Consider the following 114,317-nt stretch of genomic DNA (forward strand, 5'->3'; position numbering starts at 1 on the left):
GCGTTCCTGTTGCTCACGCTCAATTATATTTGGGTCATGCTGCTGGTGCGTCGACGTGGAAAGCAACTGGAACGTAATAGCGTAGTCCTTCATCAGCATGAGCGGGCGCTGGAAACCGCCCGGCAAATGAGCGTGTTGGGTGAAATGACCTCCGGGTTTGCCCATGAGCTTAATCAGCCGCTTTCCGCGATTCGACATTATGCCCAGGGGTGCCTGATTCGACTGCGCGTTGCAGATGAACAGCATCCCTTGCTGCCGGCGCTGGAGCAGATTGACCAGCAGGCGCAACGCGGTGCGGATACTCTGCGTAACCTGCGTCACTGGGTTAGCCAGGCGCAGGGCAACCCGGTGCTAACCGAAGCGTGGAAGGCCATAGCCATTCGCGAGGCGATTGATCATGTCTGGCAATTGTTGCGTATGGCGCAACAGTTTCCGACAGTGACTCTGCATACCGAGGTTAGCGCTGCGCTGCGCGTAACGCTGCCATCAATGCTGCTGGAACAGGTGCTGGCGAATATCATTCTTAATGCGGCTCAGGCGGGCGCCACCCATTTATGGGTCGTTGCTGAACGTACTGAAAACGGCATCAGTATCGTTTTACAGGATAACGCCGGGGGAATCGACGAGGCGCTATTACGTCAGGCGTTTCAGCCGTTTATGACCACCCGCAAAGAGGGGATGGGCTTAGGGCTGGCGATTTGCCAGCGGCTGGTGCGGTATGGGCGGGGCGATATCAGCATCAGGAACCAGACCGCGCCGGATGGTCTGTCGGGAACGGTGGTCACGATACATTTCTTACATGAACATGGGGGCAGGGATGGCGACAATTCATCTACTGGATGATGATACGGCGGTCACTAACGCGTGCGCGTTTTTACTGGAAAGTCTGGGATATGACGTAAAATGCTGGACGCAGGGGGCGGATTTTTTGGCGCAGGCCAGTCTGTATCAGGTCGGAGTCGTATTACTGGATATGCGAATGCCGGTACTGGATGGGCAGGGCGTTCATGATGCGTTGCGCCAGTGCGGAAGTACCCTGGCGGTTGTTTTTCTTACCGGGCATGGCGATGTACCGATGGCCGTGGAGCAGATGAAACGCGGTGCCGTCGATTTTCTGCAAAAACCGGTATCGGTAAGACCGCTACAGGCGGCGCTGGAGCGTGCGCTGACGGTTTCATCGGCAGCGGTGGCGCGCCGTGAGATTATACTTTGTTACCAGCAGTTGACGCCGAAAGAGCGTGAGCTGGCCAGCCTGGTGGCAAAAGGATTTATGAACCGTGAAATTGCGGAAGCGATGAATATCGCGGTGCGTACCGTAGAGGTGCACCGCGCCAGAGTCATGGAAAAAATGCAGGCCGGTAGCCTGGCGGAACTGATTAGGCGTTTCGAAAAAATGGCCTCGCCAGAGACCAGAATACGAACAACGTATGAACCATGAATAATAAACTGCGTTATTTCTTTGATTTGCATCAAATTTTGTTTAATAGAGAAGACTGTTATATTCTGTTGGTTTGATCTGGCGACGAGTAAAACGTATGACAAAACCGACAAAAGATGACGAGCTGTACCGCGAGATGTGCCGGGTGGTGGGCAAGGTCGTGCTGGAAATGCGCGATTTGGGGCAGGAGCCTAAATATATTGTTATTGCGGGCGTGCTAAGAACCGCGCTGGCGAATCAACGCATCCAACGTAGCGCGTTAGAAAAACAGGCTATGGAAACCGTGATTAACGCTCTGGCGCGGTCATAGCCGCTATCAGGGTGGAAACAGTCTGTTGGCAATAACGAAATCGCCTTTGAATTGTCGCTATTGTCACCATGGCGGGCAGGTTGCCCGCCGTTAGCGATGCGCAGGGTTATCAGTTGATGGCTAAGCGCAGCCCTAATGTATCAGGGTACGGCTCAAAATAATTCTGGCTGCGTAGATAGTCATCCGGATGTTCCGCCAGATAGTGCTTCAGCAGCGTTAACGGTGCCAGGATAGGTAGTCGGCCCGCCCGGTAGCCGAGAATCACCTCGCGTAATTCCGCGCGTTGCCTGCTGTTCAACGCGCGGTGAAAATAGCCTTGGATATGCATCAGCACATTGGTGTGATTTTTACGTGAAGCGGGGTGTCGCAGGATAGCCATCAGTTTTTCTCTGTATCGGACAAAGAAGGCATCCAGATCGTCCCACTCATGCAGACGCGCGACGAAAGGGCCAATTTCGCGGTAGCCGGCCTGGTGGTGGGCGAGAAGCTGAAGTTTGTATCGGCTATGAAACGCGAGCAAACTGTGACGACACAAGCCCTGCGCGCGTAGCGCATTTAATTCATGTAGCGCGAAAATACGTGCGATGAAATTTTCGCGTAGTACCGGATCGTGCAGGCGACCATCTTCCTCTATCGGCAGCCAGGGATATTTGTCCATCATCGCGGCGGTAAACAGCCCCGTGCCAGCTTTGCGGCCCCTGTTACCCTTTTCATCATACAGGCGAACGCGCTCCATTCCGCAACTGGGCGATTTTGCACACACAATAAACCCCGCCAGTTCGCCTATTGTTGGCAGAAACCGATCGGCAAAGGCATTCATTCGCTCGGTAACGTCATCGTGCGGGGCATGGCTATAGCGCATCCGAATGTCGCCACAGGTCGTCTGGATAAGACGCAGCGCAGGGCGGGGCACGGGCAGGCCGATCGCCACCTCCGGGCAGATCGGTTTGTAGGCCACCCACGGTGCCAGAGAGTTCATGACGAAATCCATACGCTTATGTCCGCCATCAAAGCGTACCGCGGCGCCAGTCAGACATCCGCTAATGCCGACTACGGGTTTGTTATTCATGATTCCCCCTTATTGAAAGTACGACGACTGACGCCAATGGCGCAAAATGTTATCTCATGCTGATTTAAAACTTACACAACTTTGTTTTTTTGTCTAAGTTTTCGCGGAGATTTTTTTGATGTAGTTAAATATCAATAAGATAGAATGAGGGGAAGAAATCTATTTCAGCGCTTATAGTGTGATAACCTCCAGCGAAGCGACCACGTTGCGCCACTGGGCAAGCTGTTTTTTCTGCCCGGCAGTGAGCTTTCCGGTGGTCACCAGGAACCATTTTCTCTGGGCGAACAGCTCGGGCGCCAGCATGGCTGGTGGAGAGGGAAGCACATTGAGCCGCAGCTCTTGTCCGGTACGAGTCAACGCTTCCAGCCAGATTTCACAGTGATCCGAGAGATGCCATCCGCTAATAAAGGCATTGTTGCCAGGCGCTTTTCTGTCGCTTTCAAGGCAAAAAGAGGTGTAGGCAATAATGATGCCATCCAGTATTTCGCGCAGCGTCATCACGGCGGGAAGATGCGCGGACACTTTGCTGCGCAACGGACGCAATAAATGGGTCACCAGTTCTGCGCGGGGATATTCCCGGCCACAGTCATAAATCAACTGCCGCAGCGCGTCAATTCGCCCTTCGTGGAGATGTTGAAGCATCGTCTCCTGGATCGTTATCCAGTTATCGCCCAGGCGAATGACCGGACGCGACAGTAAGGGTTTGACCTGGCTTATCGGTACGCCTTTTCTCACCCAGTCGAGGATGCTAAGCGCTTGTCGAATATCGTCATCGCTGTATAAGCGATGTCCGCCATCAGTACGCTGCGGTTTCAATAAACCATAGCGTCGCTGCCATGCCCTTAGCGTGGCGGCATTGATACCGCATAGTCTGGCAAATTCGCCGATAGAATACGACATGGTAAAGCCCGTTAAATAAGGGGATTCTACTATATCATGATTAAATGAAGACTAAGGTAGTGATAAATGGTGCGGCATACCAGGGCATCCGTATGGATTTTGTCGATGATGAGCAATACTGCGTGGCGTAAGGCTCATCAAAATATGACCAATGCTTAATACCATCGGATGCCCCTGGTTAATACTCTATTAACCTCATTCTTCGGGCGCAGTTAAGTAACTCTGTCACTTTATGAACCTGTAGCTTTCTCATCATATTCATCCGGTGTGTTTCGACGGTTTTTATACTGATATGTAGCTTTTCGCTGATCCCATGATTGGTATACCCCTCGTCAATAAGTTTAAGAACCTGACGTTCGCGCAAAGTAAGCAGTTGATGATTGGTCGTGTCAGCGTTTAATTCAGCCAGGATAGCTTCCCGATTCAACGTCGGGTCAATGTAACGCTTGTTTACTGCTACTGTTTGCAATGCCGCTAACAGAACTTGCTGACTACTGCTTTTTAAAACATAGCCATTAGCACCTGCGGCTAAAGTTTTAATGGTCATATACTCTTGTTGGTATGCTGTGTAAACCAGAATATTCATTGCTGGCCAACGCTGATGTAATTGGGGAATGATATCCAGGCCATTGATGCCAGGTAAACTAAGATCAAGGATAAGTATGTCAGGCTCGTATGCGCAACAGGCATTATAAACCTCAAGACCATTTTTAACATGTTCTACAATTTTAAAATGAGGCCAGGGTAGTAAGGCATTCATAATGCCGTTAATGATGATTTCATGATCGTCTACTAATAAGATCTTATATTCTTTCATTTTGCTGCCCTCGCGAAAATTAAGATAATATTAAGTAATGGTGTAGTTTTTGAAGATTATACGTATTTTCTGGCGTAAGTCGGTTAGTTCCTCCAGCGCGATGATTTTCCCCATTTTTACGCGATTCTCAATGTCTATGACATAGCATACCAATTCAGTCTGCCCTATTTGACCTAAACAGCCTTTTAATGTGTGAATTAACTGATCGATTTTTTTTCCAGCCGATACGGCATTTTCAATATCAGCCAGCAAGAGGTCCAGTGATTGGAAAATCTTGCTATTAATGACCATATCATCTGTCGCCAGTAGCGCTGAGCAGCGACTCGGATCCTGCTCCTGTAGCTCTATATTTCGCAAAAGTTGATATTCTGCGGCAATACTGATATAGCGAGCTAAGGTAGCCAACGTCACTGGTTTGGTAATGTAATGATGAATCCCATTTTTTTTACAACGATGAATATCTTCTGTCGCTACGCTAGCGGATAGCGCCACAAACATGCAGTCAGGATCTAAATTATTCGGCTCATCGTGCCATAATTGTACACATTCAATACCATCTATTTCTGGCATTCTAATGTCAATCAGTACTAAATCGAATCGCTGCTGTTGTGATAAAGTCAGAGCCTCGTTACTACTGGCGGCAATAGTGACGTGTTGGCCCAGGCTGACAAGCATTTTGCCGATGATATCCCGATTAATATCGGCATCATCAACCAAAAGAATCTGCAACTGCCAGGGTGGTAACAAATTATTTATTACTGGTATATTTGGTGTACACAATATTAACTGTTGCGCCAGGTCGTAAAGTTTTCCGGGGAAATACAAAAGCTCTGCGTTGAGAAGCGCATTTTGCTGGTGGGGTGGCTCGCCGCGTATTCCCCAGCAAGCCAGTTGGCGATGCAGGCAGAACGGCGCTGACAGTGTCCCTTTAATTGGTTGAGGCGGCTGGTATTCTTGTAAGGGTAATACTAGCGAGACACAGGTTCCAACCCCGGGGACACTTTTTAGTGTCAGATTACCGCCCATCATTTTAGCCAGGCTTGACGCAATAGTCAGTCCAATTCCTGTACCTTGCGAATTTGTGTCTGCTTGATAAAAAGCAGTAAAGATTTGAGACTGCTGCTGTATTTCAATCCCTTTACCGCTATCGCTAACCAGAAATATTAATTGTTCCTCATGACGCTTGACCGTCAGACGTATCCCTCCGGTTTCGGTAAATTTTACCGCGTTCCCGAGTAAATTAACCAAAATTTGCCGTAAACGGATACTGTCGGTATGAAAATAGAGAGGGACATGTTGACCGACAAAAGTACGTAATGACAGTTTTTTGCTTTGCGCCGGCCCCTGGATGGTTTGCATTGCCTGGTCCAGTAACGGCAGTAACGCTGTTTCTTCCATATGTAATGTGAAATGACCAGACTCGATGCGTGAAAAATCCAGCAGATTATTAATAATAGCTAACAAAGACAGTGTACAATTCCTGGCGGTATCAGCTAATCCTTGCTGCTCTATGTTTAAAGGGGTGGTTTGTAATAATTCAATCGCACCGAGTACGCCATTCATCGGAGTACGTAACTCATGACTTATTACCGTAAGATGAATGCTTTTACGTTTGTTAGCTTGCTCAGCGCGTTTTTTTGCTTCATTTAGCGCCTGGGTGCGCTCTGCGACTTTGTTTTCCAGATTGTCGTATTGGACTTGTAGAGTATCAAGCAGTTGGTTAAAAGCACCGGCAATACTATCTAATTCATCCAGTCGTTGTGCTGGTAAACGTGTGCTCAGCGGTGCAGTTGCGGTTTTATTAATGACATCGACAAAACGCCATAACGGTTTGGCCAGTGAGCGATGTAGCAACCAACAAAAAGCCGACGTCATCAACACCAATGCTGTTAATGTAAAGGGGATTTGTTGAAGGATAATTTTTAAGATGCGATTATGTAGATTACCGTATGGGTACAGCGTAACCAGACTCCATCCGGGGCCATGCAAGGTTGTGCGTAATATCAGAAATCCGGGAATTTGCTGCCATCCATCATGCAGCGTTACATTTTCTAACTGTGTACGTATTTTTTGCGGGATGTATGAAAACGGCAATAAGTGGTTGTTTTGATCCAGCCATACTCGAATACTATCATCTAATGGCAGGTGGCTCTTAGTAATGAGATCAGGAAGTTTAACCGTCACCCCAAAAAATACGCCTTGCTGATCGGCAACCGCAACGGAAGCGTGCCATCCTTTGCCGTTTATGTATTCTGGTTCACTCCAGTAAAACCCGGCATGGGTTGGGTATAAAGGAAAGCTTTTTCGCGTTAAAGGCTGTAGAGTTGAATAATCTGAAGGGTTATCAGTAGATAATAACGAAATCTCATTTTTATGGTTAAGAATAAAACTATCGCGACGAAAGCTTTTTTCATCGATATCAGAGGACTGCAGAAAGATACGGTGCTTCTCTCCGTTTAGCGTCGGCGTGCAATTTGAAGGACCGACAGAAAGATGCCGGCTCACCTCAGGGAAAATATCGTTATGATGAATCTCAGTCGCTAATGAGCATTGATACATTAAGTTTTTAGCGTCACGCTCAGCCTCTTCAAATCGTTGATTGCTTAGTACAATATTCATCTCGGATAGAACAGATAAGTCCTCTATTATATGCTGCCGTTTCTGAACCATTGATATATAAGCTGCAATAAGCACAGATAGCAGCCAAATAATTATTATTGTTAATAAAAATAAAAAAGTTAGCCTGATTACTAAAGATGTTTGCAGCGTATTCTTGAGATTGAGCAAATTCATAATGCTTTCCTTCAGTTGCCTGTTGCAAAATCTTTGGCACTTGATCACTATCGCAGTACATATAGTTTCATCAGAAGATTAATCGATGGTGTTATCATTAGGAAGGTAAATTTCTTCATATATAACCCAGTCGATGACTACAATTACTTTTTAATAAAGCGGCGATGTAAAAACATCGTAACAGTTTATTTAATAAATAATTTTTCAAATTGTAATTTTTTATGTCAATACTGAAAGTGTAATTGTGAATTTATCGGAAAATCCGAATGATAGAATCGCCTGTCACAAGGTGTATGTAGACAGCATCTTGATATTGTACAAGAAGAGTATAGTCGAAATAAATGTGAATCAGGCTTTTTACGGATGTGGTTGTGAGCGAATTTGATAGAAACTCTCATTTATGTCTGAGGAGGGATTCATGCTGGCAGTTTTAAAAGGCATTCCATTAATTCAGGATATCAAGGCCGAAGGTAATAGCCGATCCTGGATAATGACTATTGATGGGCATCCTGCCAGAGGAGAAATTTTCTCAGAAGCATTTTCTATTTCTTTGTTCTTAAATGACCTGGAAAGCTTACCTAAGCCTTGTCTTGCCTATGTGACACTACTGCTTGCAGCACACCCGGATGTCCATGATTATGCTATACAGCTCACAGCGGATGGAGGATGGTTAAACGGTTATTATACCACAAGTAGTAGCTCTGAGCTTATTGCTATTGAGATAGAAAAACACCTGGCTTTAACTTGCATTTTAAAAAATGTAATACGCAATCACCATAAACTTTATTCGGGTGGGGTATAAAATGGTAGTAAATAAACGTTTAATTTTAATTTTACTATTTATACTCAATACGGCAAAGAGTGATGAGTTATCATGGAAAGGTAATGACTTCACCCTTTATGCCAGACAAATGCCATTAGCAGAGGTTTTACATCTGCTCTCAGAGAACTATGATACGGCTATTACTATTAGCCCATTGATAACAGCTACATTTAGTGGAAAAATTCCGCCTGGACCACCGGTCGATATTTTGAATAACCTGGCAGCACAATATGATTTGCTTACCTGGTTTGATGGCAGCATGTTATATGTATATCCTGCATCGTTATTAAAACATCAGGTTATCACTTTCAATATTTTATCTACTGGGCGGTTCATTCATTACTTACGCAGCCAGAATATCCTTTCATCACCGGGATGCGAGGTTAAAGAAATTACCGGTACCAGCGCTGTGGAGGTGAGCGGTGTTCCCAGTTGCCTGACCCGTATTAGTCAATTAGCTTCAGTGCTGGATAATGCGTTAATCAAACGAAAAGACAGTGCGGTGAGTGTAAGTATATATACGCTTAAGTATGCCACTGCGATGGATACCCAATACCAATATCGCGATCAGTCCGTCGTGGTTCCTGGGGTCGTGAGTGTATTGCGTGAGATGAGTAAAACCAGCGTCCCGGCGTCATCGACGAACAATGGTTCACCCGCTACACAGGCATTGCCCATGTTTGCTGCCGACCCACGCCAGAATGCAGTGATCGTTCGTGATTATGCGGCCAATATGGCCGGGTATCGGAAACTCATCACAGAATTAGATCAACGCCAGCAGATGATAGAGATTTCGGTGAAAATTATCGATGTTAATGCTGGCGATATTAACCAGTTAGGCATCGACTGGGGAACGGCAGTGTCGCTGGGTGGCAAGAAAATTGCGTTCAATACAGGTTTGAATGACGGTGGAGCTAGCGGTTTTTCAACGGTAATCAGCGATACCTCAAACTTTATGGTGCGTTTGAATGCCCTGGAAAAAAGCTCTCAGGCTTATGTACTTTCCCAGCCATCTGTGGTGACTTTAAATAATATCCAGGCTGTGCTGGATAAGAATATTACTTTCTATACCAAACTGCAGGGAGAAAAAGTGGCTAAACTTGAATCCATCACTACGGGTTCTTTGTTGCGCGTTACACCTCGCTTGTTAAATGACAATGGCACGCAAAAAATAATGCTTAATCTTAATATTCAGGATGGACAACAAAGTGATACGCAAAGCGAAACAGACCCGCTGCCCGAAGTGCAAAATTCTGAAATTGCTTCGCAGGCCACATTATTGGCCGGACAAAGTCTATTGCTGGGAGGATTTAAACAAGGTAAACAAATCCACTCGCAAAACAAAATTCCTTTATTGGGCGATATTCCTGTCGTAGGTCATTTGTTTCGCAATGATACGACTCAAGTACATAGTGTAATCAGGCTTTTTTTGATTAAAGCCTCAGTAGTAAATAATGGCATATCTCATGGTTAATCCAAAGAGCTCATGGAAAATACGTTTTTTAGGTCACGTTTTACAAGGCCGGGAAGTATGGCTGAATGAAGGTAACCTGTCACTGGGGGAGAAAGGATGCGATATTTGTATTCCGCTTACTATAAATGAAAAAATTATTCTGAGAGAACAGGCAGATAGTTTATTTGTTGATGCCGGGAAAGCCAGAGTTAAAGTTAACGGCCGCAGATTTAATCCAAATAAGCCGCTACCATCCAGTGGGGTTTTGCAGGTTGCGGGAGTGGCTATCGCGTTTGGTAAACAGGATTGTGAACTTGCTGATTATCAAATACCCGTTTCCAGATCAGGGTACTGGTGGTTGGCTGGCGTATTCTTGATTTTCATCGGTGGAATGGGGGTCCTGTTAAGTATTGGCGGTCAGCCTGAAACGGTAAATGACTTACCTTTGCGGGTTAAGTTTTTATTAGACAAAAGCAATATTCATTATGTGCGGGCGCAATGGAAAGAAGATGGCAGCCTGCAGTTGTCCGGTTATTGCTCGTCAAGCGAACAGATGCAAAAGGTGAGAGCGACTCTCGAATCATGGGGGGTCATGTATCGGGATGGTGTAATCTGTGATGACTTATTGGTACGAGAAGTGCAGGATGTTTTGATAAAAATGGGTTACCCGCATGCTGAAGTATCCAGCGAAGGGCCGGGAAGCGTGTTAATTCATGATGATATACAAATGGATCAGCAATGGCGTAAGGTTCAACCATTACTTGCAGATATTCCCGGGTTATTGCACTGGCAGATTAGTCATTCTCATCAGTCTCAGGGGGATGATATTATTTCTGCGATAATAGAGAACGGTTTAGTGGGGCTTGTCAATGTTACGCCAATGCGGCGCTCTTTTGTTATCAGTGGTGTACTGGATGAATCTCATCAACGCATTTTGCAAGAAACGTTAGCAGCATTAAAGAAAAAGGACCCCGCTCTTTCTTTAATTTATCAGGATATTGCGCCTTCTCATGATGAAAGCAAGTATCTGCCTGCGCCAGTGGCTGGCTTTGTACAGAGTCGCCATGGTAATTACTTATTACTGACGAATAAAGAGCGTTTACGTGTAGGGGCATTGTTACCCAATGGGGGAGAAATTGTCCATCTGAGTGCCGATGTGGTAACGATTAAACATAATGATACTTTGATTAACTATCCATTAGATTTTAAGTGAGTGGAAAATGACAACTCTGACCCGGTTAGAAGATTTGCTGCTTCATTCGCGTGAAGAGGCCAAAGGCATAATTTTACAATTAAGGGCTGCCCGGAAACAGTTAGAAGAGAACAACGGTAAGTTACAGGATCCGCAGCAATATCAGCAAAACACCTTATTGCTTGAAGCGATCGAGCAGGCCGAAAATATCATCAACATTATTTATTATCGTTACCATAACAGCGCACTTGTAGTGAGTGAGCAAGAGTAAAGTAAAAATATCTTAGAGCCTATCCCACCAGGCGTTAATTGGCGCAGCCAGCCTGGACACGGATAGCGCGCAAAAACCGGAGCGTACACGTAGTACGTGAGGATTTTGAGCACTGCCCAGGTCCAAAATGGCAAGTAAAATAGCTCTAATGGGATAGGCTCTTAGTTAGCACGTTAATTATCTATCGTGTATATGGAGGGGAATGATGATAAAGAAAAAGGCTGCGTTTAGTGAATATCGTGATTTAGAGCAAAGTTACATGCAGCTAAATCACTGTCTTAAAAAATTTCACCAAATCCGGGCTAAGGTGAGTCAACAGCTTGCTGAAAGTGCAGAGAGCCCCAAAAAGAGCAGAGAGACAGAGAGTATTCTTCATAACCTATTTCCACAAGGCGTTGCCGGGGTTAACCAGGAGGCCGAGAAGGATTTAAAGAAAATAGTAAGTTTGTTTAAACAACTTGAAGTACGACTGAAACAACTTAATGCTCAAGCCCCGGTGGAGATACCGTCAGGAAAAACAAAAAGGTAAAGCATAATGTCTTCAGGAAACATCTTATGGGGAAGTCAAAACCCTATTGTGTTTAAAAATAGTTTCGGCGTTAGCAACACTGATACCGGGGGGCAGGATGACTTATCCCAGCAAAATCCGTTTGCCGAAGGGTATGGTGTTTTGCTTATTCTCCTTATGGTTATTCAGGCTATTGCAAACGATAAATTTATTGAAGTCCAGAAGAACGCTGAACGTGCCAGAAATACCCAGGAAAAGTCAAATGAGATGGATGAGGTGATTGCTAAAGCAGCAAAAGGGGATGCTAAAACCAAAGAGGAGGTGCCTGATGACGTAATTAAATACATGCGCGATCACGGTATTCTCATCGATGGTATGACCATTGATGATTATATGGCTAAATATGGCGATCATGGGAAGCTGGATAAAGGTGGTCTACAGGCGATCAAAGCGGCTTTGGATAATGACGCCAACCGGAATACCGATCTTATGAGTCAGGGGCAGATAACAATTCAAAAAATGTCTCAGGAGCTTAACGCTGTCCTTACCCAACTGACAGGGCTTATCAGTAAGTGGGGGGAAATTTCCAGTATGATAGCGCAGAAAACGTACTCATGAAAAAAGACCCGACCCTACAACAGGCACATGACACGATGCGGTTTTTCCGGCGTGGCGGCTCGCTGCGTATGTTGTTGGATGACGATGTTACACAGCCGCTTAATACACTGTATCGCTATGCCATGCAGCTTATGGATGTAAAAGAGTTCGCCGGCGCAGCGCGACTTTTTCAATTGCTGACGATATATGATGCCTGGTCATTTGACTACTGGTTTCGGTTAGGGGAATGCTGCCAGGCTCAAAAACATTGGGGGGAAGCGATATACGCCTATGGACGCGCGGCACAAATTAAGATTGATGCGCCGCAGGCGCCATGGGCCGCAGCGGAATGCTATCTCGCGTGTGATAACGTCTGTTATGCAATAAAAGCGCTAAAGGCTGTGGTGCGTATTTGCGGCGAGGTCAGTGAACATCAAATCCTCCGACTACGTGCAGAAAAGATGTTACAGCAACTTTCTGACAGGAGCTAAAAATGAATCGAATTCACAGTAATAGCGATAGCGCCGCAGGAGTAACCGCCTTAACACATCATCACTTAAGCAATGTCAGTTGCGTTTCCTCGGGTTCGCTGGGAAAGCGCCAGCATCGTGTGAATTCTACTTTTGGCGATGGCAACGCCGCGTGTCTGCTGTCAGGGAAAATTAGTCTTCAGGAGGCAAGCAATGCGTTGAAGCAACTGCTTGATGCCGTACCCGGAAATCATAAGCGTCTATCATTGCCTGACTTTTTGCAGACCAATCCCGCGGTTTTATCAATGATGATGACGACATTAATACTCAGTGTTTTTGGTAATAACGCTCAATCGTTATGCCAACAGCTTGAGCGGGCAACTGAGGTGCAAAATGCATTACGTGATAAGCAGGTAAAGGAGTATCAGGAGCAGATCCAGAAAGCGATAGAGCAGGAGGATAAAGCGCGTAAAGCGGGCATTTTTGGCGCTATTTTTGACTGGATTACCGGCATATTTGAAACCGTGATTGGCGCCTTAAAGGTTGTGGAAGGTTTTCTGTCCGGTAATCCCGCAGAAATGGCTAGCGGCGTAGCTTATATAGCCGCAGGTTGTGCAGGAATGGTTAAAGCCGGAGCCGAAACGGCAATGATGTGCGGTGCTGACCACGATACCTGTCAGGCGATTATTGACGTGACAAGTAAGATTCAATTTGGTTGTGAAGCCGTCGCGCTGGCACTGGATGTTTTCCAGATTGGCCGTGCTTTTATGGCGACGAGAGGTTTATCTGGCGCAGCTGCAAAAGTGCTTGACTCCGGCTTAGGCGAAGAAATGGTTGAGCGTATGGTTGGTGCAGGGGAAGCAGAAATAGAGGAGTTGGCTGAAAAGTTTGGCGAAGAAGTGAGCGAAAGTTTTCTCAAACAATTTGAGCCGCTTGAACGTGAAATGGTTATGGCGAATGAGATGGCAGAGGAGTCTGCCGAGTTTTCTCGTGAGGTAGAAAATAATATGACGCGAAGCGCGGGAAAAAGCTTTACGAAAGAGGGGGTGAAAGCCATGGCAAAAGCAGCGGCAAAAGAAGCCCTGGAAAAATATGCGCAAGAAGGGGGAAAATTTCTGTTAAAAAATTTTCGTAAGAAAGTTCTCTGGAATATGTTCCAAAAAATCCTGTATGCCTTACTGAGGGATTGTTCATTTAAAGGCTTACAGGCTATCAGATGTGCAACCGAGGGTGCCAGTCAGATGAATACTGGCATGGTTAACACAGAAAAAGCGAAGCTCGAAAAGAAAATAGAGCAATTAATAACTCAGCAACGATTTCTGGATTTCATAATGCAACAAACGGAAGACCAAAAAAAGATAGAACAAAAACGCTTAGAGGAGCTTTATAAGAGTAGCGGTGCCGCGCTTAGAGATGTATTAGATACCATTGATCACTATAGTAGCGTTCAGGCGAGAATAGCTGGCTGTCGCGCTTAATCTGAGGATAAAAATATGGAAGCGAGTAACGTAGCACTGGTATTACCAGCGCCTTCCTTGTTAACGCCTTCTTCCAGTCAAGCTCCCTCCGGGGAGGGAATGGGTACTGAATCAATGCTTCTGTTATTTGATGATATCTGGACGAAGCTAATGGAGCTTGCCAAAAAGTTGCGCGATATCATGCGCAGCTATAACGTAGTAAAACAACGGCTGGGCTGGGAACTGCAAGTCAATGTTTTACAGACGCAAATGAAAACAATTGATCAAGCGTTTAAAGCATCAATGATTACTGCGGGTGGCGCAATATTGTCGGGAGTGCTGACGATAGGATTAGGGGCTGTAGGCGGGGAAACCGGTCTTATAGCGGGTCAAGCCGTAGGCCACACAGCTGGGGGCGTCATGGGCCTGGGGGCTGGTGTAGCGCAACGTCAAAGTGATCAAGATAAAGCGATTGCCGACCTGCAACAAAATGGGGCCCAATCTTATAATAAATCCCTGATGGATATTATGGAGAAAGCGGCTGAAATTATGCAGCAAATCATCGGTGTGGGGTCGTCACTGGTCTCGGTTCTTGCTGAAATACTCCGGGCATTAACGAGGTAAATATGGTGCAAGAAATAGAGCAATGGTTGCGTCGGCATCAGGTGTTTACTGAGCCTGCATATTTAGGGGAGACCGCCATATTACTTGGGCAACAGTTTATATTATCGCCTTACCTGGTGATCTATCGTATTGAGGCAAAAGAAATGATTATTTGTGAGTTCAGGCGCCTGACGCCCGGGCAACCTCGACCACAGCAATTGTTTCACTTACTGGGACTTTTACGCGGGATATTTGTGCATCACCCGCAGTTAACATGTTTAAAGATGTTGATAATCACCGACGTTCTGGATGAAAAAAAAGCCCTGCTACGCAGGAAATTATTGCGCATCCTGACAGTAATGGGAGCGACCTTTACACAGCTTGATGGCGATAACTGGACAGTTTTATCCGCCGAGCATCTTATCCAGCGACGTTTTTAAATGACCTTCCTGACGTAAATCATTATCACGTGAAAATAACAATCAATAGGTATGATGATGAAAGAAGATCAGAAAAATAAAATACCCGAAGACATTCTGAAACAGCTATTATCCGTTGATCCGGAAACCGTTTATGCCAGTGGTTACGCCTCATGGCAGGAGGGGGATTATTCGCGCGCCGTAATCGATTTTAGCTGGCTGGTGATGGCCCAGCCATGGAGTTGGCGTGCCCATATTGCATTGGCTGGCACCTGGATGATGCTTAAAGAATACACGACGGCCATTAATTTCTATGGACATGCCTTGATGCTGGATGCCAGCCATCCAGAACCGGTTTACCAAACGGGCGTCTGTCTCAAAATGATGGGGGAACCCGGGTTGGCGAGAGAGGCTTTTCAAACCGCAATCAAGATGAGTTATGCGGATGCCTCATGGAGTGAGATTCGCCAGAATGCGCAAATAATGGTTGATACTCTTATTGCTTAAATAACAGAACGAAATATGAAAATTCATATTCCGTCAGCGGCAAGTAATATAGTCGATGGTAATAGTCCTCCTTCCGATATACAAGCGAAGGAGGTATCGTTTCCTCCCCCTGAAATTCCAGCCCCAGGTACCCCCGCAGCCCCAGTGCTGCTTACGCCTGAACAAATAAGGCAGCAGAGGGATTATGCGATACATTTTATGCAATACACTATTCGTGCGCTGGGTGCGACAGTCGTGTTTGGGTTATCGGTTGCTGCAGCGGTAATTTCTGGTGGGGCAGGATTACCCATTGCTATTCTTGCGGGGGCGGCGCTCGTGATTGCTATTGGGGATGCTTGCTGTGCGTATCATAATTATCAATTGATATGTCAGCAAAAGGAGCCGTTACAAACCGCCAGTGATAGCGTTGCTCTTGTGGTCAGTGCGCTGGCCTTAAAATGTGGGGCAAGTCTTAACTGCGCTAACACCCTTGCTAATTGTCTTTCTTTATTAATACGTTCAGGAATCGCTATTTCTATGTTGGTTTTACCCCTACAGTTTCCACTGCCCGCCGCTGAAAATATTGCGGCCTCTTTGGACATGGGGAGTGTAATTACCTCCGTTAGCCTGACGGCGATAGGTGCGGTACTGGATTATTGCCTTGCCCGCCGCTCTGGCGACGATCAGGAAAATTCTGTTGATGAACTTCATGCCGATCCCAGTGTGTTATTGGCAGAACAAATGGCAGCGCTCTGTCAATCTGCTACTACACCTGCATTAATGGACAGTTCTGGTCATACATCTCGGGGAGAACCATGAAACCTGTTAGCCCAAATGCTCAGGTAGGAGGGCAACGTCCTGTTTACGCGCCTGAGGAATCACCTCCATGTCCCTCATTGCCACATCCGGAAACCAATATAGAGAGTGGTAGAATAGGACCTCAACAAGGAAAAGAGCGGGTATTGGCCGGACTTGCGAAACGAGCGATAGAGTGTTTTCCAAAAGAAATTTTTAGTTGGCAAACGGTCATTTTGGGCGGACAGATTTTATGCTGTTCCGCTGGAATAGCATTAACAGTGCTAAGTGGTGGAGGCGCACCGCTCTTAGCCCTGGCGGGAATTGGCCTTGCTATTGCCATTGCGGATGTCGCCTGTCTTATCTACCATCATAAACATCATTTGCCTATGGCTCACGACAGTATAGGCAATGCCGTTTTTTGTATTGCTAATTGTTTTGTCAATCAACGCAAAAGTATGGCGATTGCTAAAGCTGTCTCCCTGGGAGGTAGATTAGCCTTAACCGCGACGGTAATGACGCATTCATACTGGAGTGGTAGTTTGGGACTACAGCCTCATTTATTAGAGCGTCTTAATGATATTACCTATGGACTAATGAGTTTTACTCGCTTCGGTATGGATGGGATGGCAATGACCGGTATGCAGGTCAGCAGCCCATTATATCGTTTGCTGGCCCAAGTGACGCCAGAACAACGTGCGCCGGAGTAATCGTTTTCAGGTATATACCGGATGTTCATTGATTTCTAAATTTTGCTATGTTGCCAGTATCCTTACGATGTATTTATTTTAAGGAAAAGCATTATGGATATTGCACAATTAGTGGATATGCTCTCCCACATGGCGCACCAGGCAGGCCAGGCCATTAATGACAAAATGAATGGTAATGATTTGCTCAACCCAGAATCGATGATTAAAGCGCAATTTGCCTTACAGCAGTATTCTACATTTATTAATTACGAAAGTTCACTGATCAAAATGATCAAGGATATGCTTAGTGGAATCATTGCTAAAATCTGAAGTTATTAGCGACGATGTTCGACGGTTGCTGCTGGAAATCATGTTTGCGGGCGTTAACCATAGCCTGATTTCCCAGGTACATGCGATGTTACCAGCGCTAACGGTTATTGTTCCGGATAAAAAATTACAGTTGGTATGTCTGGCATTATTGTTGGCGGGTTTAAATGAGCCGCTAAAAGCCGCGAAAATTTTATCGGATATTGATTTGCCAGAGGCTATGGCGCTGCGTCTGTTATTTCCTGCACCAAATGAGGGGTTTGAAAATTGAATATTTCTGATATGAGCGTAGTGCCTGTAAGCACTCAATCTTATGTAAAGTCCTCTGCAGAACCGAGCCAGGAGCAAATTAATTTTTTTGAACAATTGCTGAAAGATGATGCATCCACCAGTAACGCCAGTGCTTTATTACCGCAGGTTATGTTGACCAGACAAATGGATTATATGCAGTTAACGGTAGGCGTCGATTATCTTGCCAGAATATCAGGCGCAGCATCGCAAGCGCTTAATAAGCTGGATAGCATGACATGAAGGTTCATCGTATAGTATTTCTTACTGTCCTTACGTTCTTTCTTACGGCATGTGATGTGGATCTTTATCGCTCATTGCCAGAAGATGAGGCGAATCAAATGCTGGCATTACTTATGCAGCATCATATCGATGCGGAAAAAAAACAGGAAGAGGACGGTGTTACCTTACGTGTCGAGCAGTCGCAGTTTATTAACGCGGTTGAACTACTTAGACTTAACGGTTATCCGCATCGTCAGTTTACAACGGCGGATAAGATGTTTCCGGCTAATCAGTTAGTGGTATCACCCCAGGAAGAACAGCAGAAGATTAATTTTTTAAAAGAACAAAGAATTGAAGGAATGCTGAGTCAGATGGAGGGCGTAATTAATGCAAAAGTGACCATTGCGCTACCGACTTATGATGAGGGGAGTAACGCTTCTCCGAGCTCAGTTGCCGTATTTATAAAATATTCACCTCAGGTCAATATGGAGGCCTTTCGGGTAAAAATTAAAGATTTAATAGAAATGTCAATTCCTGGGTTGCAATACAGTAAGATTAGTATCTTGATGCAGCCTGCTGAATTCAGAATGGTACCTGATGTACCCGTGAAACAAACATTCTGGATTATGGACGTGATCAACGCCAATAAAGGGAAGGTGGAGAAGTGGTTGATGAAATACCCTTATCAGTTGATGTTATCGTTGACAGGACTGTTAATAGGAGTGGGCATCCTGATCGGCTATTTTTGCCTGAGACGCCGTTTTTGAGCCGACCTGATCCCGAGGTGTTGCAACTTTATCGTTATTTCTGGCAACCTGCTCGTTACGCTGTACCGGAATGGCTTGATAAGCTGGGTTTTCATCCTTCAAACTGCTGGCGTTATGGCGATCGGCCCGAGTTGGATCGTCTTCTTGACAGAGCGTTAAATAGACTAAGGGGAAGCTCTGTTATTCCAGCCTGTTTAAATGACAGGCAAAAACGGCAGGTTCGTCTTGCGCCGCGTATATCGGCATTTGCCTTTGGGCTGGGATTATTCAAACTCAGGTGCAGTGACTATTTTATGCTACCAGAGTATCGGCAATTGCTTCTACAGTGGTTTAGCGAGGATGAGATCTGGCAGCTATATGGTTGGTTGGGGCAAAGAGATGGCAAATTACTTCCTCCGCAAGTGATGCAACAAACTGCATTGCAGATCGGTACCGCCATTCTTAATCGGGAAGCGCATGACGATGCGGTTTTACATGCGCTATTAGTATTATTACCCCCTCCGCAGCGTATACTTTGGCCGAAGACTTCTCTTACCGAGATTATCTTCATGGAGCATTTGCTATGAGTTTCACTTCACTTCCACTGACGGAAATTAACCATAAGCTACCCGCTCGAAATATTATTGAGTCACAGTGGATAACATTACAATTAACTTTATTTGCACAAGAGCAACAAGCTAAGAGAGTTTCACATGCTATTGTGAGCTCCGCTTACCGTAAGGCTGAAAAAATCATCCGAGACGCCTATCGTTATCAGCGTGAACAGAAAGTTGAGCAGCAACAAGAACTAGCGTGGTTGCGTAAAAATACGCTGGAAAAAATGGAAGTGGAATGGCTGGAACAGCATGTAAAACATTTACAAGACGATGAAAATCAATTTCGTTCATTGGTCGATCAAGCAGAGCATCATATTAAAAATAGTATAGAACAGGTTCTGTTGGCCTGGTTCGACCAACAGTCGGTAGACAGTGTTATGTGCCATCGTCTGGCACGCCAGGCTACGGCTATGGCGGAAGAGGGAGCGCTTTATTTGCGTATTCATCCTGAAAAAGAGGCATTGATGCGTGAAACTTTTGGCAAGCGGTTTACGTTGATTATCGAGTCTGGTTTCTCTCCCGATCAGGCTGAACTTTCCTCAACACGATATGCCGTTGAATTTTCACTTTCTCGTCATTTCAACGCGTTACTGAAATGGTTACGTAATGGTGAAGATAAAGGAGGTAGCGATGAATATTAAAATTAATGAGATAAAAATGACGCCCCCTACAGCATTTACCCCTGGCCAGGTTATAGAGGAACAAGAGGTTATTTCGCCTTCAATGTTAGCTCTCCAGGAGTTACAGGAAACGACGGGGGCAGCGCTCTATGAGACGATGGAAGAAATAGGAATGGCGCTGAGTGGTAAACTGCGCGAAAGTTATAAATTCACTGATGCTGAGAAACTGGAGCGCAGACAGCAGGCTTTGCTGCGTTTGATAAAACAAATACAGGAGGATAATGGAGCAACGTTGCGTCCGCTTACCGAAGAGAATAGTGATCCTGATTTACAGAATGCGTATCAAATTATCGCTCTTGCAATGGCGCTTACTGCCGGCGGGTTGTCAAAAAAGAAAAAACGCGATTTGCAATCGCAACTGGATACGCTTACAGCGGAGGAGGGATGGGAACTTGCCGTTTTTAGTTTACTGGAACTTGGCGAAGTGGATACCGCTACGCTGTCCTCGCTGAAGCGTTTTATGCAACAGGCGATAGACAACGATGAAATGCCCTTATCGCAGTGGTTCAGACGCGTGGCAGACTGGCCGGATCGCTGTGAACGGGTCCGTATTTTGCTAAGAGCGATAGCCTTTGAACTTAGCATATGCATCGAACCCTCGGAGCAAAGTCGTTTGGCCGCAGCATTAGTACGCTTGCGTCGTTTGTTGTTATTCCTTGGCCTTGAAAAAGAGTGCCAGCGTGAGGAGTGGATTTGCCAGTTGCCGCCTAATACATTACTGCCGCTACTACTCGATATCATTTGTGAGCGCTGGCTTTTCAGTGATTGGTTGCTTGATAGACTTACCGCTATAGTTTCTTCATCGAAGATGTTCAATCGGCTACTCCAACAACTTGATGCGCAGTTTATGCTGATACCCGATAACTGTTTTAACGACGAAGATCAACGTGAACAAATTCTCGAAACGCTTCGTGAAGTAAAGGTAAATCAGGTTTTATTCTGATACCTGGCTTTCAATATTTAGGTAAATTGGCGTTCTGGCTCATCATGAGGCGGCAGGATGGATTGGGATCTCATTACTGAACGTAATATTCAGCTTTTTATTCAATTAGCAGGATTAGCTCAACGGCCTTTAGCAACCAATATGTTCTGGCGGCAAGGACAATATGAAACCTATCTAAACTATCATAACGGTCGTATTCACTTATGTCAGATACTCAAGCAAACTTTCTTAGACGAAGATCTGCTTTTTAAAGCCTTAACTCACTGGAAACCTGCAGCGTTCCAGGGTATTCCTCAACGATTATTTTTGTTGCGCGATGGGCTTGCAATGAGTTGTTCTCCTCCTCTTTCCAGCTCCGCCGAGCTCTGGTTACGATTACATCATCGACAAATAAAATTTCTGGAGTCGCAATGCGTTCATGGTTAGGTGAGGGAATCAGGGCGCAACAGTGGCTCAGTGTATGCGCGGGTCGGCAGGATATGGTTCTGGCGACGGTGTTATTAATCGCTATTGTGATGATGCTGTTACCTTTACCGACCTGGATGGTTGATATCCTGATTACTATCAACCTTATGTTTTCAGTGATCCTGCTCTTAATTGCTATTTATCTTAGTGACCCTCTCGATTTATCGGTATTTCCGTCTTTATTACTTATTACTACATTATATCGTTTGTCACTCACAATCAGCACATCACGGCTGGTACTGTTACAACATAATGCCGGTAATATTGTGGATGCTTTCGGTAAGTTTGTCGTAGGAGGAAATCTCACCGTTGGGTTGGTCGTATTTACCATCATTACTATCGTGCAATTTATTGTCATTACAAAAGGTATCGAGAGGGTGGCGGAAGTTAGCGCACGTTTCTCGCTTGATGGGATGCCAGGCAAACAAATGAGTATCGATGGCGATTTGCGTGCCGGAGTTATCGATGCAGACCATGCCCGTACATTAAGGCAACACGTCCAGCAGGAAAGCCGTTTTCTCGGTGCGATGGACGGTGCGATGAAATTTGTTAAAGGCGATACGATTGCCGGTATTATTGTTGTTCTGGTGAACATTATCGGCGGTATTATTATCGCTATCGTACAATATGATATGTCGATGAGTGAGGCTGTTCACACTTATAGCGTACTGTCAATCGGAGATGGTTTATGTGGGCAAATTCCATCGCTGCTGATTTCCCTTAGCGCGGGAATTATTGTCACCCGTGTTCCGGGTGAGAAACGCCAGAACCTGGCGACAGAGTTGAGTTCTCAAATTGCCAGACAACCTCAGTCGCTCATATTAACCGCTGTGGTTTTAATGCTCCTCGCCTTAATTCCTGGCTTTCCTTTTATCACTCTCGCTTTCTTTTCAGCGTTGTTAGCATTGCCAATTATCCTCATTCGCCGCAAAAAGTCTGTGGTTTCCGCAAATGGCGTCGAAGCGCCGGAAAAAGATAGTATGGTTCCCGGCGCATGTCCTCTAATCTTACGTCTTACCCCGACGTTACATTCTGCCGACCTGATTCGTGATATTGACGCAATGAGATGGTTTTTATTTGAGGATACCGGCGTCCCTCTCCCTGAGGTGAATATTGAGGTTTTGCCTGAACCCACCGAAAAATTGACGGTACTGCTATATCAGGAACCCGTATTTAGTTTATCTATTCCCGCCCAGGCGGATTATTTATTGATAGGCGCGGACGCTAGTGTGGTGGGTGATAGCCAGACGTTACCGAACGGGATGGGGCAGATCTGTTGGCTTACAAAAGACATGGCCCATAAGGCGCAAGGTTTTGGTCTGGACGTTTTCGCGGGCAGCCAACGTATCTCTGCCTTATTAAAATGTGTCCTGCTTCGGCATATGGGAGAGTTTATTGGTGTTCAGGAAACGCGTTATCTAATGAATGCGATGGAAAAAAACTACTCTGAGCTGGTGAAAGAACTTCAGCGCCAGTTACCCATTAATAAAATCGCTGAAACTTTGCAGCGGCTTGTATCAGAGCGGGTTTCTATTAGAGATTTACGTCTTATTTTCGGCACCTTAATTGACTGGGCACCACGTGAAAAAGATGTCCTGATGTTGACAGAATATGTCCGTATCGCGCTTCGCCGTCATATTCTGCGTCGTCTTAATCCGGAAGGAAAACCGCTGCCGATTTTGCGGATCGGCGAAGGTATTGAGAACCTCGTGCGTGAATCCATTCGCCAGACGGCAATGGGGACCTATACTGCGCTGTCGTCTCGTCATAAGACGCAGATCCTGCAACTTATCGAGCAGGCGCTGAAGCAGTCAGCCAAATTATTCATTGTTACTTCTGTCGACACCCGACGTTTCTTGCGAAAAATTACAGAAGCCACCTTGTTCGACGTACCGATTTTGTCATGGCAGGAATTAGGAGAGGAGAGCCTTATACAAGTGGTAGAAAGTATTGACCTTAGCGAAGAGGAGTTGGCGGACAATGAAGAATGAATTGATGCAACGTCTGAGGCTGAAATATCCGCCCCCTGATGGTTATTGTCGATGGGGCCGAATTCAGGATGTCAGCGCAACGTTGTTAAATGCGTGGTTGCCTGGGGTATTTATGGGCGAGTTGTGCTGTATAAAGCCTGGAGAAGAACTTGCTGAAGTCGTGGGGATTAATGGCAGCAAAGCTTTGCTATCTCCTTTTACGAGTACTATCGGACTTCACTGCGGGCAGCAAGTGACGGCCTTAAGGCGACGCCATCAGGTTCCCGTGGGCGAAGCGTTATTAGGGCGAGTCATTGATGGCTTTGGTCGTCCCCTTGATGGCCGCGAACTGCCCGACGTCTGCTGGAAAGACTATGATGCAATGCCTCCTCCCGCAATGGTTCGACAGCCTATCACTCAACCATTAATGACGGGGATTCGCGCTATTGATAGCGTTGCGACCTGTGGCGAAGGGCAACGAGTGGGTATTTTTTCTGCTCCTGGCGTGGGGAAAAGCACGCTTCTGGCGATGCTGTGTAATGCGCCAGACGCAAACAGTAATGTTCTGGTGTTAATTGGTGAACGTGGACGAGAAGTCCGCGAGTTCATCGATTTTACACTGTCTGAAGAGACCCGAAAACGTTGTGTCATTGTTGTCGCAACCTCTGACAGACCCGCCTTAGAGCGCGTGAGGGCGCTGTTTGTGGCCACCACGATAGCAGAATTTTTTCGTGATAATGGAAAGCGAGTCGTCTTGCTTGCCGACTCACTGACGCGTTATGCCAGGGCCGCGCGGGAAATCGCACTGGCCGCCGGAGAGACCGCAGTTTCTGGAGAATATCCGCCAGGCGTATTTAGTGCATTGCCACGACTTTTAGAACGTACAGGAATGGGAGAAAAAGGCAGTATTACCGCATTTTATACGGTACTGGTGGAAGGCGATGATATGAATGAGCCGTTGGCGGATGAGGTCCGTTCACTGCTTGATGGACATATTGTGCTATCCCGACGGCTTGCAGAGAGGGGGCATTATCCTGCCATTGACGTGTTGGCAACGCTCAGCCGCGTTTTTCCAGTCGTTACCAGCCATGAGCATCGTCAACTGGCGGCGATATTGCGACGGCGCCTGGCGCTTTACCAGGAGGTTGAACTGTTAATACGCATTGGGGAATACCAGCGAGGAGTTGATACTGATACTGACAAAGCCATTGATACCTATCCGGATATTTGCACATTTTTGCGACAAAGTAAGGATGAAGTATGCGGACCCGAGCTACTTATAGAAAAATTACACCAAATACTCACCGAGTGATCATGGAAACTTTGCTGGAGATAATCGCGCGGCGTGAAAAGCAATTACGCGGCAAACTTACCGTACTTGATCAGCAGCAACAGGCGATTATTACGGAACAGCAGATTTGCCAGACGCGCGCTTTAGCAGTGACTACCAGACTGAAAGAATTAATGGGCTGGCAAGGTACGTTATCTTGTCATTTATTGTTGGATAAGAAACAACAAATGGCCGGGCTATTCACTCAGGCGCAGAGCTTTTTGACGCAACGGCAGCAGTTAGAAAATCAGTATCAGCAGCTTGTCTCCCGGCGAAGCGAATTACAGAAGAATTTTAATGCGCTTATGAAAAAGAAAGAAAAAATTACTATGGTATTAAGCGATGCGTATTACCAAAGTTGAAGGAAGTCTAGGGTTGCCATGCCAGTCTTATCAGGATGATAACGAGGCGGAGGCGGAACGTATGGACTTTGAACAACTCATGCACCAGGCATTACCCATTGGTGAGAATAATCCTCCTGCAGCATTGAATAAGAACGTGGTTTTCACGCAACGTTATCGTGTTAGTGGCGGTTATCTTGACGGTGTAGAGTGTGAAGTATGTGAATCAGGGGGGCTAATCCAGTTAAGAATCAATGTCCCTCATCATGAAATTTACCGTTCGATGAAAGCGCTAAAGCAGTGGCTGGAGTCTCAGTTGCTGCATATGGGGTATATAATTTCCCTGGAGATATTCTATGTTAAGAATAGCGAATGAAGAGCGTCCGTGGGTGGAGATGCTTCCAACGCAAGGCGCTACCATTGGTGAGCTGACATTGAGTATGCAACAATATCCAGTACAGCAAGGGACATTATTTACCATAAATTATCATAATGAGCTGGGTAGGGTGTGGATTGCAGAACAATGCTGGCAGCGCTGGTGTGAAGGGTTAATTGGCACCGCTAATCGATCGGCTATCGATCCTGAATTGCTATATGGAATAGCTGAATGGGGGCTGGCGCCGTTATTGCAAGCCAGTGATGCCACCCTCTGTCAGAACGAACCGCCAACATCCTGCAGTAATCTACCACATCAGCTAGCGTTGCATATTAAATGGATAGTTGAAGAACATGAGTTCCATAGCATTATTTTTACATGGCCAACGGGTTTTTTGCGCAATATAGTCGGAGAGCTTTCTGCTGAGCGTCAACAGATTTATCCTGCTCCTCCTATTGTAGTCCCTGTATATTCAGGCTGGTGCCAGCTTACATTAATTGAACTTGAGTCTATCGAAATCGGCATGGGCGTTCGGATTCATTGCTTTGGCGACATCAGACTCGGTTTTTTTGCTATTCAACTACCAGGGGGAATCTACGCAAGGGTATTGCTGACAGAGGATAACACGATGAAATTTGACGAATTAGTCCAGGATATCGAAACGCTACTTGCGTCAGGGAGCCCAATGTCAAAGAGTGACGGAACGTCTTCAGTCGAACTTGAGCAGATACCACAACAGGTGCTCTTTGAGATCGGACGTGCGAGTCTGGAAATTGGACAATTACGGCAACTTAAAACGGGGGACGTTTTGCCTGTAGGTGGATGTTTTGCGCCAGAGGTGACGATAAGAGTAAATGACCGTATTATTGGGCAAGGTGAGTTGATTGCCTGTGGCAATGAATTTATGGTGCGTATTACACGTTGGTATCTTTCCAAAAATACAGCGTAAACCTGATAAGAAAAATAATATGCGAACAATATAATAGCGTTCCAGGTCGTGTCATGAGAGATACAGTATGTCTTTACCCGATTCGCCTTTGCAACTGATTGGTATATTGTTTCTGCTTTCAATACTGCCTCTCATTATCGTCATGGGAACCTCTTTCCTTAAACTGGCGGTGGTATTTTCGATTTTACGAAATGCTCTGGGTATTCAACAAGTTCCCCCAAATATCGCACTGTATGGCCTCGCGCTTGTACTTTCCTTATTCATTATGGGGCCGACTCTATTAGCTGTAAAAGAGCGCTGGCATCCGGTTCAGGTCGCTGGCGCTCCTTTCTGGACGTCGGAGTGGGACAGTAAAGCATTAGCGCCTTATCGACAGTTTTTGCAAAAAAACTCTGAAGAAAAGGAAGCCAATTATTTTCGGAATTTGATAAAACGAACCTGGCCTGAAGACATAAAAAGAAAGATAAAACCTGATTCTTTGCTCATATTAATTCCGGCATTTACGGTGAGTCAGTTAACGCAGGCGTTTCGGATTGGATTACTTATTTATCTTCCCTTTCTGGCTATTGACCTGCTTATTTCAAATATACTGCTGGCTATGGGGATGATGATGGTGTCGCCGATGACCATTTCATTGCCGTTTAAGCTGCTAATATTTTTACTGGCAGGCGGTTGGGATCTGACACTGGCGCAATTGGTACAGAGCTTTTCATGAATGATTCTGAATTGACGCAATTTGTAACGCAACTTTTATGGATCGTCCTGTTTACGTCTATGCCGGTGGTGTTGGTGGCATCGGTAGTTGGTGTCATCGTAAGCCTTGTTCAGGCCTTGACTCAAATACAGGACCAAACGCTACAGTTCATGATTAAATTATTGGCAATTGCAATAACCTTAATGGTCAGCTACCCATGGCTTAGCGGTATCCTGTTGAATTATACCCGGCAGATAATGTTACGAATTGGAGAGCATGGTTGAATGGCACAACAGGTAAATGAGTGGCTTATTGCATTGGCTGTGGCTTTTATTCGACCATTGAGCCTCTCTTTATTACTTCCCCTATTAAAAAGTGGCAGTTTAGGGTCCGCGCTTTTACGTAATGGCGTGCTTATGTCACTTACCTTTCCCATATTACCAATCATTTACCAGCAGAAGATTATGATGCATATTGGTAAAGATTACAGTTGGTTAGGGTTAGTCACCGGAGAGGTGATTATTGGTTTTTTAATTGGGTTTTGTGCGGCGGTTCCCTTTTGGGCCGTTGATATGGCGGGGTTTCTGCTTGATACTTTACGTGGCGCGACAATGGGTACGATATTCAATTCTACAATGGAAGCTGAAACCTCACTTTTTGGCTTGCTTTTCAGCCAGTTTTTGTGTGTTATTTTCTTTATAAGCGGCGGCATGGAGTTTATATTAAACATTCTGTATGAGTCATACCAATATTTACCACCGGGGCGTACTTTATTATTTGATCGGCAGTTTTTAAAATATATCCAGGCAGAGTGGAGAACACTTTATCAATTATGCATCAGTTTTTCTGTTCCTGCCATAATATGTATGGTATTAGCCGATCTGGCTTTAGGTCTTTTAAATCGGTCGGCACAACAATTGAATGTATTTTTCTTCTCAATGCCGCTCAAAAGTATATTAGTTTTACTAACGCTCCTGATCTCATTCCCTTATGCTCTTCATCACTATTTGGTTGAAAGCGATAAATTTTATATTTATCTGAAAGACTGGTTCCCATCTGTATGAGCGAGAAAACAGAACAGCCTACAGAAAAGAAATTACGTGATGGCCGTAAGGAAGGGCAGGTCGTCAAAAGTATTGAAATAACATCATTATTTCAGCTGATTGCGCTTTATTTGTATTTTCATTTCTTTACTGAAAAGATGATTTTGATACTGATTGCGTCAATAACTTTCACATTACAATTAGTAAATAAGCCATTTTCTTATGCATTAACGCAATTGACTCATGCTTTGATAGAGTCATTGACTTCTGCACTGCTGTTTCTGGGCGCAGGGGTAATAGTTGCTACTGTGGGTAGCGTGTTTCTTCAGGTGGGGGTGGTTATTGCCAGCAAGGCCATTGGTTTTAAAAGCGAGCATATAAATCCGGTAAGTAATTTTAAGCAGATATTCTCTTTACATAGCGTAGTGGAATTATGTAAATCCAGCCTAAAAGTTATCATGCTATCTCTTATCTTTGCCTTTTTCTTTTATTATTATGCCAGTACTTTTCGGGCACTACCGTACTGTGGGTTAGCCTGTGGCCTGCTTGTAGTTTCTTCTTTAATAAAATGGTTATGGGTAGGGGTGATGGCTTTTTATATCGTCGTTGGCATACTGGACTATTCTTTTCAATATTATAAGATTAGAAAAGATCTAAAAATGAGTAAAGATGACGTAAAACAGGAGCATAAAGATCTGGAGGGAGACCCTCAAATGAAGACACGGCGTCGGGAAATGCAGAGTGAAATACAAAGTGGGAGTTTAGCTCAATCTGTTAAACAATCTGTTGCGGTAGTGCGTAATCCAACGCATATTGCGGTTTGTCTTGGCTATCATCCCACCGATATGCCAATACCACGCGTTCTGGAAAAAGGTAGTGATGCTCAAGCTAACTATATTGTTAACATCGCTGAACGCAACTGCATCCCCGTTGTTGAAAATGTTGAGCTGGCCCGCTCATTATTTTTTGAAGTGGAACGTGGAGATAAAATTCCTGAAACGTTATTTGAACCCGTTGCAGCCTTGTTACGTATGGTGATGAAGATAGATTATGCGCATTCTACCGAAACACCATAAATGCCTTTGGTATGCTTCTTCAGGCCACTGCGAAGGTTAAGAGGGTAATAGCGTATAGAGCAGCGCGTTGATTTGTTTGACGATAAAGATGAGAGACTGAAAATAATCGCTTTTAGCCTGACACAAGCACCAGATAGCGTATTATAAAATTAAACAAGATAATGGATTGGTGCGTCTGAATGGACTCGAACCATCGACCCCCACCATGTCAAGGTGGTGCTCTAACCAACTGAGCTACAGACGCATTAAAATGATGGTGCGTTCAATTGGACTCGAACCAACGACCCCCACCATGTCAAGGTGGTGCTCTAACCAACTGAGCTATGAACGCAACGTTGTAGGTGACAACGGGGACGAATATTAGCGTCACAACTGCAATGAGGCAAGAGGGAAATCGCAATTTTCTTCCTGAAATCACCTGATTGCGGTGGAAATATGCAACATGTCGAGAAAATAGCCGCCATGCGACGGCTATCGTCGTATTATCGCGCAGCGCGCTGCAAAATGATGGCGGACGGCTGACGTTGTAGATAGCGCATCCGTAGCATCATTAACACCGCCGCCGAGGTCAGGCCGATGATGAACCCCATCCAGAAGCCTGCCGGTCCCATACGATCCACCACCAGATCCGTTAACGCCAGGATATAACCGCTGGGTAAACCTAACACCCAGTAGGCGGTAAAGGTGATAAAAAAGATGGAACGCGTATCTTTATAACCGCGCAGAATACCGCTGCCGATAACCTGTATAGAGTCGGAAATCTGGTAAACCGCAGCGAGCAGCATTAATTGCGCGGCAAGCGCCACGACCTCAGGGTTGTCATTGTAGAGCAAAGCAATATGCTTACGCAGAGTAACGGTAAAGATCGCGGTAACCACAGCCATACAAATGCCGACGCCTAAACCGGTACGCGCTGCGGTTTGCGCATCCAGCGTTGAGCCCTGGCCCAGACGATAACCCACTCGAATCGTTACCGCCGCAGCCAGCGACATCGGCAGTACGAACATCAGCGAGCTAAAGTTAAGCGCAATCTGATGACCCGCGACATCCACAATACCTAATGGCGAAACCAGCAGCGCAACGACCGCAAACAACGTCACTTCAAAGAACAGCGCCAGCGCAATCGGCAACCCCAGTTGAATCAGGCGCTTCATGACGACGCTATCGGGTTTGCCAAAGCCTGTTTCATTACGAATATCACGCATTGAACGCGCGTGTTTAATGTAAGAAAGCATGGCGATAAACATCACCCAATAGACCGCCGCGGTCGCAACGCCGCAGCCGATACCGCCGAGTTCAGGCATACCAAAATGGCCATAGATAAAAATATAGTTCACCGGAATATTCACCAGCAGGCCCAAAAATCCCATCACCATACCCGGTTTGGTTTTGGCAAGACCTTCGCACTGGTTTCGCGCTACCTGAAAGAAAAGGTATCCTGGCGCGCCCCACAGTAGCGCGCGAAGATAACCCACGGCTTTATCGGCCAGCGCCGGATCAATATTATGCATAGAGCGGATAATGTATCCGGCATTCCACAGGACGATCATCACCAGCACGGAGACAAAGCCCGCCAGCCAGAACCCTTGTCGAACCTGATGCGCGATACGCTCACGACGGCCGGAGCCATTGAGTTGCGCAATCACAGGCGTCAAGGCCAGCAGTAAGCCGTGACCAAACAAAATGGCGGGAAGCCAGATAGAGGTGCCGATAGCGACGGCAGCCATGTCCGTAGCGCTATAGCCTCCTGCCATGACGGTATCGACGAATCCCATTGCGGTCTGTGCCACTTGCGCAAGGATCACCGGTATCGCTAACGCTAATAACTGACGCGCTTCACTGGTATACTTCTGCACGTATTCACCTTTTATTTTGTTGTTATATGAAAGACTAAAAAGCCGCCGTAGTGGCAGCCAAAAGAAATAGCAGGGGAAATTTCAGTCTATTGTAGCGGGGTATTACTATTTCTCCAGCGAAAAAACAGTTGTTAACGGCGCATTGCTGGCAAGCTGTTTTTCCACCTGCTATTGTGCTGAACAGTTCTGCTTTTATTTATTTCAGGAGTTGAAGATATGTTTACGGGGATCGTACAGGGTACCGCGAAACTGGTATCGATTGATGAAAAACCCAACTTTCGCACCCATGTGGTGACGTTACCGGACTACATGCTGGAGGGGCTGGAGACGGGGGCGTCGGTAGCGCATAACGGATGCTGTTTGACGGTGACTGAAATAAACGGCAACCAGATAAGCTTTGATCTGATGAAAGAAACGTTGCGCATCACCAATCTGGGCGCGTTGAGGGTAGGTGATGAGGTCAACGTAGAGCGCGCCGCCAAATTCAGCGATGAAATCGGTGGTCATCTGATGTCAGGGCATATTATTACGACGGCGGAGATCGCGAAAATCCTGACCTCCGAAAATAACCATCAGGTGTGGTTTAAAGTGCAGGATGCGTCCCTGATGAAGTATATCCTGTATAAAGGCTTTATCGGCGTCGACGGCATCAGTTTGACCGTCGGCGAGGTAACGCCAACGCGCTTCTGCGTGCATCTCATTCCGGAAACGCTGGAACGTACTACGCTTGGCAGAAAAAAACTGGGTGAGCGTGTGAATATCGAGATCGATCCGCAAACGCAGGCGGTTGTTGATACCGTAGAACGCGTACTGGCTGCACGAGAAAATGCGGTCAGAAATCAGGCCGACATTGGCTAACGGAAAATAAGATTCCCCCGCATGAAATGCGGGGGAGATGATTAGCGAGGAACGCGCAGACCGTTTTCAACGCCGCGCGTAAATACCACCTGCCAAAGCTGGATATCACGCGCGCGAAACGCACCCGCGCAGGCGTTGAGATAATAGCTGAACATACGTTTAAAGCGCTCGTTATAATTGCCCGCAATCTCTGGCCAGGCATTGATAAAGCGCTCATGCCACGCCATCAGAGTCGTGTCATAGTCGGCGCCAAAGTTATGCCAGTCTTCCATTACAAAGTGTGATTCGCTGGCCTCGGCGATTTGACGAACAGACGGCAAACAACCGTTGGGGAAAATATACTTATTGATCCACGGATCGACATTATGATCGGTTTTTTTAGAACCAATAGTATGGAGCAGGAAAAGACCATCCGGTTTTAAATTCCTGTCAACAACCTCAAAATAGGTGTTGTAGTTTTTTGGCCCGACATGTTCGAACATACCGACGGAGACGATTCGGTCAAACTGATCGTTAAGGTCGCGATAATCTTCCAGGAGAATGGAGACATCCAGACCTTCGCAACGCGTCTGCGCCATTTTTTGTTGTTCAGCGGAGATCGTTACGCCCACCACGCTAACGCCATAATGGGTCGCCATATATTGCGACAGGCCGCCCCAGCCGCAGCCGATATCCAGCACACGCATCCCCGGTTGTAGCTGTAGCTTTTCGCAAATTAATTTCAGCTTGGCTTGCTGTGCCGCTTCCAGCGTATCGGCATCTTTCCAGTAGGCGCAAGAATATTGCATATAGGGATCGAGCATACGGGAAAAAAGGTCATTACCAAGATCGTAATGTTCCTTGCCGACAATCCAGGCGCGTTTTTTACTTTGTAGATTAATCAGACGCGCGCCGAGGATACGGAGCGTATCTTTAACATGGTGGGGGAGTTGATTTTCAAGACCGGCACGTAAGACTTTGCTGAAGAAAATATCCAGACGCTCGCATTCCCACCAGCCATCCATGTAACTCTCACCTAACCCCAACGATCCTTCCTGAAGGACGCGTTTAAAAAAATCGGGATTCTTAACACGAATGTCAGACGGGGCGGAACCATTAATTGTAATATCCGCGCGACTTAACAATTCGTTGGCGATTCGGTACCAGTTATCATCCGGTACGCTGACTTCTTCTATACACGATGAACTCATAGTTTCTCCATCACTGGACGGTGATCAGAACCTTAAAACAGCGTAGACGCTTTTTTGGCTTTGTGAGAAATCCCACGGGCAATTCCGTGAGCCAGTTATCCGACGTAGAACAGAGGAAGGGAGGAACCCTTGCCGAAAAGGCCATCCATGGTGAATCGGGAACGCTCCGGTTCCCGTTAATGCCTAATAATTATCGTAATATAAACAACCGTGAATCAGTATAGGCCGCAATTTTTGATGATTCAACCGAAAATTGTTAGCGTGCTAATTACCAGCGGTTAACAAGCTTTTAGTGAGACTTGTCGTGGGCGACATTGGCATGGTGAAATTCGGCCTCAGCGCACTCTGCATGAGACTGCATTTTGTAACCTAACGCCGCCAGAACAACGGTAGAGAGCATTACGCTGGTGGTAGTCAGTAGCGGCGTGCTGATGAGCCATGAAACCACCAGGCTTGCCAGGAAACATAACCCCAGCTGCAGCGTATTTTGTAGCGCCGCAGCGCGCCCAGTGGCTTGAGGGAAAGGGCGTAACGCTTGCGCGACGACGATAGGGTAGATGGCGCCATTAGCAATCGCCATTACGCAGAAAGGAATCAGGATCTCCACCAGTGAGGCATTATTCAGAAGGCCCGCTCCCCAGGTGGCGATAACGCTCAGCGCGTACAGCCCTAACAGCCACGGAAGCAATTGGTAGCCCTGCCATTTTTGTAGCGCCGCGCGGCAACCATATCCGCCAATCAGAAAAGCGATGGTTTGCGGAACATAGCTCAGGCCAATCACTGCCGGGCTGTAACCCATCGCGCTGAGAATAAACGGCGACCCTGTTAGCCACGCAAAAAAGCTGGCGGAACAGGCGGCATAAATCAGCACATTACCGCGATAGGTTTTAGAGCGTAACAACGTCGCGAAAGTGAGTTTATCCTGTCCCTCGGTACGCGCTTTTACCGATGGTTTTAAGCGCAGCGCCGGCAACATCAGCAACAACGTAATCACGAACAGGGTGGCGAAAATCGCCTGCCATGAGAAATGCGTCAGTATCCAGCTTCCCAGTAAGGGCGCAAGCGCCGGGGATAATCCCACCAGTGGCATGATCGTGGCGAAGATACGGTTAATTTTTTGCGAAGGATAATAATCGGTCACCAGCGCTTGCCAGATTACCGTTGCCGCGCAAACGCCGACGGCCTGCACAAAGCGCAGCGTCAGCAGTGCTGCCGCGCTTTCTACCCACAGCATCCCCAGACTTCCAAGTGCAAAGATAGATAACCCCAGCAGTAAAATCGGTTTACGGCCATAACGATCCGATAGCGGTCCCCAGAGGAGTTGCGCGACGGCAAAGCCAGCTAAAAAAAGGCTGAGGCTGGCGCTGACAGCGGCGGCAGGCGTTTGTAAATCCGCCTGTATGGCGGCAAACGCGGGCAGGTACATGTCCGTAGCCAGAAATCCCAGCACGCTAAGACCGGCTAACCAGACTAAAAAACCTTTTCCAGGTTGCATATTTGTTTCTCTTTCTTATCAGACAGACATTGTCGCAGAGTGTAGGGAGTGAAATTACGGTTGTGAAACGTTAATATTTGTCCAGTGAATTCAAAATTTTTGTAGGCAAATTATGTGGTCGGAATACTCGCTTGAAGTGGTTGACGCCGTGGCGCGCAATGGCAGTTTTAGCGCGGCGGCGCAGGAACTGCACCGTGTGCCTTCAGCAGTCAGTTACACCGTTCGTCAGCTAGAGGAGTGGCTGGCCGTACCGCTTTTTGTACGACGTCACCGTGATGTTGAACTGACGCCTGCTGGCGTCTGGTTTTTAAAAGAAGGGCGTTCTGTTATCAAAAAAATGCAGATCACTCGCCAACAGTGTCAGCAAATTGCTAATGGCTGGCGCGGGCAGTTAGCTATTGCGGTGGACAATATCGTCAGACCAGAACGTACCCGGCAGATGATCGTCGATTTCTATCGCCATTTTGACGATGTGGAACTGCTGGTTTTTCAGGAGGTGTTTAACGGCGTCTGGGACGCGCTCTCCGACGGGCGTGTCGAACTGGCGATTGGGGCGACGCAGGCGATTCCGGTAGGGGGGCGTTACGCTTTTCGGGATATGGGGACCCTGAGCTGGAGCTGCGTAGTGGCAAGCGATCACCCGCTGGCGTCGATGCCTGGGCCGTTAAGCGATGATACCCTGCGCAACTGGCCGTCGCTGGTCAGGGAGGACACTTCGCGAACCTTACCGAAACGGATTACCTGGCTGCTGGATAACCAAAAAAGGGTCGTCGTACCGGACTGGGAGTCATCGGCAACCTGCCTGTCGGCAGGACTATGCGTGGGAATGGTGCCGACGCATTTTGCCCGACAGTGGATAGACAGCGGAAAATGGGTGGCGCTGACGTTAGAGAATCCGTTTCCCGATGCGGCCTGTTGCGTGACGTGGCAGCAAAACGAGGCCTCGCCCGCGCTGGCATGGCTGCTGGACTATTTGGGCGATAGCGAAACGTTGAATCGGGAGTGGCTGCGGGAGCCAGAAGAGGCTCCCGACAGCGGGGATTAACGCCGATAGTCGCGGAACGGGCCGTCAGCGACTGAGCGACGCTCAACCAGGCGTGGATGAACTTCAATAGATTGTGACTCTTCACGCTTATTGACGATGCGATCCAGTAGCATATTAAATGCGGTTTCGCCTAAAGAGTCTTTGGGCTGGTGAATCGTCGTCAGCGCCGGGGTAAAGTAACGGGCGTTACGCACATTGTCATAACCGATCACCGAAACGTCCTGCGGTACGCGAAGCCCCATTTCGTCAGCCGCGCAAAGCGCGCCCATCGCCATAATATCGCCGCCGCAGAAAACGGCGGTAGGGCGATGTGACTGCGATAAGATTTGCTGCATCGCGTGGTAACCGGATTCCGGCTCGAAGTCGCCCTGAACAATCCAGTTGTCCGGCACGTTGATCAGCGCCTCCTCCATGGCTTTCATGAAGCCTGCCAGCCGGCCCGCGCCGGTGTTGCGCTCCAGCGGGCCGGGAATAACGCCGATATCCCGGTGGCCGCGCTCAACCAGATAACGACCCGCCATATAGCCGCCTGCAAAGGCGTTATCAATCACCGTGTCGGTAAAATCGGCCTTCGCCTCACCCCAGTCCATCACCACCATCGGAATATGGCGATACTCTTCCAGCATGGAAAGCAGAGGTTCTGGATACTCAGAACACATCACCAGCAGGCCATCCACGCGCTTTTGCGCCATCATGGACAGGTAGGCGCGCTGTTTTTCCAGGTTATTCCAGGCGTTGCCTAAAATCAGCGTATAGCCTTTCTGGAAACAGTTTTTTTCAACCGCCTCGATAATTTCGGCAAAATAGGCCGCTTCGCTGCTGGTCGCCAGTAAGCCTATCGACTTGGTATGGTTAACCTTCAGGCTACGCGCGACGGCGCTGGGAGAGTAGTGTAGCTCTTTAATTGCCGCCCAGACCGCGTTACGCGTTTCTTCAGCGACAAAACGCGTTTTGTTGATTACGTGTGATACAGTTGTAGTTGAAACGTTTGCTCGTTTCGCTACATCTTTAATTGTTGCCATTACATTTCACTCCAGACCCTCGCTAAGCTCCTGAGAAACGCCAGGTAAACGTTTGCCTACACACACCCTAATCGCAACATCAGGGTTGCGGCACGCCGGAAAAACGACACGGAACGTCAGGAAGGGGTCAATGGCCGTTACGCTAATTCAGTAAGCCTGGAATTTTGTCTGATCTTGAGGAAAAGGGGAAGCGTTAAAAACAGTTATCAATATAAAACATGAGAGATTTTTGTGCGGGAATGTGCAAAAATGCGCTATATCACTTTTTGTGTGGGAATAAAAAGGAGAAAACTTGATGAGTACCGACCTGAAATTTTCGTTGATTACTACGCTGATTGTTCTGGGCGTGATTGTCGCAGGTGGATTAACGGCCGCTCTGCACTGATTTCCTCTCTTCTGAGGGTGGGCGTCTCCTCTATTCTATCCCTCTCTAAAACGCAGAAGGCGTACCTTCTGCGTACTCAGACTTATGCGGCGAGATTTTTCGCAACAAATTCCCAGTTAACCAGCGCCCAGAAATGCTCCAGATAGTTTGGACGGGCGTTGCGGTAGTCGATGTAATACGCGTGTTCCCACACATCAACCGTCAGCAACGGCGTTGCATCCGTAGTCAGCGGCGTACCGGCATTTGAGGTAGAAACGATAGCCAGTTTGCCATCAGCGCTTTTTACCAGCCATGTCCATCCGGAACCAAAGTTTTTGATAGCGGCATCGGTGAACTGCGCTTTAAATTCTGCGAAGCTGCCAAAAGATGCCGCGATAGCATCAGCCAGTTTCCCGGTCGGTTCGCCGCCAGCGTTTGGCGCCAGGCAGTTCCAGTAGAAGGTGTGGTTCCATACCTGAGCGGCGTTATTAAAGATACCGCCTTCGGAGGCTCGCACGATCTCTTCCAGCGATTTGCCTTCAAACGCCGTGCCTTTGATCAAATTGTTAAGATTGGTCACGTAAGTCTGATGATGTTTGCCATAGTGATATTCCAGCGTCTCAGCAGAAATATGCGGTGCCAGAGCATCTTTGGCATACGGTAATGCAGGTAATTCGAACGACATTGCTTCTCTCCTTATTATTAATATTGCGCACGCACAATAACCCTGGTGCGCGTAAGGATAGGGTAGCAAATTGAGAGGTGGCGCAAAAGAAGAAGTTATCCTGTCGTTAAACGACAGGATAAAATATTAGCGAATTGTTTTAGGCGTCATCACCCGACGGGCGCCGACATAATGACGCTGCCAGTACTCTTCGTTCAGTGAGGTGATCTTAATTTCCTGACCGCTGCGCGGAGACTGGATAAACTTACCGTTGCCGACATAGACGCCAACGTGATCGGCGGTGCCGCGCCCCTGCGTACGGAAGAACACCAGATCGCCGTTTTTCAACTCGCTACGCTCAATGGGCGCCGCGTCACGCAGGTGATACATCTCATTCGCCGTTCGGGGGATACGGATCTTCACTAAATCTTTATAGGCATAATACACCAGACCGCTGCAATCAAAACCGGTGCGCGGCGACGCACCTCCCCAGTGATACGGTTTACCAATCTGATTCATGAGTTTGGACATCGCGGTTTTCGTCGCTTTTTGTACTTTTGCACGATGCGCATCGGCAATAGAGACCGGCAATGTTCCTTTCCCCTTCACGCAGTGCGGCTTACGGCCTTTACGCGTTGTGCATTTTTCCGTTACGTCGAGGGCGGCGATTGACGTGGGCGCGGTTCTGTTCCGGCGATGCGTCGTATGACGAGATTTCGTGGAGGCGGTGGTACGTTTTGGCGTAGAAGCGGAAGAAGAACGGCTGTTTTTTGAGGTTTTTTTTACGTTTTTTTTGCTGGTTTTACTGATCTTTTTCGTTGTGCTTTTCTTTTTATCTGCCGTTTTCGTGACATGAGAAACAGCAGGCGTCGCTTTGGCTTGCCTGGAAGCATGGGCCATTGGCGTAAAAGGGAGAGTAGTAAAAAGTAAAGCACAGAGCGTGATCGAGATTTTGTTTATCCGCGCCACTGAGCAATCCTCTGTTAAAGGCAGGCGATTCATGCCTGCGTATGATTTACAAAACCTGATAATTCTAATCTACAAAAGCACAGATTGGTAATTGCTTTTGGTTTCTGAAGCTGTGTTTCGTTAACAGATGTAAAAAAAATAGCAATTAATGCTAAACACGAACGCGTTATCTACAAATCACAGCGTGGCAACCCGCTTAAAAGATATTTTGTATACAACTTATTCCCGCAGACGGTAAAATAATAAGGCATGATGAAAATGTTATTTTCCGTTGCCAGCCTGACCCGTTACAATGACAGGCTTCAGTCGTAAAAGTAGTTTAAGGAAGCGAGACAATGAGCACCACTATCGAAAAAATTCAGCGCCAGATCGCTGAAAACCCGATTCTCCTGTATATGAAAGGTTCACCGAAACTGCCAAGCTGTGGTTTCTCTGCGCAGGCCGTTCAGGCGCTTTCAGCCTGCGGGGAACGTTTTGCCTATGTTGATATCCTGCAAAACCCGGATATTCGCGCTGAATTACCGAAATACGCCAACTGGCCGACATTCCCACAACTGTGGGTGGACGGCGAGCTGGTCGGCGGGTGTGATATTGTGATTGAAATGTATCAGCGTGGTGAGTTGCAGCAGCTTATTAAAGAAACTGCGGCAAAATATAAAACTCAGGAGCCGGACGCAGAGTAATCTGTGAAAGGAGAAAGCGACCTGTAAAGGTCGCTTTTTTACTGCCATCGTGAGCAAAAGCGGCGTCGTTAGCCACGTTATTTGTCCGTCGGCAAAGGTAACGGCCAGCCGCCCAGGCGCTTCCAGCGATTGACGATTTCACAAAACAGTACCGCTGTCCGCTCGGTATCATACAAAGCGGAATGGGCCTTTTCGCCGTCAAACTCCATACCTGCCGCCAGGCACGCTTTTGACAACACCGTTTGTCCCAGCGCCAGTCCGCTCAATGCCGCAGTATCAAAGGTGACGAACGGATGAAACGGGTTACGTTTCAGCGAGGCGCGCTCTGCGGCGGCCATCATAAAACTGTGATCAAAAGTGGCGTTATGCGCGACCATAATGGCGCGGCTACAACCGCTGTCTTTGATACCTTTACGCACCATTTTGAAAATAGCATGCAGCGCCTCATATTCACTCACCGCGCCGCGTAGCGGGTTAGAGGGATCGATACCGTTAAACGCGAGCGCTTCCGGCTGTAAGTTGGCTCCAGCGAATGGCTCCACATGGAAATGCAGCGTCATGTCCGGCATCAGCCAGCCTTGTTCATCCATTTTCAGCGTGATGGCGGCGATTTCGAGCAGCGCATCGGTTTTAGCGTTAAATCCTGCAGTTTCAACGTCGATGACGACAGGATAAAAACCACGAAAACGGTCGCACAGACCGGAAAGTTGAGCGTTATCGGACATCTGAGTCTCTTAATACGAAAAAATGCAGCGCGTATTATGGCAAATTTTACGCCGGGATGCAGTAAAACAACGGGCGCAGTGACCTGCGCCCGGCGGGGGATCAGTTACCCAGACCGCGGCCTGCGTCTTTAGCTTCAATCAATTCGATTTTATAGCCATCCGGATCTTCAACGAAGGCGATGACGGTCGAACCGCCTTTTACCGGCCCCGCTTCACGGGTCACGTTGCCGCCGTTTTGACGAATGCGTTCACAGGCTTCAGCAGCATTGTCAACGCTCAGCGCGATATGCCCGTACGCATTGCCCATGTCGTAGCTCTCAACGCCCCAGTTATAGGTTAGTTCGATGACCGCTTCTTCCGTTTCCGGACCATATCCCACAAAGGCCAGCGAGTATTTGTATTCCGGATTCTCACTGGTACGCAGCAATTTCATGCCCAGAACGTTAGTGTAAAAAGCGATGGAACGCTGCAAATCGCCGACGCGCAGCATAGTATGCAATAAACGCATTTTCGTTGTCCTTAAAATAGTCAAGATATTCAAAGTATAGCGGCGATGTGAGGCCGCTATCAATGAAATTACAGAGTAGGGTAGTCAGTGTAGCCTTCCGCGCCGCCGCCATAAAAACTTTCGGGACGCTGTGGATTGAGTTTCGCTTTACATTGCAGACGCGCTACCAGATCCGGGTTAGCGATGTAATCGCGACCAAACGCCACGGCGTCAATCAGCCCTTTTTCGATCAGATCTTCCGCTTTTTCTGGCGTATAGGCGCCAGCGCCGATGATGGGACCGTGGAAACGTGCGCGCACTTTTTCACGGAACGCGTCGCTGTACGGTTCGCCGCCCGCCCAGTCTGGTTCAGACATATGCAGATAAGCAATGCCGCGTTTGCCTAACGCTTCAATCAGATAAAGGGCGTCAGCTTCTTCATTCGGGCCGTTATCGACATTCTGGAAAGTGCCGACAGGAGAAAGGCGGATGCCGATACGGTCCGCGCCCCATTCCTTAATGCCGGCATCAACCACCTCCAGCACCAGACGGGCGCGATTCTCTACGCTGCCGCCGTACTGATCGGTACGGTGATTAGAAGACGGTGAGAGGAACTGGTGCAGCAGATAACCGTGCGCGGAGTGCAGCTCCACCAGATCGAAGCCTGCCTCTCGGGCATTGGCGATAGCCTGGCGGAAATCGTTGACGATCCCGGGGATCTCGTGAGTATCCAGCGCGCGCGGCGTGGAAGTCTCTACGCGGATGGCCTGGCCGTTTTCGTCACGCAAAGAGGTGCGGGTTCCCGCATTGATAGCGGATGGCGCGACGGGCGCTTGTCCGCCTGGTTGCAGGCTGGCGTGTGAAATACGGCCCGTATGCCACAGTTGCACCGCCATATGGCCGCCCTGGGCATGGACTCCCTGAGTGATTTTTTTCCAGGCGGCGATCTGCTCATCGCTGTGTAATCCCGGTGCGCCGGCATAGCCTTTCGCCTGTGCGGAGATTTGTGTGGCTTCGCTGATGATCAATCCGGCGCTGGCGCGTTGACGGTAATATTCCGCCATTAACGGCGTAGGAATGTCGCCCGGTTCAATACTCCGCAAACGCGTCAAAGGCGCCATAAATACGCGATTTGTCGCCGTGATGGCACCCACCTTGAGGGGGGTAAACAATTTTGCTGATGGCATAGTGGCTCCTGATATAAGTAGACCGGTCGTCTTGTAATAAAGGAAATAAAAACGCCTGTTACTGCTCAGGCGTTGCAATGATGGTCTTAACATGCGCCAACGCATTTTCCAGCGGCGCGGCGCTACGGGATATTTTGGCCTGCAAATTGGCGCCCAGCCACAGGGCATAAAGTACCTGCGCCTGTGGCAACGGCTGGCCGGTGAAATGTAAACAGTGGCTATTACGGCCATCTTCCAGCGCGCGTGCAAGCAGTGCCATGATCTCCTGCGCCCCTTTATCCATCGTAGAGCGCATATCCTCCGACAGATCGCAGACTTCCGCTGACAGTTTCACCGTCAGGCAACCGCTGATGGTGCCTTGCTGGCAAAACTGCTTTAACGTTTCCTGATACCAGGCGAGAAGACGATCGCGATGATTACCGGGACCGGAGGTGAAGTGCGCCGTAAGACGCTGATGATAGCAGGCGTAATGTCGTTCAAGCATGGCGACGCCGAAGGCTTCTTTCGAGCGAAAGTAGTGATAAAACGACCCTTTAGGCACCTGGGCGGTTTTGAGCAACTCGCTAAGCCCCATGCCGGTAAAACCCCGTTGCATACAAAGCTGCTCGCCGGTGGCCAGCAGATGTTCGCGGGTATCGTGTTCGGTTTGCTTATTCATGACAGGCAGTATAGTAGACCAGTCGGTCTACTGCAAGCAGAGTTGCCATAATGTCAGTTAGCGTCTTCAATAGTCATAAGCGCCAAACGTTGAGGAGGGGATGTGGCCGAGCAGTTGGAGTTTTTTCCTGTAGCAAGCCCATGTCGCGGTATCTGCCAGTCTGATGAGCGTGGCTTTTGTCGGGGATGTATGCGCAGCCGCGACGAACGCTTTAACTGGCAAAAAATGAGCGATGCCGAGAAACAAAATGTACTGCGGCTTTGTCGCCAGCGTTTCTTGCGTAAAATACGCGCAAACAAGCCTCTCCCATCGGAAGATCCTCAACAACCTTCACTCTTTTAAACGCAGAATTGCGTATACTCAACCTCATTATTCTCTATGAGGAATCTGTTATGGTTCAGCGTGTCACCATCGCTCCACAAGGCCCGGAGTTTTCGCGTTTTGTCATGGGTTATTGGCGTTTGATGGACTGGAATATGTCCGCGCGGCAGTTAGTGAGTTTTATCGAAGAACATCTGGATTTGGGCGTCACTACCGTTGACCATGCGGACATTTATGGCGGTTATCAGTGCGAAGCGGCGTTTGGCGAGGCGCTAACGCTGGCGCCGCATTTGCGGGAAAAACTGCAAATCGTTACCAAATGCGGTATTGCGACCACCGCCAGAGCGGAAAATAGGCTCGGTCATTATATTACCGATCGCCGGCATATTATTCTGAGCGCCGAACAGTCATTAAAAAATCTGGCGACAGATTATCTGGATATGTTGTTAATTCACCGTCCCGATCCGTTAATGGATGCGGATGACGTCGCCGAGGCGTTTCAACATCTGCACCAAAGCGGCAAAGTACGCCATTTTGGCGTTTCTAATTTTACGCCAGCGCAATTTACGTTGCTGCAATCGCGCCTGCCGTTCACCCTGGCGACCAATCAGGTGGAGATCTCGCCGGTTCATCAGCCTTTGTTGCTGGACGGCACATTAGATCAATTACAGCAACTGCGTATTCGTCCGATGGCCTGGTCATGTCTTGGCGGCGGTCGGCTGTTTAATGATGAGGCTTATCAGCCGTTGCGCCAGGAACTTTCCGTTATCGCGCAAGAACTCAACGCCAGTTCTATTGAACAGGTGGTCTATGCCTGGATTTTACGTTTGCCGTCGCAGCCGCTGCCGATTATTGGCTCGGGTAAAATCGAACGCGTACGCGCCGCACTAGAAGCGGAAACGTTGTCATTGTCGCGTCAACAGTGGTTCCGAATCCGCAAGGCGGCACTGGGTTATGACGTGCCGTAATCGCCAACTCGTTGACTTTCCGTTCATGTTTTCGCCAGTGGTTTACACTTAACAGACGACCACATGTAACGGAGGTTTTATGAAGCGATTAAGTTTAGCGATGGTGACGCTGCTGGCCTGTGCGGGTGCGCAGGCCGCCAGCGAGAAAGTAGAGATGAACCTGGTGACGGCGCAAGGCGTAGGACAGTCTATCGGCACCGTCGTCATCGATGAAACCGAAGGCGGCTTAAAATTTACCCCACACCTTAAAGCGTTACCGCCGGGCGAGCATGGTTTTCACATTCATGCCAACGGTAGCTGCCAGCCCGCGATTAAAGACGGCAAAGCAGTTGCCGCAGAGGCCGCTGGTGGTCATCTGGACCCACAAAATACCGGCAAGCATGAAGGACCGGAAGGCCAGGGGCATCTGGGCGACCTCCCGGTGTTAGTCGTTAATAATGATGGTATCGCCACCGAACCGGTTACTGCGCCGCGTCTGAAGTCTCTTGATGAAGTGAAAGATAAAGCGCTCATGATCCATGTGGGCGGCGATAACATGTCCGATCAGCCGAAACCGCTCGGCGGCGGCGGAATGCGTTACGCCTGCGGCGTCATTAAATAACCCGGAGACAGTGTTCCCTGCGCTGGAGCCTGTTCCAGCTGCGACAGCGAACAGTGTAAACGCCAGATAATCGCCGCCAGCTCATGCGCGGCGGGCTGATGATGATGTGCGAGCGTGTCGCAGATACGCTGTAATTCCTGTAGCGTGACGGCAAGCGGGCGTTGCTGCACGCCGCGCTCGCTCATCACATCACGCAGCAGGGATATACAAATATCCCGCACCCGGGAAAGCGGATCGGAACGCGACTCCCAGGCGCGCAGCTGCCACACCACATGCGAGCAGTTCAGCAGTACCACTCCCCAACGTAATAACCACCGGCGCGCCAGCGCATCCTGGCTATTGCTGAGCTGACTGACGTGATGATAGGTCAGCGATTCAAACTCGCTTTCGCTATGGGAAGGATGACGGCTAAGCTGATCGACGAAATCCCGGCGTAGCGCGCGGATATGGCGGCGACTTTTTACGGCATCGGAACCGGGGCGTAAAATCGCAAACGCCAGCCAGGAAATCGCGACGCCGACGATCTTGGCGGTATTATCGTTAAGGAAGTCGGCGAAGTCGTACACCGGCGGATTGGTCACGGCGATGAATGAGCCCATAAAAACGATAAGCTGCCCCCACAGTCCCGCCAGCTTAGGCATCTGCAGTTTAAGCAGTTGCATCGTGACGAACAGCGGAAAAAGGAAAAGCAAGAATTGCCACAGATCGGTGATTTGCACCATCAGGCCAAATTTCACCACGAAGCTGAATAAGGACAGCAGCACTAAAGTTCGCATCAATAAGGTGAGCGACTTAAACGGCGTGGCGACGATGGAGTAGAGGACACAACTGATCGCCGCCAGGGTTAATGCGCCGGGCCCGGATTCCCATTGCGCGCCAATACTCCAGGCGCCAATCACCGTGAGCGTGCAAAAGGTACGCACGCCGCTCCAGATGGCCTCTGCGTTATCCGTATGCCGCGCAAGGCCGGGAGTGCGGCGGATATGGATTTGATCCACCGGCGCGCCGCTTTCGATCAGATATAACTGGCGGCTGCTGCGCAGATATAAGTGGCAAAAATAGCGTAATCGCTGCCAGAACGCGAGGTGACGATAATCCTGTTCATCCTGCGGGCGTAGCGGCGCAATAATCCGCGCCACGGTGTAGCTGTCCACGCGCGGTTTCGCCAGCGCAGCTAAGAGTTGTTCAATAACTTCGCGGCTGTTTTCCGGCGGCGTCGGCCAGTTTAAAAGCATTCTACGCAGACTGGAGATCACGCTGGTTAGCCGTAATTGCTGGTGTAACAATGCATTTAGCAATGCATTCTGGCGGCGAAAACGGTAGTGACTCCAGAAGGCCTGAATACGCAGCAGGTTCATGGTCAGGATTTGCCCAATGACGCCCTCATGCGCGGAGCGGATGGCGTCGGTAGTCTCCGGCTGCCAAAGTAGACTGGCATGTTCCAGCAAGCGCGCATGCATGTTTTTCAACGCGGTGAGCAGGGCTGTGCCATCCGATGTGCTGGGCAGGATCATCATCATCATGCCGCCACAGAGGATGCCGACGATAACTTCACATACACGTGCCTGGGCGATATCCCACAACTGCGTGATTTCTACAATATTAACCATCGGGAACGCGATGATTGCCGCCGTGTAGCCGGACAACTGGAAAGCATAAGCGGCATTATTGGTAAAATGCGCGCAGGCCCAGGTACAAAAACCGATCCAGGCGGCCATGCTAAACAAGAACAACCAGGGTTCATTCAGCGTATGGCCGGCAATAATTAACGCGGCGGTCGCGCCGAGTAAACTCCCGGCAATACGCCCCAGACTTTTACTGATTACGCCGCCTACGGTCGGAAAGCTCACCACTGCGGCCGAAGTCATCGCCCAGTAGGGCTCATCCAGATTGAGATAATAAGCGAATGTCAGCGCGAGACACATAGCAATGGTATTGCGCAACGCGTAACGCCACTGGCCGGAGGTTGCTTTAAACCAGGGCGTATTTCGCAGGGCCTGCAGGGAGAGTTTCATTACCGCTGTCCAATGGCTACGCTGCAGGTAGTGCCGGAGACGAGCGTGATATCCTGCGGCAAAGCGTCAAATTCGATACGTACCGGTACGCGTTGCGCCAGACGTACCCACGGTACGTTGGGTTTGATATCGGGCACTAAACCGGAGTCGCTTTCCACGCTTTGGTCGTAAATAGCGCGCCCGATGCTGCCAACGTGACCCTGTAACTTAATATTGCCACTATACAGTGTTATTAATGCAGGCTCACCTTCGCGGATATGGCGTAGTTTGGTTTCTTCGAAATATCCCATTACATAAAATGAATGGCTATCTACCAGGGCGAAAAGCGGCTTACCGGTACTGGCATAATCACCGGTACGTGTGGAAAGGTTGGTCACCCAGCCGGATACCGGCGCTTTTACTTCCGTCTGGCTAAGCTGCCACTGCGCCTGTTTTAACGTCGCCAGTGCGACATCTACGCTGGCCTGCATCGCTTTAACATTCAGATTGGCGCTATCCAGATCTTCAGCAGAGATGTAGTTACGCGATAAATGTCGACGTCGATCGGCTTCATTATTCGCTTTTGCCAGATCGGACTCCGCTTTGGCCAACTGCGCCTGCGCGTTAAGTTCTGCAATATGGAAGGGCGTTTTATCAATGACAAAGAGAACGTCCCCGGCGTTGACGAACTGATTATCTTTGATATTGAGTTGGGTAATGCTGCCAGAAACCTGCGGCGTTACGCTGACCTGTTCCGCGCGGATTTTACCATCGCGTGTCCACGGTGACTGCATATAGTAATTCCATAACCACCACGCGGCCAGAACGGCGACGACGGCGACAATGAGAGTAGAAAAATATTTTATTGTTTTTAACGACATATTTACCACGCGATCAGTAAAACGAGGCCCAGACATACGCAAAGCGTAAAGAGGGAGAGATCCATTAACAGGGGATGCCAGATTTCATCAGAGTATATCCGGTCACGCAGGAGTCGGTGAATAAACAACCAGATAACGAACCCAAGCGCAAAGGCTTTAAAGAATGGCGGAAAGTAAACAGATGCTCCCAACATGAGATCTTGTAAGGGCAATCCTGTGGCGTTGAGTATACACTTCACAAGCAATGTTCCTTTGCGTCAGACATCGATGCTTTAGTTTTAGCCAAAACTGAAGCTACAGGTGCCAGGTGCGCACTATGTCTGAAAAAATGTCTATTGGTAAGCAAATTTAGCAATACATTTGTTTTGAGAATACAAATACTGCACACTATTCTAAAATCAGCATAATAACTTAGCAAGCTAATTATAAGGAGATGAAATTGGAATCGCCACTAGGTTCTGATCTGGCACGGTTGGTGCGCATTTGGCGTGCTCTGATTGACCATCGCCTCAAGCCTCTGGAATTGACGCAGACACATTGGGTCACGTTGCACAATATTCATCAATTGCCGCCTGACCAGTCGCAGATTCAATTGGCTAAAGCGATAGGCATTGAGCAGCCATCGCTGGTACGCACGTTGGATCAACTTGAAGATAAGGGGCTAATTTCGCGGCAAACCTGCGCCAGCGATCGTCGCGCTAAGCGCATTAAACTGACCGAAAAAGCGGAGCCGCTGATCGCTGAGATGGAAGCGGTCATTCATAAAACGCGCGGTGAAATTTTGGCTGGGATTTCTTCAGAGGAGATTGAGCTTCTGATTAAACTTATCGCCAAACTTGAACACAACATTATGGAATTGCACTCTCACGATTGAGGTGCAGGGGCATACGTGTGGCCATGTGACCACACGTAAAGCCTGGTTTAGCGTGGAGAGACAGTAACCTGGCTGCCATTGCTGGCCAGCACGACACGCTGACCTGCCGAGAAACGCGTATTTCCTTGTTTCTGCACAACCATAATGGTGTTGCCATCGTCTTTACGAATTTCCAGTTCCACACCCTGGGTTTTATTCATTGCGCTCTGGACGCCCTGGCCCGCTACGCCGCCAGCCACCGCGCCTGCCGCGGTCGCCAGTGAACGACCCGTACCGCCGCCGATAGTGTTGCCGAGGAATCCGCCCAACACCGCGCCGCCGATAGCGCCAATCACGTTAGAATCATCACCGCCCTGAATTTGAACCGGACGAACGTTAACGATAGTACCGTACGTTACATTCTGAACTTGTTTAGCCTCGGATGCGGTATAAACATCACCCGAAAGGCTATCATTGTTAACACACCCCGCTAAGGATAACCCCATCAGTGAAACGGCCAGTACACGTTTAATCATTTACCCATCTCCTGTTCTTCACGAAACGCTATTTCAGCATCCCTATAGCTAAATTATATGGCATTTATGCAGTTAAGGTCATATCTTCTGCCAAAAGAATGTAAAAATCATAATCAGAAGTTAATTAACTAATCTTAAACGAAGTGGGAAGCAAGAAAAGATAGGTCATTGATATCCGTGGACGGCACGGCAAAAAACGTGACGCGGGCATCGCATTGCAAAATACGTTATGCCGAGTGTTAAGGCTTAACCCAGCTTAATAAGGAAGAGGTATGAAATCGGGCCGTTTTATTGGCGTTATGTCCGGGACCAGCCTTGATGGCGTGGATGTTGTACTGGCGGCAATTGATGAAACAATGGTAGCGCAACAGGCAAGTCTCACCTGGCCCATTCCCGTTCATCTGAAAAAAGGCATTCTCGATATTTGCCAGGGACAACCGCTTACGCTCTCGCAACTCGGCCAGCTGGATACCCAGTTAGGCCGGCTTTTTGCACAGGCGGTTAATGCGCTGTTAGCGCAACAACGTTTGCAGCCGCGGGATATCGTCGCCATTGGTTGTCATGGGCAAACGGTCTGGCATGAACCGACCGGCGAGGCCCCGCATACGCTGCAAATTGGCGATAATAATCACATCGTCGCCCATACGGGGATTACAGTGGTCGGCGATTTTCGGCGGCGGGATATTGCGCTGGGCGGACAAGGCGCGCCGCTGGTGCCCGCTTTCCATCACGCGCTGTTGGGACATCCGACGGAAAAACGTATGGTCCTGAATATCGGCGGCATCGCCAATTTATCTCTGCTTTTCCCCGGACAGGCGGTGCGCGGGTACGACACGGGGCCGGGTAATATGTTGATGGATGCGTGGATTTGGCGACAATGCGCGCAGCCCTACGACAAAGATGCGGCATGGGCGAAAGAAGGTCAGGTTATTCTTCCCTTGCTGCAAAAGATGTTGCGCGATCCGTACTTTGCTGCGTCGGCGCCCAAAAGTACAGGACGCGAATATTTCAACTATGGCTGGTTAGAGCGTCATCTTACGGCTTTCCCTGGCGCAGACGCGCGCGATGTACAGGCCACGCTGGCGGAGCTGACGGCGGTCTCCATCGCCCAACAGGTGCTGCTCAATGGCGGCTGCGAGCGGCTGATGGTTTGTGGCGGCGGAAGCCGGAATCCGTTAGTGATGGCCCGTCTGGCGGCGCTGTTGCCCGGTATCGAGGTTTCGACCACCGATGAGGCGGGGATCAGCGGCGATGATATGGAAGCGCTGGCCTTTGCCTGGCTTGCCTGGCGAACGCTCGCGGGCCTGCCGGGAAATTTACCTTCCGTGACGGGGGCTACAGAAGCCAGTGTTTTAGGCGCTATTTACCCGGCTAACCCAATAACTCAGAGTTAACTGAATTTTTCCCGGACCCTATATCGGTAAACTAGCAAGGTCAGGAAGGGGCGTTTGCCCTTCCAGAAGCAGGAGAGCTTTCGGGATATGCCTATGAAAAAGATCGCAATAATGTGTTTACCTGTGCTGCTGACCGGCTGTAGCGTTTATCAACAATTTGTTGAACGTATGCAAACGGATACGCTGGAATACCAGTGTGATGAGAAGCCGCTTACCGTTAAAGTCAATAACCCGCGTGAAGAGGTCAGTTTTGTTTATGACAATAAGCTGCTGACCCTGAAGCAAGGAATCTCGGCCTCGGGCGCGCGTTATACCGACGGGATTTATGTTTTCTGGTCGCAAGGCGAGAGCGCCACGGTCTATAAACGAGACAGAATTGTGCTTAATAACTGTCAGTTACAAAATCCGAAGCGTTGAGATTTTCAGTATGGGGGCGCACAATAGCGCCACCCACTGATTATTTCTGATCAACGCCATGTCTGATAACGACCAATTGCAGCAGATCGCGCATCTGCGCCGTGAATACACGAAAGGCGGCTTGCGTCGCCGCGATTTACCCGCTGAACCGTTAACCTTATTTGAGCGCTGGCTTGGGCAAGCGTGCGACGCCAGACTGGCCGATCCGACGGCAATGGTCGTGGCGACCGTAGATGACAAGGGGCAACCGTACCAGCGTATTGTATTGCTCAAGCATTATGATGAAAAAGGCCTGGTCTTTTATACCAACCTGGGAAGCCGCAAGGCGCATCAGATTGAGCACAATCCGCGTATCAGCCTGTTATTTCCCTGGCATATGCTTGAACGTCAGGTGATGGTGACAGGCAAAGCCGAGCGTCTCTCCACACTTGAGGTGGTGAGGTATTTCCACAGCCGTCCGCGCGACAGCCAGATTGGCGCATGGGTCTCTAAACAATCCAGCCGCATTTCCGCGCGCGGTATCCTCGAAAGCAAATTCCTGGAGCTCAAGCAGAAGTTTCAACAGGGCGAAGTGCCGTTACCCAGCTTCTGGGGCGGTTTTCGCGTGAGTATCGAACAGATGGAGTTCTGGCAGGGCGGCGAACATCGTCTGCACGATCGCTTTTTATACCAACGCGACGACGGCGCATGGAAAATCGACCGTCTTGCGCCCTAAAGATGCAAAAATCTTGTTTTAAGCACTGGTGCGGATGAATCCGCCGTTTTATGCTATGTCTCTTTCGCGTCTGGCGAAAAGTCGTGTACCGGCAAAGGTGCAGTCGTTTTATACATGGAGATTTTGATGGCAAGCAGTAACTTGATTAAACAATTGCAAGAGCGGGGGCTGGTAGCCCAGGTGACGGACGAAGACGCGTTGGCAGAGCGACTGGCGCAAGGCCCGATCGCGCTCTATTGCGGCTTCGATCCTACCGCTGACAGCTTGCATTTGGGGCATCTGGTTCCATTGTTATGCCTGAAACGCTTCCAGCAGGCAGGGCACAAACCTGTTGCGCTGGTAGGCGGCGCGACCGGTCTGATTGGCGACCCGAGCTTCAAAGCCGCCGAGCGTAAACTGAACACTGAAGAGACCGTTCAGGAGTGGGTGGCGAAAATTCGTAAACAGGTTGCCCCATTCCTGGACTTTGATTGCGGCGAAAACTCCGCTATCGCGGCCAATAACTATGACTGGTTCGGCAGCATGAATGTGCTGACTTTCCTGCGCGATATCGGTAAACATTTTTCCGTTAATCAGATGATCAACAAAGAAGCGGTGAAGCAGCGCCTGAACCGTGACGATCAGGGTATCTCTTTCACGGAGTTCTCTTATAACCTGCTACAGGGGTACGACTTCGCTTGTCTGAATAAACTGCACGGCGTTGCCTTACAGATTGGCGGTTCTGACCAGTGGGGGAACATCACTTCCGGTATCGACCTGACCCGTCGCCTGCACCAGAATCAGGTATTTGGTTTGACCGTTCCACTGATCACCAAAGCTGACGGCACGAAATTCGGTAAAACCGAAGGCGGCGCTGTCTGGCTGGATCCGAAGAAAACCAGTCCGTACAAATTCTACCAGTTCTGGATTAACACCGCAGATGCCGATGTTTATCGCTTCCTGAAATTCTTCACTTTTATGGACATTGAAGAGATCAATGCCCTGGAAGAAGAAGATAAAAACAGCGGGAAAGCGCCGCGCGCGCAGTATGTGCTGGCCGAGCAGGTGACGCGCCTGGTTCATGGTGAAGAAGGGCTGGTCGCGGCGAAACGGATCACTGAATGTCTGTTCAGCGGTTCACTGAGCGCGCTGAGCGAAGCTGACTTTGAGCAGTTGGCGCAGGACGGCGTACCGATGGTTGAAATGGAAAAAGGCGCCGACCTGATGCAGGCGCTGGTAGACGCCGAGCTCCAGCCGTCACGTGGTCAGGCGCGTAAGACTATCGCCTCCAACGCTGTCACTATCAATGGTGAAAAACAATCCGATCCTGAATACATCTTTAACGATGAGGACCGTCTGTTTGGCCGCTATACCTTATTACGTCGCGGCAAAAAGAACTATTGTCTGATTTGCTGGAAATAAGGCATTAAGTAACAGGGAGTGAGAAATCACTCCCTTATTTTTGATGTTCAGGTAAAAAAATGAAGAATATCCTCGCTATCCAGTCCCATGTTGTTTTCGGACATGCGGGCAACAGCGCCGCCGAATTTCCCATGCGCCGTCTTGGCGCGAATGTTTGGCCGCTGAATACCGTTCAGTTTTCTAACCACACGCAATATGGTAAATGGACCGGCTGTGTCATGCCGCCCAGCCATCTGACTGAGATTGTCCAGGGGATTGCGGACATTGGCCAGTTAGCGCACTGCGACGCCGTACTTAGCGGTTACCTGGGATCTGCCGAGCAGGGAGAACACATTCTCGGTATTGTGCGCCAGGTTAAAGCGGCAAATCCGCAGGCAAAATATTTCTGCGATCCCGTGATGGGGCATCCGGAAAAGGGCTGTATCGTGGCGCCTGGCGTCGCAGAGTTCCATGTGCGTTATGCGCTACCCGCCAGCGATATTATCGCGCCTAACCTGATTGAACTGGAAATTCTCAGCAAACATAGCGTGAATAGTGTGGATGACGCCGTGCAGGCGGCGCGCGAACTGATTGCTCAGGGGCCAGAAATTGTACTGGTAAAACATCTCGCCCGCGCCGGTTACAGTTCAGAACGCTTTGAAATGCTGCTGGTGACAGCGCAGGAAGCCTGGCATATTAGCCGTCCGCTGGTGGATTTCGGCTCACGTCAGCCGGTTGGCGTTGGCGATGTCACCAGTGGTTTATTGCTGGTCAAACTTTTGCAGGGCGCGACGTTGCAGCAGGCGCTGGAGCACGTTACGGCGGCAGTCTATGAGATTATGATCGCCACCAAAACGATGCAGGAGTACGAACTGCAGGTCGTGGCGGCCCAGGACAGGATCGCTAACCCTGAACATTACTTCAGCGCAACGCGGCTGTAATTATTGCTGCTAAAAAGAGGCCGGATGGCGGTACAGCGAGCTATCCGGCAACATGACATTAATTCAGTCCTTCCGCTTTAAGCGCTGCCGCAACGGTCGGTCTTTTTGCGACACGCTGCATATAACTTTCAATATGCGTTAACCCGTCCATATTCAGTTTTACGCCATAGGCCCAACGCAATACGGTAAACAGATAAGCGTCTGCAATGGTAAAACGCTGGCCGCAAATCCACTGGTCGTCTGAAAGCGACTCATCCACATACTGCAATTTCTTTTCCAGACCGGCGCGAACGGCGGGTTTAAGTGTTTCCGGCGTGTCAGGGCGGAACAGCGGGGTAAAGCCTTTATGCAGTTCCGTTGCAATATAGTTGAGCCATTCCAGCGTATGATAGCGAGCAAGACTACTTACCGGCGCCAGAAGCTGGCGGTCGGGAACGCTGTCGGCGAGATACTGCATAATGGCGACGCCTTCAGTCAACAGTGTGCCGTCATCCAGCAGCAGAGCCGGAACCTGTCCTTTAGGGTTGACTGCCAGGTAATCATCACCATTTTCCAGGCGTTTTTTTGCGAGATCGACGCCATCAAGCGTAAAGTCTTTGCCAATTTCGCGCAGGGTAATATGGGAAGCAAGAGAGCAGGCACCCGGTTTGTAGAACAGTTTCATCGGTAACTCCTTTTTGCTGAGGTTTAAAGTATGGTAGTGCGGGGACGAGCAAAAAAAAAGCCGCTAACGCACAGTTAGCGGCCTGAATGTTGTTTCCCGGAAAATTAAACTGTAGCGGCTTTAGAGCCTTTTTCAGCGTTATCATCGTCCTGGGTCATACGGTTCAGCTTAGGCGCTGTCAGCAGCATCAGGATGGCGATAACGGCGGTTGCTATGCCAATCTGCATAAATACGCGACCATAGACTTCCAGGGACATCAGTGGGTCAGTCACGTCGCTCGGCACAGCCATCAGGTTGGCGACATAACCGCCGATGATGTTAGCGCCTGCCGTTGTCAGGAACCAGCTACCCATGATGAAGCCCATCAGACGCTGCGGAACCAACTGTGCGACCATTGCCAGTCCCAGACCGGAGATCATCAGCTCACCGATACTTTGCAGGCCGTAGCTTGCGATCAGCCAGTTTACGGATACGATGCCGGCATCGTTCGCAAATTTGGCGCCCAGCGGCAGAATCAGGAACGCGCCGGAACACAGCACCATACCAATGGCGAATTTCATCGGCATCGGCAGCGTATCGCCCATCCTGTTATAGATAGCGGCCAGAATCGGGCTGCCGATAATGATCCAGAATGGGTTCAGCGCCTGATACTGTTCCGGTTCGAACGCGATACCGAGAATAGAGTGCTCGACGTTACGAATGGCAAAGAAGTTCAGCGACGTCGGCATCTGGCTGTACAGTACGAAGAAGATAATCGCCTGCAGCATCAAAATAAAGGCGACGATCATTTTACGGCGAGCCGCGCCGTGCATGGAAAACGCTTCTTTACCGAAGATAATGACGATGCCAAGAGCGATTACGCCCAGCACCATACGCGCGATGTCCTGGTTGTGCAGCAGCCAGGTGGCGACCGCAATCAGAACGACAATACCCACGATTGTCAGCAGCAGATTACGGAAGTTGATCGGTTCAAAGTCGGGTTTGGAACCGTAGCTTTTCACCCAACGCTGGCAGAAAGCAAAGTTAACGACGGTTATCAGCATACCGACGACGCTAAGCGCAAACGCGGTGCTCCAGCCATAACGCGCCGCCAGCCACGGCGTCGCCAGCATAGAGAAGAAGGAGCCGATGTTGACGGACATATAATACATAGTAAATGCGCCGTCGAGACGCGGATCGTCCTTCGCGTAACAGGTAGACAGCAGGGAAGACGGGTTAGCTTTAAACAGACCGTTACCCACAGCGATAGCCGCCATGCCCATATAGACGATGCCAGCGTCATGACCAGACCATGCGACCAGCGCATAACCGATAGCCAGCACCACGGCACCCAGCATAATAACGCGTTTGGTGCCCAGAATTTTATCACCTAACCAACCGCCAATGGCGACCAGGCCGTACACCAGCGCACTGAAGGAAGAGAAAAGGGTGATGGAATCCGCTTCTGACATACCCAGTTGTTTTACTAGGTAGACGGCCATAATGCCTTGCAGGCCGTAATAACCAAAACGCTCCCATAACTCTATCGAGAAGATGAGATAGAACGCCTTCGGTTGTTTGAAAGCGTTCAAACTGACGCTTTCAGTTGGTTTTTTGTTTGCAGTAGACACTTTTACCTCTTTTTTACGCCCCGTATTAACAGGGATTGTCTGGCGCGTGATGAGTCAGACTCATCCGTCCGATTGTTATATTGGAGGGGAAACGGCAGGTAATGTTCACTATCTTTCCTCTCCAGACAAGAGCTTTGTAATAATCTGTTACATATAACTCTTCTGGTTGAATCGTCCGATGTCAGAAATGTTATCCAGCGTTAAATTTCTTCATTTGAAGAATGGCAGATTTTTACACTGCAAAAAGGCCATTGGTTTGGGTGAAAGGCGATATCTTCTGCTATTTAAGGTGAAAAGCAGTGATATAGGCCATTATCTGAAAAAATGGCAGAGTAATATTTTGTAGTGAAAACGGGGCGTCAGTCTATCCGGTTGTAAATGTAACCTTAGATGTCATTAAATTTCACATGAAGTTATCAAAGTGATCCTGATCACGGATAGATAGAATTTTTTGCGATTAAAAAAATGATTAACCTGACGTGGAGGGAAAACGAAAGCACATTACATCAGAAAAAGGACAGAGACTGGAATGATTGATGGCTAAAATAGATCCAGGCCGAAGGTGGGAGCGCGCTGGCGTGACGGACGCACTCCGACCATATCAAATATCGACTTTTTCTTTGTATTCGCAAAGGTCTTCAATGAGGCAGGAGCCGCAGCGGGGTTTTCGGGCGATACAGGTATAGCGGCCATGCAAAATTAACCAGTGATGGCAGTCCACTTTGAACTCATTCGGCACTACTTTCAGTAACTTCTCTTCTACCTGCTCGACATTTTTACCCGGCGCGAACTGTGTTCGGTTGCATACACGAAATATATGCGTATCAACGGCGATGGTCGGCCAGCCGAAGGCGGTATTTAGCACCACGTTAGCGGTTTTACGGCCCACGCCGGGAAGCGCTTCCAGCGCCGCCCGATCCTCCGGCACTTCGCCATTATGCTTGTCCAGTAAAATACGGCAGGTCTTAATCACGTTTTCCGCTTTACTGTTAAATAAACCGATGGTTTTGATATAGGATTTCACGCCTTCTACGCCCAGTTCCAGCATCGCGGCTGGCGTATTGGCGACCGGGTAAAGTTTGGCGGTAGCCTTGTTCACGCTGACGTCGGTTGCCTGCGCGGAAAGCAACACGGCAATCAGCAACTCAAACGGCGACGTGAAATTGAGTTCCGTTGTGGGGTGCGGATTGTTGTCGCGCAGGCGCGTCAGAATTTCCAGCCTTTTTGCTTTGTTCATCAGACTTTCCCTGTTTCACCTGCCGGAACAGCGGAAGGCGCGGTTTCGGCGCGGCGTTTCTTCATTTTTTCATCAATAAGATATTTTACCGCCAGCATGAGCCCCAGGCCGATAAACGCGCCTGGCGGTAGCATCGCCAGCAGGAAAGGCGAGTCGGTGTGAAATATCTCGACCCGTAATACTTTTGCCCAGCCTCCCAGCAGGCTATCCGCGCCATCGAAAAGCGTACCATTCCCGAGGATCTCGCGCAGCGAACCCAGCACGAACATCGCGCCTGTCGCGCCCATGCCGATGGAAAAACCGTCCAACGCGGAAAGCCACGGTCCTTTTTTCGCGGCAAACGCTTCGGCGCGACCGACAACAATGCAGTTCGTTACAATCAGCGGAATAAAAATCCCTAAAGACTGATATAAACCGAACGCATACGCATTGATCAGCATCTGTACTGCGCTTACCACCGAGGCAATGATCATAACGTAAATCGGGATACGGATTTCTGCCGGCGTCCAGCGACGTAGTGCGGATACCGTAAGGTTGGTCAGCGTTAATACCAGCGTTGTGGCCAGACCCAGCCCCAGAGCGTTGGTTGCCGTAGACGTCACCGCCAGTAAAGGGCACAGGCCAAGTAGCTGCACCAGAGCAGAGTTATTTTTCCATAACCCCTGAACAACAATGTCTTTTATTTCGCTCATGGCTATTCTCCACAGGCGGTTAAATGGGGGAGCTGAGCGGGCAGTGATTCGGCGTACAGCCCGGCGCGTTTAACCGCATTCACCACGGCGCGCGGCGTTATTGTCGCCCCGGTAAATTGATCAAAATCACCGCCATCTTTTTTCACCGCCCAGTGCGTATCATTTTCACCGCTGATGGTTTTACCGCTAAAGTGGGTAATCCAGTCAGACAAACGGCGTTCAATTTTATCACCTAACCCTGGCGTCTCATGATGTTCCGTCACGCGCGTCCCCAGGACGGTACCGTTGAAATCTGCACCAACAATAAGCTGGATAGCGCCGGAATAGCCATCTGGCGCGGTGGCCTCAATGATGGCTGCTACGGGTTTATCATCCTTGCGAGCGATAAAAACACGATGTGTGCCTTTGCCGAGGGCGGGCGCATCGACCAGATAACAGCTATCTTGCAGATTATTATTGTAACGATCTGGCGGCAATACCTGATCGAACAGGGCATGCTGTTGTTGCAGCGCTTGTTCGTGGATGGTTGATTTTGTCATCTGATTAATCACCGCAGTCAATCCCGTAGAACCTGCGGCAAAAAGCGCCAGCGTAATACCGTGTTTACGAATCGTTTTCAGCATGGTTTATCCTTTGCGATGTCCATAGACGCGGGGGCGCGTGTAGTAGTCGATCAGAGGAACCGTGATATTCGCCAACAGGACAGCAAAAGCAACGCCGTCCGGATAGCCGCCGAAGCTACGAATCAGCCACACTAATACCCCAGCCAGCGCGCCGAAAATTAAACGTCCACGGTTGGTCGTGGAGGCGGTAACCGGATCCGTCAAGATAAAAAATGCGCCCAGCATGGTGGCGCCTGACAGCAGATGAAGCTGCGGCGAGGCCAGCGTAGCGGGCGAAAAAAGCCAACCTAACGCGGCGCATAGCGCCAGCGTCAGTAGAAAACTGACCGGGATATGCCAGCGGATAGCTTTTTGCCACAGCAGGAATACGCCGCCGACAAGCCAGGCGAGGTTAACCCACTGCCAGCCCACGCCAGCCAGCGCGCCGCTGTATATCGGGTACTGCATGATTTGCTCAACGGAGTGCCCGGCGCGCAAGGACGTTTTAAACGTATCCAGCGGCGTCGCCTGGCTGATACCGTCAATACCAATACGTAGCAGTGTCATATCGCCGCCGCTGGCGGTATGCCCGGTAAAAATCATCCGCAACGTGTCCAGCATATCGGGCGTTGTTGCGGCTATTTCATAAGGCGGCAACCAGCTTGTCATTTGCACCGGAAAGGAGATTAAGAGCACCACGTAACCGATCATTGCCGGATTAAAGGGGTTTTGTCCCAGCCCGCCATATAACTGTTTAGCGATAATAATGGCGAATCCGGTTCCCAGCACGACCATCCACCAGGGCGCGAGCGGAGGGATGCTGACCGCCAGCAAAAGCCCCGTCAATAACGCGGAATAATCCTGTAGGTGACTGGCGACCGATTGTTTGCGCAGTCTAAGGACAATGGCTTCCGCGACGAGCGCCGTGATGGCAGCCAGAACGATCTGGAAAAGCGTTCCCCAACCAAAAAACCACGTCTGCGCGGCAATCCCCGGCAGAGCGGCGATTAATACCAGCAACATGATTCGCGATGTCTGGCGCTGGTTATGGGTATAAGGCGAGCTTGCGATTCTGAATACCATTTAATCCTCGTTAACTACCTGCTGCTGTGCTGCTTTTTTTGCCTGAACGCGGGCGATGGCCGCTTCCACCGCGGCTTTACGCGGGTCGGCCGGTTCGGCAGGTTCGCTTCCGGCCTGCTGCTCCTGCTTGCGGGCTTTGGCGCGGGCGATAGCCGCCTCCACCGCGGCTTTACGCGGGTCGGCCGGTTCGACAGGTTCGCTTCCGGCCTGCTGCTCCTGCTTGCGGGCTTTGGCGCGGGCGATAGCCGCTTCCACTGCGGCTTTACGCGGATCGACCGGTTCGGCAGGTTCGCTTCCGGCCTGCTGCTCCTGCTTGCGGGCTTTGGCGCGGGCGATAGCCGCTTCCACCGCGGCTTTGCGCGGATCGGCCGGTTCGACCGGTTCGCTTCCGGCCTGCTGCTCCTGCTTACGGGCTTTGGCGCGGGCGATAGCCGCCTCCACCGCGGCTTTACGCGGATCGACCGGTTCGGCAGGTTCGCTTCCGGCCTGCTGCTCCTGCTTACGGGCTTTGGCGCGGGCGATGGCTGCCTCCACTGCAGCTTTACGCGGGTCGTCGCCGGGTATCGCGCTGTCAGCCATCGGATGAGCGGCTTGTTTAGCGCGCGCTTGCGCTTTACGCGCTTCACGGGCCGCGATGACGGCGCTATTGTCTGGCAGACTACCCGCCTGAATAACCACCGGTTGCGTGGCCTGCGCCTGTTTCTCTTTTACCCGCGCCAGCGCAGCGGCAATGGCATCCTGATCTTTTGCCGCTGGTTGTACCGCTGCGCTCTTATGACGTGCAAGGCGGGCGGCTTTTTCGCGCTCCAGTCTTGCCTGACGAGCCTCAAAACGTGCTTTGGCTTCGGCGGCGCGTTTTTCTTCAAGCCTGATCGCATTAATCTCCGCTTTTTCCTGACGGAAATATTGGACGAGCGGAATATTACTGGGGCAGACCCAGGCGCAGGCGCCGCATTCTATACAATCAGCAATATGGTGAGCGGTAGCCTTGTCATGCTGCTGCCCTTTGCTGAACCAATAAAGCTGCTGCGGTAAAAGGTCGGCAGGGCAAGCGTCAGCGCAAGCACTGCAACGAATACAGCTTTTCTCTTCCTGAGGCGCTCCCATTTCAGTCACGGATGGCGCCAGCAAGCAGTTGGTGATTTTTACGACCGGTACGTCAAGCCAGGGAAGGGTGAATCCCATCAACGGGCCGCCCATGATGACCATCTGGTCAGCGGAAGGGCAGAACCCGGCATCGTTAAGCAAATGACGAACGGGAGTGCCGAGCCGCGCCCAGACGTTACCCGGACGGCTTACCGCTTCACCCGTTAAGGTGACAACGCGTTCTGTGATCGGTTCGCCGTCAACCACGGCGCGTTTAACGGCATAAGCCGTACCGACGTTTTGCATCAGCACGCCAATATCAGAGGAGCGCCCGCCGTGGGGAACCTGTTTTCCCGTCAGTATTTGGGTGAGCTGTTTTGCGCCGCCGGAAGGGTATTTGGTTGGGATCACACGTAACGAAATATCGTGGGCGTCAGCCAGTACGGCGCGCAGCATGGAAATAGCCTGCGGTTTGTTATCTTCAATGCCGATTAATACCTCACGGGGTTGCAGAATATGCGCCAGGATGCGAATACCTTCCACAATCTGCGCGGCGCAGTCCTGCATCAGACGATCGTCCGCCGTAATGTAAGGTTCGCACTCTGCGGCATTGATAATAAGCGTAGTGATTTTATCGCCGCCGCCCTGCAATTTAACGCCGGTGGGAAACCCTGCGCCGCCAAGCCCGGCAACGCCATACTGATGAATGCGTTCAATGAGCGCTTCACGGCTGTGGGCGCGGTAATCAGACCAGCCCTCGCGTTCAATCCAGCGGTCCTCGCCGTCGGCATCAATGATGACGCTTAACTCCGCCAGCGCCGAAGGATGTGCCGTCGAGTGGGGGGCAATAGCGATAACCGTCCCGGAGGTGGGCGCGTGTACCGGCAGCATTCTCCCACGTCCACGGGTAAGCGCCTGGCCGCGTAGCACGCGATCGCCGACGCTAACGCACAGCTCGCCCTCAGCGCCAATGTGCTGTTTTAAAGGGATAACAAAGCGCGGCGCTAAAGGCACCTGGCGCAGCGGCGTGCCGTTTGACTGGGTCTTCATCTCGGGCGGATGAATACCACCGTCGAAATCCCAGATTTTATCTTTTCTGAAAGCGGAAAATAGTTTAAGCATGTTGTTCCACGGGAATGATGCGAACGGGAATGGTGTTCAAATCCCATTTCCAACTGTCGGGCGTCTCATTCACCGGACGTAATTCGATGCAGTGCGTCGGACACGGATCGACACACAGATTACAGCCAGTACAGAGATCGCTCATGACCGTGTGCATGGCGCGCGTTGCGCCAACGATGGCGTCAACCGGGCAGGCCTGAATGCATTTTGTGCAGCCAATGCAGTTATTTTCATCAATAACTGCCAGCATACGTACTGGCGCGGCCTGCTGTTCTTCACCATCGCATGGCTGCGGCTCTACGTTTAGCAGCTCTGCCATTTTCAGCATGACGGCTTCGCCGCCGGGCGCGCAACGATTGATTTTCTCGCCCTGGAGACCCACGGCTTCGGCGTAGGGGCGACAGCCGGGATAGCCGCACTGACCACACTGGCTCTGCGGCAAAATCGCATCGATTTTTTCAACAACCGGATCATCTTCAACCGCGAATCGGCGGGAGGCATAACCCAGAATGGCGCCGAACACCAGGCCCAGAAGGGTCAGGGCGCCAACGGCAATCCAGATAGTATTCATTACAACTTCACCAAACCACTAAAGCCCATAAAGGCCAAAGACATTAATCCTGCGGTAATCAATGCTATCGCGTTACCACGAAAAGGGGCGGGCACATCCGCCACGGCAAGGCGTTCGCGGATGGCGGCAAACAGAACCATCACTAATGAAAAACCGACGGCGGCGGAAAATCCGTACAGCGCCGACTGAAGAAAGTGATGACCGAGATTAATATTCAGTAATGCTACGCCCAGAACCGCACAGTTAGTGGTAATCAGTGGTAAGAAGATGCCTAACAAGCGGTATAACGCCGGGCTGGTTTTCCGTACAACCATTTCGGTAAATTGCACGACCACAGCAATGACGAGGATAAAGGCCAGCGTCCGCAGATAAATCAGATCCAGCGGAATAAGTATCCAGGTGTCGATAAGCCAGGCGCATATCGACGCCAGCGTCATGACAAAGGTCGTCGCGAGGCCCATCCCCATGGCGGTTTCCAGTTTTTTGGATACGCCCATAAAGGGACAAAGGCCCAGGAATTTGACCAGTACAAAGTTATTGACCAGTACAGTTCCGACAAAGAGCAGCAGGTAATCAGTCATGTTTCGGCCTGAAATAAAAAAGCCGCCTATTATCTGTCAAACTACCACAGGCGACAACAGGTTAACTGTAGGGTTATTACGGATTAACAAACGTTGTTTTAACGCGCGCTGAACGTTTGAGATAAGGCACAATGAGCGCCGTCGCCAACAGTGGGAAGAGTAACTGACGCACGGCAAAGGCATCTGAGACGGGCGAAAAGGCAAATGCTTTAACCGCCAGTAACACCGACACCAGCAGCCAGATAATGTAATGCTTCGGCACGCAGCGTCTGCGCTTGAAGAATGCGATCGTCAACCACAGGGTATAGTACCACATGGCGATAGCGGTAATAAATGAAATGCCCCATAGCAGTAAATTACCGGTTTCCTGTCCGCTAAGCGTCTTGAACGTTTGCGGTGTGGCAAGCGCCATAACGTAGAGTAATAACGCCAGCGAGGCGCTCAACAACGCGACTAACAGCCAGGCTAACGGGCCAAGAAGCCAGCCTCCAATTCGTTGTGGCGGTGTTGTAGTCATATCTTCTCCGGGGTTACGCGCATTAACGGCCATGCCGCTCATTTTGGGGCAAATATTATAAGGTTTTTGATGTTAAACGCTACTTTCTTTATTGCACATAGCGCCAGACGGATTGCGGAACCTGACCTACATCAAACAGGCGTCCTCCGGAAACCAGTTCGGCACGGCGGTGATCTGCAGCGCGATACATATTAACAATGTCCATGTCATCAGTAAGGGTATAGTTAAGGTGGTCGAACAGTTTTTCCAGACTTTCGAGCGAACTAATTTTGCGGAATTTTAATAGATAATCCTGAACAGTCATATAAAGTTGATCCATATTAAATATAATGCCAACGGAGTAGTCACTGATAAAAAATAAACAAAACCGCACCAGTAAGAGGTCAGGGGTGCAGGTAAAAAGGGAATATTCTTACCGGTAAAGAGTCAGGCGCCACATGGCGCCTGGGGCGAAAGGTTAACGCGCTTTCCTACAACAGGCAATAAACGTCAGACCAGATAGGACATATTTCGTTTTTTTTTGCCGGTTTTTGACTTTTCTTTGCCCCCCCGGGGCGCCGCTTACCGTACCACGCGAAAATGCCTTTACATTATCTGACGCTTACTTCTTCTGAACGGAAGCCGTGGGCTCTGGTGGTTGGTAATTGTCAATATGGTTGGCAATACCTAAAAGAATGACTGAGATAACGAGAACTATCCACCCAGTTAATTCAATAAGACGATTCATTATTGACGACATTTGCTTTGATTTATCCATAAACACAGGGGGTAAATGTTACTTTCCTGGCGAACGGTCGGCAAGAGGGAAGCAAACGATTTCAGCCTCTGTTCTGTAACAAGTTAATCATTTGATGCTACGTTGATGGTCAGGACGCTATTGCGGCTAATCGCACGATGGTGTGGAATAGCGATATCTAAAACCGGAGGCAGTGAGATGAATGACAAAATCCGCGTTGGGTTAATCGGTTATGGCTACGCCAGTAAAACCTTTCATGCGCCCTTAATTATGGGAACGCCAGGGCTAGAGCTTGCGGCGGTATCCAGCAGCGATGAAACAAAAGTGAAAGCAGATTGGCCAGCGGTTTCCGTGGTCTCTGAGCCCCGACACTTATTTAACGATCCGCATATCGACCTGATCGTGATCCCGACGCCCAACGATACCCATTTCCCGCTGGCGAAAGCTGCGCTGGAAGCCGGTAAGCATGTGGTGGTTGATAAACCCTTTACCGTGACACTGTCACAGGCGCGAGAATTGGATGCGCTTGCGCGGAGCACTGGCCGGGTACTTTCCGTCTTCCACAACCGACGCTGGGACAGCGATTTTTTGACGCTGAAAGCCTTGCTGGCGGATGGCGTGCTCGGCGAGGTGTCCTTGTTTGAGTCCCACTTTGATCGCTTCCGTCCCCAGGTGCGCGACCGCTGGCGCGAGCAAGGCGGGCCGGGAAGTGGTATCTGGTACGATCTGGCGCCGCACTTGTTGGATCAGGCCATTCAACTTTTTGGCCTGCCGGTCAGCATGACGGTGGATTTAGCGCAGCTGCGTCCGGGCGCGCAATCTACAGATTATTTCCACGCGATTTTATCCTACCCCCAGCGCCGCGTGATTTTGCACGGTACGATGCTGGCCGCGGCGGAATCCGCGCGATACATCGTTCATGGTTCGCGCGGTAGCTATGTAAAATATGGCCTCGATCCCCAGGAAGAACGGTTAAAAAACGGCGAGCGTTTACCGCAGGAAGACTGGGGATATGACATGCGTGACGGCGTATTGACCCTGGTTGAGGGAGAGAAGCGCAAAGAAGAGAACTGGCTTACGTTGCCGGGTAACTATCCGGCATATTATGCCGCCATCCGCGATGCGTTAAACGGTAATGGTGAAAATCCCGTGCCGGCAAGCCAGGCGATTCAAATTATGGAGTTGATTGAACTGGGCATGGAATCGGCAAAACATCGCGCGACGCTGTGTCTTGCCTGAGATGTCGCATTTCTCCGCCTGGGATAGCATTAAACCGCAGGCGGAGAGAGGGCGTTAGCATCAATAAAGCAATTTTACGCCGCGGCCACTTTTTCGCGCAGCGCACGTTTTTCGTCATCGCTCAGAAAGGCGATTTCCAGACCGTTAATCTGCGCCTGGCGAATCTGTTCGCGGCTCAATCCTGCCGCTGGCGCGGCGACGTGATATTCATGGATAATATCTACGCCCTGAACAGCCGGATCGTCCGTATTAAGACTGGCGAGAACGCCATGTTCAAGGAAGGTTTTGAGCGGATGATCTGCCAGCGATGCGACGGTACTGGTCTGAATATTCGAGGTCAGACAGGATTCAATACCGATACGCTGCTGTGCAAGAAAATCCATTAACGCGCGATCTTCGACAGCTTTTACGCCATGTCCGATACGTTCGGCCCCCAGTTCGCGAATCGCCTGCCAGATACTTTCCGGCCCTGCGGCTTCGCCAGCGTGAACGGTAATATGCCAGCCCGCATCGCGCGCCCGATTAAAGTGCGACAAAAACAGACTGCCGGGAAAGCCCAGCTCATCACCGGCTAAATCCAGCGCGGTGATTTTCTCTCTGTGCGCCAACAGCGCATCAAGCTCCTGTAAACATGCCGCCTCGCCGAAGGTACGGCTCATAATGCCAATGAGTCGTGCCTCGACGCCAAACGTGTTACAGCCGTCGCGTACTCCGTCGATAACGGCTTCAACCACGCCTGCGATCGGTAACTGATGCGCCATCGCCATATAGCCGGGCGAAAAGCGAAGCTCGACGTAATGCAGGCCGTTACGTGCGGCATCTTCAATATTTTCAAAGGCCACACGGCGGCAGGCGTCAAGCGATGCCAGGACTTTTACCCCCCAATCGAGCTTCGTGAGAAAGCTTACTAAATCGGGTTCGGTTGAGGTGACCTGGACATGCGGAATCAGCGTTTCCAGCGTTTGGGCGGGAAGGGCGATGTTGAACTGCCGACCAAGATCCAGAATTGTTTGGGCGCGAATGTTGCCATCAAGGTGGCGGTGGATGTCAGTCAAAGGAAGCGTAATATCAATCATGGGCGCACTCAATTTTTAATAAAAGTGCGCACCATTATACTACAGATTGATAATCCTCTGGAAATTTTGCAAAAACGGAGTCATTACGTTGCAACTTCGCGAGAGCTCGGGAGAAATTTTGTATCATTCTCTTTAACGCGTCCCGGTTAGCTCACGGGGGGCTCTGTTATCGCATCTTAGGATAAAGGGTCAACACCCCGCTTGTAGACGGTATCAGCGAACGGTGCGGATAGCGTTAATCAATCCGTTGACGCCTTTTTCAAGTTTCAGGCGAGGGCATCCGGCATTCAGACGCACAAATCCCCGGCCTTCTGCGCCATAGGTATCGCCGGGCATAATGGCGACTTTCTCCTGATGAATGAGCGTGTGCTGTAATTTTTGATCGTCAATGCCGAGTGAACGGAGATCAATCCAGGCCAGATAGGTCGATGGCGGCGCTTGCCAGTTCAACGTCGGAAAAGCGCCATTCAGCGCCTGCTCAATATAGCGCATATTAGCCGCCAGCGAGGCGCGTAACGCATCCAGCCACGGCGCGCCGTGCTGATACGCGGCAATATGCGCCGTGAGCGAGAGCACCGCTGGCGAAGAGAGGCCGTCGCGCCCTTTTAAGGCGGCCAGGTAGCGTTCACGGCTTGCACTATTTTCAATGATTCCATAAGCGCCGGTTAATGCCGGAATGTTGAAGCTTTTCGAGCCGGAGGAGAGCAGCGCCCAGTCTCCGCGCGCGACATTGCTCCAGGGAATATGCGGCTGGTTTCCCCATACCATATCCATGTGAATTTCATCGGAAATCACCCGTACGCCATGGCGCTCGCATAGCGTTGACATCGTTTCCAGCTCGTCACGCGTCCACACTTTACCGGTGGGATTTTGCGGGCTGCACAGCAGCAGGATTTTGCTTTCCGGACGCACCAGCGCCGCCTCCAGTTTGGCCATATCGCAATACCAGGCGTTGCCTTCTTTCTCCAGCGGGACGGGAGTGACGATGCGATGGTTGCCTTCAATCGCTTTATAAAAAGCATCGTAAGCGGGGGTATGAACTACCACGCCATCGCCTTCGTTGGACCACTGGCGGATAAGCTCGGACGCCATATAGATAACGGAGGGGCCGTATACGAGGGAGTGGGCATCTATCGTGGTCTGATGGCGTGTCGCAAACCAGTGGGTAATCGCCCCTAAAAACGCCTCATTTTTCCAGCGGCTATAGCCCAGCACACCGTGGGAAAGGCGCTGGTTTAGCGCCTCCAGGATACACGGCGCGGTGGCAAAATCCATATCCGAAATCGTAAAGGGGAGCAGATCGGCCTCGCCAAAACGATCGGCGACATAATCCCACTGCGTACACCATGTCCCGCGACGGTCAACTTCCTGTGAAAAATCGAACATATATCTTCCTTATGCCTGAACGGTATTCATCAGACCAACCATTTCATCTTTTACCGACTGAACCTGCGGGCCGATAACCACCTGCAAATTATGCTGATTGAGCTGTACGACGCCTATCGCACGATTGTCCTTCAATGCCTGGACATCGACAAGCGACATATCTTTCACGGACAGACGTAGGCGGGTGATGCAGTTGTCCAGACTCACGATGTTTTCCGTGCCGCCTAATGCCGCCAGGATAGCAGGCACGTTGTAGCCGGATTTTCCTGGCGCGCCAGCGATCGCTTTTTCAATGCTGGTGGCGATCTCCGCTTCGCGCCCCGGTGTTTTGAGGTTAAAGCGTGTAATGGCGAAGCGGAAAATGAGGTAGTAAACCGCAAACCAAATCGCCGCCACTACCGGAACCAGATACCATTTTGTTGACAGACCATGCAGGATGCCAAACACCACAAAGTCAATAATATTGCCATCCGTATTGCCGATAGTGACGCCGAGAATAGCCATGATGGTGAAGCCCAGCCCGGTCAGCAGAGCATGAATAACGTACAGCACTGGCGCTACGAACAGGAACAGGAATTCCAGCGGCTCCGTTGTACCGCCGACAACGCAGGCGATTAAACCGGAAATCAATAATCCTTTAATTTTAGGGCGGTTTTCTGGACGGGCACAGTGGTACATTGCCAGCGCGGCGCCCGGCAACCCACCGAGAAACGCCGGCATTTTGCCTTGCGATAAGAAACGAGTGGCGCTTTCAGAGAAGCCGTGCGTCGTTGGGCAACTGAGTTGGGCCTGGAAAATAGTCAATGCGCCGCTCACGGTATGCCCGCATACCTCTTGCGTACCGCCCGCCTCGGTGAAGCGAATCAGCGCTACCAGAATATGGTGCAGACCAAAAGGCAACAGCAGGCGCTCGCCGGTGCCGAAAATCATCGGTCCAAAGTCGCCGGCGCTATTGATGATATGACCCAGTCCACTAATTCCCATCGCAAAAACCGGCCAGACGAGCGGGATAACCAGGCCGACAAGCCCCATCACAACGGCGGAAACGATAGGTACAAAACGCGTACCGCCGAAAAAAGCCAGCGCATCCGGCAAACGAATGGTATGAAACCGTTCATGCAGCATCCAGACAATAATACCAGCGATAACGGCGCCGAGGATGCCGGTATCGATAGAGGGGATGCCCAGAATATTTTGTACGTTATTGGCTTTCAGCACCGCCGCATCGGTGGTCGGCAGAATGCCTTTTGCCGTGAGCCAGAAGTTGACTGCAAGGTTCATGACCGCATAACCGACAAACCCGGCAAACGCGGCGACGCCTTTGTTTTCCCGCGCCAGACCGAGCGGAATCGCGATACAAAACATCACCGGCAGGAAGCTAAAGGCAAAAGAACCTACTTTACTCATCCAGGTGAAGATAGCCTGTAGCAAGGGATTACCCAGCACGGGGAGCAGGGTGATAATGTCGTGGCTACTGAGCGAGCTGCCGATACCGAGCATAATGCCGCAGAACGAGAGCAAGGCGACGGGCAACATAAACGTTTTGCCCAGTTGCTGGAAAAATTCCCATAGCGTTATTTTTGGCGTGGTTTTCGTCGTCATCTAACGACTCCTTGTTAATAAAGGCCGGTGTCAGGTTATGATGGCGAAAAGATAAAACGTTTTATCAAATTTTAGTGCGGCATTAATCACATTACTGACCGATAATAACGCGTATAAAGATAACGGATAGGTAAAACGTTTTATCTGTCAGATTCTGGAGCGATTTGTTGACATGGCTATCGCCAAAAAAATCACTATCCACGATGTTGCGCTGGCGGCTGGTGTGTCGGTGAGCACCGTTTCCTTAGTGCTGAGCGGCAAGGGGCGAATATCGGCCGCGACCGGCGAGCGCGTGAACGCGGCAATTGAACAACTGGGTTTTGTGCGTAACCGCCAGGCGTCCGCGCTGCGTGGCGGGCAAAGCGGCGTTATCGGTTTGATCGTGCGTGATTTATCGGCACCCTTTTATGCCGAATTGACCGCCGGGTTAACGGAAGCGCTGGAAGCGCAAGGCCGTATGGTTTTTCTCCTGCACGGGGGGAAAGATGGCGAACAGCTAAATCAGCGTTTTACCATGCTGCTTAATCAGGGCGTGGATGGCATGGTGATCGCCGGTGCGGCGGGTAGTAGCGAAGCGCTGAGAGCGCAGGCCGACGCACAAGGAATTCCGGTGGTGTTTGCGTCACGCGCCAGCTATCTTGATGATGCGGATACCGTTCGGCCTGACAACATGCAGGCGGCGCAGCTCCTGACGGAGTACCTTATTCGTCAGGGCCATCAGCGCATCGCCTGGCTGGGAGGACAAAGCGCATCTTTAACCCGTGCGGAGCGCGTGGGCGGCTATTGTGCGACGTTGTTAAAATACGGTCTACCGTTTCACAGCGAGTGGGTCGTGGAATGCGCTTCCAGTCAGAAACAGGCAGCAGAAAGCATTACCGCGCTGTTGCGATACAATCCGACCATTAGCGCTGTCGTTTGTTACAACGAAACCATTGCGATGGGGGCGTGGTTTGGCCTGCTGAGAGCCGGACGACAGAGTGGCGAGAGCGGTGTCGATCGTTATTTCGAGCAGCAGGTGTCGCTGGCGGCGTTTGCTGATGTGGCGGAGAACGCCCTCGACGACCTGCCGATTATCTGGGCCAGTACGCCGGCGCGAGAAATAGGCTATACCCTGGCCGAACGAATATTGCAGCGTATTGCTCACGACGAGCACCATGTGCGGAGTCAAACGATAGCCGCTCGCCTGGTAACGCAAAAGTAGAGGCTGCGCGTCGTTCGGCGCAGACCGGGTGCAGCGTCGCGACACCCGGCAAGGCGATTATTGTTGAGGCAGCGCCGGAACGTCCGGAACGGAAAGCGCCGGCATTCCAAACAGGCCGACAAAGTCTTCCAACGGCATTTTTTGTCCGTTGAGCGTGATCTGGCCATTGGCGTACTGCAAACTGGAGGCGATAGTATTATCCTTCAGCGTTGTCAGTCGGAACATCTGACCCATTGCGGACAGCCCCTGCACCTGCTGTTTTGCCAGTTTTTCCGCATCATCCTGCTGATAGCCTTCCAGTTTTGCTATCTGCGTCATAAACTCGACCGCCATGTCCATCGGAATTGCCAGTTTCGCATCCAGCGATTTCACGGAGCGGTCGACTTCCTGCGCCAGCGTTTGTGGTTGTGCCGTTGTGGTTGCCGGATCTTTGAGGAACAGCGACAGATTCAGCGTGGTTTCCCCTTTGGCGTTTTTCCAGCTAAGCGGCGCCAGAGTCAGTACCGGATCGCCTTTTAACAGCACGGGGAGAGCGCTAAAGAACGCTTCAGTGACTTTTTGCTGATAAAGCTCAGGATTCTGCGCCACGTCCGGCTGATTCAACAGCGCCTGCGTTTGCGCATGATATTGCTGACTAAACTGGTGCCAGGCTTCGCCGTCGATTTGACCGACTTTCAGCGTTAATTTACCGCTGCCCAAATCCTGATTCTGCACTTTCAGGCTGTTAAGCGAGTAATCCAACTGGCTGTTAATGGTTTTTCCGTCGTTGACGAGATCGGACTTGCCGGCAATTTCCATCCCTTCCAGCACCGCCATCTCTTTACCCTCAATGGCGATGGACAGTTTATCCAGCGTTAACTTTTGGTCGCCTACACGCTCGCCAAAGCTTGCCAGCTTACTGGTACCGTCTGTTTTCAAATTATTAAAGGTGAGTTGGACCTTCTGATTATATTCGTTAACGGCATCGACCAGGCCGCTCTGCGCTTCGCCCGACAGCGAAACCACATTACCGTCTTTATCGGCGTTAAGCTGGAACTCGCCGCCGCTAAAGGCGACCTTTTCACCGGCATTCTCGTAGTTTAACGGCTTGAGAGAGATATCGGAGCGGGTATCGCCGCCATAACCAATGCGGGTATTGATAACAAAGGGCGCGTCGCCTTTCGCGATATCAAAGAGGGGTTTTGCCGCATCGTTATTCACCAGAGTGGTTTTTACCGACGCCATAGAAGGGATCAGATTGAGCGTTTTGAGCTGGGCGAGCGGGAAGGGACCATGTGAAACGGACTCGTCCAGCACAATGCTTTGCCCGGGTTTCAACCAAGTAGTGTCTGCGCCGGCAACCGGTTTGACAACCAGTTGCAGATGGCTACTGAACACGCCACGCTGGTAGTTTTGATAACTTAATTCGACACCGGCCTCCGGCGCAGTACGCTTGAGCTGTTCATTGGCCTGAGTCACCATTTCTGAAAGATGGTTCTCCAGCTTTTTCCCCGTATACCAGGCGCCGCCTGTCCAGACGATGCCAAGTGCAATTACTACACCTGCAGCTACCAGTGTTTTTTTCATATCAATTGTCCATAAAAATGAAACCAGGCGGATTAAACCGCCTGGAGGAGTTTTACGTCTGTTATAAGCTTAGCAAGAGTTGTTAAAAAATTCAGTACGTTGCTACAGCTTGTTATAAACACGCGCTAAACGGCCTGTGCCGCTGGCGTTAACCGGAGACTCATCCGCGCCGATAAAGGCCGATTCACCCGGCTTCAGTACCAGACGCTGTTCATCTTTACGTAACACCGCCTCACCCTCAACGCAGAACAGAATCGCGGCGCTGTGTTGGCCGATGCTCGTCTCCTGAAGCGCCAGGTCGTGCAGTGAAAAAGCAAAATCGTCAACCGGAATTGGGAAGTCCAGCTCCGCGCCACTTTTTACCGGGGCAGTCAGCAACTCGCTGGCAGGCTTAGGTTCGAACTTCACGTTCGCGACCAGCTCAGGGATGTCGATATATTTTGGCGTAAGGCCAGCGCGCAGAACGTTATCGGAGTTCGCCATGACTTCCAGCGCAACGCCCTGCAGATAAGCGTGAGGCGTTTCGGCAAACAGGAACATCGCTTCGCCGGGATTCAGTTTGACCACATTCAGCAACAAAGGAGAGAAAAGCCCGCTGTCGTCAGGATAATACTCTGAAATCACGCGGATCGTTTGCCACGGTTCGCCTTGCTGGCTGTTAAGCGCCGCTTTGAGTACGGCTAACGCGCGGGATTTTTCTTCGCCTTGCATATTCAACAGGCTGGCGAAAAGCTGGCTCAGACGTTCAGCGTTTGGCGCCTGCAAAAAGTGGGCGATAGCGGAATGCGCGCCAGCGACAGGTTGCAGTAAAGAGACAATGTCAGAAAATTCGCGGAACGCGTTCATCGCCAGGAAAGGCGTCAGGGCAAAAACCAGCTCTGGTTTATGGTTAGGATCTTTATAGTTCCGCTCTGCGGCATCCATGGGGATACCCGCCGCATTTTCTTTCGCGAAACCGATTTCGGAGTTGCGTTTATTCGGGTGCACCTGAATAGAGAGCGGCTGCGCGGCGCACAGTACTTTAAACAGAAACGGCAGTTCGCCGAAATGGTTGGCTACCGCTTCGCCCAGCATGGCGGTTTTATTCTTTTCGATGGCGTCACGCAGGGAGACGGTTTCGCCGTTGGCGGTGGTGATTCGCGAGCTGCTTTTGGGATGCGCGCCCATCCAGAGTTCAGCCATTGGCTGCTGCTGCGGATTGGCGATGCCATAAAGTTCCGTTAACGCAGTTTTACTTCCCCAGGCATAGTTTTGCACTGAGTTAATGAGTTTTTGCATTATCAAGCCCTGTTTCAATGTGGAGATCAATGGGAGGTATTAAACCAAGAAACCCGCATGAAGTAACCTCCGGGCGTAAAAAGTCGTACTTGTCTCAGTTTTTGTTAAAAAATTGTGTAGGATAGTGTTACTCGCTTTGAGTCGGGCAATGGAACACCTGCCCAGAGAATAACCATACCGAGCGGTAAGTGAGAGCACAATGTCAAACAAACCCTTCTTTTATCAAGACCCTTTTCCCCTCAAAAAGGACGATATCGAGTACTACTTGTTGACCAGCGAACATGTTTCCGTCGCCGAATTCGAAGGACAAGAGATCCTGAAAGTCGCGCCGGAAGCGCTAACGCTGTTGGCGCGTCAGGCCTTCCACGATGCGTCTTTTATGCTACGTCCCGCGCATCAGCAGCAGGTGGCGGATATTCTGCGCGATCCGCAGGCCAGTGAAAACGACAAATATGTCGCGCTGCAATTCCTGCGAAACTCCGATATCGCGGCCAAGGGCGTGTTGCCCACCTGCCAGGATACCGGTACGGCCATTATTGTCGGCAAAAAAGGCCAACGCGTCTGGACTGGCGGAGGTGATGAAGCGGCGCTGGCTCGCGGCGTATATAACACCTATATCGAAGATAACCTGCGCTATTCGCAAAACGCGGCGCTGGATATGTACAAAGAGGTCAATACCGGTACTAACCTGCCGGCGCAGATCGATCTCTACAGCGTCGATGGCGATGAATATAAATTCCTCTGTATCGCTAAAGGCGGCGGATCGGCGAATAAAACCTACCTCTATCAGGAGACAAAAGCGCTTCTGACGCCGGGTAAGCTTAAAAATTATCTCGTCGATAAGATGCGTACGCTGGGCACCGCCGCCTGTCCGCCGTATCACATTGCGTTTGTCATTGGCGGCACCTCGGCGGAAGCGAACCTGAAGACCGTTAAGCTGGCCTCGGCAAAATACTATGATGCGCTACCAACCGAAGGCAATGAACACGGGCAGGCCTTCCGCGATATTGAGCTGGAAAAAGAATTGTTGCTTGAGGCGCAAAATCTTGGCTTAGGCGCGCAGTTCGGCGGCAAATATTTCGCTCACGATATTCGTGTCATCCGATTGCCGCGCCACGGGGCATCGTGTCCGGTAGGTATGGGCGTGTCCTGCTCCGCGGATCGAAACATTAAAGCGAAGATCAACCGGGAAGGGATCTGGATCGAGAAGCTGGAGCGCAATCCCGGTAAATATATTCCTGAGGCGCTGCGCCAGGCGGGAGAGGGCGAGGCGGTGCGCGTTGATCTTAACCGTCCCATGAGCGAGATACTGCAACAACTGTCGCAGTATCCGGTATCAACGCGCCTGTCGCTGAACGGCACGATTATTGTGGGCCGCGACATCGCGCACGCTAAACTGAAAGAACGGATGGACAGAGGCGAAGGTTTGCCGCAGTACATCAAAGATCATCCTATCTATTATGCGGGGCCGGCAAAAACGCCGGAAGGGTACGCCTCCGGGTCGCTTGGGCCGACTACCGCAGGACGGATGGACTCTTATGTTGATCAGCTCCAGTCGCAGGGCGGCAGTATGATCATGCTGGCGAAAGGCAACCGCAGCCAGCAGGTGACCGATGCCTGTAAGAAACATGGCGGCTTCTACCTGGGCAGTATCGGCGGCCCGGCAGCCGTTCTGGCGCAGGGCAGTATCAAGCGCCTGGAGTGCGTGGAATATCCTGAACTGGGTATGGAGGCTATCTGGAAAATTGAAGTGGAGGATTTTCCGGCCTTTATTCTGGTGGATGATAAAGGTAACGATTTCTTCCAGCAGATTCAGTCATCGCAGTGCGCGCGCTGCGTTAAGTAATGTCGCCGCCCTGCGGGGCGGTAACATGATTCGCTATTTTGCCGGAGAACGGCGCAAGCGCCTTATCCGGTCTACACCGTTGTGTTGTTATCGTTAATACTCATAAGACCGCAAACATGTGAGCAATGTCGACACATGATCTCATCAACTTGAGTAAGGAGCAGGTAATGGTAACGGTACGCCGCGAGAAAGATTCAATGGGTGCGATTGAAGTCCCGGCAGATAAACTGTGGGGGGCGCAGACTCAACGTTCGCTGGAGCATTTTCGGATTTCCACGGAGAAAATGCCCGTCTCGCTCATTCACGCTCTGGCGTTGACCAAGCGCGCCGCTGCGAAGGTCAACCAGGACTTAGGGTTGTTGGCGGCGGAAAAAGCCAGCGCGATTATCCAGGCGGCTGATGAAGTGCTGGCGGGAAAACATGCTGATGAGTTTCCGCTGGCGATTTGGCAGACCGGGTCCGGTACGCAAAGCAACATGAATATGAATGAAGTGTTAGCGAACCGCGCCAGTGAAATTTTGGGCGGCGTTCGCGGTATGGAACGCAAGGTGCATCCCAATGATGACGTCAATAAGAGTCAAAGCTCAAACGATGTGTTCCCAACCGCCATGCACGTGGCGGCGTTACTGGCGTTGCGCGAACACCTTATCCCGCAATTATCCGCATTAACGGATACGCTTCGCGATAAATCCCACGCTTTCGCCGATATTGTCAAAATTGGCCGTACTCACCTGCAGGACGCGACGCCGCTCACCTTAGGCCAGGAGATTTCCGGTTGGGTAGCCATGCTGGAACATAACCTCAGACACATTGAGCACAGTTTACCGCACGTCGCGGAACTGGCGCTCGGCGGAACCGCAGTAGGGACAGGGCTTAATACCCACCCGGAATATGCCCGGCGCGTGGCCGAGGAACTGGCGACGATTACCGCGGCGCCGTTTGTTACCGCCCCGAATAAATTCGAAGCGCTGGCGACCTGTGACGCGTTGGTACAGGCGCATGGCGCATTAAAAGGGCTGGCGGCCTCGCTGATGAAAATCGCCAACGATGTTCGCTGGCTGGCGTCCGGTCCGCGTTGCGGCATTGGCGAGATTGCTATCCCGGAAAATGAGCCGGGCAGTTCCATTATGCCTGGTAAAGTGAACCCGACCCAGTGTGAAGCGGTAACGATGCTATGTTGCCAGGTGATGGGTAACGATGTGGCCATCAATATGGGGGGCGCATCGGGCAACTTTGAGCTCAACGTCTATCGTCCGATGGTTATTCATAATTTTCTGCAAACGGTGCGCCTGCTGGCCGATGGCATGGCGAGTTTCAATCAACACTGTGCGTCAGGAATCGAGCCAAACCGCGAGCGTATTACGCAGTTGCTGAATGAGTCGCTGATGCTGGTCACTGCGCTCAATACGCACATCGGTTACGATAAAGCGGCGGAGATTGCGAAGAAGGCGCATAAAGAAGGGCTGACGCTCAAAGCCTCAGCCGTGGCATTAGGATACCTTAGCGACGAGGAGTTCGACGCCTGGGTACGTCCGGAGTTGATGGTTGGCAGTATGACGCCGGGACGTTAATCCGCCACATACAGGTGCAGTCGCGGAATAATCAGTCGCAGCGGCTGCGCCTGTGGTTTAAAACGGTGCTGAATATTATCGGCGTCATAGTTTTCCAGCCCGCCAATATCCGGCACGCCTGCGCCGTTGTCCGTGTTGATTAATGCGATAATCGGCGTGGGGCAGGCGTGTTGCACCTGTTTCTGCTGGCCTTTATACCAGATGCGGGCGATCGGCTGTACTTTAACCGGACGCTTAATCTTGAGTCGGGCCTGCTGCGGTAAGGCAGCGATATCCTGATATTCCCGTTCCAGCTTGAATTGCCATTGTTCGCGCGTCCACGGCGGGACGCTGCGCGGCGACGCGAGGCTTTTTTTCAACTGGCTCAGAACCTCATCCCGGCTTAAATTTTTAATAATATGTTTATTTGCCCAGCCGAAACGTATGGTAGCGGGGTTATTGATAAGCGTCAGCGTGCGGTAAGCGTTCAGCGTAATTAAGCCGGGTAGATGCCGATGCACCCACTCAAAACGTGCCGCTGAGGGAAGACCGGACTCTACCGTAACCATCTGCTCGAAGGTGGTTTTCAACTGGTTAATGCGCTGTACCTGATTTTCCAGATCTAACTGTGTCGCATTATCCACTTGATAGCATAAGACGCCAGGCAGGCGGACGGCGGCTTTACTGCTGCGGTTTTCGGACTGCTGTTGAATAAACAAATGGCGATAGTGACGTAGCGCCAGCGCTTCGGCCTCTTTTCCCAGATGTTGCGTGACCTCGATAGTGTCCAGCGGCGCATGTTCCGCCTCTTTGGTCACCTGCGGCAGTGAAAAGACACGGGCGATAAGTAGCGAATGCTGCTGTAGATTATCCGTCAGCGCCGCCAGGTGTTGTTCTATCTGGCGAAAAGTGCCATTCAGGCGTTCAACGAGATCGTAGCGGGACATGGTATCACTCACTTTAGTTACAACATACTATCTGTATAGCACAGTTCCCGCCGCTCAACCAGCGTGCAAAATACGTCAGGCAGCGGTCATGTCGGGCATCGCGTGCCAGACCGGCCAGTGAAAGCTAAATTTTGCGCCGCCCAGTTCGCTCTCGTCACAGACGACGCTACCGCCCATCGCCAGGGCGATAGAGTGTACGATGGCGAGTCCAAGCCCGCAGCCGCCTGTCGCCCGGTCTCTACTGGGATCGAGTCTGACAAAAGGTTCAAATACGTGCTCTCGCGCATCCGCTTCAATGCCGGGGCCATCATCTTCGACTATCAACGTTGCCTGACTGCCGTCGAGTAACAGACTGACCTGAACGGTGGTACGACTGTAGCGCAACGCATTATTCAGCAGGTTATCCAGCACTCGCGACATTAACCGCATATCAAGCGCGCCATAATCGCCAATTACAGATGTGAGAAGGTTTACGGCACGTTCTGGGTTCACGCTCTGCACATCCTGCAAATGCACTAGCAACCAGGCGGGGAGGTCGGGTTCGGTCAACATCAGTTCATTTTGCGGTCGGTCAAGGCGCGCATAGGTGAGCAGTTCTTCAATCAGCGCTTCCAGTTGACCAATATCGCGATTGAGCGCCTGTGATTCCGGCGGTGTCAGATTTTCACTCATTTCAAGCCGATAGCGTAAACGTACCAGCGGCGTGCGAAGCTCGTGGGCGATACCGTCAATCAGCTGTTTTTTACTGGCGATCAGAGCATTAATGTTATCCGCCATCTGGTTGAACGCGACACCCAGACGTTCGAAACTGGAGCCATTATCGAAGTGCAGGCGTTCAGTCAAGTGACCCTCGCCAAAGCGCTGCGCGGCGGATTCGAGCCTGAGCATTTCTTGCCAGTGCGGGCGCATCCAGATAAACACAGGAAAGGCGAGAGAAAAGGCAATGAGCGCCATTAAAGCGATATCCAGCAGTCGCATTTGATGCAGGAAATAGAGATAGGGAACCGGGCCAACCGCCAGGACGTAATGGCTGCGCGGGATACGCTGAATAAAGGTGTATTGATCGTCAAGCGCGACGATATCGCCTTCACGCAGTCGCTGCGTGGTGGTGGCATCAAGCTTATAGTGATTTAACGGTTCAACGCGTAAATCGAAAGAGAGGTTCAGGTCCATCTCTTTTAACGTTTTCCCCCATTCACGCGGCGGAATTTCCCGCAGTTCGCTGCGCATCAGATAGAGCGAACTTTTCATCAGATCGTCGAGCGATTGCCTGCCCGCGCGTTCGGCAGTGAATTTGTACACCAGTCCGACCAATAAGGTCATGACCAGAAAACAGACGAACAGCAAAAGGTAAAACTGCACAAACAGCTTTTTCATCAACGCCCACCGGATCTCAATACATTAGCTCTATCGCGCGCTGACGAAAAAGATTTCCCGTCAGCGCCGCTGGTGGGTTATAAAAGCAGGCTTTGCGTCAACTGACAACCTCATTGTCCGGCGTTAAGGTCCGGACTTTCGTGAACAATGCGTCCATCGACAAGCGTCAAAACAGCGCGAATGGTATCAATTCTGTCTTCCGGCATCGTCATAAATGGCTGATTGAGTACCGCCAGATCGGCCTGTTTTCCGACGCTAAGCTGGCCCCGGTGTTGTTCGGCAAAGGCGAGCCAGACGGCATGACGTGTATATAACGCTAGCGCTTCCAGACGCGTGAGCCGCTCGCTGGCGGGTTTACGCACGGAACCGCCTGACGCTATACCGGTGATATGATATTCGATAGCGTGCCAGACACCGGCAATGCCAATACGCGTCGAATCGGTGCCGCCAGCTACGACAAGCCCTTTATCCAGCGCCAGTCGAACCGGCGGCGAATTGTCCGTCGCGCCGGGTGGATTGGCGTCACGGATGGCAAGCCCCTCAAAGTAAGGCCCCATTTGCACAGTGTATGCCAGGCCCAGCTTACGCATTCGCTCAAGCGTCTGTAGCGAACCGGTATTCAGATGCGCAATAGACCAGCGGAGAGGGCGCAGATCGTACTGCTGCGCTACCTGCTCAAAAATCGTCAATATCGCGTCGGCGCTGTCATCGGTATAGGCGTGGATCTCAAGCGGTATTCCCCGTTTTGCCGCAAGCGTCGCGACCTGGCGAAGCGCGGTTTTGTCCTGCTCTGAGGAAGAAAACCCTGGGGCCATCCGCACGCCGTCATTCATTCCGGCCACCAGGCTTTCTCCCAGACCAAGAAAAGCCAGTTGCCCGTCATCGGCACGCGCCGGGCGAAAGGCCATCAGGTTGCTGAACCACTGCGCTTCATGACCTTTCGCTTCCGGCTGTACCGGAATGCGATACCCCACGCGCAGCGGTAAATCCCCCTGGTTTCGCATTGCAAATAAAGGCTCATAAGCGGCGGCAGGCCCGGCAGAGGGATCAATGATGCCGGTCACGCCGCGAGCGTTCATATCAGCGAAAAATTGTCGCAGACCGCCCTCGCGATCGGCGTTACGACTTATGCTGGCAAAAAGCTGGTTAAACGCGGCGATGTCACCAAATAATTTCCCCGTGGCGCTACCTTTTGCGTCGCGCTCTACGCGGATTCCCGCTAAATCAGGAGGAGGGGTGTCGTTAAGGCCAAGTACGTCTATACCGCGCTGATTCACTAACGCATAGTCGTACAGATACTGAATATAAGCCGGATGATCGGGAAGGGCGTGGCTCAATTCGGCTACCGTCGGCGCCCGGTTTTCTGCAAATTGCGCCGGTATCCACGATCCCACTACGGCTACCCATTGATCGTGGGGACGACGGTTCGCGTCGGCGCGTAATTTATCCAGCGCGTCTTTAAGCGAAGGGCTGTCGTACCAGTAGGTTTCGAATGTCCAGGTTTGTCCGCCGCGAATGGCGTGGATATGGGTATCGGTCAGACCGGGTATCACGGTTTTACCCTGTAAATCGATGGTACGGGTATGGTCGCCGCGCCATTCATTTGTCGCCGTATCATCGCCAATCGCCACAATCCGCGAGCCGAAAATCGCCAGCGCGCTGGCCTGCGGCTGGGCATCATTCAGAGTGATGATATTACCGTTATGCAAAATAATATCTGCTGCCGGGCGGGCGGCGGTGGCTGCGCCTGTGGCCGTGAGCAGAAAGAGAAGCGCGGTTCTGGAAAGCAGAGGCGGGACGAGACTGATCATTAGCATGTTCCTTTTGTCGGGCGATAAGCAAACCATAGAGAGCGAACAAGAATTGTTCAATCTGTGCCCAGGGAACAGTGCGTTCTGTTTTTAGAACGGTGGTGATGAAAAAAGAAAAGCCCGCCGAAACGGCGGGCTTGAGAAGAATTAATGAATAATTAGAACTGGTAAACCATACCCAGCGCGACGATATCATCAGTGCTGATACCGGCATCTTTATAGAACTGGTCGTCATCATCCAGCAGGTTGATTTTATAATCAACATAGGTGGAGAAGTTTTTGTTGAAATAGTAGGTAGTCCCAACAGAAACATATTTAACCAGGTCTTTATCGCCTTTGGTACCAGCAGGGCTTGCTGCTGTGCCAGGCATATTCAGATCCTTACCTTTAGACATCAGGAAAGAAACTTCAGGACGCAGACCGAAATCAAATTGGTACTGTGCAGTTACTTCATAGTTCTGAGTTTTATTCGCTACGCATGAGCTGCAATCGTCATTGCCGTAAGGCGTCATATTACGGGTTTCTGAATACATTGTGGCCAGATAGATATTATTGGCATCATATTTAGCACCAACAGTCCATGCATCCGCTTTATCACCGCCAGCGGTAGAGTAATTAACCTGCTCATTAGTACGATCGGAAGTGGTATATGCCGCGCCGAAACTTACGCCCATACCCAGATCATAAGTTGATGAGATACCGAAGCCGTCACCGTTAGCGTTCTTCACGTTACGATCGCCGCCGTTATTAGTGCCTTCCTGCTCATGAGAAACCTGGTTTTCATTGGCACCCTGATATTGCAACGCGAAGTTCAGACCGTCTACCAGACCGAAGAAATCAGTGTTACGGTAGGTGGCCACACCGTTAGCACGACCGGTCATGAAGTTGTCAGCGTAAGTGTAGGAGTCGCCGCCGAACTCAGGCAGCATATCGGTCCAGCCTTCTACGTCGTACAGGACGCCGTAGTTACGACCATAGTCGAATGAGCCGTAGTCGCCGAATTTCAGGCCGGCGAATGCCAGACGAGTCCAGGAATTAGCGCCTTCGCCTTCGGTAGTGTTAGCCTGAACGTTATATTCCCACTGCCCGTAACCGGTCAGTAGGTCGTTAATCTGCGTTTCGCCTTTAAAGCCGACACGCATATAGGTCTGATCGCCATCTTTAGAAGAGTCATCAGAGAAATAGTGCAGGCCGTCTACTTTCCCGTAAAGGTCCAGTTTGTTGCCGTCTTTGTTATAAATTTCAGCGGCGTGTGCTGCGCCAGCAGCCAGCAGAGCCGGGATGACAAGTGCCAATACTTTTCTTTTCATTTTTTTATCCTTAAAAACTTAACTTATTTGCAAAAGATTGAACTTCTACAGATTCGTTGAATCAAAGGCATCCTAATCTGAATAATATTATTTCAGCAAATGCTAACTTTTCTTATATGTTATTAATTAATACAAAAGTTACTGTCGGAAACGAATATATTTATGGTGAATATATTTGTTGTTATATATTCATGATTATGATTTGTTTGATTTCACAATTTGCGAAAAAAGATGGCAATATAGCGGCGGGCAGACATTCTGTTATCAATTTTGTGAACTGGCTTCGAGTTTTTTTAATTTAATTTTCTTGAGCGAAAAAGACGTAATGATGAACCACAACGCAGAGAAAACGGTAATAAAGGGGCTGTTCCGACTAATAAAAATAGCATCCATGTATACAATGTCTGTTTTTTGAACAGTGGCGGTGATGAGCATCGCCACTATAGCTTGATAAAGGCAGGTAAAATCTGCAGCTAACTTATCCCGTCGTTTCGTCCCAGGCATGAGGGGCAAAAAGATAGCCTTTATTGCGAATGGTCTTTATACGATAGGGCTCAGCAGCGCTATCCAGCAGTTTCTTACGCAGGCGGGAAATCGCCACATCCACGCTGCGATCCAGACCATCATAATTGACGCCGCGCAGCGTTTTTAGCAACGCGTCGCGATCCATAATTTGTCCGGCGTGTGTCGCCAATTCCCAGAGCAATTCAAAATCGGCGGTGGAGAGCGATATGAAATCGCCGTTGAGCTGGACCGCCCGGTTTAGGGGATCGATGGTTAACGCGCCAAAACGCAGCGCTTTATGCGGCGTAAGCGCGCTCTCCTGAAGACTTTTTGCCTGTTGCGTTTGTTCGCTTTGCCGCAGGTGTAAGCGCAGACGCGCCAGCAAAACGGCCGGAGGCGTGGTTTTGAGGATGTAGTCGCAGGCGCCCATCTCCAGCGCCAGAATATGATTCATATCACTGTCCAGCGAAGTGAGCAGGACAATCGGGCCTTGCCAGCGGTGGCGTAAATCGCGGCATATCGTCATGCCATCTTTACCTGGAAGCATAATATCCAGTAAAACCAGATCGGGCTGAGTGGTGAGGATAAGATCCTCCGCCCGGTCACCACGCGGCTCAACAATGACATCAATATCATGTTTCGCCAGATAAGCGGCAATGAGAGAACCCACTTCAGCGTCGTCTTCAACAAATACAATGCGGTTCATATTATAAATGGAGAATAGAAAACGCCAACATACACCGCCTCTGTTTTCCCTTCCATAAATCTTTTCTAAACGAGAGCGGTTCCGTTATGCTACACGCTGTTGTTATTAGCGTGTTAAGGCAAGGTAATGGGACTCGTGATTAAAGCTGCCCTGGGGGCGCTGGTCGTCGTATTGATTGGTCTGCTGTCAAAAACGAAAAATTATTATATCGCCGGATTAATTCCTCTGTTTCCAACGTTTGCGCTTATCGCGCACTATATCGTGGCCAGCGAGCGGGGCATCGACGCGATGCGTACCACCATCGTCTTTAGCATGTGGTCGATCATTCCTTATTTCATTTATCTTGCAACGCTATGGTATTTCAGCGGCGTGATGCGCCTGCCCGTCGCGCTTGGCGGTGCGGTGGTCTGCTGGGGGCTAAGCGCGTGGCTGCTGATTTTTTGCTGGATTAAATGGCATTAATATTGGCAAAGACCGTGGTTTCCCCATCGTAATACAGACGGATATTACGATGGGGAGGTTGTTAACCCACCAGCATCCACGTAGCCGGAACCGCCGCGACCAACAATAAACCAATCAGCACGACTTCCTGACGATTTAATACGTTGTCATGCTTGTGCGTCCGACGCGCATACAGGAAAACCAGTAATCCAGGCGCGTACAGTACGACGGACAGCAGCAGGTGCATGGGACCCGACGCATATAATAACCATAAGCCATAAATACAGGCTCCGATACCGACCGCCCGATGGAGGGGACGCGTTGCAATCTTCAGCAGAAATGCGCCGACCAGAAAGTAGGGCACCAGAATCATTTCTGACGCAATCGTCAATAGCGTGTTGTAGTCTGAACCGGTAAGCCAGATCAGTACCAGACAGATTTGCACACAGATATTGGTGAGCCATAACGACGCAGAAGGCGCGCCTTGCGCATTTTGTCGCGCGAAGATGCCCGGGAAGGATTTATAGGCTGCCGCCAGAAATGGCACCTCCGCCGCCATGATAGTCCAGCTTAGATAAGCCCCGCAGACAGACACAATCAGTCCCGCCGCAATAATAATTTCTCCCCACGGCCCCATCATTTTCACCATCAGACCGGCCATCGACGGGTTACGCATCTCCGCCAGTTCCGGACGCGCAAGAACGCCAAGAGAAAGCAGCGTGACCAGGAGATATATTCCCAGCGCTGCGAGTACCGCCAGTAGCGTGGCGCGGCCTACATCGCGTTTATTTTTCGCTCGGGCCGAGACGACGACGGCGCCTTCAACGCCAATAAACACCCACAGCGTAATAAGCATGGTGTTCTTGACCTGTTCCCATACGGGAATACCGAGCTCAACACCGGTGAAGTCCAGTGTGAAGGTATCCAGTTTGAACATCATGATAGCCAGCACAATAAACGCGCCGAGAGGCAACAGTTTCGCCAGAGTCGCGACCAGATTGATGCTGGCTGCCGTTTGTACGCCGCGCAGGATGAGGAAATGGACAATCCAGAGCAGGACTGAAGCGCCGACAATAGCCTGCCAGGTATTACCGTCGCCAAACAGACGCAGCGCAGGCGTATCGGTAAAGAAACTCAGCGCTGAAAAAACGATAACCAAATAGGATACGTTGGCGATGACCGCGCACAGCCAATAGCCCCAGGCAGAACAAAAGCCAATCAGTTCGCCGAAGCCTTCGCGGGCGTAAGTAAAGATACCGCCGTCAAGCTCGGAGCGAATGCGCGTGAGGATTAACATGGCGAATGCCAGTAAGAGTATCCCCACGCCGGTAATGGCCCAGCCAATTAACAACGCAGCCGGACTGGCAACGGCGGCCATATTCTGGGGCAGACTGAAAACACCTGCGCCAAGCATTGAGCTTAAAACCAGCGCGGTCAGCGCGCTCAGTCCCAGTTTTTTTTCCATTGGTATCCAGCTATAAAAATGAAATTGGAAGAATAATTATTATGGCAAAACGCATAAAAATGGTGAAAGCCACTAAGGCGCGGGATTTTACGGAGAGAAGGGACCGCATGCAACGGCCTGGATAAGATTTATCGCCAAAAAAGCGAAAAGTGAGATTCATCGCGATATTTGACGGAACTGGCATCCCGCGAGAAAGTGCCTGATGGTGGCTTATCAGGCCTGCCGTTGAACGATCGTGTAGGCCTGATAAGGCAGGTATGCCGCCATCCGGCGAGAAAGCCTGATGGCGACGCGCGCCTTATTTATAGAGGTCGGCGCTGATGGTGATGTTATTGCCGCGCTCCTGCCACTGACGCGTAATATGATAATACTTAGCGCCTTTCTTCGCCGCGCGTTTGGCGACCTGGTAGGAGATTTCTGTCATATTGCCGTAGTTGCCGGTGAACTTAACGCTGTCGAAAGGCACCATCATCGCAGCCGTCGCTTTATTCAGCTCCTCAACTTTTGTGCCATCCGGAAGTGTGACAGTGTAACGCCCGCCTTTGGTGGATTGCGTTTCGAAGAAACGGCCTACTTCGGCGCTCGGCGAGGCTGACGTAGCGACGCCTGGAATTTCGACTTTCTTCGCAGCTTCGCCGCCCTGAGCCAGCGCGGCGCGGCCAGCTTCAGAGTCCGCCGGAATAGCGTCCGGGCTCTGGACGATGCGTTTTTTTGCATCTTGTTTATAGATAAATGCAGTGATGCGCTGGTTTCCGCCCTGATTCGCATCCACCTGACGAACAATATAGAAAGCATATGCGTCTTTCTGTTTCGCCGCTTTCGTAATGGCATCGTTAACTTCCGGCTGGCTACGGTAGAAGCCCTGAACGGTGACGGTGTCATACGGTTCTAATTGTACGGCCTGGTCTTTCGGTAATTCCACGATGCCATTAATGACACGATTTTTGGGCGCGTCGGCTTTCGGCGCGTCGGCTTTATACACGTCCGCCACAACACGCCAGTTACCACTGTTGCCGAACTCCGAGGTGTCGACAACATAGAAGGAGGCTGCGCCTTCTTTATCTGCGCGGCGGGACACGGCGGAGACCGCATCGCCAATAGCATTAAAACGACCGGTAATAACGATGCGGTCATAAGGTTTTAGTGCAGCCGCTTGCTCCGGCGTCAGTTCTGTTGCTGCATGGACAGAAAAAGCAGCCGCAGAAAGCAGAGCCGACGCCAGGAGAGTGTTCTTAAGCTTCATAAAAATAATCCTTCGCCTTGCGCAAACCAGGTACTGGTATTGTTATTGACTAGAAACGTGGCTGATTATTGCATTTAAACCATATGGATGTCTGCGGGATTTTTCACGCATCGTGTCATGTATCCTATCTTTGATGATAACATTTGCCGATATGTCGAAAAAAACGGCGTCCGGGCGGCTAAGCTAATGAAGCGCATGAATTTAATAAGTTAATTTAATGTTAATTTCTTGATATCGACAGAGGTTTAATGATGTTTTACTGTCAAATTTGAGCGAATTATCAGCCCTCGCAGGCCATTTTCAAGGCATTATGGCTGCTTAGTGGCTGAATCGTTCATGTTTTGCAAATTTGATAAAAAATTCTGTTTTTTGGCGCTAGATCACAGGCGTTATTTTCAGTAGGTTATAGAGAGTTTGTAACGGTTTTATTCTGCAGGGGTAACATTTACCTCAAACGCGGGCAGGCGTACGCTTCTCGCGCTTACTGACAAACCATCATCAAAAATACCGATGGAAGGGAACATTTATGCGAATTGGCATACCAAAAGAGCGGTTACCCAATGAAACCCGTGTCGCTGCGACGCCGAAAACGGTAGAGCAGCTACTGAAGCTGGGGTTTAGCGTCGCTATCGAAAGCGGGGCGGGTCAACTGGCAAGTTTTGACGACAAAGCGTTTGCGCAGGCTGGCGCGGATATTGTAGACGGCAATGCTATCTGGCAGTCGGAAATTATTCTCAAGGTTAATGCGCCTGAAGAAGATGAAATCGCTTTACTGAACCCCGGGACTACGCTGGTCAGTTTTATATGGCCTGCGCAAAATCCTGGGTTAATGGAGAAACTTGCCGAACGTAAGGTCACGGTGATGGCGATGGACTCCGTGCCGCGTATTTCCCGCGCGCAGTCGCTCGACGCGTTAAGCTCAATGGCGAATATCGCGGGTTATCGCGCCATTGTAGAGGCCGCGCATGAATTTGGGCGCTTCTTTACCGGGCAAATCACCGCCGCCGGGAAAGTGCCGCCGGCGAAGGTGATGGTGATTGGCGCGGGTGTAGCCGGTCTTGCGGCTATCGGCGCGGCAAACAGCCTGGGGGCGATTGTCCGCGCGTTTGACACTCGTCCTGAAGTCAAAGAGCAGGTCCAGAGTATGGGGGCTGAGTTCCTCGAACTGGATTTTAAAGAGGAAGCCGGTAGCGGCGATGGTTACGCCAAAGTCATGTCCGAGGCGTTTATCAAAGCGGAAATGGCGCTCTTTGCCGCCCAGGCCAAAGAGGTCGATATCATCGTTACCACCGCGTTGATTCCGGGCAAACCTGCGCCGAAGCTGATTACCCGCGATATGGTCGATTCTATGAAGGCCGGCAGCGTGATTGTCGACCTGGCCGCGCAGAATGGCGGTAACTGCGAATATACCGTCGCCAATCAGGTTGTGACGACGGACAATGGCGTGAAAGTGATTGGCTACACCGATTTACCGGGGCGTTTGCCGACGCAGTCATCCCAACTTTATGGCACCAACCTGGTTAACCTGCTGAAGCTGCTGTGCAAAGAGAAAGACGGCAATATTGACGTGGATTTTGACGATGTCGTGATCCGTGGCGTGACGGTGATTCGCGACGGCGACATTACCTGGCCTGCGCCGCCAATCCAGGTTTCCGCACAGCCACAGTCCGCGCCTAAAGCAGCACCTGCGCCAAAAGAGCCGGAAAAGCCCGCTTCACCCTGGCGGAAGTATGCGTTAATGGCGCTGGCGATCATTCTTTTTGGCTGGCTGGCCGATGTCGCGCCAAAAGAGTTCCTCGGCCATTTTACCGTGTTTGCGCTCGCCTGCGTGGTTGGTTATTACGTGGTGTGGAACGTGTCTCATGCGCTTCATACGCCATTAATGTCGGTGACCAACGCAATTTCAGGGATTATTGTTGTCGGGGCATTATTGCAAATTGGTCAGGGCGGCTGGGTCAGCTTCCTGAGCTTTATCGCGGTGCTTATCGCCAGCATTAATATTTTCGGTGGCTTCACCGTGACTCAGCGTATGCTGAAAATGTTCCGGAAAAACTAAGGGGTAACACATGTCTGGAGGATTAGTTACAGCTGCATACATTGTTGCCGCGATCCTATTTATTTTCAGTCTTGCCGGGCTTTCAAAGCATGAAACGTCCCGCCAGGGGAATAACTTCGGTATTGCCGGGATGGCGATCGCGTTGCTGGCGACCATTTTCGGGCCGGATACCGGCAACGTGGCATGGATTCTGGTCGCCATGATTATTGGCGGCGCGATTGGCATCCGCATGGCGAAAAAAGTTGAGATGACCGAGATGCCGGAGCTGGTCGCGATTCTGCACAGTTTCGTGGGCCTGGCGGCGGTACTGGTTGGCTTTAACAGCTATCTGTACCATGACGCCAGTCTGGCGCCGGTGCTGGTGAATATCCATCTGACCGAAGTCTTCCTCGGTATCTTTATTGGCGCAGTCACTTTCACTGGATCGATCGTAGCGTTTGGTAAACTGCGCGGCAAAATTTCTTCTAAGCCGTTGATGTTGCCTAACCGTCACAAAATGAACCTGGCGGCGCTGGTTGTTTCTTTCCTGTTGCTGCTGGTTTTTGTCCGCACCGAAAGCGTGGGTCTACAGGTTCTGGCGCTGCTGCTGATGACCATTATCGCGCTGGCGTTTGGTTGGCATCTGGTCGCCTCTATCGGCGGGGCGGACATGCCGGTGGTTGTTTCAATGCTGAACTCCTATTCCGGTTGGGCTGCCGCGGCGGCTGGCTTCATGTTGAGCAACGATTTGCTGATTGTGACCGGCGCGCTGGTCGGTTCGTCAGGCGCGATCCTGTCTTACATTATGTGTAAAGCGATGAACCGCTCTTTCATCAGCGTTATTGCTGGTGGGTTCGGTACTGACGGCTCCTCAACGGGCGACGATCAGGAAGCTGGCGAACATCGCGAAATCACGGCGGAAGAGACCGCTGAGATGCTGAAAAACTCCCACTCCGTCATTATTACGCCGGGGTACGGGATGGCGGTGGCGCAGGCGCAGTATCCGGTAGCGGAAATCACCGAAAAACTGCGTGCGCGCGGTATCAACGTGCGTTTCGGCATTCATCCGGTGGCAGGGCGTTTGCCCGGTCATATGAACGTGCTGTTGGCGGAGGCGAAAGTGCCTTATGACATCGTGCTGGAGATGGACGAGATCAATGATGATTTCGCCGATACCGATACCGTGCTGGTAATTGGCGCGAACGATACGGTGAACCCGGCGGCGCAAGACGATCCCCGCAGCCCGATCGCCGGTATGCCGGTTCTCGAAGTGTGGAAAGCACAGAATGTCGTGGTCTTTAAGCGTTCAATGAATACTGGTTATGCTGGTGTGCAGAACCCGCTGTTCTTTAAAGAGAATACGCAAATGCTGTTTGGCGATGCCAAAGCCAGCGTGGATGCAATTCTGAAAGCGCTTTAATCTTTTAAACGTGCGGCGGCCTCTTCGGAGGCCGTTTTTATAAACTTCACCCTTTAAGCTGCCTCTTTGTTGGCTGCGCTCAGAAACCCCGGTCACATCGTTATCTATGCTCCCGGGGATTTCTTCCCTTGCCGCCGCGATGCATCTTGAATGATTTTGTGTATGTATTGCATTTTATCTTTTGTTTAAATCGCTAAGCAGAACGGCGATACTCTGCCCGCCGGTGGTCTGTTCGAGGGCGATTTTGACAATGATGGTTAACGGAACGGAGAGCAACATGCCCACCGGACCTAATAGCCAGCCCCAGAAAATTAACGACAAAAATACCACTAAGGTTGAAAGGCCTAAACCACGTCCCATGATACGTGGCTCAAGGATATTGCCGAAGACCAGATTAATCAGCAGATAGCCTGCCAGCACCAGCAGCGCATCATAAAACCCGTTAAATACCAGCACCTGAATAATGGGCGGCAGGGCAGCGAGCACCGATCCAATATTAGGAATATAGTTCAGCGCGAAGGCCAGTAGACCCCAGACAAAGGCGAAGCGGACATCCAGCGCGGCCAGCATTCCCCATGCGACCAGCCCCGTCACGATACTGATCGCTGTTTTTAACACCAGATAATGGGAAACGCTATCAAGCGCGCGTTGAATTGCCGCCATGCCTTCCACCGGACGGCTCATCATCTGCTGCAGTTTTTCAGGCAATTGTGGAACCTCCAGCAGCATAAATACCACGGTCAATAACAATAAAAAGATGGACGACATGGCATTGGACAGCTGGGTGAGCAGGTTCGTTACCAGAGTCATGGCGGCGTTTGGATCGATATATTTCGCCAGCTCATCAACCGACACGCCAATGCCTGCTCGCTGTAACCACGGTTCAATACGTTGCAACGGTATCACCAATGAGGAGCGATATTGTGGTAGGGTACGAGCCAGTTCATTTAATGATGTCCCCAAATAGGCCAGTAGCAGTACCATTAACATAACAATAATCACAATGAGCAATGATACGGCGATAACGCGCGGAATTCGGCATCGGGTCATCCGTTGCGCAACGGGATTGAGAACGACTGCAATAAATAACGCCAAAATAAAGGGAACAATGATATCTGCGGCGAAGCGGATACCGCTCAGAATAACCACCAGCATTCCCAGCATAATGACGATTTTTAGACCATTGAGCGTGATGATCGGTTTTGCCATATCAGTCCCTGTTTTCTGATGCCGACTCGAATAATAATGTGATGTCGGTCGACCTGTTCTGGTTAAAATCAAACACTTCAGGTAAAGAAGTGAAAATATTTTGAGTTAATTCCTGGCTTATGATACAAATCAGGCGTGTTCAACTACCGAGGACAATTATCATCCGCGATGACGAGAAGCAACACTGCGGATAATTGTAATATTATGGACAATATGTTCAGCACTTTTTTCTCCACGCAAACGCATCTTCACTCTACCTCCTTTTTCCTGCTTATTGGCGAGCAGCACTGGCGTAACGCACTTTAGTCTCTCACTTCTGCCTGAGCTGGCGCAACGCGCTGTGCTAACTGATTTTATTTTTTAGTTTGCTGCGTGCAGCAGACTCGAAAGAGTATATTCTCATGCAGGAGAAGTGTCATGTTTTACTGGATTTTATTAGCTCTGGCTATCGCGACTGAAATTACCGGCACGCTCTCAATGAAATGGGCTAGCGTGGGTAATGGCAATGCGGGTTTTATTTTAATGCTGGTGATGATCACGCTGTCATATATATTTCTTTCCTTTGCGGTAAAAAAGATTGCCCTGGGTGTGGCGTATGCCTTATGGGAAGGGATCGGCATTTTATTTATTACCATTTTTAGCGTGCTGCTATTTGATGAAGCATTATCAACCATGAAGATTGCCGGCTTGCTGACGCTGGTCGCCGGCATCGTATTGATCAAATCAGGGACGCGTAAACCCGGCAAACCGGTGAAGGGGGCGGCTCGTGCAACAATTTGAATGGATACACGGCGCCTGGCTTGGGCTGGCAATAATGCTGGAAATCGCGGCTAACGTACTGTTGAAATTTTCGGACGGCTTTCGCCGTAAATGCTATGGCATCTTATCGCTTGCCGCTGTTCTGGCCGCCTTCAGCGCGCTTTCCCAGGCGGTTAAAGGGATAGACCTGTCGGTGGCGTATGCATTATGGGGCGGTTTTGGTATTGCCGCCACGTTGGCGGCGGGCTGGGTGCTCTTCGGTCAGCGCTTAAACCCCAAAGGCTGGGTTGGCGTGATATTGCTGCTCGCCGGAATGGTCATGATCAAATTTGCCTGAGACGATCGCTGCCTGTCGGTTCAGGCAGCGATTCCCGCATTAATCCTGCGCCAGTGCTTTCAGCTTATCGCGAAAGCCGGTGACGGATATAGCGCGGTTATCGGCGCGCCAGCGATCTTTAGCCGCAGGGGCGGAGCTTTGTACGCCAATGAGCTGCCATCCGCTATCCGTGTGCAATAAGAGCGGCGAGCCGCTGTCGCCAGGTAAGGTGTCGCACTGGTGTGAGAGTACGGCATTCTGCGCCCAGCCGGTCACGACGCAATCCTGATGGGAATAGAGCGCATTCAGATGATCTTCCGGATAACCGGACTGCGTGACTTTTCGGTCTGCGGCTTTCAACGCCGCAGTGAGCGCCGCTTTATCGCCGGTAAATAAAGGCACTGGCGTGATACCGGAAGGTGGGTAGCGCAATATTACCAGACCAAAATCCCAGCTTGCCGCGGCAGGCGGCACAATCCAGCCATCGCCATCCGCTTTCAGACGTCGGCCCAGCGACGGTTCAACGCGGCCTTCAATGCCGTGGATTTCATAGCGCCATACTCCTTTTCGCGCCACAAAACGCAGCGCAACCGCCTTGTCTGGTTTTCCTTTCGGTGGCGTTAGCAGGCAGTGACCTGCTGTCAGGGCGATATGCGGGGAGATAAGCGTTGCCGTACACAAATTACCGCTGGCGGTCTCTAGTTGCCCGATGGCATCCCACGGTGATTGGGTAGGATCGGCGACGGGCACCCGATCGTCATGGTTAAAAAAAAGCGTTTTAACGTCGCTGGCATCCGTGGCGTCTGTTTCAGCCTCCCCGGCTTTCGCCATAACCGGTAAAAAACACACTATGCCCAGTAATACAGCAATGGTTTTATGCATATCACACTCTGGTGGGTAATTATGATTATTAACAACAAACCCTCAGTACTACTATAGACGTGACGGTAAGAAAGTGGGAGTAAAATCAGATAACTACACTCAGGAAAGATAGAAATGCGTGGCAATAACGGCGCATAAAATAAGCACGATAAGAATGAGCTCAAAGCGGTAGCGAGACACTTTTTTGCCCTCCCGGAAGGCGGCGCTAAACCAGAACAATTTAGCGCCGTAAAAACGGGCGCGGGGGCGCGCCGCAGCATGTTACGACTTACGCAGCCGGTTGAGTAGTTGGTTTTGACGTGGTTTTGGCTGGCGCTTTACCACCTTTTTTCTGGTGCTTTTTAGCCGCCTGCGCTTTTTGCTCAACGGTTTTCTTATGCTGCTTTTTGTGGTGCTGGGTGGTCTGGGGTGTTTTGGCAGGCGTTGCGGTTTTCGCAGGCGTTGCAGTCTCAGCCGCGAATGCTGCGGAAGAGAGACCCATTGCAGCGGCAACAACCAGAGCTAATACTTTTTTCATTTTGATACCCTCGATTTGGTTTTCATTCAACCCCACTGCGGGGCCGGTGAAATGACTATATCGCTGTTATCAAAAGGCTTCCGTGAGTGATTGGTTTCGGCATGTAACGCTATGTACAATCCCCCGGTAACGCGATGTCAGCCCCCACCATAATAGGTAGCTTTACGTTACCGGCCGTTATTTTTGGTCGCAGAGTCGGTAATATTCGCTCTCCAGAATAACAAGTACACCGTATATGAATCCGATAATCTGGGTGGTATTTACGCTTCTGGCGCTGGATGCAATCAGAGAAGTCATGGGAGTATCAAGCTTGACAGGTCTGTGGTAAACAGTGAGTCGTGGCGTGAAACCAGCCCGGCGATAGCGCACGTTGCTATCGCCGGATTATTTCTTTTCAGGCGTGAAGACGATGATGTAACCGCGTCCCGACCAGGATGGCCAGCACCAGCATTAGCGCGATAAAACCGCCTACGCCGTTCCAGCCGTAACTATGCCAGAATACGCCGCCTAGCGTCCCGGCGATACTGGACCCCAGATAATAGCTGAAAAGATAAAGTGACGAGGCCTGTCCCTTCGCCCGGCGCGCACGCGGGCCAATCCAACTACTGGCCACGGAGTGCGCGGCGAAAAAGCCGGCGGAAAAAAGCAGCATTCCGGCAAAAATCAGCCAAAGCGAGGTAAAAAGTGTCAGTAAAAGCCCGCCCAGCATTACTGCGATAGAGAACAGCATCACCGGCCCCCGGCCATAGCGTGAGGTCATTGCGCCAGCTTTCGGCGAGCTCCATGTGCCGGTGAGATAGGCTACGGATAACAGTCCGACCACGGCCTGGCTTAATTCCCAGGGGGAGAGCATCAGGCGATAGCCAATGTAGTTAAACAGGGTGACGAACGCGCCCATCAGTAAAAAGCCTTCCGCAAACAGCAGAGGTAACCCCCGATCGCGCCAGTGGAGACGGAAATTAATAAATAGCGTTTTAGGCCGTAGCGACGTGGGACGGAAATGTTGTGAGGCGGGTAAAATCTTCCAGAACATCAGCGCGGACGCCAGCGCAAAGCATCCGATGGCCGCCAGCGCGATGCGCCAGTTAAAAAAGTCGGTCATGACGCCGCTTAATAAACGCCCGCTCATCCCGCCGATGGAATTACCGCTAATATAGAGCCCCATGGAGAAAGCGACAAAGCTGGGATGGATTTCTTCGCTCAGGTAGGTCATTCCCACCGCGGCGACGCCGCTTAACGATAGACCGATCAGCGCACGCATAATCAGAATACCATGCCAGCTGGTCATCATGGTTGATAACAATGTGCAGCAGGAGGCTAATAACAAGGCGGTGACCATCACCGGTTTACGGCCTATCGCATCAGAAAGCGGGCCAGTAAAAAGTAAGCCGATAGCCAGCATGGCGGTAGAAATAGAAAGTGAAACGCTGCTGCTGGCGGGGGAGACGCCAAACTCCTGGGAAAGTACCGGTAGTATAGGCTGAACGCAATAAAGGAGCGCGAAAGTCGCCAGGCCCGCGGAAAAAAGGGCCAGCGTGACGCGCATGAAAGGCGCTGTACCGCGTTTAATAAATTGAACCGGCTGAGAATGGCATTGTTCATCGATATCGCTCGCCGTGGCGTCATCGAGAATAGTTGTACGACTCACGTTAAATCCTTGCTTTACATCTCCGTCAACAGGAGACGGGTATAACCGACATGTAAAGCATAGAAAAAGCAAAATATTCTGTCTAATATATTAATTGTCTCAAATAAGACGTTAAAAATATGAATATCGAATTACGTCATTTACGTTACTTTGTGGCGGTAGCAGAAGAACTGCATTTTGGTCGCGCCGCCGCGCGCCTCAATATCTCGCAGCCGCCGCTGAGTCAGCAGATACAAATTCTGGAGCAGCAGGTCGGCGCGCGATTACTGGCGCGGACCAACCGCAGCGTAGCGTTAACCGCCGCCGGGCGACAGTTTCTGGTGGACAGCCGACACATCCTGAGTCTGGTAAACGACGCCGCCGCTCGCGCCGAGCGGTTGCATCAGGGCGAAGCGGGTGAAGTCCGTATTGGCTTTACGTCTTCAGCGCCTTTTATTCGGGCGGTATCGCATACCTTTTCGCTGTTCCGCCAGTCCTATCCGGGGGTGCATATGCAAACGCGTGAAATGAATACGCGTGAGCAAATCGCGCCGCTCAACGAAGGCGTACTGGATATTGGCTTGCTGCGGAATACGCCGCTGCCCGACACACTTAATCGCGAGGTGATTTTGCATGAGCCGCTTATGGCCATGATCCCGCGCGAACATCGGCTGGCGCAAAAGCCGGTCGTCAGTCTGACAGAACTGGCGGAAGAACCTTTCGTCTTTTTCGATCCGCATGTCGGGACGGGCCTCTACGACGATATTCTCGGCCTGATGCGGCGCTATAACCTGTCGCCGACCATCACGCAGGAGGTTGGCGAGGCAATGACCATTATCGGTCTGGTGGCGGCGGGACTGGGTGTCTCGATTCTGCCGGCATCCTTTAAGCGTGTACAGATGAGCGAGATGCGCTGGGTTCCCCTGGCAGAAGAGGACGCCGTATCTGAAATGTGGCTGGTATGGCCAAAGCATCATGAACAGAGTCATGCCGTACAGCGGTTTTGCCAACTGCTATTACTGGCTGCCCGACGGGATTAATTACGCTTTAAAAGGGTGAAAATGTGCAGTTAATCACACGGCTAAGCAAAAAGTTGACGGCGAGTATTGAAGTGTTTCACCATAGCACACAGATTATTTCGGAGCGCGAAAATAAAGGGAGTGAGCGGTGGTTGCTGATAGTCAGCCTGGGCATATCGATCAAATTAAGCAGACCAATGCTGGCGCAGTGTATCGCCTGATTGATCAGCTCGGACCGGTATCGCGAATTGACCTGTCTCGTCTGGCGCAGTTGGCGCCTGCCAGTATTACGAAAATTGTTCGCGAAATGCTGGAAGCGCATTTGGTTCAGGAACTTGAAATTAAAGAGGCGGGCAGTCGTGGACGTCCCGCCGTCGGGCTGATGGTGGAAACGGAAGCCTGGCACTATTTATCTATTCGTATTAGCCGTGGCGAAATTTTCCTTGCGCTACGCGATCTTAGCAGCAAACTGGTGGTAGAAGAGTGTCTGCCGCTGCCGTTAACCGAAGCCACGCCGTTGCTTGAGCGAATTATTACGCACGTTGATCGGTTTTTTACCCGCCATCAGCAGAAACTGGAGCGTCTGACCTCCATTGCCATTACGTTACCGGGCATTATCGATACCGAAAACGGCGTTGTGCACCGGATGCCGTATTATGAAGATGTCAAAGAGATGCCTTTGGGAGATGCGCTGGAGCGGCACACCGGCGTACCGGTTTACATTCAGCATGATATTAGCGCCTGGACGATGGCAGAGGCGCTTTTTGGCGCCTCACGCGGCGCGCGCGACGTTATCCAGGTGGTGATTGATCATAATGTGGGGGCGGGCGTTATCACCGACGGTCATTTGCTTCATGCGGGCAGTAGCAGTCTGGTAGAGATTGGGCATACCCAGGTCGATCCTTATGGTAAGCGCTGTTATTGCGGTAATCATGGCTGTCTGGAGACCATAGCCAGCGTCGATAGCGTGCTGGAACTTACGCAGCTTCGGCTTAATCAGTCGATGAGTTCAATGTTGCACGGCCAGCCGTTAACGGTAGATTCACTGTGTCAGGCGGCGATGCAGGGAGATCTATTAGCAAAAGATATTATTAGCGGCGTTGGCGCGCATGTCGGACGCATTCTGGCTATCATGGTGAATTTATTTAATCCGCAAAAAATTCTTATTGGTTCGCCGCTAAGTAAAGCGGCTGATATCCTTTTTCCGGCCATTGCTGACAGTATCCGTCAGCAGGCGCTGCCCGCCTACAGCAGGAATACGGTAGTGGAAAGCACGCAGTTTACCAACCAGGGCACGATGGCCGGGGCGGCGTTGGTAAAAGACGCGATGTATAACGGCTCTTTGTTGATTCGTCTATTACAGGGTTAACATTTTTTAACTGTTGTACAAAAATTTGCGCTAACTCAAGCTGATTGCCCTTGCCATATCTTAGACTTTCTCCACTGTATTATTTTCCTGGCTTATATTTTCGAAGCATAACGGTGGAGTTAGTGATGCTGAAGCGTTTCTTTATTACAGGTACAGACACTTCTGTTGGGAAGACGGTGGTTTCCCGCGCATTACTACAAGCGTTAGCGTCGGGTGGTAAGAGCGTCGCAGGGTATAAACCTGTCGCTAAAGGGAGCAAAGAGACTGCAGAAGGGATGCGCAACAAAGACGCGCTGGTATTGCAAAGCGTCTCTTCGCTGGAGTTGCCGTATGAGGCGATTAATCCGATCGCGTTAAGCGAAGAAGAAAGCAGCGTCGCGCATAGCTGTCCTATAAATTACACCTTGCTGTCCAACGGTCTGGCGAGTCTGAGCGATAAAGTGGACCACGTGGTTGTGGAGGGCACTGGCGGCTGGCGTAGTTTGATGAATGATTTACGTCCATTGTCCGAATGGGTGGTACAGGAACAGTTACCGGTATTGATGGTGGTAGGGATTCAGGAGGGGTGCATTAATCATGCGCTACTGACTGCGCAAGCTGTCGCTAACGATGGACTGCCATTAATTGGCTGGGTGGCGAATCGTATCAATCCTGGCCTGGCGCATTATGCTGAAATTATTGATGTGCTTGGGAAAAAACTGCCAGCGCCGCTGATTGGCGAGTTGCCGTACCTGCCGCGCGCCGAGCAGCGTGAGCTGGGGCAGTATATTCGTTTGTCAATGCTCGGCAGCGTGCTGGCGGTAGATAGAATCATGGCGTAACGTTCGCGAGAGCACTGACGCGACTACACAGGCAATCAGCAGACCGGGGAGTAACTGATACTCGCCGGTCATTTCACAAATCATCAGGGTGGACATTATCGGCGCATGGGTTGTCGCCGCCAGTAGCGTCGCCATACCCGCCAGCCCCAATAAAATCGCTATTTCATCCGAGCCTGGCAGCCAGAATCCCCATATCCGACCCAGAAACATTCCAATTGATAATCCGACAAATAATGTTGGCGTAAAGACGCCGCCCGGCGCGCCAGACCCGCTGCTGGCGAGCACCGCCAGGATTTTGCACACAAAAATTCCGCCAATCAGCGAGAATAGCGGCGGGGAGAGCAAAAATGATTGTACGACGCTATAGCCGTTTCCCCATACCGTGGGCGTGAGTAACGACAGTAATCCGACAATAAGCCCGCCCAACGCCAGTTGCCAGGGCGGCGACAATTTTAAGCGTAAGAAACTATTATGGCTGGCCGTCATCAGCCACATCAGCAATGGGCCGCACAGACCGGCGACCAGACCGGTACTGACTATCATGACGTACTCCCGCGCGTGGAGATCAACGGTCAGATGTACGGTATAGAGTAGTGAATCGCTACCGTTTAATACATGGGTGGTTAGCAGGGCGACGACGGCGGAAACGACAACCGGGCCGAGGGAAGCCAGCATTAAGGTACCGAACAGGATTTCCGCGATAAACAGGCTGCCCGCCAGCGGCGCATGGTAAGCGCCCGCCATGCCCGCAGCGGCGCCGCTGGCGATCCATAATTTCCATTCCTCACGCGGCGTGAAGCGTCGGGCAAAGCTGGATGCCGCCAGCGAGGCGAGGAGGATCATTGCGCCTTCGCGACCAATTGCGCTGCCGCTGACCACGACCAGCAGCGAGGCCAGCGATTTCACCAGACTGGCGCCAACGTCAAATTGCCCGTCGGTTTGCAATGCTTCCATATAGTCAGTGGGCGCATGGGGGCGCTGTTGGTTCATTTTTTGCCACCCCCACAGCAACAGGCCAGCGGCCAGGCCGCCAAGCGCCGGCGTAATCAGCCGTCGCCAGGGCGAAAGCCCCTCAGCCGCATTCACCAGACTGCCGGTGTCATTACTCAGGAAAATCCACTCCAGCAATTGCATCGCATGACGGAAGGCGGCGACAGCCAGCGCCGCGAGAATACCGATGAGCGTAGCGATCAGCAGGCGACGAAACATCGCGCGCAGATCCGGGTAAGCGTGTAAACGATGCATGAGCGGGTAAACAGGGAGTTTCAGGATAGCCTATTCTGCGGGGAAATGGCGTCAGACGCAAAAGCACTATGTGCCATATAATATTGCGTACAATAATGATATTGCCGGATAGCGAGAGGCCATCCGGCGGCAACGTTAGCTGCTTTCGTGAATATTTAGCGCCCGACGCGTGCGGCCTGAGCTGAGATAGTCGGCGATGTAATCCTGAGAGATTTCACCGTTATAGCGTCCGTCTTCATCAACGATCGGCATCCAGCTGGTATTACTTTCGTACAATCTGGACAGCACAATACGCAGATTATCTTCCGCTTTGCCCGTAATACGGAAAGGATGGGTGATATCGGCGCAGATTCCGCTGGCGTTCCGCGCTTCCCGGCGCTTCACAAATCCCAGTGGCTTACCGTCGTTGTCAATGACGGTAATGGCGCGAATATCGTGATCATCCATAATGCCGAACGCCTCGCTTAACGGCGTGGAAGGCCGCGCGGTAATGGTTGGCTGTTGGTCGGTAACATCGCCTGCGGAGACCAGTAGCAAACGCTTTAACGTTCTGTCCTGACCGACAAACGACCCGACAAACTCGTTAGCCGGTTTGGCCAGCAGTTCATCAGGACTGGCGCACTGTACAATTCGCCCCTGACGGAACACGGCGATACGGTCGCCGAGTTTTAGCGCTTCGTCGATATCATGGCTGACCAGCATCACGGTCTTTTTTAGCTTACGCTGCATATCCAGAAACTGGTTCTGGATCACTTCGCGGTTAATTGGGTCCACCGCGCCGAAGGGCTCATCCATCAGCAGTACCGGCGGATCGGCGGCCAGAGCGCGGATCACGCCAATACGCTGTTGCTGTCCCCCGGACATCTCCTTTGGATAGCGATGCAGAAATTTTCTGGCATCCAGCGCCACCATGTCCATCAACTCTTCGGCGCGTTGCTTGCAGCGTGCTTTGTCCCACCCCAACATGCGCGGCACAACGGTAATATTTTCTTCAATCGTCATATTAGGAAACAGGCCGATTTGTTGGATAACATACCCAATATTGCGGCGTAGCGTTACCGTATCCATATCGTTGGTATTCTCGCCGTTGATAAGAATATTACCGCTGCTGGGCGCGATCAGCCGGTTGATCATCTTTAACGTGGTGGTTTTGCCGCAGCCGGAGGGACCGAGTAAGACGCACATTTCGCCTTCCGGCACATTCAGGTTGACGTTGTCGACGGCTTTTAGCGGCTGACCCTTTTTCTGTACAAATTGTTTGGTAAGATTTTCCAGTTTTATCATTATCGTATCCCCTTAGGTGTCAGTACGACTTGCAGACGATGCAACAGCCAGTCAAGTACAATTGCCAGTAGACAGATCATCAGCGCGCCGGCAATTAACATGCGAATATCGCTGCCGCTAATGCCGTTTAACAGTAGCAGCCCCAGACCGCCGGCGCCGATCACCGCGGCAATCGCCATCACGCCGATATTCATCACTACCGCGGTGCGGATACCCCCGAAAATAACCGGTAGGGCCATTGGGATTTCGACCCAGCGCAGCCGTTGCCAGAAAGTCATACCGATGCCGCGTCCCGCTTCACGCAGACCGGGCGGCAAACTATCAAGCGCAGTATGGGTATTACGGACAATCGGCAGTAAAGAGTAGAGAAAAACGGCCGTCACGGCGGGCAGAACGCCAATACCATGTCCGATCAGCGAAAAGAGCGGGATCATTAACCCAAACAGCGCGATAGACGGAATGGTAAGAAGTAGCGTGGCGGCGCCCAATATCGGCGTTGCCAGCCATTTGTGGCGTACAATCAAAACGCCTAACGGTACGCCGATGATAATCGCCAGACCGACGGCCAGCGCGACCAGCCAGAGATGCTGAAAGGTAAGGCTGGCGAGATAGCCTGCGTTATCCAGCATATAATGTATCGTATCCATAGGCGCTCCTTACAGCAGACCTTTGTCCTGCAAAAATTGATGGGCTACCTGTTGCGGCGTGCGATGCTCGATATCGACCTGGGCGTTTAGGGTCGATATCACATCGTTATTGAGCAGGCCTGAAAGGGTGTTTAAGGCGTCATCAAGGCCAGGATTGGCTTCCAGCACCTCTTTACGCACTACGGGCGTGACAGCGTAACTTGGGAAGAAGCCTTTATCATCTTCCAGCACTTTCAGATCAAACCCTTTCACCCGTCCGTCGGTGGTATAGACCAGCCCGGCGTCAACCAGCCCATCCCGAACGGCGTTATAGACCAGCCCTGGGTCCATCTGTCGTATTTGCGGGCGATCAAGCTGCATCTGGTAGGCTTGCTGAAGGGGCTTCATTCCGTCGCTGCGCCCGGCAAATTCCAGATCGAGGCCGAGCATCCAGTTGTGGTCAGGATCGTTCTGCCGGACCTGTTCGATTTTTGCCACCATTTGCGAGATGGTGGTGATATTTTCCGACTCGGCGCGTTTGCGCTGCATCGCGAACGCGTAAGTATTGTTCATGTCAGCCGGTTTGAGCCATACCAGGCCCAGCTTCGCATCCAGGCGTTTTACCGTGTCGTAGGTTTCCTGTGGACTCATGCGCTTATCGATACGGTTGAAAATAATCAGCGATGTACCGGTGTATTCCCAGGTAATATCAATTTGTTTATTCACCATCGCATTACGTGAAATCACCGCGGCGATATTGGTTTGCGGCTGAACCTGAAAGCCTTTCTTCTGCAAATACTGAACGGTCATAGCGGAAAGAATATGCTGCTCGGTAAAGCTTTTGGTGGCGAGAACCAGCGGCGCGGCCTGCGTCTGGCTACTGAACAACAGCGTTGCGGCAAGCCATCCTAACAGGTGTTTTTTGAATCTCATTTAACGCTCCTTATTGTTATTTATGCGTTCAAACGGTATGAGGGCTAAGGCGTCGCCCAAACCAGGCAAGCAGAGTGTCAAGAATCAGCGCGAATAACGCCGTGGCCGTTGCGCCGAGGATCAACGTCGGAAAATCGTTGAGATAAATTCCCGGGAAAATCAGCTCGCCGTAGCTGCTGGCGCCGATCAGAAAGGCCAGCGGCGCGGTGCCGACATTGATGGCGGTCGCGATGCGAATACCGGACAGCATCACTGGCCACGCATTAGGTAGCTCTACCTGGCGAAGCCGCTGCCATTTTGTCATCCCAATCCCGTTCGCCGCTTCAATCAGTGAGGCGGGAACGGAACAGAGGCCCGCATAGGTATTGCGGACGATAGGCAGAAGGGAGGCCAGAAATAGCGCGACAATGGCGGGCGTATCGCCGATCCCGATAATCACCATCGCTAAGGCCAGAACGGCCAGCGGCGGCAAGGTATTACCAACATTAAAGATTTGCATGACATATTCAGCAAATCCTTTTGCCGCAGGTCGGCTGAGTAAAATCCCACTCGGGATACCGACCAGTAAAGCAAAAAACATGGACGTAAAGACCAGCATCAAATGCCGTTGTCCGAGATACAGCAGATCGACCTGACGCGCTTTCAGCGTCTCCAGACCGATTCCCCAGATAAACAGCGCCAGTAACAGCAAAATGACGATAGTGAACCCAAGTACGCGTTTTAGGGTGAGGGTGTGCATTGCGGTGTGTCTCCCTGTTTGCATGTGTTATGGCGACGTTAAGAGTCGCGTGTTGTTATGCCATGTTCCGGCAGGGTACTTTGAGCTATAGCAACAGGTTGGGAAGGATTCCAGCGGAGCGTGATGTTTAACACTGTTAAACATCTATTAACAATTATGTTTTGCCCTTATGCGGCTTCGCGTGAACATTCACGATAAAGAATTATCTTAAAAATAGAAACGTAGTGTGACGTTGTCACTTTTTGTAGATAAAGATAGGCCGCAATGGGAGAAAAGGCAGGTAAAATCCTGCCTTTTGTGGGGATTAACGGAATAACGGTTTTACAGCGACGGGAATAATGAGTTGAGCTTGCCATTGCGCCAGAGTCAGACGCGCCAGTTGCCCCAACGCCTGATAAAACGGATGCCCGGCATGATCGATAAATACGTCCAGAAAGCGGGACGACCACGGAAACAGATGCCAGGCCAGGAGTTGTTCGCATTCATGATGACGGTCATTCTCGGCAAGCCAGGCCGCCAGCAGCAACAGCGACCCAAAATGATCTTCTGGCTCGTTTTGCTGCATTTCAAACTGAATTCCGTTTTCGCGCATCCACTGACGTAGCGCCAATGTAGAATCGCCAAATAATACGCTCTCACGATCCAGCCAGACGGAACCCCACGGCGGAGACGGCAGAGCGTAAGGGCCGATAAACAGACGCTGCCAGGCCTGTGGCAACGACTCTTCGCTGTGGGTCTTAAACATAGCCGCCACAGGCGCAAGCGCCTCGGCATCAAGCGGCCACTGCGCCTGCCAGTCGTCGGTTAATAGCGCCTGAACCAGAGGAGCGGTTTCGTGGCTTTCCGGCGAATAATAAAACAACGCGCCGAGAACACGCGCCGTTACTGCAAAATCATCACGTTGTAAAAAAGTGGTCATTCAAACAATCCCGAAAGGTGCGGGTCGCCCCGCACGCATAAATTAACCTGCGACGGCCATACCTACGGTCATATGCAGGCCATAAAAAAGTCCGCGGCCAATAATTTCGCCCGCCAGCACCAGCACGACACCGAGCAGCAAACCAACGGTATGCGGTTCGCGGCGACGGATTAGCGGACATAGCCAGCAGCCTAATCCGGCAGCAAGCAAGACAATGCGCCAGACCTGTAGCATACCGTAATCCGGTGCGAGATGGCTGGCCTGTTGCACGGAACTGTGAATGGTTGAGAGAGACAGCCCTTGTAGTACGATGACCGCCACGCACACCACCAACGCCAGGCCGCTAATACTGGCAAACGTCACGCTGCAAAATGGGACGCGCGCGATGCGTAGCAGTAGCGCCGCAAACACCGGGCCGCACAGGAATGCCGTGAGGAAAAAGGCCAGCGTGGTGTAGCCATTATACCAGGTTGGCACGGTATCTATCTGATAAACGAGCGTCATTGCCCAGATGAATGCAACGCCGAGCGCCATACTGACCAGCAGCCACACTTTACCCAGCGCCGGGGGCATTTTACCGAGTACCGCCACCAGCCACCAGATGCCGCCTACGGCAAAGAACACCGATCCTGCGGCGATTTCATTACTCAGTGCGGAAGCGCCTACGCGGTTAAGCGAGTTAAACGCACGCATCGGCGAGCCGAGATGCATAATCGACGCGAGGAATCCCACTCCCATCACCAGCCACAGAAAAAACATGCTGCGCACGATGCGCTGACGGGCGATGGTATCGTCTTTTGCCGTCAGCCAGCCCAGTCCGCTAACGATTAACGCGCCGACCACGCACTGACCAAAGACCGTGAAGATCATCAACGGCCATTCATGCCATCCACTTCCCATCTTATACCTCCTTCGGATTGGCCAGATAACCGGTAGTGTCCCCGGTCGGGCGGCTGTTGGCGTTGGGTTTAATCACAATATTCGGCTTCGTGAAATGCGCGCGCGGCAGCGGCGCGACGGCAGCCAGCTCACCGTGTTTTTTGCGCAGTTCGTCGATAGGACCAAAGTCCAGCGCCCGCAGCGGACAGGATTCGACGCAGATAGGCTTTTTGCCGTCGGCGACGCGATCATAACAGCCGTCGCACTTGGTCATATGACCTTTGGCCGCGTTGTACTGCGGCGCGCCGTACGGGCAGGCCATGTGGCAGTAGCGGCAGCCGATACAGACCTCTTCGTTCACCACCACAAAACCGTCATCGCGCTTGTGCATCGCGCCGCTCGGGCAGACTTTTGTACAGGCCGGGTCTTCGCAGTGGTTACAGGAGATGGAGAGATAGTAGGCAAAGACGTTCTGGTGCCAGACGCCGTTATCTTCCTGCCAGTCGCCACCCGCATACTCATAAATGCGGCGGAAGCTGACATCCGGGGTCAAATCTTTGTAGTCCTTGCAGGCCAGTTCGCAGGTTTTGCAACCGGTGCAACGGCTGGAATCAATAAAAAATCCATACTGGGTTGTCATGGGTTACTCCTTACGCCTTTTCAACCTGAACAAGATTACTGTGTGACGGATTACCTTTCGCCAGTGGGGAAGGCCGGTGCGACGTCAGAATGTTAATGGAGCCGCCGCGATCGACTTTGTCGCCAAACATGTCGGCATTTAACCAGGCGCCCTGGCCGATAGCGGTGACGCCAGGCAATATGCGCGGCGTGACTTTTGCCGGAATGAGCATCTGTCCGTTCTGGTTAAAGACCCGCACGGTGTCGCCGTGCTGAATGCCGCGCGCTTGCGCATCAATCGGGTTGATCCAGATCTCCTGCGGACATGCCTGTTGCAGGACGTCGATATTGCCGTAGCTGGAGTGGGTACGCGCTTTATAGTGGAAGCCGGTTAGCTGTAGCGGGTAGCGCTGACGAAGCGGATCGTCCCAACCGTCAAAGCCTGGCGTATAGGCGGGTAAAGGATGGATAATCTCATCTTTCTTCAGCTCCCACGTGTTGGCGAGGGTTGCCAGACGCTCGGAATAGATTTCGATTTTACCGGACGGCGTTTTCAGTGGGTTGGCGGCAGGGTCTTCGCGGAAGGCGCGGAAAGCGACGTAGTGCTCCTCCGGGCATTTTTTCTTGAAAATCCCTGTCTGTTTCATCTCTTCGTAATCCGGCATTTCCGGGTTACGCGCTTTGGTTTTTGCGTGCAGGTATTTGACCCACTCATGCTGCGTGCGGCCTTCTGTGAAGGTCTGGTATACGTCCGGACCAAGCCGTTTAGCCACTTCACTGAGCGTCCAGTAAATGGGCTTTCTTTCAAATTTCGGCGAGGTGGCGGGCTGACCAAGAATGACATAGCCCATATTGCCTGCGGATTCGTGGGAAATCAGATCTTCCTGCTCGGTCGGCATTAAATCAGGCAGCAGAATGTCGCAATATTTTGCCGACGCGGTCATAAAGTGCTCGATGCCGACGATCATTTCACATTTACTGTCGTCCTGAAGCACCTCGTGGGTGTGGGCGATATCGCCATGCTGATTGATCAGCGTATTACTGGCGTAGCACCACAAAAATTTGATCGGCACGTCGAGCTTGTCTTTTCCCCGCACGCCGTCGCGTGTGGCGGTCATTTCCGCGCCATGATCGATAGCGTCGGTCCAGGTAAAGACCGAAATCTGGGTTTTTACCGGGTTCTCCAGCATAGAAAACCATTCGACGCCCAGATCCCAGGTGCCTTCGCGCACGCCGGAATTACCGCCATTTATGCCGACGTTACCGGTGAGTACAGACAACATGGCGATTGCGCGTGCGGTCTGCTCCCCGTTAGAGTGGCGTTGCGGTCCCCAGCCCTGGCAAATGTAAGCCGGTTTCGCCGAGCCGATTTCCCGCGCCAGTTGAATGATTTTTTCCGCCGGAATACTGGTAATCTGCGCGGCCCATTGCGGCGTTTTAGCAATACCGTCTTCGCCCTGACCCAAAATATAGGCTTTATAGTGCGCGTTACGCGGGGCCGAGGCGGGCAGAGTGGTTTCGTCGTAGCCGATGCAGTATTTATCCAGAAACGGTTTATCAATAAGATCTTCGGTAATCAGCACCCAGCTGATTGCCGCCGCCAGCGCGCCATCGGTACCTGGGCGAATCGGCAGCCACTCGTCTTCGCGGCCGGCGGCAGTGTCGTTATAACGCGGGTCAATCACGATCATCCGGGCGTTGGAGCGTTCGCGCGCCTGTTCGACATAGTATGTCACGCCGCCGCCGCTCATACGTGTTTCCGCGGGGTTATTGCCAAACATCACCACCAGTTTTGTATTGGCGATATCATCCGGACTGTTGCCGTCGTTGCCGCCGAACATATAGCTCATGGCCGCGCTGATTTGGGCGGTGCTGTAGCTACCGTAACGGCTGAGATAGCCGCCGCAGGCGTTCATCAGGCGATACGGTACGTTAGAATTGGTGATATTGCCGCCGTCCACGCCGGTACCGTAAAGCACATGTACCGCTTCGTTGCCGTAGTCCTTGAGGATACGTTTCAGGTTATCGCCGATGGTATCCAACGCTTCATCCCAACTGATACGTTCGAATTTGCCTTCTCCTCGTTTACCAACGCGTTTCATCGGATATTTCAGGCGATCGGGGTGGTTCATCCGGCGACGAATGGAGCGACCGCGCAGGCAGGCGCGTACCTGATGGTTGCCATATTCATCGTTGCCCGTGGTATCTGATTCAACCCAATATACGGTGTCATCTTTTACGTGCAGGCGTAGCAGACAGCGGCTGCCGCAGTTAACGGTACATGAACTCCAGACCGCTTTTTCTGCCACATTGCCAGATGCGAGGCCTGCTGCGGCGTGGGCGATGCGGGAGAATGGAAGGGTGAAAGCGCTACTGGCAAGCGCAAGGCTACCGATAGCGGAGGTTTTTACCAGGCTTCGTCGGCTGATACTGGCCGCCATTAATGCCTCAGGGTTGGTGATTTTCATAACAGCTCACTATGCTCATCCAAAAAGAGTTTTAAATGTCGTTGTGTTCGCAAAACGGGGAGCTCCGGGCGCGTAAAAACGTCCCGGAGCAGGCGGCTTAGATTTTTTCGATTTCCACCAGATTTGTATGTTGAGGATTCCCTTTTGCCAGGGGGGAAGGACGCAGCGTCGTGAGCGTATTGATGCAGGCGCCGTGGTCAATTTTATCGCCAGCCATATCCGCATTATGCCATGCGCCCTGACCCATCGCGCTGACGCCGGGCAGAATACGCGGCGTGACTTTGGCGGGTAGACGCACCTCTCCACGATCGTTAAAGACGCGAACCTTATCGCCATTCGCGATACCGCGTTTTTGCGCATCGAGCGGATTTATCCACACCTCCTGGCGACAGGCGGCCTGCAGAACATCAATATTGCCGTAGCTTGAATGGGTACGGGATTTATAGTGAAAGCCAAACAGCTGTAGCGGGAAGGTACTCCGTTTCGGATCGTCCCATCCTTCAAAAGTAGGGGTATAAATCGGCAGTGGGCTTATCACGTCGCCTTCCGCCAGCTCCCAGGTACTGGCGATGTGAGCGAGTTTGCTTGAGTAGATTTCGATTTTACCGGACGGCGTTTTTAACGGATTGGCCTGCGGATCTTCACGAAATTTTTTATAGGCGACAAAATGGCCGTTGGGATCTTTACGTTTATAGATGCCCATTTTTTTTAGCTCGTCATACGCGGGCAATGCCGGATCTCTTGCCTGCATTTTGGCGTACAGATATTGCAGCCATTGCGCCTGGGTACGGCCTTCGGTAAACCGCTGATACACATCGTCGCCGAGGCGTCTGGCGATTTCGCTGAGTACCCAGTAGATGGGCTTGCGCTCGAACTTAGGCGTCGTCGCCGGTTGAATAAAAATCAGATATCCCATATTGCCGGCGTAATCATTGGGGATGATATCTTCCTGTTCGACGGTCATGAGATCCGGCAGTAAAATATCGGCGTACTTCGCGGAAGAGGTCATAAAATTGTCGATGACCACAATCATTTCGCATTTCGCTTCATCCTGAAGAATTTCATGGGTTTTATTAATATCCGAATGCTGATTAATCAGGGTGTTGCCAGCGTAGTTCCATAGAAATTTGATCGGGACATCCAGCTTATCTTTGCCGCGTACGCCGTCGCGCAGGGCGGTCATTTCCGGGCCGCGCGCAATGGCGTCCGTCCAGCTAAAGCAGGAGATGGCGGTTTTAACGGGATTCTCCAGGACCGGCAGACGTTCAATGGTAATGGTGTAAGTAGATTCGCGTGCGCCGCTGTTACCGCCATGAATGCCGACGTTGCCGGTCAGAATCGGTAACATGGCGATGGCGCGAGCGGTTTGTTCGCCGTTCGCCTGACGCTGCGGCCCCCAACCCTGACAGATGTAGGCCGGTTTGACGCTACCTATCTCGCGCGCCAGTTTGATAATCCGATCGGCGGGGATGCCGGTAATATGCGATGCCCACTGCGGCGTTTTGGCGATACCGTCCTCGCCCTGGCCCAAAATATAAGCCTTATAATGGCCATTGGGGGGCGCGTCAGCCGGAAGGGTCTTTTCATCGTAGCCGATGCAATAGTTGTCGAGAAAAGGCTGGTCAACGAGATTTTCGTTAATCAATACCCAGGCAATCCCTGCCACCAGCGTGGCGTCGGTGCCGGGGCGAATCGGTATCCACTCGTCTTCACGTCCGGCAGCGGTATCGGTATAGCGCGGATCTATCACGATCATGCGCGCATTTGAGCGTTCACGCGCTTGCTCCAGAAACCAGGTAATGCCGCCGCCGCTCATGCGTGTTTCAGCCGGATTATTGCCGAACATGACCACCAGTTTACTGTTTTCGATATCAGACGTGCTGTTGCCGTCGTTGGAGCCATAGGTGTAGGGCATGGCGCAAGAAATTTGCGCGGTACTGTATGAGCCGTATTGATTCAACGAACCGCCGTAGCAGTTCATCAAACGCTTCACCGGCGAGGCGGCAGGCGACGAGCGGGTTATGTTGCCGCCTACGATGCCGGATGAATAGTGGATATAAACGGCTTCATTGCCGTAGGTCTCTACGGTCTTTTTCAGGCTGGCGCTAATGGTGTCCAGCGCTTCCTGCCAGCTAATGCGTTCAAATTTGCCTTCTCCGCGGCGGCCAACGCGTTTCATGGGATAGTTAAGGCGATCCGGATGGTTAATGCGCCGACGGATTGAACGGCCCCGCAGACAGGCGCGAACCTGATGATTGCCGTAGACATCGTCGCCAGTGTTATCAGTTTCAACCCACCAGACTTCATTATCTTTTACATGCAAACGCAGGGCGCAGCGACTGCCGCAGTTGACCGAACAGGCGCCCCAGACGATTTTATCTTCTTCGTTGCGCATGGCCTGCTGCACCGCCGCGGCCGCGGTACGCATCCCAAACGGTAAAGATACGCCTCCGGCAGCCAGCGCCAGTGAGCCAAGCGCCGCTGATTTCACTAACGTCCTGCGGCTAACGCCTGTTTGTTGCTTTTCTCCGGGCATCACTCACTCCATTGTCGTTATTATTTCGCTATATATTAATAACTATAACGAAATTATTAACATGCTAATGATGTAATGAGTTTACCCCTTTGGGAGTAAGAATTATTAATCCATGTCAAAGAGCGTTACCCTCCGGACCCGGAGGGCAGGAGGAGGTTATTGCGGTTCGGCGGATGAACCGTCCTGAGCGGGAGAGGTATTGGCAGGCGCATTGCCGCTGTTGGTGCGGGTATAAAGAATTTTATGCGTGTCGTTCGCGCAATGGCCCACCACCTGTGAGTCCGGCTGATCGGCCTGGTCGTTAGGAACGATAGTGAGCGTAAAATTATCCGCCGGCACGCCGTTATTGATGATACGTTGTTCAATATCGCTTTTTACTCTCTCGCACGATCCCGGTGCCGCCATCACCAGCGAGGGGGCGCTAACTAACGCCAGAGCGGCTATTGCAGTTGCGATTTTCATCATGAACTCCTGTGATTAATGACGATGTTCTAAGCTTAGCATTTTTCGTGTAAATAACTGTATTTGCTAATATGATGATAAATATCTTTTCATCCTGGTGATACGTGTGAAGAAACCCCTTTTACTGACGTTATTGTGCATGATACTGGCAGGTTGTGATAACCCGAAATCCCTTGAGTCTTTTACGCCGGAAATGGCCAGTTTTTCGAACGAATTTGATTTTGATCCATTACGTGGTCCGGTAAAGGATTTCAGCCAGACATTGATGAGTGAGAATGGCGAAGTGGCGAAGCAGGTCATCGGTACGCTTTCACAGGAAGGCTGTTTTGATACGCTTGAGTTACACGATCTGGAGAATAATACGGGGCTGGCGCTCGTGCTGGATGCCAATTATTACCGGGATGCTCAGACGCTGGAAAAAAAGGTGCAGTTACAGGGGAAGTGCCAGCTGGCGGCGTTGCCTTCGGCGGGCGTGACCTGGGAAACGGACGACAACGGTTTTGTGGTATCGGCGACGGGCAAAGAGATGAAAGTCGAGTATCGCTATGATAGCGAAGGTTATCCGCTAGGTAAGACAACCATAAACTCGCAGAATACGCTCTCTGTGACGGCAAAACCCTCCGCGGACCCGCGTAAAAAGCTGGACTATACGGCAGTCAGCCGGGTGGATGATCGACAGGTTGGCAATGTCACACAGAGCTGCGAATATGATGCGTACGCGAACCCTGTTGACTGCCGGCTTGTTATCGTCGATGAGAGCGTTAAGCCGGCAGTGTCCCACCATTACACCATTAAAAATCGTATCGATTACTACTAAACCGGGCGCGGTGCGACTCTCCGTGACTACTGCGCCACGTTTACTGCGCGGTGGGTTTCAGGAGCGTAGAACCGGACGTTTTATGTTCATCCAGATACTGCTGCTGGAAGATACACATGCGGATGGTGTTACGGTATTCGCCGTTAATGAAGAACTCATGAATCAGCTCGCCTTCTACTCTAAACCCGAGTTTACGGTAGATGTGAATCGCTTTTTCATTCTCTTTATCGACGATCAAATACAATTTATAGAGATTGAGTACGGTAAATCCGTAATCCATCGCCAGTTTGGCCGCGCGTGACGCCAGGCCTTTTCCCTGGTACTCCGGCGAAATAATAATCTGAAATTCCGCCCGCCGATGCACATGGTTAATTTCCACCAGTTCTACCAGCCCGGCGTTTTCACCGTCGCATTCGACGACAAAGCGCCGTTCGCTTTGGTCGTGAATGTGTTTGTCGTAGAGATCCGACAGTTCGACAAAAGCCTCATACGGCTCCTCAAACCAGTAACGCATAACGCTGGCATTATTATCAAGCTGGTGGACAAATCGTAAATCTTCACGCTCAAGCGGGCGCAGTCTGACCTTGTAGTCACTTGTCATACTGTATCCTTACACTTCCTTTTAGTTATCCTGCATTAGGGCGTAATAACGCGACCTGTACGACGATCCAGACACCGCAGCGTATTGGGCTCCCAATAGGCGTTGATGTTGGCGCTTTGCTCGCATTTATCGCGGTTATCAAAGGCGGCATCGGCTTTGTCCCACTCTTTTTCTGCGCGGGTATTCACTTTCTGACGCAGACTGCGAGTGTCGTTCCATTGTTCCTTTTCCATCGCCGCTTCCTGACGACTTTGTGCGCTATCTCCCGATTCAATCACCAGTTTACTGGTTTCAGCGAATGCGGAAGTAGTATATACAACGGCCGCCAACGTAAGCATTGCCGTCAGGCACAGGCGTTTGCTCAGCGTATTGTTCATCACAACATCCTTTCATTAGAGGGGAAAAAGCGGTAAACCACCTGTAAATTCTACACCAATCCTTATGCCTGGCATATACACAAGAATGGCCGGATAACCGTAACGATATTCTGTTGTATTATCACTTATCATTTCGTAACCAAATGAATCTCATGCTAAAGACGACTCTGCTTTTCTTTGTCACCGCCCTCTGTGAAATCATTGGATGTTTTCTTCCCTGGCTATGGCTTAAGCGCGGCGCCAGCGTGTGGTGGCTTCTGCCCGCCGCCGCGTCACTTGCGTTATTCGTCTGGCTTTTGACCTTGCATCCGGCGGCGAGTGGGCGGGTTTATGCGGCTTACGGTGGGGTATATGTCTGTACTGCGCTCCTGTGGTTACGTGTTGTCGATGGCGTCCGGCTCACGGTTTATGACTGGTGCGGCGCGCTGATCGCGTTGTGTGGAATGCTGATTATCGTCGTCGGATGGGGACGTACGTAACATTGCCGCGCGACCAGAACATTTTGTGATCTGGCAGCGCTTTTTACATTAATATACTTGTATGGTAGTAGCTCAGTTGGGTAAATTTCCTGCATCCCATAATGCGATGTAAGGAATAAAAATGAAGATTGTAGGGGCTGAAGTTTTTGTTACGTGTCCAGGGCGTAACTTCGTCACCTTAAAGATAACCACGGAAGACGGGATCATCGGTCTGGGGGATGCCACCCTGAACGGACGCGAGCTCCCGGTGGCCTCGTACCTTACCGATCACCTGTGCCCACAGCTCATCGGGCGGGATGCTCGCCGCATCGAAGATATCTGGCAGTTCTTCTACAAAGGCGCGTACTGGCGCCGTGGCCCTGTCACCATGTCCGCCATTTCCGCGGTTGATATGGCGCTATGGGATATTAAAGCCAAAGCCGCCAATATGCCGTTGTATCAGTTACTCGGCGGCGCTTCGCGTGAAGGCGTCATGGTGTATTGCCATACCACAGGCCACACCATCGACGATGTGCTGGAAGACTACGCGCGTCATAAAGAGCAAGGGTTCAAAGCAATCCGCGTGCAGTGCGGCGTTCCGGGGATGAAAACCACCTACGGCATGGCGAAAGGCAAGGGGCTGGCCTATGAGCCCGCGACAAAAGGCCAGTGGCCGGAAGAACAGTTGTGGTCAACGGAAAAGTATCTCGATTTTACGCCAAAGCTGTTTGACGCCGTGCGTAATACGTTCGGGTTTAATGAACATCTTCTGCACGATATGCATCACCGACTGACGCCTATTGAGGCTGCCCGCTTTGGCAAAAGTATTGAAGACTATCGTTTGTTCTGGATGGAAGACCCGACGCCGGCTGAAAATCAGGCGTGCTTCCGCCTCATCCGCCAGCATACGGTCACGCCGATTGCGGTAGGCGAAGTCTTTAACAGTATCTGGGATTGCAAACAGCTCATTG

At 50.9% G+C, this 114,317-nt stretch carries 121 protein-coding genes and 2 tRNA genes (2 of these 123 only partly in view); 62 read left to right on the top strand and 61 right to left on the bottom strand.

Annotated elements, in window-relative coordinates:
- The 3 genes from ttrS to fumD form a co-directional block, all read left to right on the top strand.
- Positions 1–843: the final stretch of a tetrathionate respiration histidine kinase TtrS gene (gene ttrS, locus J4614_RS01935; RefSeq protein WP_001214424.1), read on the top strand. It extends 936 nt beyond the left edge of the window; the window shows 843 of its 1,779 coding nt (coding positions 937–1,779); the start codon falls outside the window, past its left edge; its stop codon occupies positions 841–843.
- Positions 818–1,438 (top strand): tetrathionate respiration response regulator TtrR, encoded by a 621-nt coding sequence (gene ttrR, locus J4614_RS01940; protein WP_000190933.1) that lies wholly within the window; start codon positions 818–820, stop codon positions 1,436–1,438. Before ttrS ends, ttrR begins: the two co-directional genes overlap by 26 nt.
- 97 nt (positions 1,439–1,535) lie before the next feature.
- On the top strand, positions 1,536–1,748 hold the full coding sequence (gene fumD / locus J4614_RS01945) for a fumarate hydratase FumD (RefSeq protein WP_000165779.1): 213 nt from the start codon (positions 1,536–1,538) through the stop codon (positions 1,746–1,748).
- Positions 1,749–1,857: 109 nt separating this feature from the next.
- Here fumD and mlrB read toward each other — a convergent pair whose 3' ends face one another.
- The 4 genes from mlrB to J4614_RS01965 all read right to left on the bottom strand — a co-directional run bounded on the left by mlrB (position 1,858) and on the right by J4614_RS01965 (position 7,327).
- Positions 1,858–2,817 carry a transcriptional regulator MlrB gene (gene mlrB, locus J4614_RS01950; protein WP_111769307.1) on the bottom strand — a complete coding sequence of 320 codons (960 nt, stop codon included), beginning with the start codon at positions 2,815–2,817 and terminating at the stop codon, positions 1,858–1,860.
- 171 nt (positions 2,818–2,988) lie between these two features.
- The gene (locus J4614_RS01955; protein ID WP_001527807.1) at positions 2,989–3,717 is read right to left on the bottom strand and encodes a MerR family transcriptional regulator; all 729 of its coding nucleotides are present in this window, start codon (positions 3,715–3,717) and stop codon (positions 2,989–2,991) included.
- Between the two features lie 178 nt (positions 3,718–3,895).
- On the bottom strand, positions 3,896–4,534 hold the full coding sequence (locus J4614_RS01960) for a two component system response regulator (RefSeq protein ID WP_000666335.1): 639 nt from the start codon (positions 4,532–4,534) through the stop codon (positions 3,896–3,898).
- A 30-nt stretch (positions 4,535–4,564) separates the two neighbouring features.
- Complete coding sequence (locus J4614_RS01965) at positions 4,565–7,327, bottom strand: two component system sensor kinase (RefSeq protein ID WP_001050750.1); 2,763 nt, start codon at positions 7,325–7,327, stop codon at positions 4,565–4,567.
- Positions 7,328–7,727: 400 nt separating this feature from the next.
- Between J4614_RS01965 and spiC the strand changes: the two genes are divergently transcribed.
- The 30 genes from spiC (at position 7,728) to ssaU (ending at position 29,157) form a co-directional block, all read left to right on the top strand.
- The gene (gene spiC, locus J4614_RS01970) at positions 7,728–8,129 is read left to right on the top strand and encodes an SPI-2 type III secretion system protein SpiC (protein ID WP_001562740.1); all 402 of its coding nucleotides are present in this window, start codon (positions 7,728–7,730) and stop codon (positions 8,127–8,129) included.
- Position 8,130: 1 nt separating this feature from the next.
- Complete coding sequence (gene spiA / locus J4614_RS01975; protein ID WP_000261289.1) at positions 8,131–9,624, top strand: SPI-2 type III secretion system protein SpiA; 1,494 nt, start codon at positions 8,131–8,133, stop codon at positions 9,622–9,624.
- Positions 9,605–10,816, top strand: coding sequence for a SctD family type III secretion system inner membrane ring subunit SsaD (gene ssaD / locus J4614_RS01980; RefSeq protein ID WP_000323795.1), 1,212 nt, complete (start codon positions 9,605–9,607; stop codon positions 10,814–10,816). The genes spiA and ssaD overlap by 20 nt, the downstream gene beginning before the upstream one ends.
- A gap of 7 nt (positions 10,817–10,823) precedes the next feature.
- Positions 10,824–11,066: a YscE family type III secretion system co-chaperone SsaE gene (gene ssaE, locus J4614_RS01985; protein ID WP_000210202.1), complete on the top strand. Its 243-nt coding sequence runs from the start codon at positions 10,824–10,826 to the stop codon at positions 11,064–11,066.
- Positions 11,067–11,268: 202 nt separating this feature from the next.
- Positions 11,269–11,595, top strand: a complete 327-nt coding sequence (gene sseA, locus J4614_RS01990; RefSeq protein ID WP_000972856.1) for an SPI-2 type III secretion system chaperone SseA — start codon at positions 11,269–11,271, stop codon at positions 11,593–11,595.
- Positions 11,596–11,601: 6 nt separating this feature from the next.
- A complete protein-coding gene (gene sseB, locus J4614_RS01995; protein WP_000094428.1) occupies positions 11,602–12,192 on the top strand; it encodes an SPI-2 type III secretion system translocon protein SseB in 591 nt (196 codons plus the stop codon).
- A complete protein-coding gene (gene sscA / locus J4614_RS02000) occupies positions 12,189–12,662 on the top strand; it encodes a SycD/LcrH family type III secretion system chaperone SscA (RefSeq protein WP_000711021.1) in 474 nt (157 codons plus the stop codon). The genes sseB and sscA overlap by 4 nt, the downstream gene beginning before the upstream one ends.
- 2 nt (positions 12,663–12,664) lie before the next feature.
- The gene (sseC, locus tag J4614_RS02005; RefSeq protein WP_208293041.1) at positions 12,665–14,119 is read left to right on the top strand and encodes an SPI-2 type III secretion system translocon protein SseC; all 1,455 of its coding nucleotides are present in this window, start codon (positions 12,665–12,667) and stop codon (positions 14,117–14,119) included.
- Positions 14,120–14,134: 15 nt separating this feature from the next.
- Entirely contained in the window at positions 14,135–14,722 is a 588-nt protein-coding gene (sseD, locus tag J4614_RS02010; RefSeq protein WP_000388319.1) for an SPI-2 type III secretion system translocon protein SseD, read from the top strand.
- Positions 14,723–14,724: 2 nt separating this feature from the next.
- Complete coding sequence (gene sseE / locus J4614_RS02015) at positions 14,725–15,141, top strand: LcrR family type III secretion system chaperone SseE (protein ID WP_000249602.1); 417 nt, start codon at positions 14,725–14,727, stop codon at positions 15,139–15,141.
- Positions 15,142–15,192: 51 nt separating this feature from the next.
- Entirely contained in the window at positions 15,193–15,627 is a 435-nt protein-coding gene (gene sscB / locus J4614_RS02020) for a SycD/LcrH family type III secretion system chaperone SscB (protein WP_000979963.1), read from the top strand.
- Between the two features lie 15 nt (positions 15,628–15,642).
- A complete protein-coding gene (gene sseF, locus J4614_RS02025; protein WP_000690712.1) occupies positions 15,643–16,425 on the top strand; it encodes a type III secretion systems effector SseF in 783 nt (260 codons plus the stop codon).
- Positions 16,422–17,111 carry a pathogenicity island 2 effector protein SseG gene (gene sseG, locus J4614_RS02030; RefSeq protein WP_000805852.1) on the top strand — a complete coding sequence of 230 codons (690 nt, stop codon included), beginning with the start codon at positions 16,422–16,424 and terminating at the stop codon, positions 17,109–17,111. The genes sseF and sseG overlap by 4 nt, the downstream gene beginning before the upstream one ends.
- 93 nt (positions 17,112–17,204) lie before the next feature.
- Positions 17,205–17,420, top strand: a complete 216-nt coding sequence (gene ssaG / locus J4614_RS02035; protein ID WP_000350226.1) for a type III secretion system needle filament protein SsaG — start codon at positions 17,205–17,207, stop codon at positions 17,418–17,420.
- The gene (locus J4614_RS02040) at positions 17,398–17,688 is read left to right on the top strand and encodes an EscG/YscG/SsaH family type III secretion system needle protein co-chaperone (protein ID WP_000444713.1); all 291 of its coding nucleotides are present in this window, start codon (positions 17,398–17,400) and stop codon (positions 17,686–17,688) included. Before ssaG ends, J4614_RS02040 begins: the two co-directional genes overlap by 23 nt.
- An 11-nt stretch (positions 17,689–17,699) precedes the next feature.
- Positions 17,700–17,948, top strand: coding sequence for a SctI family type III secretion system inner rod subunit SsaI (gene ssaI / locus J4614_RS02045; RefSeq protein WP_001562742.1), 249 nt, complete (start codon positions 17,700–17,702; stop codon positions 17,946–17,948).
- Positions 17,945–18,694: an SPI-2 type III secretion system apparatus lipoprotein SsaJ gene (ssaJ, locus tag J4614_RS02050; RefSeq protein ID WP_000862881.1), complete on the top strand. Its 750-nt coding sequence runs from the start codon at positions 17,945–17,947 to the stop codon at positions 18,692–18,694. The genes ssaI and ssaJ overlap by 4 nt, the downstream gene beginning before the upstream one ends.
- Before the next feature lie 17 nt (positions 18,695–18,711).
- Positions 18,712–19,260: a type III secretion system domain-containing protein gene (locus tag J4614_RS02055; RefSeq protein WP_001531605.1), complete on the top strand. Its 549-nt coding sequence runs from the start codon at positions 18,712–18,714 to the stop codon at positions 19,258–19,260.
- Entirely contained in the window at positions 19,257–19,931 is a 675-nt protein-coding gene (ssaK, locus tag J4614_RS02060) for an SPI-2 type III secretion system apparatus protein SsaK (RefSeq protein ID WP_000011206.1), read from the top strand. Before J4614_RS02055 ends, ssaK begins: the two co-directional genes overlap by 4 nt.
- A complete protein-coding gene (ssaL, locus tag J4614_RS02065) occupies positions 19,897–20,913 on the top strand; it encodes an SPI-2 type III secretion system apparatus protein SsaL (RefSeq protein WP_000238886.1) in 1,017 nt (338 codons plus the stop codon). Before ssaK ends, ssaL begins: the two co-directional genes overlap by 35 nt.
- A 57-nt stretch (positions 20,914–20,970) precedes the next feature.
- Positions 20,971–21,339 carry an SPI-2 type III secretion system apparatus protein SsaM gene (gene ssaM, locus J4614_RS02070; protein WP_000383706.1) on the top strand — a complete coding sequence of 123 codons (369 nt, stop codon included), beginning with the start codon at positions 20,971–20,973 and terminating at the stop codon, positions 21,337–21,339.
- Positions 21,324–23,369, top strand: coding sequence for an SPI-2 type III secretion system apparatus protein SsaV (ssaV, locus tag J4614_RS02075; RefSeq protein ID WP_001258221.1), 2,046 nt, complete (start codon positions 21,324–21,326; stop codon positions 23,367–23,369). The genes ssaM and ssaV overlap by 16 nt, the downstream gene beginning before the upstream one ends.
- On the top strand, positions 23,359–24,660 hold the full coding sequence (gene ssaN, locus J4614_RS02080) for a SctN family type III secretion system ATPase SsaN (RefSeq protein WP_114052842.1): 1,302 nt from the start codon (positions 23,359–23,361) through the stop codon (positions 24,658–24,660). Before ssaV ends, ssaN begins: the two co-directional genes overlap by 11 nt.
- 2 nt (positions 24,661–24,662) lie before the next feature.
- Entirely contained in the window at positions 24,663–25,040 is a 378-nt protein-coding gene (ssaO, locus tag J4614_RS02085) for an SPI-2 type III secretion system apparatus protein SsaO (protein ID WP_000449092.1), read from the top strand.
- Positions 25,021–25,395 carry an SPI-2 type III secretion system apparatus protein SsaP gene (gene ssaP, locus J4614_RS02090; RefSeq protein WP_001223304.1) on the top strand — a complete coding sequence of 125 codons (375 nt, stop codon included), beginning with the start codon at positions 25,021–25,023 and terminating at the stop codon, positions 25,393–25,395. The genes ssaO and ssaP overlap by 20 nt, the downstream gene beginning before the upstream one ends.
- Positions 25,376–26,344, top strand: a complete 969-nt coding sequence (gene ssaQ, locus J4614_RS02095) for an SPI-2 type III secretion system cytoplasmic ring protein SsaQ (RefSeq protein WP_023205901.1) — start codon at positions 25,376–25,378, stop codon at positions 26,342–26,344. The genes ssaP and ssaQ overlap by 20 nt, the downstream gene beginning before the upstream one ends.
- Positions 26,345–26,411: 67 nt before the next feature.
- A complete protein-coding gene (gene ssaR / locus J4614_RS02100; protein WP_000056367.1) occupies positions 26,412–27,059 on the top strand; it encodes an SPI-2 type III secretion system export apparatus protein SsaR in 648 nt (215 codons plus the stop codon).
- A complete protein-coding gene (ssas, locus tag J4614_RS02105; protein WP_000999982.1) occupies positions 27,056–27,322 on the top strand; it encodes an SPI-2 type III secretion system apparatus protein SsaS in 267 nt (88 codons plus the stop codon). The genes ssaR and ssas overlap by 4 nt, the downstream gene beginning before the upstream one ends.
- On the top strand, positions 27,323–28,102 hold the full coding sequence (gene ssaT / locus J4614_RS02110; RefSeq protein ID WP_000068770.1) for an SPI-2 type III secretion system apparatus protein SsaT: 780 nt from the start codon (positions 27,323–27,325) through the stop codon (positions 28,100–28,102).
- A complete protein-coding gene (ssaU, locus tag J4614_RS02115) occupies positions 28,099–29,157 on the top strand; it encodes an SPI-2 type III secretion system apparatus protein SsaU (RefSeq protein ID WP_001291707.1) in 1,059 nt (352 codons plus the stop codon). Before ssaT ends, ssaU begins: the two co-directional genes overlap by 4 nt.
- 167 nt (positions 29,158–29,324) lie before the next feature.
- Here the strand turns inward: ssaU and J4614_RS02120 are convergent.
- The 3 genes from J4614_RS02120 to mdtK form a co-directional block, all read right to left on the bottom strand.
- Positions 29,325–29,401 (bottom strand) — tRNA-Val (locus tag J4614_RS02120).
- A 10-nt stretch (positions 29,402–29,411) separates the two neighbouring features.
- Positions 29,412–29,488, bottom strand: a tRNA-Val gene (locus J4614_RS02125).
- A gap of 151 nt (positions 29,489–29,639) precedes the next feature.
- Positions 29,640–31,013, bottom strand: a complete 1,374-nt coding sequence (gene mdtK, locus J4614_RS02130; RefSeq protein WP_001175081.1) for a multidrug efflux MATE transporter MdtK — start codon at positions 31,011–31,013, stop codon at positions 29,640–29,642.
- A gap of 216 nt (positions 31,014–31,229) precedes the next feature.
- On the opposite strand from mdtK, the gene J4614_RS02135 reads away from it, so the two are divergent.
- Positions 31,230–31,871 (top strand): riboflavin synthase, encoded by a 642-nt coding sequence (locus J4614_RS02135; protein WP_000493971.1) that lies wholly within the window; start codon positions 31,230–31,232, stop codon positions 31,869–31,871.
- 41 nt (positions 31,872–31,912) lie between these two features.
- Here J4614_RS02135 and cfa read toward each other — a convergent pair whose 3' ends face one another.
- Positions 31,913–33,061: a cyclopropane fatty acyl phospholipid synthase gene (gene cfa / locus J4614_RS02140; protein ID WP_000098879.1), complete on the bottom strand. Its 1,149-nt coding sequence runs from the start codon at positions 33,059–33,061 to the stop codon at positions 31,913–31,915.
- Between the two features lie 289 nt (positions 33,062–33,350).
- Complete coding sequence (gene punC / locus J4614_RS02145) at positions 33,351–34,556, bottom strand: purine nucleoside transporter PunC (protein WP_001182317.1); 1,206 nt, start codon at positions 34,554–34,556, stop codon at positions 33,351–33,353.
- Between the two features lie 112 nt (positions 34,557–34,668).
- On the opposite strand from punC, the gene punR reads away from it, so the two are divergent.
- Positions 34,669–35,601: a DNA-binding transcriptional activator PunR gene (punR, locus tag J4614_RS02150; protein WP_000269523.1), complete on the top strand. Its 933-nt coding sequence runs from the start codon at positions 34,669–34,671 to the stop codon at positions 35,599–35,601.
- Here the strand turns inward: punR and purR are convergent.
- A complete protein-coding gene (gene purR, locus J4614_RS02155) occupies positions 35,598–36,623 on the bottom strand; it encodes an HTH-type transcriptional repressor PurR (RefSeq protein WP_000190993.1) in 1,026 nt (341 codons plus the stop codon). The genes punR and purR overlap by 4 nt on opposite strands.
- A gap of 295 nt (positions 36,624–36,918) precedes the next feature.
- Here purR and J4614_RS02160 point away from each other — a divergent pair, with 295 nt between their 5' ends.
- On the top strand, positions 36,919–37,008 hold the full coding sequence (locus J4614_RS02160; protein ID WP_000102277.1) for a YnhF family membrane protein: 90 nt from the start codon (positions 36,919–36,921) through the stop codon (positions 37,006–37,008).
- Positions 37,009–37,090: 82 nt separating this feature from the next.
- Here J4614_RS02160 and sodB read toward each other — a convergent pair whose 3' ends face one another.
- Entirely contained in the window at positions 37,091–37,672 is a 582-nt protein-coding gene (sodB, locus tag J4614_RS02165) for a superoxide dismutase [Fe] (RefSeq protein ID WP_000007294.1), read from the bottom strand.
- 126 nt (positions 37,673–37,798) lie between these two features.
- Positions 37,799–38,620, bottom strand: coding sequence for a C40 family peptidase (locus J4614_RS02170; RefSeq protein ID WP_023220693.1), 822 nt, complete (start codon positions 38,618–38,620; stop codon positions 37,799–37,801).
- A 335-nt stretch (positions 38,621–38,955) separates the two neighbouring features.
- Here J4614_RS02170 and grxD point away from each other — a divergent pair, with 335 nt between their 5' ends.
- Complete coding sequence (gene grxD / locus J4614_RS02175) at positions 38,956–39,303, top strand: monothiol glutaredoxin 4 (protein WP_000108176.1); 348 nt, start codon at positions 38,956–38,958, stop codon at positions 39,301–39,303.
- A gap of 77 nt (positions 39,304–39,380) precedes the next feature.
- Here the strand turns inward: grxD and rnt are convergent, their stop codons facing one another.
- The 4 genes from rnt to J4614_RS02195 form a co-directional block, all read right to left on the bottom strand.
- Positions 39,381–40,028, bottom strand: a complete 648-nt coding sequence (rnt, locus tag J4614_RS02180; RefSeq protein WP_001282267.1) for a ribonuclease T — start codon at positions 40,026–40,028, stop codon at positions 39,381–39,383.
- Between the two features lie 100 nt (positions 40,029–40,128).
- Entirely contained in the window at positions 40,129–40,536 is a 408-nt protein-coding gene (gloA, locus tag J4614_RS02185; RefSeq protein WP_001237789.1) for a lactoylglutathione lyase, read from the bottom strand.
- A 68-nt stretch (positions 40,537–40,604) separates the two neighbouring features.
- Complete coding sequence (locus J4614_RS02190) at positions 40,605–41,702, bottom strand: alkene reductase (RefSeq protein WP_023217064.1); 1,098 nt, start codon at positions 41,700–41,702, stop codon at positions 40,605–40,607.
- Between the two features lie 58 nt (positions 41,703–41,760).
- Positions 41,761–42,360, bottom strand: coding sequence for a TetR/AcrR family transcriptional regulator (locus J4614_RS02195; RefSeq protein ID WP_001041827.1), 600 nt, complete (start codon positions 42,358–42,360; stop codon positions 41,761–41,763).
- A gap of 102 nt (positions 42,361–42,462) precedes the next feature.
- Here J4614_RS02195 and J4614_RS02200 point away from each other — a divergent pair, with 102 nt between their 5' ends.
- The 3 genes from J4614_RS02200 to sodC2 all read left to right on the top strand — a co-directional run bounded on the left by J4614_RS02200 (position 42,463) and on the right by sodC2 (position 44,250).
- The gene (locus J4614_RS02200; RefSeq protein ID WP_001538148.1) at positions 42,463–42,702 is read left to right on the top strand and encodes a DUF1289 domain-containing protein; all 240 of its coding nucleotides are present in this window, start codon (positions 42,463–42,465) and stop codon (positions 42,700–42,702) included.
- A 50-nt stretch (positions 42,703–42,752) separates the two neighbouring features.
- Positions 42,753–43,649 carry an aldo/keto reductase family oxidoreductase gene (locus tag J4614_RS02205; RefSeq protein WP_000250721.1) on the top strand — a complete coding sequence of 299 codons (897 nt, stop codon included), beginning with the start codon at positions 42,753–42,755 and terminating at the stop codon, positions 43,647–43,649.
- A 79-nt stretch (positions 43,650–43,728) separates the two neighbouring features.
- A complete protein-coding gene (gene sodC2 / locus J4614_RS02210; protein WP_000826820.1) occupies positions 43,729–44,250 on the top strand; it encodes a superoxide dismutase [Cu-Zn] SodC2 in 522 nt (173 codons plus the stop codon).
- On the opposite strand, the gene J4614_RS02215 is transcribed toward sodC2, so the two are convergent.
- Genes J4614_RS02215 through J4614_RS02225 form a run of 3 tightly spaced genes read right to left on the bottom strand, consistent with a single transcriptional unit; the run spans position 44,226 to position 47,364 of the window.
- On the bottom strand, positions 44,226–46,265 hold the full coding sequence (locus J4614_RS02215; RefSeq protein ID WP_208293042.1) for an FUSC family protein: 2,040 nt from the start codon (positions 46,263–46,265) through the stop codon (positions 44,226–44,228). The genes sodC2 and J4614_RS02215 overlap by 25 nt on opposite strands.
- The gene (locus J4614_RS02220; protein ID WP_023252022.1) at positions 46,265–47,125 is read right to left on the bottom strand and encodes an HlyD family secretion protein; all 861 of its coding nucleotides are present in this window, start codon (positions 47,123–47,125) and stop codon (positions 46,265–46,267) included. Before J4614_RS02220 ends, J4614_RS02215 begins: the two co-directional genes overlap by 1 nt.
- A gap of 2 nt (positions 47,126–47,127) precedes the next feature.
- The gene (locus tag J4614_RS02225; RefSeq protein ID WP_000649755.1) at positions 47,128–47,364 is read right to left on the bottom strand and encodes a DUF1656 domain-containing protein; all 237 of its coding nucleotides are present in this window, start codon (positions 47,362–47,364) and stop codon (positions 47,128–47,130) included.
- A 194-nt stretch (positions 47,365–47,558) separates the two neighbouring features.
- On the opposite strand from J4614_RS02225, the gene slyA reads away from it, so the two are divergent.
- Positions 47,559–47,999 (top strand): transcriptional regulator SlyA, encoded by a 441-nt coding sequence (gene slyA, locus J4614_RS02230; protein WP_000764551.1) that lies wholly within the window; start codon positions 47,559–47,561, stop codon positions 47,997–47,999.
- 47 nt (positions 48,000–48,046) lie between these two features.
- Here slyA and slyB read toward each other — a convergent pair whose 3' ends face one another.
- The gene (slyB, locus tag J4614_RS02235) at positions 48,047–48,514 is read right to left on the bottom strand and encodes an outer membrane lipoprotein SlyB (protein ID WP_000597179.1); all 468 of its coding nucleotides are present in this window, start codon (positions 48,512–48,514) and stop codon (positions 48,047–48,049) included.
- Between the two features lie 272 nt (positions 48,515–48,786).
- Here slyB and anmK point away from each other — a divergent pair, with 272 nt between their 5' ends.
- The 5 genes from anmK to pdxY all read left to right on the top strand — a co-directional run bounded on the left by anmK (position 48,787) and on the right by pdxY (position 53,361).
- Positions 48,787–49,908: an anhydro-N-acetylmuramic acid kinase gene (anmK, locus tag J4614_RS02240; protein WP_111769298.1), complete on the top strand. Its 1,122-nt coding sequence runs from the start codon at positions 48,787–48,789 to the stop codon at positions 49,906–49,908.
- An 87-nt stretch (positions 49,909–49,995) separates the two neighbouring features.
- Positions 49,996–50,325: a C-type lysozyme inhibitor gene (gene mliC, locus J4614_RS02245; protein ID WP_001132086.1), complete on the top strand. Its 330-nt coding sequence runs from the start codon at positions 49,996–49,998 to the stop codon at positions 50,323–50,325.
- Between the two features lie 58 nt (positions 50,326–50,383).
- Complete coding sequence (pdxH, locus tag J4614_RS02250; RefSeq protein WP_001282334.1) at positions 50,384–51,040, top strand: pyridoxamine 5'-phosphate oxidase; 657 nt, start codon at positions 50,384–50,386, stop codon at positions 51,038–51,040.
- A gap of 126 nt (positions 51,041–51,166) precedes the next feature.
- Positions 51,167–52,441 carry a tyrosine--tRNA ligase gene (tyrS, locus tag J4614_RS02255; RefSeq protein WP_000168626.1) on the top strand — a complete coding sequence of 425 codons (1,275 nt, stop codon included), beginning with the start codon at positions 51,167–51,169 and terminating at the stop codon, positions 52,439–52,441.
- Positions 52,442–52,500: 59 nt separating this feature from the next.
- Positions 52,501–53,361 carry a pyridoxal kinase PdxY gene (pdxY, locus tag J4614_RS02260; protein WP_000789740.1) on the top strand — a complete coding sequence of 287 codons (861 nt, stop codon included), beginning with the start codon at positions 52,501–52,503 and terminating at the stop codon, positions 53,359–53,361.
- 58 nt (positions 53,362–53,419) lie between these two features.
- Here the strand turns inward: pdxY and gstA are convergent, their stop codons facing one another.
- From gstA to blr, 12 genes are all read right to left on the bottom strand, one after another.
- The gene (gene gstA, locus J4614_RS02265; protein ID WP_000765727.1) at positions 53,420–54,025 is read right to left on the bottom strand and encodes a glutathione transferase GstA; all 606 of its coding nucleotides are present in this window, start codon (positions 54,023–54,025) and stop codon (positions 53,420–53,422) included.
- A gap of 104 nt (positions 54,026–54,129) precedes the next feature.
- Positions 54,130–55,635, bottom strand: coding sequence for a dipeptide/tripeptide permease DtpA (gene dtpA / locus J4614_RS02270; protein ID WP_000100909.1), 1,506 nt, complete (start codon positions 55,633–55,635; stop codon positions 54,130–54,132).
- A gap of 601 nt (positions 55,636–56,236) precedes the next feature.
- A complete protein-coding gene (gene nth, locus J4614_RS02275; protein ID WP_001030318.1) occupies positions 56,237–56,872 on the bottom strand; it encodes an endonuclease III in 636 nt (211 codons plus the stop codon).
- The gene (locus J4614_RS02280; RefSeq protein WP_001289628.1) at positions 56,872–57,564 is read right to left on the bottom strand and encodes an electron transport complex subunit E; all 693 of its coding nucleotides are present in this window, start codon (positions 57,562–57,564) and stop codon (positions 56,872–56,874) included. The genes nth and J4614_RS02280 overlap by 1 nt, the downstream gene beginning before the upstream one ends.
- A 2-nt stretch (positions 57,565–57,566) precedes the next feature.
- Complete coding sequence (rsxG, locus tag J4614_RS02285; protein WP_000920817.1) at positions 57,567–58,187, bottom strand: electron transport complex subunit RsxG; 621 nt, start codon at positions 58,185–58,187, stop codon at positions 57,567–57,569.
- A gap of 3 nt (positions 58,188–58,190) precedes the next feature.
- Positions 58,191–59,249, bottom strand: coding sequence for an electron transport complex subunit RsxD (gene rsxD / locus J4614_RS02290; protein ID WP_000231891.1), 1,059 nt, complete (start codon positions 59,247–59,249; stop codon positions 58,191–58,193).
- Positions 59,250–61,457 carry an electron transport complex subunit RsxC gene (gene rsxC, locus J4614_RS02295; protein WP_208293043.1) on the bottom strand — a complete coding sequence of 736 codons (2,208 nt, stop codon included), beginning with the start codon at positions 61,455–61,457 and terminating at the stop codon, positions 59,250–59,252.
- A complete protein-coding gene (rsxB, locus tag J4614_RS02300; RefSeq protein ID WP_001092600.1) occupies positions 61,450–62,028 on the bottom strand; it encodes an electron transport complex subunit RsxB in 579 nt (192 codons plus the stop codon). The genes rsxC and rsxB overlap by 8 nt, the downstream gene beginning before the upstream one ends.
- Positions 62,028–62,609, bottom strand: coding sequence for an electron transport complex subunit RsxA (gene rsxA, locus J4614_RS02305; protein ID WP_000133179.1), 582 nt, complete (start codon positions 62,607–62,609; stop codon positions 62,028–62,030). Before rsxA ends, rsxB begins: the two co-directional genes overlap by 1 nt.
- A gap of 76 nt (positions 62,610–62,685) precedes the next feature.
- Complete coding sequence (locus J4614_RS02310) at positions 62,686–63,126, bottom strand: DUF2569 domain-containing protein (RefSeq protein WP_000214061.1); 441 nt, start codon at positions 63,124–63,126, stop codon at positions 62,686–62,688.
- An 88-nt stretch (positions 63,127–63,214) separates the two neighbouring features.
- Complete coding sequence (gene ydgT / locus J4614_RS02315; RefSeq protein ID WP_000217946.1) at positions 63,215–63,430, bottom strand: transcription modulator YdgT; 216 nt, start codon at positions 63,428–63,430, stop codon at positions 63,215–63,217.
- Between the two features lie 297 nt (positions 63,431–63,727).
- Positions 63,728–63,853: a division septum protein Blr gene (gene blr / locus J4614_RS02320; protein ID WP_001708800.1), complete on the bottom strand. Its 126-nt coding sequence runs from the start codon at positions 63,851–63,853 to the stop codon at positions 63,728–63,730.
- 207 nt (positions 63,854–64,060) lie between these two features.
- Here blr and J4614_RS02325 point away from each other — a divergent pair, with 207 nt between their 5' ends.
- Entirely contained in the window at positions 64,061–65,101 is a 1,041-nt protein-coding gene (locus J4614_RS02325; protein ID WP_000998241.1) for an oxidoreductase, read from the top strand.
- 74 nt (positions 65,102–65,175) lie between these two features.
- On the opposite strand, the gene add is transcribed toward J4614_RS02325, so the two are convergent.
- From add to malX, 3 genes are all read right to left on the bottom strand, one after another.
- Complete coding sequence (gene add, locus J4614_RS02330) at positions 65,176–66,177, bottom strand: adenosine deaminase (protein ID WP_000565564.1); 1,002 nt, start codon at positions 66,175–66,177, stop codon at positions 65,176–65,178.
- Between the two features lie 213 nt (positions 66,178–66,390).
- Complete coding sequence (locus tag J4614_RS02335; protein WP_023208200.1) at positions 66,391–67,563, bottom strand: MalY/PatB family protein; 1,173 nt, start codon at positions 67,561–67,563, stop codon at positions 66,391–66,393.
- A gap of 9 nt (positions 67,564–67,572) precedes the next feature.
- Positions 67,573–69,165, bottom strand: coding sequence for a maltose/glucose-specific PTS transporter subunit IIBC (malX, locus tag J4614_RS02340; RefSeq protein WP_023208199.1), 1,593 nt, complete (start codon positions 69,163–69,165; stop codon positions 67,573–67,575).
- 172 nt (positions 69,166–69,337) lie between these two features.
- Here malX and J4614_RS02345 point away from each other — a divergent pair, with 172 nt between their 5' ends.
- Positions 69,338–70,366 (top strand): Mal regulon transcriptional regulator MalI, encoded by a 1,029-nt coding sequence (locus tag J4614_RS02345; protein ID WP_000951918.1) that lies wholly within the window; start codon positions 69,338–69,340, stop codon positions 70,364–70,366.
- A gap of 57 nt (positions 70,367–70,423) precedes the next feature.
- Here the strand turns inward: J4614_RS02345 and J4614_RS02350 are convergent, their stop codons facing one another.
- Both J4614_RS02350 and manA read right to left on the bottom strand, forming a co-directional pair.
- Complete coding sequence (locus J4614_RS02350) at positions 70,424–71,932, bottom strand: YdgA family protein (RefSeq protein ID WP_000753340.1); 1,509 nt, start codon at positions 71,930–71,932, stop codon at positions 70,424–70,426.
- 102 nt (positions 71,933–72,034) lie between these two features.
- Positions 72,035–73,210: a mannose-6-phosphate isomerase gene (gene manA, locus J4614_RS02355; RefSeq protein ID WP_001170611.1), complete on the bottom strand. Its 1,176-nt coding sequence runs from the start codon at positions 73,208–73,210 to the stop codon at positions 72,035–72,037.
- A 199-nt stretch (positions 73,211–73,409) separates the two neighbouring features.
- Here manA and fumB point away from each other — a divergent pair, with 199 nt between their 5' ends.
- Positions 73,410–75,056 (top strand): class I fumarate hydratase, encoded by a 1,647-nt coding sequence (gene fumB, locus J4614_RS02360; RefSeq protein ID WP_023208198.1) that lies wholly within the window; start codon positions 73,410–73,412, stop codon positions 75,054–75,056.
- A gap of 167 nt (positions 75,057–75,223) precedes the next feature.
- Positions 75,224–76,627, top strand: a complete 1,404-nt coding sequence (fumC, locus tag J4614_RS02365; RefSeq protein WP_000259117.1) for a class II fumarate hydratase — start codon at positions 75,224–75,226, stop codon at positions 76,625–76,627.
- Here fumC and tus read toward each other — a convergent pair.
- The 5 genes from tus to rstA all read right to left on the bottom strand — a co-directional run bounded on the left by tus (position 76,624) and on the right by rstA (position 83,261).
- Positions 76,624–77,553, bottom strand: a complete 930-nt coding sequence (gene tus / locus J4614_RS02370; protein ID WP_000092492.1) for a DNA replication terminus site-binding protein — start codon at positions 77,551–77,553, stop codon at positions 76,624–76,626. The two genes, fumC and tus, sit on opposite strands and share 4 nt — an antisense overlap.
- A gap of 75 nt (positions 77,554–77,628) precedes the next feature.
- Positions 77,629–78,930 carry a two-component system sensor histidine kinase RstB gene (gene rstB / locus J4614_RS02375; protein WP_023208197.1) on the bottom strand — a complete coding sequence of 434 codons (1,302 nt, stop codon included), beginning with the start codon at positions 78,928–78,930 and terminating at the stop codon, positions 77,629–77,631.
- A 110-nt stretch (positions 78,931–79,040) separates the two neighbouring features.
- On the bottom strand, positions 79,041–80,747 hold the full coding sequence (locus tag J4614_RS02380; RefSeq protein ID WP_208293044.1) for an amidohydrolase: 1,707 nt from the start codon (positions 80,745–80,747) through the stop codon (positions 79,041–79,043).
- Between the two features lie 152 nt (positions 80,748–80,899).
- The gene (ompC, locus tag J4614_RS02385) at positions 80,900–82,051 is read right to left on the bottom strand and encodes a porin OmpC (RefSeq protein ID WP_203435440.1); all 1,152 of its coding nucleotides are present in this window, start codon (positions 82,049–82,051) and stop codon (positions 80,900–80,902) included.
- Positions 82,052–82,529: 478 nt separating this feature from the next.
- Positions 82,530–83,261, bottom strand: coding sequence for a two-component system response regulator RstA (gene rstA, locus J4614_RS02390; RefSeq protein ID WP_001080048.1), 732 nt, complete (start codon positions 83,259–83,261; stop codon positions 82,530–82,532).
- A gap of 126 nt (positions 83,262–83,387) precedes the next feature.
- On the opposite strand from rstA, the gene J4614_RS02395 reads away from it, so the two are divergent.
- Positions 83,388–83,723 carry a GlpM family protein gene (locus tag J4614_RS02395; protein WP_000524877.1) on the top strand — a complete coding sequence of 112 codons (336 nt, stop codon included), beginning with the start codon at positions 83,388–83,390 and terminating at the stop codon, positions 83,721–83,723.
- Between the two features lie 61 nt (positions 83,724–83,784).
- On the opposite strand, the gene J4614_RS02400 is transcribed toward J4614_RS02395, so the two are convergent.
- Both J4614_RS02400 and ydgH read right to left on the bottom strand, forming a co-directional pair.
- The gene (locus tag J4614_RS02400; protein ID WP_000412353.1) at positions 83,785–85,167 is read right to left on the bottom strand and encodes an amino acid permease; all 1,383 of its coding nucleotides are present in this window, start codon (positions 85,165–85,167) and stop codon (positions 83,785–83,787) included.
- Between the two features lie 298 nt (positions 85,168–85,465).
- Complete coding sequence (gene ydgH, locus J4614_RS02405) at positions 85,466–86,410, bottom strand: DUF1471 family protein YdgH (RefSeq protein WP_000769292.1); 945 nt, start codon at positions 86,408–86,410, stop codon at positions 85,466–85,468.
- 526 nt (positions 86,411–86,936) lie between these two features.
- On the opposite strand from ydgH, the gene pntA reads away from it, so the two are divergent.
- Both pntA and pntB read left to right on the top strand, forming a co-directional pair.
- Complete coding sequence (pntA, locus tag J4614_RS02410; protein WP_001219356.1) at positions 86,937–88,466, top strand: Re/Si-specific NAD(P)(+) transhydrogenase subunit alpha; 1,530 nt, start codon at positions 86,937–86,939, stop codon at positions 88,464–88,466.
- Between the two features lie 10 nt (positions 88,467–88,476).
- Positions 88,477–89,865, top strand: coding sequence for a Re/Si-specific NAD(P)(+) transhydrogenase subunit beta (gene pntB / locus J4614_RS02415; protein ID WP_000014056.1), 1,389 nt, complete (start codon positions 88,477–88,479; stop codon positions 89,863–89,865).
- 174 nt (positions 89,866–90,039) lie between these two features.
- Here the strand turns inward: pntB and J4614_RS02420 are convergent, their stop codons facing one another.
- Complete coding sequence (locus tag J4614_RS02420; RefSeq protein ID WP_001118264.1) at positions 90,040–91,074, bottom strand: AI-2E family transporter; 1,035 nt, start codon at positions 91,072–91,074, stop codon at positions 90,040–90,042.
- A 417-nt stretch (positions 91,075–91,491) separates the two neighbouring features.
- Between J4614_RS02420 and mdtJ the strand changes: the two genes are divergently transcribed.
- Together mdtJ and mdtI are read left to right on the top strand one after the other, a co-directional pair.
- Positions 91,492–91,854, top strand: coding sequence for a multidrug/spermidine efflux SMR transporter subunit MdtJ (gene mdtJ / locus J4614_RS02425; protein WP_000500279.1), 363 nt, complete (start codon positions 91,492–91,494; stop codon positions 91,852–91,854).
- Positions 91,841–92,170: a multidrug/spermidine efflux SMR transporter subunit MdtI gene (gene mdtI / locus J4614_RS02430; RefSeq protein WP_001183821.1), complete on the top strand. Its 330-nt coding sequence runs from the start codon at positions 91,841–91,843 to the stop codon at positions 92,168–92,170. The genes mdtJ and mdtI overlap by 14 nt, the downstream gene beginning before the upstream one ends.
- Before the next feature lie 39 nt (positions 92,171–92,209).
- Here the strand turns inward: mdtI and J4614_RS02435 are convergent, their stop codons facing one another.
- Together J4614_RS02435 and asr are read right to left on the bottom strand one after the other, a co-directional pair.
- Complete coding sequence (locus tag J4614_RS02435; protein WP_000549638.1) at positions 92,210–93,031, bottom strand: serine protease; 822 nt, start codon at positions 93,029–93,031, stop codon at positions 92,210–92,212.
- Between the two features lie 268 nt (positions 93,032–93,299).
- Positions 93,300–93,548, bottom strand: a complete 249-nt coding sequence (gene asr / locus J4614_RS02440; RefSeq protein ID WP_023208193.1) for an acid resistance repetitive basic protein Asr — start codon at positions 93,546–93,548, stop codon at positions 93,300–93,302.
- A gap of 235 nt (positions 93,549–93,783) precedes the next feature.
- On the opposite strand from asr, the gene J4614_RS21980 reads away from it, so the two are divergent.
- Entirely contained in the window at positions 93,784–93,876 is a 93-nt protein-coding gene (locus J4614_RS21980; protein ID WP_001068154.1) for a hypothetical protein, read from the top strand.
- A 66-nt stretch (positions 93,877–93,942) separates the two neighbouring features.
- Here J4614_RS21980 and J4614_RS02445 read toward each other — a convergent pair whose 3' ends face one another.
- Positions 93,943–95,196 carry an MFS transporter gene (locus J4614_RS02445; protein ID WP_000091786.1) on the bottom strand — a complete coding sequence of 418 codons (1,254 nt, stop codon included), beginning with the start codon at positions 95,194–95,196 and terminating at the stop codon, positions 93,943–93,945.
- A gap of 119 nt (positions 95,197–95,315) precedes the next feature.
- On the opposite strand from J4614_RS02445, the gene J4614_RS02450 reads away from it, so the two are divergent.
- From J4614_RS02450 to bioD, 3 genes are all read left to right on the top strand, one after another.
- Complete coding sequence (locus J4614_RS02450; protein WP_023263037.1) at positions 95,316–96,215, top strand: LysR family transcriptional regulator; 900 nt, start codon at positions 95,316–95,318, stop codon at positions 96,213–96,215.
- Between the two features lie 127 nt (positions 96,216–96,342).
- A complete protein-coding gene (mlc, locus tag J4614_RS02455) occupies positions 96,343–97,563 on the top strand; it encodes a sugar metabolism global transcriptional regulator Mlc (protein ID WP_000225094.1) in 1,221 nt (406 codons plus the stop codon).
- 125 nt (positions 97,564–97,688) lie between these two features.
- Complete coding sequence (bioD, locus tag J4614_RS02460; RefSeq protein WP_000919206.1) at positions 97,689–98,384, top strand: dethiobiotin synthase; 696 nt, start codon at positions 97,689–97,691, stop codon at positions 98,382–98,384.
- Here the strand turns inward: bioD and clcB are convergent.
- The 11 genes from clcB to J4614_RS02515 form a co-directional block, all read right to left on the bottom strand.
- Positions 98,340–99,629 carry a voltage-gated ClC-type chloride channel ClcB gene (gene clcB / locus J4614_RS02465; RefSeq protein ID WP_000554918.1) on the bottom strand — a complete coding sequence of 430 codons (1,290 nt, stop codon included), beginning with the start codon at positions 99,627–99,629 and terminating at the stop codon, positions 98,340–98,342. The genes bioD and clcB overlap by 45 nt on opposite strands.
- A 135-nt stretch (positions 99,630–99,764) precedes the next feature.
- Positions 99,765–100,913, bottom strand: a complete 1,149-nt coding sequence (osmV, locus tag J4614_RS02470) for an osmoprotectant ABC transporter ATP-binding protein OsmV (RefSeq protein WP_000593093.1) — start codon at positions 100,911–100,913, stop codon at positions 99,765–99,767.
- On the bottom strand, positions 100,913–101,560 hold the full coding sequence (gene osmW / locus J4614_RS02475; RefSeq protein ID WP_000379674.1) for an osmoprotectant ABC transporter permease OsmW: 648 nt from the start codon (positions 101,558–101,560) through the stop codon (positions 100,913–100,915). The genes osmV and osmW overlap by 1 nt, the downstream gene beginning before the upstream one ends.
- 9 nt (positions 101,561–101,569) lie before the next feature.
- Positions 101,570–102,472 (bottom strand): osmoprotectant ABC transporter substrate-binding protein OsmX, encoded by a 903-nt coding sequence (gene osmX, locus J4614_RS02480; protein WP_001211193.1) that lies wholly within the window; start codon positions 102,470–102,472, stop codon positions 101,570–101,572.
- 28 nt (positions 102,473–102,500) lie between these two features.
- Positions 102,501–103,211 carry an osmoprotectant ABC transporter permease OsmY gene (gene osmY / locus J4614_RS02485; protein WP_000557304.1) on the bottom strand — a complete coding sequence of 237 codons (711 nt, stop codon included), beginning with the start codon at positions 103,209–103,211 and terminating at the stop codon, positions 102,501–102,503.
- Positions 103,212–103,515: 304 nt separating this feature from the next.
- On the bottom strand, positions 103,516–104,130 hold the full coding sequence (dmsD, locus tag J4614_RS02490; protein WP_000206565.1) for a Tat proofreading chaperone DmsD: 615 nt from the start codon (positions 104,128–104,130) through the stop codon (positions 103,516–103,518).
- Positions 104,131–104,172: 42 nt separating this feature from the next.
- Positions 104,173–105,030: a dimethyl sulfoxide reductase anchor subunit family protein gene (locus tag J4614_RS02495; protein WP_000534706.1), complete on the bottom strand. Its 858-nt coding sequence runs from the start codon at positions 105,028–105,030 to the stop codon at positions 104,173–104,175.
- A gap of 1 nt (position 105,031) precedes the next feature.
- On the bottom strand, positions 105,032–105,649 hold the full coding sequence (gene dmsB, locus J4614_RS02500; protein WP_000213064.1) for a dimethylsulfoxide reductase iron-sulfur subunit DmsB: 618 nt from the start codon (positions 105,647–105,649) through the stop codon (positions 105,032–105,034).
- Between the two features lie 10 nt (positions 105,650–105,659).
- The gene (gene ynfF / locus J4614_RS02505) at positions 105,660–108,095 is read right to left on the bottom strand and encodes a selenate/tellurate reductase subunit YnfF (protein WP_208293045.1); all 2,436 of its coding nucleotides are present in this window, start codon (positions 108,093–108,095) and stop codon (positions 105,660–105,662) included.
- 97 nt (positions 108,096–108,192) lie between these two features.
- Entirely contained in the window at positions 108,193–110,631 is a 2,439-nt protein-coding gene (gene ynfE, locus J4614_RS02510; protein ID WP_243760046.1) for a selenate/tellurate reductase subunit YnfE, read from the bottom strand.
- Positions 110,632–110,787: 156 nt separating this feature from the next.
- Positions 110,788–111,096, bottom strand: coding sequence for a DUF1161 domain-containing protein (locus J4614_RS02515; RefSeq protein ID WP_000975514.1), 309 nt, complete (start codon positions 111,094–111,096; stop codon positions 110,788–110,790).
- A 103-nt stretch (positions 111,097–111,199) separates the two neighbouring features.
- Here J4614_RS02515 and J4614_RS02520 point away from each other — a divergent pair, with 103 nt between their 5' ends.
- On the top strand, positions 111,200–111,910 hold the full coding sequence (locus J4614_RS02520) for a YnfC family lipoprotein (protein ID WP_000743114.1): 711 nt from the start codon (positions 111,200–111,202) through the stop codon (positions 111,908–111,910).
- 40 nt (positions 111,911–111,950) lie between these two features.
- Here J4614_RS02520 and speG read toward each other — a convergent pair whose 3' ends face one another.
- Positions 111,951–112,511 (bottom strand): spermidine N1-acetyltransferase, encoded by a 561-nt coding sequence (gene speG, locus J4614_RS02525; RefSeq protein WP_000199997.1) that lies wholly within the window; start codon positions 112,509–112,511, stop codon positions 111,951–111,953.
- A 35-nt stretch (positions 112,512–112,546) separates the two neighbouring features.
- Entirely contained in the window at positions 112,547–112,888 is a 342-nt protein-coding gene (locus J4614_RS02530) for a DUF1283 family protein (protein WP_001066440.1), read from the bottom strand.
- 152 nt (positions 112,889–113,040) lie between these two features.
- Here J4614_RS02530 and J4614_RS02535 point away from each other — a divergent pair, with 152 nt between their 5' ends.
- The gene (locus tag J4614_RS02535; RefSeq protein WP_000921389.1) at positions 113,041–113,367 is read left to right on the top strand and encodes a YnfA family protein; all 327 of its coding nucleotides are present in this window, start codon (positions 113,041–113,043) and stop codon (positions 113,365–113,367) included.
- A 121-nt stretch (positions 113,368–113,488) separates the two neighbouring features.
- Positions 113,489–114,317: the 5' portion of a starvation-sensing protein RspA gene (rspA, locus tag J4614_RS02540; protein ID WP_000706261.1), read on the top strand. 386 nt of this gene lie beyond the right edge of the window; only the first 829 of its 1,215 coding nucleotides appear in the window; the start codon lies at positions 113,489–113,491; its stop codon lies off the right edge, out of view.

The sequence above is a fragment of the Salmonella sp. 32031103-2018-00083-FB-01-SM-01 genome (assembly GCF_017571995.1).
In the GTDB taxonomy this organism is placed as follows: domain Bacteria; phylum Pseudomonadota; class Gammaproteobacteria; order Enterobacterales; family Enterobacteriaceae; genus Salmonella; species Salmonella enterica.

Bases quoted from the DNA above. Each gene is read 5' to 3' on its own strand.
- ttrR (WP_000190933.1), top strand. From the start codon at position 818: ATGGCGACAATTCATCTACTGGATGATGATACGGCGGTCACTAACGCG.
- fumD (WP_000165779.1), top strand. From the start codon at position 1,536: ATGACAAAACCGACAAAAGATGACGAGCTGTACCGCGAGATGTGCCGG.
- mlrB (WP_111769307.1), bottom strand. From the start codon at position 2,817: ATGAATAACAAACCCGTAGTCGGCATTAGCGGATGTCTGACTGGCGCC.
- J4614_RS01955 (WP_001527807.1), bottom strand. From the start codon at position 3,717: ATGTCGTATTCTATCGGCGAATTTGCCAGACTATGCGGTATCAATGCC.
- J4614_RS01960 (WP_000666335.1), bottom strand. From the start codon at position 4,534: ATGAAAGAATATAAGATCTTATTAGTAGACGATCATGAAATCATCATT.
- J4614_RS01965 (WP_001050750.1), bottom strand. From the start codon at position 7,327: ATGAATTTGCTCAATCTCAAGAATACGCTGCAAACATCTTTAGTAATC.
- spiC (WP_001562740.1), top strand. From the start codon at position 7,728: ATGTCTGAGGAGGGATTCATGCTGGCAGTTTTAAAAGGCATTCCATTA.
- spiA (WP_000261289.1), top strand. From the start codon at position 8,131: ATGGTAGTAAATAAACGTTTAATTTTAATTTTACTATTTATACTCAAT.
- ssaD (WP_000323795.1), top strand. From the start codon at position 9,605: ATGGCATATCTCATGGTTAATCCAAAGAGCTCATGGAAAATACGTTTT.
- ssaE (WP_000210202.1), top strand. From the start codon at position 10,824: ATGACAACTCTGACCCGGTTAGAAGATTTGCTGCTTCATTCGCGTGAA.
- sseA (WP_000972856.1), top strand. From the start codon at position 11,269: ATGATGATAAAGAAAAAGGCTGCGTTTAGTGAATATCGTGATTTAGAG.
- sseB (WP_000094428.1), top strand. From the start codon at position 11,602: ATGTCTTCAGGAAACATCTTATGGGGAAGTCAAAACCCTATTGTGTTT.
- sscA (WP_000711021.1), top strand. From the start codon at position 12,189: ATGAAAAAAGACCCGACCCTACAACAGGCACATGACACGATGCGGTTT.
- sseC (WP_208293041.1), top strand. From the start codon at position 12,665: ATGAATCGAATTCACAGTAATAGCGATAGCGCCGCAGGAGTAACCGCC.
- sseD (WP_000388319.1), top strand. From the start codon at position 14,135: ATGGAAGCGAGTAACGTAGCACTGGTATTACCAGCGCCTTCCTTGTTA.
- sseE (WP_000249602.1), top strand. From the start codon at position 14,725: ATGGTGCAAGAAATAGAGCAATGGTTGCGTCGGCATCAGGTGTTTACT.
- sscB (WP_000979963.1), top strand. From the start codon at position 15,193: ATGATGATGAAAGAAGATCAGAAAAATAAAATACCCGAAGACATTCTG.
- sseF (WP_000690712.1), top strand. From the start codon at position 15,643: ATGAAAATTCATATTCCGTCAGCGGCAAGTAATATAGTCGATGGTAAT.
- sseG (WP_000805852.1), top strand. From the start codon at position 16,422: ATGAAACCTGTTAGCCCAAATGCTCAGGTAGGAGGGCAACGTCCTGTT.
- ssaG (WP_000350226.1), top strand. From the start codon at position 17,205: ATGGATATTGCACAATTAGTGGATATGCTCTCCCACATGGCGCACCAG.
- ssaI (WP_001562742.1), top strand. From the start codon at position 17,700: ATGAGCGTAGTGCCTGTAAGCACTCAATCTTATGTAAAGTCCTCTGCA.
- ssaJ (WP_000862881.1), top strand. From the start codon at position 17,945: ATGAAGGTTCATCGTATAGTATTTCTTACTGTCCTTACGTTCTTTCTT.
- ssaK (WP_000011206.1), top strand. From the start codon at position 19,257: ATGAGTTTCACTTCACTTCCACTGACGGAAATTAACCATAAGCTACCC.
- ssaL (WP_000238886.1), top strand. From the start codon at position 19,897: ATGGTGAAGATAAAGGAGGTAGCGATGAATATTAAAATTAATGAGATA.
- ssaM (WP_000383706.1), top strand. From the start codon at position 20,971: ATGGATTGGGATCTCATTACTGAACGTAATATTCAGCTTTTTATTCAA.
- ssaV (WP_001258221.1), top strand. From the start codon at position 21,324: ATGCGTTCATGGTTAGGTGAGGGAATCAGGGCGCAACAGTGGCTCAGT.
- ssaN (WP_114052842.1), top strand. From the start codon at position 23,359: ATGAAGAATGAATTGATGCAACGTCTGAGGCTGAAATATCCGCCCCCT.
- ssaO (WP_000449092.1), top strand. From the start codon at position 24,663: ATGGAAACTTTGCTGGAGATAATCGCGCGGCGTGAAAAGCAATTACGC.
- ssaP (WP_001223304.1), top strand. From the start codon at position 25,021: ATGCGTATTACCAAAGTTGAAGGAAGTCTAGGGTTGCCATGCCAGTCT.
- ssaQ (WP_023205901.1), top strand. From the start codon at position 25,376: ATGTTAAGAATAGCGAATGAAGAGCGTCCGTGGGTGGAGATGCTTCCA.
- ssaR (WP_000056367.1), top strand. From the start codon at position 26,412: ATGTCTTTACCCGATTCGCCTTTGCAACTGATTGGTATATTGTTTCTG.
- ssas (WP_000999982.1), top strand. From the start codon at position 27,056: ATGAATGATTCTGAATTGACGCAATTTGTAACGCAACTTTTATGGATC.
- ssaT (WP_000068770.1), top strand. From the start codon at position 27,323: ATGGCACAACAGGTAAATGAGTGGCTTATTGCATTGGCTGTGGCTTTT.
- ssaU (WP_001291707.1), top strand. From the start codon at position 28,099: ATGAGCGAGAAAACAGAACAGCCTACAGAAAAGAAATTACGTGATGGC.
- J4614_RS02135 (WP_000493971.1), top strand. From the start codon at position 31,230: ATGTTTACGGGGATCGTACAGGGTACCGCGAAACTGGTATCGATTGAT.
- cfa (WP_000098879.1), bottom strand. From the start codon at position 33,061: ATGAGTTCATCGTGTATAGAAGAAGTCAGCGTACCGGATGATAACTGG.
- punC (WP_001182317.1), bottom strand. From the start codon at position 34,556: ATGCAACCTGGAAAAGGTTTTTTAGTCTGGTTAGCCGGTCTTAGCGTG.
- punR (WP_000269523.1), top strand. From the start codon at position 34,669: ATGTGGTCGGAATACTCGCTTGAAGTGGTTGACGCCGTGGCGCGCAAT.
- purR (WP_000190993.1), bottom strand. From the start codon at position 36,623: ATGGCAACAATTAAAGATGTAGCGAAACGAGCAAACGTTTCAACTACA.
- J4614_RS02160 (WP_000102277.1), top strand. From the start codon at position 36,919: ATGAGTACCGACCTGAAATTTTCGTTGATTACTACGCTGATTGTTCTG.
- sodB (WP_000007294.1), bottom strand. From the start codon at position 37,672: ATGTCGTTCGAATTACCTGCATTACCGTATGCCAAAGATGCTCTGGCA.
- grxD (WP_000108176.1), top strand. From the start codon at position 38,956: ATGAGCACCACTATCGAAAAAATTCAGCGCCAGATCGCTGAAAACCCG.
- rnt (WP_001282267.1), bottom strand. From the start codon at position 40,028: ATGTCCGATAACGCTCAACTTTCCGGTCTGTGCGACCGTTTTCGTGGT.
- gloA (WP_001237789.1), bottom strand. From the start codon at position 40,536: ATGCGTTTATTGCATACTATGCTGCGCGTCGGCGATTTGCAGCGTTCC.
- J4614_RS02190 (WP_023217064.1), bottom strand. From the start codon at position 41,702: ATGCCATCAGCAAAATTGTTTACCCCCCTCAAGGTGGGTGCCATCACG.
- J4614_RS02195 (WP_001041827.1), bottom strand. From the start codon at position 42,360: ATGAATAAGCAAACCGAACACGATACCCGCGAACATCTGCTGGCCACC.
- J4614_RS02205 (WP_000250721.1), top strand. From the start codon at position 42,753: ATGGTTCAGCGTGTCACCATCGCTCCACAAGGCCCGGAGTTTTCGCGT.
- sodC2 (WP_000826820.1), top strand. From the start codon at position 43,729: ATGAAGCGATTAAGTTTAGCGATGGTGACGCTGCTGGCCTGTGCGGGT.
- J4614_RS02215 (WP_208293042.1), bottom strand. From the start codon at position 46,265: ATGAAACTCTCCCTGCAGGCCCTGCGAAATACGCCCTGGTTTAAAGCA.
- J4614_RS02220 (WP_023252022.1), bottom strand. From the start codon at position 47,125: ATGTCGTTAAAAACAATAAAATATTTTTCTACTCTCATTGTCGCCGTC.
- slyA (WP_000764551.1), top strand. From the start codon at position 47,559: ATGAAATTGGAATCGCCACTAGGTTCTGATCTGGCACGGTTGGTGCGC.
- slyB (WP_000597179.1), bottom strand. From the start codon at position 48,514: ATGATTAAACGTGTACTGGCCGTTTCACTGATGGGGTTATCCTTAGCG.
- anmK (WP_111769298.1), top strand. From the start codon at position 48,787: ATGAAATCGGGCCGTTTTATTGGCGTTATGTCCGGGACCAGCCTTGAT.
- mliC (WP_001132086.1), top strand. From the start codon at position 49,996: ATGCCTATGAAAAAGATCGCAATAATGTGTTTACCTGTGCTGCTGACC.
- pdxH (WP_001282334.1), top strand. From the start codon at position 50,384: ATGTCTGATAACGACCAATTGCAGCAGATCGCGCATCTGCGCCGTGAA.
- tyrS (WP_000168626.1), top strand. From the start codon at position 51,167: ATGGCAAGCAGTAACTTGATTAAACAATTGCAAGAGCGGGGGCTGGTA.
- pdxY (WP_000789740.1), top strand. From the start codon at position 52,501: ATGAAGAATATCCTCGCTATCCAGTCCCATGTTGTTTTCGGACATGCG.
- gstA (WP_000765727.1), bottom strand. From the start codon at position 54,025: ATGAAACTGTTCTACAAACCGGGTGCCTGCTCTCTTGCTTCCCATATT.
- nth (WP_001030318.1), bottom strand. From the start codon at position 56,872: ATGAACAAAGCAAAAAGGCTGGAAATTCTGACGCGCCTGCGCGACAAC.
- J4614_RS02280 (WP_001289628.1), bottom strand. From the start codon at position 57,564: ATGAGCGAAATAAAAGACATTGTTGTTCAGGGGTTATGGAAAAATAAC.
- rsxG (WP_000920817.1), bottom strand. From the start codon at position 58,187: ATGCTGAAAACGATTCGTAAACACGGTATTACGCTGGCGCTTTTTGCC.
- rsxD (WP_000231891.1), bottom strand. From the start codon at position 59,249: ATGGTATTCAGAATCGCAAGCTCGCCTTATACCCATAACCAGCGCCAG.
- rsxC (WP_208293043.1), bottom strand. From the start codon at position 61,457: ATGCTTAAACTATTTTCCGCTTTCAGAAAAGATAAAATCTGGGATTTC.
- rsxB (WP_001092600.1), bottom strand. From the start codon at position 62,028: ATGAATACTATCTGGATTGCCGTTGGCGCCCTGACCCTTCTGGGCCTG.
- rsxA (WP_000133179.1), bottom strand. From the start codon at position 62,609: ATGACTGATTACCTGCTGCTCTTTGTCGGAACTGTACTGGTCAATAAC.
- J4614_RS02310 (WP_000214061.1), bottom strand. From the start codon at position 63,126: ATGACTACAACACCGCCACAACGAATTGGAGGCTGGCTTCTTGGCCCG.
- ydgT (WP_000217946.1), bottom strand. From the start codon at position 63,430: ATGACTGTTCAGGATTATCTATTAAAATTCCGCAAAATTAGTTCGCTC.
- blr (WP_001708800.1), bottom strand. From the start codon at position 63,853: ATGAATCGTCTTATTGAATTAACTGGGTGGATAGTTCTCGTTATCTCA.
- J4614_RS02325 (WP_000998241.1), top strand. From the start codon at position 64,061: ATGAATGACAAAATCCGCGTTGGGTTAATCGGTTATGGCTACGCCAGT.
- add (WP_000565564.1), bottom strand. From the start codon at position 66,177: ATGATTGATATTACGCTTCCTTTGACTGACATCCACCGCCACCTTGAT.
- J4614_RS02335 (WP_023208200.1), bottom strand. From the start codon at position 67,563: ATGTTCGATTTTTCACAGGAAGTTGACCGTCGCGGGACATGGTGTACG.
- malX (WP_023208199.1), bottom strand. From the start codon at position 69,165: ATGACGACGAAAACCACGCCAAAAATAACGCTATGGGAATTTTTCCAG.
- J4614_RS02345 (WP_000951918.1), top strand. From the start codon at position 69,338: ATGGCTATCGCCAAAAAAATCACTATCCACGATGTTGCGCTGGCGGCT.
- J4614_RS02350 (WP_000753340.1), bottom strand. From the start codon at position 71,932: ATGAAAAAAACACTGGTAGCTGCAGGTGTAGTAATTGCACTTGGCATC.
- manA (WP_001170611.1), bottom strand. From the start codon at position 73,210: ATGCAAAAACTCATTAACTCAGTGCAAAACTATGCCTGGGGAAGTAAA.
- fumB (WP_023208198.1), top strand. From the start codon at position 73,410: ATGTCAAACAAACCCTTCTTTTATCAAGACCCTTTTCCCCTCAAAAAG.
- fumC (WP_000259117.1), top strand. From the start codon at position 75,224: ATGGTAACGGTACGCCGCGAGAAAGATTCAATGGGTGCGATTGAAGTC.
- tus (WP_000092492.1), bottom strand. From the start codon at position 77,553: ATGTCCCGCTACGATCTCGTTGAACGCCTGAATGGCACTTTTCGCCAG.
- rstB (WP_023208197.1), bottom strand. From the start codon at position 78,930: ATGAAAAAGCTGTTTGTGCAGTTTTACCTTTTGCTGTTCGTCTGTTTT.
- J4614_RS02380 (WP_208293044.1), bottom strand. From the start codon at position 80,747: ATGCTAATGATCAGTCTCGTCCCGCCTCTGCTTTCCAGAACCGCGCTT.
- ompC (WP_203435440.1), bottom strand. From the start codon at position 82,051: ATGAAAAGAAAAGTATTGGCACTTGTCATCCCGGCTCTGCTGGCTGCT.
- rstA (WP_001080048.1), bottom strand. From the start codon at position 83,261: ATGAACCGCATTGTATTTGTTGAAGACGACGCTGAAGTGGGTTCTCTC.
- J4614_RS02395 (WP_000524877.1), top strand. From the start codon at position 83,388: ATGGGACTCGTGATTAAAGCTGCCCTGGGGGCGCTGGTCGTCGTATTG.
- J4614_RS02400 (WP_000412353.1), bottom strand. From the start codon at position 85,167: ATGGAAAAAAAACTGGGACTGAGCGCGCTGACCGCGCTGGTTTTAAGC.
- ydgH (WP_000769292.1), bottom strand. From the start codon at position 86,410: ATGAAGCTTAAGAACACTCTCCTGGCGTCGGCTCTGCTTTCTGCGGCT.
- pntA (WP_001219356.1), top strand. From the start codon at position 86,937: ATGCGAATTGGCATACCAAAAGAGCGGTTACCCAATGAAACCCGTGTC.
- pntB (WP_000014056.1), top strand. From the start codon at position 88,477: ATGTCTGGAGGATTAGTTACAGCTGCATACATTGTTGCCGCGATCCTA.
- J4614_RS02420 (WP_001118264.1), bottom strand. From the start codon at position 91,074: ATGGCAAAACCGATCATCACGCTCAATGGTCTAAAAATCGTCATTATG.
- mdtJ (WP_000500279.1), top strand. From the start codon at position 91,492: ATGTTTTACTGGATTTTATTAGCTCTGGCTATCGCGACTGAAATTACC.
- J4614_RS02435 (WP_000549638.1), bottom strand. From the start codon at position 93,031: ATGCATAAAACCATTGCTGTATTACTGGGCATAGTGTGTTTTTTACCG.
- asr (WP_023208193.1), bottom strand. From the start codon at position 93,548: ATGAAAAAAGTATTAGCTCTGGTTGTTGCCGCTGCAATGGGTCTCTCT.
- J4614_RS21980 (WP_001068154.1), top strand. From the start codon at position 93,784: ATGAATCCGATAATCTGGGTGGTATTTACGCTTCTGGCGCTGGATGCA.
- J4614_RS02450 (WP_023263037.1), top strand. From the start codon at position 95,316: ATGAATATCGAATTACGTCATTTACGTTACTTTGTGGCGGTAGCAGAA.
- bioD (WP_000919206.1), top strand. From the start codon at position 97,689: ATGCTGAAGCGTTTCTTTATTACAGGTACAGACACTTCTGTTGGGAAG.
- clcB (WP_000554918.1), bottom strand. From the start codon at position 99,629: ATGCATCGTTTACACGCTTACCCGGATCTGCGCGCGATGTTTCGTCGC.
- osmV (WP_000593093.1), bottom strand. From the start codon at position 100,913: ATGATAAAACTGGAAAATCTTACCAAACAATTTGTACAGAAAAAGGGT.
- osmW (WP_000379674.1), bottom strand. From the start codon at position 101,560: ATGGATACGATACATTATATGCTGGATAACGCAGGCTATCTCGCCAGC.
- osmX (WP_001211193.1), bottom strand. From the start codon at position 102,472: ATGAGATTCAAAAAACACCTGTTAGGATGGCTTGCCGCAACGCTGTTG.
- osmY (WP_000557304.1), bottom strand. From the start codon at position 103,211: ATGCACACCCTCACCCTAAAACGCGTACTTGGGTTCACTATCGTCATT.
- dmsD (WP_000206565.1), bottom strand. From the start codon at position 104,130: ATGACCACTTTTTTACAACGTGATGATTTTGCAGTAACGGCGCGTGTT.
- J4614_RS02495 (WP_000534706.1), bottom strand. From the start codon at position 105,030: ATGGGAAGTGGATGGCATGAATGGCCGTTGATGATCTTCACGGTCTTT.
- dmsB (WP_000213064.1), bottom strand. From the start codon at position 105,649: ATGACAACCCAGTATGGATTTTTTATTGATTCCAGCCGTTGCACCGGT.
- ynfF (WP_208293045.1), bottom strand. From the start codon at position 108,095: ATGAAAATCACCAACCCTGAGGCATTAATGGCGGCCAGTATCAGCCGA.
- ynfE (WP_243760046.1), bottom strand. From the start codon at position 110,631: ATGCCCGGAGAAAAGCAACAAACAGGCGTTAGCCGCAGGACGTTAGTG.
- J4614_RS02515 (WP_000975514.1), bottom strand. From the start codon at position 111,096: ATGATGAAAATCGCAACTGCAATAGCCGCTCTGGCGTTAGTTAGCGCC.
- speG (WP_000199997.1), bottom strand. From the start codon at position 112,511: ATGACAAGTGACTACAAGGTCAGACTGCGCCCGCTTGAGCGTGAAGAT.
- J4614_RS02530 (WP_001066440.1), bottom strand. From the start codon at position 112,888: ATGAACAATACGCTGAGCAAACGCCTGTGCCTGACGGCAATGCTTACG.
- J4614_RS02535 (WP_000921389.1), top strand. From the start codon at position 113,041: ATGCTAAAGACGACTCTGCTTTTCTTTGTCACCGCCCTCTGTGAAATC.